This window comes from Erythrobacter sp. SD-21 (genome assembly GCF_000181515.1).
In the GTDB taxonomy this organism is placed as follows: Bacteria; Pseudomonadota; Alphaproteobacteria; order Sphingomonadales; family Sphingomonadaceae; genus Qipengyuania.
On record NZ_ABCG01000001.1, the window covers coordinates 1 to 112,097 of the forward strand.

General features: G+C 60.5%; 117 protein-coding genes and 2 tRNA genes (1 of these 119 running past the window's edge). 83 read left to right on the plus strand and 36 right to left on the minus strand.

Annotated elements, in window-relative coordinates; genetic code table 11:
- The first annotated feature begins 70 nt into the window (after positions 1-70).
- The 5 genes from ED21_RS14925 (at position 71) to ED21_RS00015 (ending at position 5,452) form a co-directional block, all read left to right on the plus strand.
- Positions 71-1,228: a MobA/MobL family protein gene (locus tag ED21_RS14925; RefSeq protein WP_083800329.1), complete on the plus strand. Its 1,158-nt coding sequence runs from the start codon at positions 71-73 to the stop codon at positions 1,226-1,228.
- A gap of 47 nt (positions 1,229-1,275) precedes the next feature.
- A complete protein-coding gene (locus ED21_RS00005) occupies positions 1,276-2,076 on the plus strand; it encodes a hypothetical protein (protein WP_156787184.1) in 801 nt (266 codons plus the stop codon).
- Between the two features lie 553 nt (positions 2,077-2,629).
- Positions 2,630-3,568: a ParB/RepB/Spo0J family partition protein gene (locus tag ED21_RS14530; protein ID WP_006831737.1), complete on the plus strand. Its 939-nt coding sequence runs from the start codon at positions 2,630-2,632 to the stop codon at positions 3,566-3,568.
- Positions 3,569-3,688: 120 nt separating this feature from the next.
- Positions 3,689-3,949, plus strand: a complete 261-nt coding sequence (locus tag ED21_RS14930; RefSeq protein ID WP_083800331.1) for an AlpA family transcriptional regulator — start codon at positions 3,689-3,691, stop codon at positions 3,947-3,949.
- Between the two features lie 129 nt (positions 3,950-4,078).
- Positions 4,079-5,452, plus strand: a complete 1,374-nt coding sequence (locus tag ED21_RS00015) for an IS1182 family transposase (protein WP_006831738.1) — start codon at positions 4,079-4,081, stop codon at positions 5,450-5,452.
- Positions 5,453-5,841: 389 nt separating this feature from the next.
- Here ED21_RS00015 and ED21_RS14535 read toward each other — a convergent pair whose 3' ends face one another.
- Positions 5,842-6,495, minus strand: a complete 654-nt coding sequence (locus ED21_RS14535; protein WP_006831739.1) for a LuxR family transcriptional regulator — start codon at positions 6,493-6,495, stop codon at positions 5,842-5,844.
- Positions 6,496-6,725: 230 nt separating this feature from the next.
- Between ED21_RS14535 and ED21_RS14540 the strand changes: the two genes are divergently transcribed.
- Entirely contained in the window at positions 6,726-7,376 is a 651-nt protein-coding gene (locus ED21_RS14540; protein WP_006831740.1) for a response regulator transcription factor, read from the plus strand.
- Positions 7,377-7,413: 37 nt separating this feature from the next.
- On the opposite strand, the gene ED21_RS00030 is transcribed toward ED21_RS14540, so the two are convergent.
- A complete protein-coding gene (locus ED21_RS00030) occupies positions 7,414-7,992 on the minus strand; it encodes a PilZ domain-containing protein (protein ID WP_083800333.1) in 579 nt (192 codons plus the stop codon).
- A gap of 207 nt (positions 7,993-8,199) precedes the next feature.
- On the minus strand, positions 8,200-9,027 hold the full coding sequence (locus ED21_RS00035) for a flagellin (RefSeq protein ID WP_006831742.1): 828 nt from the start codon (positions 9,025-9,027) through the stop codon (positions 8,200-8,202).
- A gap of 218 nt (positions 9,028-9,245) precedes the next feature.
- On the opposite strand from ED21_RS00035, the gene ED21_RS00040 reads away from it, so the two are divergent.
- The 19 genes from ED21_RS00040 to ED21_RS14545 all read left to right on the plus strand — a co-directional run bounded on the left by ED21_RS00040 (position 9,246) and on the right by ED21_RS14545 (position 24,697).
- A complete protein-coding gene (locus ED21_RS00040) occupies positions 9,246-10,499 on the plus strand; it encodes a sigma-54-dependent Fis family transcriptional regulator (RefSeq protein WP_034921052.1) in 1,254 nt (417 codons plus the stop codon).
- Entirely contained in the window at positions 10,496-10,861 is a 366-nt protein-coding gene (gene fliE, locus ED21_RS00045; protein WP_006831744.1) for a flagellar hook-basal body complex protein FliE, read from the plus strand. Before ED21_RS00040 ends, fliE begins: the two co-directional genes overlap by 4 nt.
- A 3-nt stretch (positions 10,862-10,864) precedes the next feature.
- Positions 10,865-12,487, plus strand: a complete 1,623-nt coding sequence (gene fliF, locus ED21_RS00050) for a flagellar basal-body MS-ring/collar protein FliF (RefSeq protein WP_034920830.1) — start codon at positions 10,865-10,867, stop codon at positions 12,485-12,487.
- Positions 12,484-13,503 carry a flagellar motor switch protein FliG gene (locus ED21_RS00055; RefSeq protein ID WP_006831746.1) on the plus strand — a complete coding sequence of 340 codons (1,020 nt, stop codon included), beginning with the start codon at positions 12,484-12,486 and terminating at the stop codon, positions 13,501-13,503. Before fliF ends, ED21_RS00055 begins: the two co-directional genes overlap by 4 nt.
- A complete protein-coding gene (locus tag ED21_RS14935) occupies positions 13,487-14,077 on the plus strand; it encodes a FliH/SctL family protein (RefSeq protein WP_083800334.1) in 591 nt (196 codons plus the stop codon). Before ED21_RS00055 ends, ED21_RS14935 begins: the two co-directional genes overlap by 17 nt.
- Entirely contained in the window at positions 14,065-15,396 is a 1,332-nt protein-coding gene (locus ED21_RS00065; protein WP_006831748.1) for a FliI/YscN family ATPase, read from the plus strand. The genes ED21_RS14935 and ED21_RS00065 overlap by 13 nt, the downstream gene beginning before the upstream one ends.
- The gene (locus ED21_RS00070) at positions 15,386-15,772 is read left to right on the plus strand and encodes a hypothetical protein (protein WP_006831749.1); all 387 of its coding nucleotides are present in this window, start codon (positions 15,386-15,388) and stop codon (positions 15,770-15,772) included. Before ED21_RS00065 ends, ED21_RS00070 begins: the two co-directional genes overlap by 11 nt.
- Before the next feature lie 61 nt (positions 15,773-15,833).
- Entirely contained in the window at positions 15,834-17,120 is a 1,287-nt protein-coding gene (locus tag ED21_RS00075) for a hypothetical protein (RefSeq protein ID WP_006831750.1), read from the plus strand.
- Positions 17,121-17,152: 32 nt separating this feature from the next.
- Positions 17,153-17,731 carry a flagellar basal body-associated protein FliL gene (gene fliL, locus ED21_RS00080; RefSeq protein ID WP_006831751.1) on the plus strand — a complete coding sequence of 193 codons (579 nt, stop codon included), beginning with the start codon at positions 17,153-17,155 and terminating at the stop codon, positions 17,729-17,731.
- 38 nt (positions 17,732-17,769) lie between these two features.
- On the plus strand, positions 17,770-18,624 hold the full coding sequence (locus tag ED21_RS00085) for a FliM/FliN family flagellar motor C-terminal domain-containing protein (protein ID WP_198005787.1): 855 nt from the start codon (positions 17,770-17,772) through the stop codon (positions 18,622-18,624).
- 6 nt (positions 18,625-18,630) lie between these two features.
- Positions 18,631-18,921, plus strand: a complete 291-nt coding sequence (gene fliN / locus ED21_RS00090; RefSeq protein ID WP_006831753.1) for a flagellar motor switch protein FliN — start codon at positions 18,631-18,633, stop codon at positions 18,919-18,921.
- A complete protein-coding gene (locus ED21_RS00095; protein ID WP_006831754.1) occupies positions 18,921-19,208 on the plus strand; it encodes a flagellar biosynthetic protein FliO in 288 nt (95 codons plus the stop codon). Before fliN ends, ED21_RS00095 begins: the two co-directional genes overlap by 1 nt.
- Before the next feature lie 53 nt (positions 19,209-19,261).
- Positions 19,262-19,972, plus strand: a complete 711-nt coding sequence (gene fliP / locus ED21_RS00100; protein WP_198005800.1) for a flagellar type III secretion system pore protein FliP — start codon at positions 19,262-19,264, stop codon at positions 19,970-19,972.
- Positions 19,973-19,977: 5 nt separating this feature from the next.
- Positions 19,978-20,250, plus strand: coding sequence for a flagellar biosynthetic protein FliQ (locus ED21_RS00105; RefSeq protein WP_006831756.1), 273 nt, complete (start codon positions 19,978-19,980; stop codon positions 20,248-20,250).
- Between the two features lie 11 nt (positions 20,251-20,261).
- A complete protein-coding gene (gene fliR / locus ED21_RS00110; protein ID WP_006831757.1) occupies positions 20,262-21,047 on the plus strand; it encodes a flagellar biosynthetic protein FliR in 786 nt (261 codons plus the stop codon).
- Complete coding sequence (locus tag ED21_RS00115) at positions 21,044-22,207, plus strand: flagellar biosynthesis protein FlhB (RefSeq protein ID WP_006831758.1); 1,164 nt, start codon at positions 21,044-21,046, stop codon at positions 22,205-22,207. The genes fliR and ED21_RS00115 overlap by 4 nt, the downstream gene beginning before the upstream one ends.
- Positions 22,204-23,622 (plus strand): flagellar filament capping protein FliD, encoded by a 1,419-nt coding sequence (gene fliD / locus ED21_RS00120; protein WP_006831759.1) that lies wholly within the window; start codon positions 22,204-22,206, stop codon positions 23,620-23,622. The genes ED21_RS00115 and fliD overlap by 4 nt, the downstream gene beginning before the upstream one ends.
- Before the next feature lies 1 nt (position 23,623).
- Complete coding sequence (locus ED21_RS00125; protein WP_006831760.1) at positions 23,624-24,004, plus strand: flagellar protein FliS; 381 nt, start codon at positions 23,624-23,626, stop codon at positions 24,002-24,004.
- A 96-nt stretch (positions 24,005-24,100) separates the two neighbouring features.
- A complete protein-coding gene (locus tag ED21_RS14545; protein WP_198005788.1) occupies positions 24,101-24,697 on the plus strand; it encodes a response regulator transcription factor in 597 nt (198 codons plus the stop codon).
- 19 nt (positions 24,698-24,716) lie between these two features.
- Here ED21_RS14545 and ED21_RS00135 read toward each other — a convergent pair whose 3' ends face one another.
- The 9 genes from ED21_RS00135 to ED21_RS00175 all read right to left on the minus strand — a co-directional run bounded on the left by ED21_RS00135 (position 24,717) and on the right by ED21_RS00175 (position 31,328).
- On the minus strand, positions 24,717-25,106 hold the full coding sequence (locus tag ED21_RS00135) for a hypothetical protein (protein WP_006831762.1): 390 nt from the start codon (positions 25,104-25,106) through the stop codon (positions 24,717-24,719).
- 146 nt (positions 25,107-25,252) lie between these two features.
- Positions 25,253-25,978 carry a sigma-70 family RNA polymerase sigma factor gene (locus ED21_RS00140; protein WP_006831763.1) on the minus strand — a complete coding sequence of 242 codons (726 nt, stop codon included), beginning with the start codon at positions 25,976-25,978 and terminating at the stop codon, positions 25,253-25,255.
- Positions 25,975-28,077 carry a flagellar biosynthesis protein FlhA gene (locus tag ED21_RS00145; RefSeq protein ID WP_006831764.1) on the minus strand — a complete coding sequence of 701 codons (2,103 nt, stop codon included), beginning with the start codon at positions 28,075-28,077 and terminating at the stop codon, positions 25,975-25,977. The genes ED21_RS00140 and ED21_RS00145 overlap by 4 nt, the downstream gene beginning before the upstream one ends.
- On the minus strand, positions 28,074-28,907 hold the full coding sequence (locus ED21_RS00150; protein ID WP_233995678.1) for a transglycosylase SLT domain-containing protein: 834 nt from the start codon (positions 28,905-28,907) through the stop codon (positions 28,074-28,076). Before ED21_RS00150 ends, ED21_RS00145 begins: the two co-directional genes overlap by 4 nt.
- Positions 28,908-28,984: 77 nt before the next feature.
- Positions 28,985-29,320, minus strand: a complete 336-nt coding sequence (locus tag ED21_RS00155; RefSeq protein ID WP_006831766.1) for a hypothetical protein — start codon at positions 29,318-29,320, stop codon at positions 28,985-28,987.
- Positions 29,317-29,604, minus strand: coding sequence for a flagellar biosynthesis anti-sigma factor FlgM (locus ED21_RS00160; RefSeq protein WP_006831767.1), 288 nt, complete (start codon positions 29,602-29,604; stop codon positions 29,317-29,319). Before ED21_RS00160 ends, ED21_RS00155 begins: the two co-directional genes overlap by 4 nt.
- Before the next feature lie 79 nt (positions 29,605-29,683).
- The gene (locus tag ED21_RS14940; protein ID WP_083800336.1) at positions 29,684-30,199 is read right to left on the minus strand and encodes a flagella basal body P-ring formation protein FlgA; all 516 of its coding nucleotides are present in this window, start codon (positions 30,197-30,199) and stop codon (positions 29,684-29,686) included.
- A 53-nt stretch (positions 30,200-30,252) separates the two neighbouring features.
- Positions 30,253-30,675 (minus strand): hypothetical protein, encoded by a 423-nt coding sequence (locus ED21_RS00170; RefSeq protein ID WP_006831769.1) that lies wholly within the window; start codon positions 30,673-30,675, stop codon positions 30,253-30,255.
- Positions 30,672-31,328 carry a MotA/TolQ/ExbB proton channel family protein gene (locus ED21_RS00175; RefSeq protein ID WP_006831770.1) on the minus strand — a complete coding sequence of 219 codons (657 nt, stop codon included), beginning with the start codon at positions 31,326-31,328 and terminating at the stop codon, positions 30,672-30,674. Before ED21_RS00175 ends, ED21_RS00170 begins: the two co-directional genes overlap by 4 nt.
- Before the next feature lie 183 nt (positions 31,329-31,511).
- Between ED21_RS00175 and flgB the strand changes: the two genes are divergently transcribed.
- The 17 genes from flgB to ED21_RS00255 all read left to right on the plus strand — a co-directional run bounded on the left by flgB (position 31,512) and on the right by ED21_RS00255 (position 45,998).
- Positions 31,512-31,859, plus strand: a complete 348-nt coding sequence (flgB, locus tag ED21_RS00180; protein ID WP_006831771.1) for a flagellar basal body rod protein FlgB — start codon at positions 31,512-31,514, stop codon at positions 31,857-31,859.
- A 2-nt stretch (positions 31,860-31,861) separates the two neighbouring features.
- Positions 31,862-32,266, plus strand: coding sequence for a flagellar basal body rod protein FlgC (flgC, locus tag ED21_RS00185; RefSeq protein WP_034920835.1), 405 nt, complete (start codon positions 31,862-31,864; stop codon positions 32,264-32,266).
- Positions 32,266-32,553 (plus strand): flagellar hook assembly protein FlgD, encoded by a 288-nt coding sequence (locus ED21_RS00190; RefSeq protein WP_034920838.1) that lies wholly within the window; start codon positions 32,266-32,268, stop codon positions 32,551-32,553. Before flgC ends, ED21_RS00190 begins: the two co-directional genes overlap by 1 nt.
- A 16-nt stretch (positions 32,554-32,569) precedes the next feature.
- Positions 32,570-33,382 carry a flagellar hook-basal body protein gene (locus ED21_RS00195; protein WP_034920840.1) on the plus strand — a complete coding sequence of 271 codons (813 nt, stop codon included), beginning with the start codon at positions 32,570-32,572 and terminating at the stop codon, positions 33,380-33,382.
- Positions 33,383-33,387: 5 nt separating this feature from the next.
- Entirely contained in the window at positions 33,388-34,128 is a 741-nt protein-coding gene (locus tag ED21_RS00200; RefSeq protein ID WP_006831775.1) for a flagellar basal body rod protein FlgF, read from the plus strand.
- A gap of 21 nt (positions 34,129-34,149) precedes the next feature.
- Positions 34,150-34,938, plus strand: a complete 789-nt coding sequence (gene flgG / locus ED21_RS00205) for a flagellar basal-body rod protein FlgG (protein ID WP_034920844.1) — start codon at positions 34,150-34,152, stop codon at positions 34,936-34,938.
- Positions 34,939-34,948: 10 nt separating this feature from the next.
- The gene (locus ED21_RS00210) at positions 34,949-35,602 is read left to right on the plus strand and encodes a flagellar basal body L-ring protein FlgH (protein WP_006831777.1); all 654 of its coding nucleotides are present in this window, start codon (positions 34,949-34,951) and stop codon (positions 35,600-35,602) included.
- A 2-nt stretch (positions 35,603-35,604) separates the two neighbouring features.
- Positions 35,605-36,711, plus strand: a complete 1,107-nt coding sequence (locus tag ED21_RS00215; protein WP_006831778.1) for a flagellar basal body P-ring protein FlgI — start codon at positions 35,605-35,607, stop codon at positions 36,709-36,711.
- A 26-nt stretch (positions 36,712-36,737) separates the two neighbouring features.
- Positions 36,738-37,013, plus strand: a complete 276-nt coding sequence (locus ED21_RS00220; RefSeq protein WP_233995679.1) for a rod-binding protein — start codon at positions 36,738-36,740, stop codon at positions 37,011-37,013.
- Complete coding sequence (flgK, locus tag ED21_RS00225) at positions 37,013-38,353, plus strand: flagellar hook-associated protein FlgK (protein ID WP_006831780.1); 1,341 nt, start codon at positions 37,013-37,015, stop codon at positions 38,351-38,353. The genes ED21_RS00220 and flgK overlap by 1 nt, the downstream gene beginning before the upstream one ends.
- Entirely contained in the window at positions 38,350-39,261 is a 912-nt protein-coding gene (locus tag ED21_RS00230; protein ID WP_006831781.1) for a flagellar hook protein FlgL, read from the plus strand. Before flgK ends, ED21_RS00230 begins: the two co-directional genes overlap by 4 nt.
- Before the next feature lie 26 nt (positions 39,262-39,287).
- On the plus strand, positions 39,288-40,151 hold the full coding sequence (gene motA / locus ED21_RS00235; protein ID WP_006831782.1) for a flagellar motor stator protein MotA: 864 nt from the start codon (positions 39,288-39,290) through the stop codon (positions 40,149-40,151).
- 1 nt (position 40,152) lies between these two features.
- Complete coding sequence (locus ED21_RS00240) at positions 40,153-40,983, plus strand: flagellar motor protein MotB (protein WP_006831783.1); 831 nt, start codon at positions 40,153-40,155, stop codon at positions 40,981-40,983.
- A gap of 443 nt (positions 40,984-41,426) precedes the next feature.
- On the plus strand, positions 41,427-41,477 hold the full coding sequence (locus tag ED21_RS15955) for a hypothetical protein (protein WP_369765479.1): 51 nt from the start codon (positions 41,427-41,429) through the stop codon (positions 41,475-41,477).
- A gap of 383 nt (positions 41,478-41,860) precedes the next feature.
- Positions 41,861-43,924, plus strand: a complete 2,064-nt coding sequence (locus ED21_RS00245; protein WP_006831784.1) for an HAD-IIB family hydrolase — start codon at positions 41,861-41,863, stop codon at positions 43,922-43,924.
- Positions 43,921-45,060: a hypothetical protein gene (locus ED21_RS00250; RefSeq protein ID WP_006831785.1), complete on the plus strand. Its 1,140-nt coding sequence runs from the start codon at positions 43,921-43,923 to the stop codon at positions 45,058-45,060. The genes ED21_RS00245 and ED21_RS00250 overlap by 4 nt, the downstream gene beginning before the upstream one ends.
- Positions 45,015-45,998 carry a glycosyltransferase family 2 protein gene (locus ED21_RS00255; protein ID WP_233995680.1) on the plus strand — a complete coding sequence of 328 codons (984 nt, stop codon included), beginning with the start codon at positions 45,015-45,017 and terminating at the stop codon, positions 45,996-45,998. Before ED21_RS00250 ends, ED21_RS00255 begins: the two co-directional genes overlap by 46 nt.
- Here ED21_RS00255 and ED21_RS14945 read toward each other — a convergent pair.
- Entirely contained in the window at positions 45,905-47,026 is a 1,122-nt protein-coding gene (locus ED21_RS14945; protein WP_156787186.1) for a glycosyltransferase, read from the minus strand. The genes ED21_RS00255 and ED21_RS14945 overlap by 94 nt on opposite strands.
- A gap of 132 nt (positions 47,027-47,158) precedes the next feature.
- On the opposite strand from ED21_RS14945, the gene ED21_RS00265 reads away from it, so the two are divergent.
- Genes ED21_RS00265 through ED21_RS00275 form a run of 3 tightly spaced genes read left to right on the plus strand, consistent with a single transcriptional unit; the run spans position 47,159 to position 49,569 of the window.
- Entirely contained in the window at positions 47,159-47,920 is a 762-nt protein-coding gene (locus tag ED21_RS00265; RefSeq protein WP_006831789.1) for a Crp/Fnr family transcriptional regulator, read from the plus strand.
- Positions 47,917-48,762: a sulfotransferase gene (locus ED21_RS00270; RefSeq protein WP_006831790.1), complete on the plus strand. Its 846-nt coding sequence runs from the start codon at positions 47,917-47,919 to the stop codon at positions 48,760-48,762. The genes ED21_RS00265 and ED21_RS00270 overlap by 4 nt, the downstream gene beginning before the upstream one ends.
- Positions 48,763-48,795: 33 nt before the next feature.
- Positions 48,796-49,569, plus strand: coding sequence for a Crp/Fnr family transcriptional regulator (locus ED21_RS00275; protein WP_006831791.1), 774 nt, complete (start codon positions 48,796-48,798; stop codon positions 49,567-49,569).
- Here ED21_RS00275 and ED21_RS00280 read toward each other — a convergent pair.
- Genes ED21_RS00280 through ED21_RS00295 form a run of 4 tightly spaced genes read right to left on the minus strand, consistent with a single transcriptional unit; the run spans position 49,566 to position 51,625 of the window.
- Positions 49,566-50,111 carry a DUF421 domain-containing protein gene (locus ED21_RS00280; RefSeq protein ID WP_006831792.1) on the minus strand — a complete coding sequence of 182 codons (546 nt, stop codon included), beginning with the start codon at positions 50,109-50,111 and terminating at the stop codon, positions 49,566-49,568. The genes ED21_RS00275 and ED21_RS00280 overlap by 4 nt on opposite strands.
- Positions 50,104-50,691 (minus strand): DUF1989 domain-containing protein, encoded by a 588-nt coding sequence (locus tag ED21_RS00285; RefSeq protein WP_006831793.1) that lies wholly within the window; start codon positions 50,689-50,691, stop codon positions 50,104-50,106. The genes ED21_RS00280 and ED21_RS00285 overlap by 8 nt, the downstream gene beginning before the upstream one ends.
- Entirely contained in the window at positions 50,688-51,389 is a 702-nt protein-coding gene (gntA, locus tag ED21_RS00290; RefSeq protein ID WP_006831794.1) for a guanitoxin biosynthesis heme-dependent pre-guanitoxin N-hydroxylase GntA, read from the minus strand. The genes ED21_RS00285 and gntA overlap by 4 nt, the downstream gene beginning before the upstream one ends.
- Complete coding sequence (locus ED21_RS00295) at positions 51,386-51,625, minus strand: hypothetical protein (RefSeq protein WP_050784683.1); 240 nt, start codon at positions 51,623-51,625, stop codon at positions 51,386-51,388. The genes gntA and ED21_RS00295 overlap by 4 nt, the downstream gene beginning before the upstream one ends.
- Before the next feature lie 537 nt (positions 51,626-52,162).
- Between ED21_RS00295 and ED21_RS00300 the strand changes: the two genes are divergently transcribed.
- From ED21_RS00300 to ED21_RS00325, 6 genes are all read left to right on the plus strand, one after another.
- Positions 52,163-53,137 (plus strand): DUF11 domain-containing protein, encoded by a 975-nt coding sequence (locus ED21_RS00300; RefSeq protein ID WP_034920850.1) that lies wholly within the window; start codon positions 52,163-52,165, stop codon positions 53,135-53,137.
- A gap of 26 nt (positions 53,138-53,163) precedes the next feature.
- On the plus strand, positions 53,164-53,649 hold the full coding sequence (locus ED21_RS00305; protein ID WP_006831797.1) for a DUF11 domain-containing protein: 486 nt from the start codon (positions 53,164-53,166) through the stop codon (positions 53,647-53,649).
- Positions 53,650-53,720: 71 nt separating this feature from the next.
- Positions 53,721-54,767, plus strand: coding sequence for a hypothetical protein (locus ED21_RS00310; protein WP_034920855.1), 1,047 nt, complete (start codon positions 53,721-53,723; stop codon positions 54,765-54,767).
- Positions 54,768-54,837: 70 nt separating this feature from the next.
- Positions 54,838-59,835 (plus strand): DUF11 domain-containing protein, encoded by a 4,998-nt coding sequence (locus ED21_RS00315; protein ID WP_006831799.1) that lies wholly within the window; start codon positions 54,838-54,840, stop codon positions 59,833-59,835.
- Positions 59,836-59,840: 5 nt separating this feature from the next.
- On the plus strand, positions 59,841-62,087 hold the full coding sequence (locus ED21_RS00320; RefSeq protein ID WP_156787188.1) for a DUF11 domain-containing protein: 2,247 nt from the start codon (positions 59,841-59,843) through the stop codon (positions 62,085-62,087).
- A gap of 200 nt (positions 62,088-62,287) precedes the next feature.
- Positions 62,288-64,249 (plus strand): TIR domain-containing protein, encoded by a 1,962-nt coding sequence (locus ED21_RS00325; RefSeq protein WP_006831801.1) that lies wholly within the window; start codon positions 62,288-62,290, stop codon positions 64,247-64,249.
- Here the strand turns inward: ED21_RS00325 and ED21_RS00330 are convergent.
- Genes ED21_RS00330 through ED21_RS00355 form a run of 6 tightly spaced genes read right to left on the minus strand, consistent with a single transcriptional unit; the run spans position 64,222 to position 71,514 of the window.
- Positions 64,222-65,373 carry a hypothetical protein gene (locus ED21_RS00330; protein WP_006831802.1) on the minus strand — a complete coding sequence of 384 codons (1,152 nt, stop codon included), beginning with the start codon at positions 65,371-65,373 and terminating at the stop codon, positions 64,222-64,224. The two genes, ED21_RS00325 and ED21_RS00330, sit on opposite strands and share 28 nt — an antisense overlap.
- The gene (locus ED21_RS00335) at positions 65,370-66,518 is read right to left on the minus strand and encodes a hypothetical protein (RefSeq protein WP_006831803.1); all 1,149 of its coding nucleotides are present in this window, start codon (positions 66,516-66,518) and stop codon (positions 65,370-65,372) included. The genes ED21_RS00330 and ED21_RS00335 overlap by 4 nt, the downstream gene beginning before the upstream one ends.
- Positions 66,515-67,585 (minus strand): trans-acting enoyl reductase family protein, encoded by a 1,071-nt coding sequence (locus ED21_RS00340; protein ID WP_006831804.1) that lies wholly within the window; start codon positions 67,583-67,585, stop codon positions 66,515-66,517. Before ED21_RS00340 ends, ED21_RS00335 begins: the two co-directional genes overlap by 4 nt.
- Positions 67,582-68,634, minus strand: a complete 1,053-nt coding sequence (locus ED21_RS00345) for a polyprenyl synthetase family protein (RefSeq protein WP_006831805.1) — start codon at positions 68,632-68,634, stop codon at positions 67,582-67,584. Before ED21_RS00345 ends, ED21_RS00340 begins: the two co-directional genes overlap by 4 nt.
- Positions 68,631-69,401: a hypothetical protein gene (locus ED21_RS00350; protein ID WP_006831806.1), complete on the minus strand. Its 771-nt coding sequence runs from the start codon at positions 69,399-69,401 to the stop codon at positions 68,631-68,633. Before ED21_RS00350 ends, ED21_RS00345 begins: the two co-directional genes overlap by 4 nt.
- Positions 69,388-71,514, minus strand: coding sequence for an NAD(P)-binding protein (locus ED21_RS00355; protein WP_034920858.1), 2,127 nt, complete (start codon positions 71,512-71,514; stop codon positions 69,388-69,390). Before ED21_RS00355 ends, ED21_RS00350 begins: the two co-directional genes overlap by 14 nt.
- A gap of 189 nt (positions 71,515-71,703) precedes the next feature.
- On the opposite strand from ED21_RS00355, the gene ED21_RS00360 reads away from it, so the two are divergent.
- Together ED21_RS00360 and ED21_RS14555 are read left to right on the plus strand one after the other, a co-directional pair.
- Complete coding sequence (locus tag ED21_RS00360) at positions 71,704-72,132, plus strand: potassium channel family protein (RefSeq protein ID WP_006831808.1); 429 nt, start codon at positions 71,704-71,706, stop codon at positions 72,130-72,132.
- A 44-nt stretch (positions 72,133-72,176) separates the two neighbouring features.
- Positions 72,177-73,997, plus strand: a complete 1,821-nt coding sequence (locus ED21_RS14555) for a hypothetical protein (RefSeq protein WP_006831809.1) — start codon at positions 72,177-72,179, stop codon at positions 73,995-73,997.
- A gap of 6 nt (positions 73,998-74,003) precedes the next feature.
- Here the strand turns inward: ED21_RS14555 and ED21_RS00370 are convergent, their stop codons facing one another.
- Entirely contained in the window at positions 74,004-75,509 is a 1,506-nt protein-coding gene (locus ED21_RS00370) for an acetyl-CoA acetyltransferase (RefSeq protein ID WP_006831810.1), read from the minus strand.
- Between the two features lie 46 nt (positions 75,510-75,555).
- Positions 75,556-75,630 (minus strand) — tRNA-Gln (locus ED21_RS00375).
- Positions 75,631-75,691: 61 nt separating this feature from the next.
- On the opposite strand from ED21_RS00375, the gene argE reads away from it, so the two are divergent.
- Positions 75,692-76,861 carry an acetylornithine deacetylase gene (argE, locus tag ED21_RS00380; RefSeq protein ID WP_006831811.1) on the plus strand — a complete coding sequence of 390 codons (1,170 nt, stop codon included), beginning with the start codon at positions 75,692-75,694 and terminating at the stop codon, positions 76,859-76,861.
- On the opposite strand, the gene yghU is transcribed toward argE, so the two are convergent.
- A complete protein-coding gene (yghU, locus tag ED21_RS00385; protein WP_006831812.1) occupies positions 76,858-77,709 on the minus strand; it encodes a glutathione-dependent disulfide-bond oxidoreductase in 852 nt (283 codons plus the stop codon). The two genes, argE and yghU, sit on opposite strands and share 4 nt — an antisense overlap.
- A gap of 52 nt (positions 77,710-77,761) precedes the next feature.
- On the opposite strand from yghU, the gene ED21_RS00390 reads away from it, so the two are divergent.
- The 4 genes from ED21_RS00390 to ED21_RS00405 all read left to right on the plus strand — a co-directional run bounded on the left by ED21_RS00390 (position 77,762) and on the right by ED21_RS00405 (position 82,582).
- The gene (locus ED21_RS00390) at positions 77,762-78,805 is read left to right on the plus strand and encodes a DNA topoisomerase IB (protein WP_006831813.1); all 1,044 of its coding nucleotides are present in this window, start codon (positions 77,762-77,764) and stop codon (positions 78,803-78,805) included.
- Positions 78,806-78,934: 129 nt separating this feature from the next.
- Complete coding sequence (locus tag ED21_RS00395) at positions 78,935-79,948, plus strand: sensor histidine kinase (protein WP_006831814.1); 1,014 nt, start codon at positions 78,935-78,937, stop codon at positions 79,946-79,948.
- Between the two features lie 64 nt (positions 79,949-80,012).
- Positions 80,013-80,522 carry a CinA family protein gene (locus ED21_RS00400; RefSeq protein ID WP_006831815.1) on the plus strand — a complete coding sequence of 170 codons (510 nt, stop codon included), beginning with the start codon at positions 80,013-80,015 and terminating at the stop codon, positions 80,520-80,522.
- Complete coding sequence (locus tag ED21_RS00405) at positions 80,519-82,582, plus strand: NAD(+) synthase (protein ID WP_006831817.1); 2,064 nt, start codon at positions 80,519-80,521, stop codon at positions 82,580-82,582. Before ED21_RS00400 ends, ED21_RS00405 begins: the two co-directional genes overlap by 4 nt.
- A gap of 35 nt (positions 82,583-82,617) precedes the next feature.
- Here ED21_RS00405 and ED21_RS00410 read toward each other — a convergent pair whose 3' ends face one another.
- Together ED21_RS00410 and ED21_RS00415 are read right to left on the minus strand one after the other, a co-directional pair.
- Positions 82,618-83,211, minus strand: a complete 594-nt coding sequence (locus tag ED21_RS00410) for an FMN-dependent NADH-azoreductase (protein WP_006831818.1) — start codon at positions 83,209-83,211, stop codon at positions 82,618-82,620.
- Positions 83,212-83,226: 15 nt separating this feature from the next.
- Positions 83,227-83,928, minus strand: coding sequence for a pirin family protein (locus ED21_RS00415; protein WP_006831819.1), 702 nt, complete (start codon positions 83,926-83,928; stop codon positions 83,227-83,229).
- A 104-nt stretch (positions 83,929-84,032) separates the two neighbouring features.
- On the opposite strand from ED21_RS00415, the gene ED21_RS00420 reads away from it, so the two are divergent.
- Entirely contained in the window at positions 84,033-84,962 is a 930-nt protein-coding gene (locus tag ED21_RS00420) for a LysR family transcriptional regulator (RefSeq protein ID WP_006831820.1), read from the plus strand.
- A 348-nt stretch (positions 84,963-85,310) separates the two neighbouring features.
- On the opposite strand, the gene ED21_RS00430 is transcribed toward ED21_RS00420, so the two are convergent.
- On the minus strand, positions 85,311-86,390 hold the full coding sequence (locus tag ED21_RS00430) for a branched-chain amino acid aminotransferase (protein WP_006831822.1): 1,080 nt from the start codon (positions 86,388-86,390) through the stop codon (positions 85,311-85,313).
- Between the two features lie 435 nt (positions 86,391-86,825).
- Positions 86,826-86,960 carry a hypothetical protein gene (locus tag ED21_RS15890; protein ID WP_255347498.1) on the minus strand — a complete coding sequence of 45 codons (135 nt, stop codon included), beginning with the start codon at positions 86,958-86,960 and terminating at the stop codon, positions 86,826-86,828.
- Positions 86,961-87,419: 459 nt separating this feature from the next.
- Between ED21_RS15890 and ED21_RS00440 the strand changes: the two genes are divergently transcribed.
- From ED21_RS00440 to ED21_RS00495, 13 genes are all read left to right on the plus strand, one after another.
- On the plus strand, positions 87,420-88,157 hold the full coding sequence (locus tag ED21_RS00440) for a TlyA family RNA methyltransferase (RefSeq protein ID WP_034921101.1): 738 nt from the start codon (positions 87,420-87,422) through the stop codon (positions 88,155-88,157).
- Between the two features lie 100 nt (positions 88,158-88,257).
- Positions 88,258-88,881 carry a DUF2975 domain-containing protein gene (locus tag ED21_RS00445; protein ID WP_006831824.1) on the plus strand — a complete coding sequence of 208 codons (624 nt, stop codon included), beginning with the start codon at positions 88,258-88,260 and terminating at the stop codon, positions 88,879-88,881.
- Complete coding sequence (locus ED21_RS00450) at positions 88,881-89,114, plus strand: helix-turn-helix transcriptional regulator (protein ID WP_006831825.1); 234 nt, start codon at positions 88,881-88,883, stop codon at positions 89,112-89,114. Before ED21_RS00445 ends, ED21_RS00450 begins: the two co-directional genes overlap by 1 nt.
- A gap of 55 nt (positions 89,115-89,169) precedes the next feature.
- Entirely contained in the window at positions 89,170-90,702 is a 1,533-nt protein-coding gene (locus ED21_RS00455) for an acyl-CoA carboxylase subunit beta (protein WP_006831826.1), read from the plus strand.
- A gap of 8 nt (positions 90,703-90,710) precedes the next feature.
- Entirely contained in the window at positions 90,711-91,655 is a 945-nt protein-coding gene (locus tag ED21_RS14955; RefSeq protein WP_156787190.1) for a GIY-YIG nuclease family protein, read from the plus strand.
- Entirely contained in the window at positions 91,636-92,085 is a 450-nt protein-coding gene (gene mce, locus ED21_RS00460) for a methylmalonyl-CoA epimerase (RefSeq protein ID WP_006831827.1), read from the plus strand. The genes ED21_RS14955 and mce overlap by 20 nt, the downstream gene beginning before the upstream one ends.
- Before the next feature lie 117 nt (positions 92,086-92,202).
- Positions 92,203-94,359, plus strand: a complete 2,157-nt coding sequence (gene scpA / locus ED21_RS00465) for a methylmalonyl-CoA mutase (protein ID WP_006831828.1) — start codon at positions 92,203-92,205, stop codon at positions 94,357-94,359.
- A gap of 1 nt (position 94,360) precedes the next feature.
- Positions 94,361-94,669 carry a hypothetical protein gene (locus tag ED21_RS15280; RefSeq protein ID WP_034920868.1) on the plus strand — a complete coding sequence of 103 codons (309 nt, stop codon included), beginning with the start codon at positions 94,361-94,363 and terminating at the stop codon, positions 94,667-94,669.
- Complete coding sequence (gene bioB, locus ED21_RS00475; protein WP_050784684.1) at positions 94,636-95,691, plus strand: biotin synthase BioB; 1,056 nt, start codon at positions 94,636-94,638, stop codon at positions 95,689-95,691. Before ED21_RS15280 ends, bioB begins: the two co-directional genes overlap by 34 nt.
- The gene (locus tag ED21_RS00480; protein WP_006831831.1) at positions 95,688-96,485 is read left to right on the plus strand and encodes a DUF3445 domain-containing protein; all 798 of its coding nucleotides are present in this window, start codon (positions 95,688-95,690) and stop codon (positions 96,483-96,485) included. Before bioB ends, ED21_RS00480 begins: the two co-directional genes overlap by 4 nt.
- The gene (locus ED21_RS00485) at positions 96,482-96,904 is read left to right on the plus strand and encodes a lysozyme inhibitor LprI family protein (protein WP_050784685.1); all 423 of its coding nucleotides are present in this window, start codon (positions 96,482-96,484) and stop codon (positions 96,902-96,904) included. Before ED21_RS00480 ends, ED21_RS00485 begins: the two co-directional genes overlap by 4 nt.
- A 2-nt stretch (positions 96,905-96,906) precedes the next feature.
- Positions 96,907-98,973 (plus strand): acetyl/propionyl/methylcrotonyl-CoA carboxylase subunit alpha, encoded by a 2,067-nt coding sequence (locus tag ED21_RS00490; protein WP_006831832.1) that lies wholly within the window; start codon positions 96,907-96,909, stop codon positions 98,971-98,973.
- 180 nt (positions 98,974-99,153) lie between these two features.
- Positions 99,154-99,408, plus strand: a complete 255-nt coding sequence (locus tag ED21_RS00495; RefSeq protein ID WP_006831833.1) for a hypothetical protein — start codon at positions 99,154-99,156, stop codon at positions 99,406-99,408.
- Here ED21_RS00495 and ED21_RS14560 read toward each other — a convergent pair.
- The 3 genes from ED21_RS14560 to ED21_RS00510 form a co-directional block, all read right to left on the minus strand.
- The gene (locus ED21_RS14560) at positions 99,405-100,124 is read right to left on the minus strand and encodes a CPBP family intramembrane glutamic endopeptidase (protein ID WP_006831834.1); all 720 of its coding nucleotides are present in this window, start codon (positions 100,122-100,124) and stop codon (positions 99,405-99,407) included. The two genes, ED21_RS00495 and ED21_RS14560, sit on opposite strands and share 4 nt — an antisense overlap.
- Before the next feature lie 88 nt (positions 100,125-100,212).
- Positions 100,213-101,322 carry a 3-dehydroquinate synthase gene (aroB, locus tag ED21_RS00505; protein ID WP_006831835.1) on the minus strand — a complete coding sequence of 370 codons (1,110 nt, stop codon included), beginning with the start codon at positions 101,320-101,322 and terminating at the stop codon, positions 100,213-100,215.
- Positions 101,313-101,882, minus strand: coding sequence for a shikimate kinase (locus ED21_RS00510; RefSeq protein WP_006831836.1), 570 nt, complete (start codon positions 101,880-101,882; stop codon positions 101,313-101,315). The genes aroB and ED21_RS00510 overlap by 10 nt, the downstream gene beginning before the upstream one ends.
- A 69-nt stretch (positions 101,883-101,951) precedes the next feature.
- On the opposite strand from ED21_RS00510, the gene ED21_RS15285 reads away from it, so the two are divergent.
- From ED21_RS15285 to ED21_RS00530, 5 genes are all read left to right on the plus strand, one after another.
- Positions 101,952-102,092 (plus strand): hypothetical protein, encoded by a 141-nt coding sequence (locus ED21_RS15285; RefSeq protein WP_156787192.1) that lies wholly within the window; start codon positions 101,952-101,954, stop codon positions 102,090-102,092.
- The gene (locus tag ED21_RS00515) at positions 102,089-103,897 is read left to right on the plus strand and encodes a hypothetical protein (RefSeq protein ID WP_006831838.1); all 1,809 of its coding nucleotides are present in this window, start codon (positions 102,089-102,091) and stop codon (positions 103,895-103,897) included. Before ED21_RS15285 ends, ED21_RS00515 begins: the two co-directional genes overlap by 4 nt.
- Before the next feature lie 22 nt (positions 103,898-103,919).
- The gene (locus ED21_RS00520; RefSeq protein ID WP_006831839.1) at positions 103,920-104,798 is read left to right on the plus strand and encodes a tyrosine recombinase; all 879 of its coding nucleotides are present in this window, start codon (positions 103,920-103,922) and stop codon (positions 104,796-104,798) included.
- 10 nt (positions 104,799-104,808) lie between these two features.
- Positions 104,809-105,753 carry an acetyl-CoA carboxylase carboxyltransferase subunit alpha gene (locus tag ED21_RS00525; protein ID WP_006831840.1) on the plus strand — a complete coding sequence of 315 codons (945 nt, stop codon included), beginning with the start codon at positions 104,809-104,811 and terminating at the stop codon, positions 105,751-105,753.
- Between the two features lie 127 nt (positions 105,754-105,880).
- Positions 105,881-107,359 (plus strand): M48 family metalloprotease, encoded by a 1,479-nt coding sequence (locus ED21_RS00530; RefSeq protein WP_006831841.1) that lies wholly within the window; start codon positions 105,881-105,883, stop codon positions 107,357-107,359.
- Between the two features lie 94 nt (positions 107,360-107,453).
- Here ED21_RS00530 and ED21_RS00535 read toward each other — a convergent pair whose 3' ends face one another.
- Positions 107,454-107,636, minus strand: a complete 183-nt coding sequence (locus ED21_RS00535; protein WP_006831842.1) for a Flp family type IVb pilin — start codon at positions 107,634-107,636, stop codon at positions 107,454-107,456.
- 117 nt (positions 107,637-107,753) lie between these two features.
- Positions 107,754-107,936 (minus strand): Flp family type IVb pilin, encoded by a 183-nt coding sequence (locus ED21_RS00540; protein ID WP_006831843.1) that lies wholly within the window; start codon positions 107,934-107,936, stop codon positions 107,754-107,756.
- Between the two features lie 107 nt (positions 107,937-108,043).
- On the opposite strand from ED21_RS00540, the gene ED21_RS00545 reads away from it, so the two are divergent.
- The 3 genes from ED21_RS00545 to ED21_RS15290 all read left to right on the plus strand — a co-directional run bounded on the left by ED21_RS00545 (position 108,044) and on the right by ED21_RS15290 (position 109,125).
- Positions 108,044-108,445, plus strand: a complete 402-nt coding sequence (locus ED21_RS00545) for a (deoxy)nucleoside triphosphate pyrophosphohydrolase (RefSeq protein WP_006831844.1) — start codon at positions 108,044-108,046, stop codon at positions 108,443-108,445.
- A gap of 44 nt (positions 108,446-108,489) precedes the next feature.
- A tRNA-Arg gene (locus tag ED21_RS00550) sits at positions 108,490-108,566 on the plus strand.
- A gap of 421 nt (positions 108,567-108,987) precedes the next feature.
- Positions 108,988-109,125, plus strand: coding sequence for a hypothetical protein (locus ED21_RS15290; RefSeq protein ID WP_006831845.1), 138 nt, complete (start codon positions 108,988-108,990; stop codon positions 109,123-109,125).
- 3 nt (positions 109,126-109,128) lie between these two features.
- On the opposite strand, the gene ED21_RS00555 is transcribed toward ED21_RS15290, so the two are convergent.
- The gene (locus ED21_RS00555) at positions 109,129-109,527 is read right to left on the minus strand and encodes a metallopeptidase family protein (protein ID WP_006831846.1); all 399 of its coding nucleotides are present in this window, start codon (positions 109,525-109,527) and stop codon (positions 109,129-109,131) included.
- A gap of 95 nt (positions 109,528-109,622) precedes the next feature.
- Here ED21_RS00555 and ED21_RS00560 point away from each other — a divergent pair, with 95 nt between their 5' ends.
- The 3 genes in view from ED21_RS00560 to folE are tightly spaced (at most 2 nt apart) and all read left to right on the plus strand, a layout consistent with a single transcriptional unit that may run on beyond the window.
- Entirely contained in the window at positions 109,623-110,114 is a 492-nt protein-coding gene (locus ED21_RS00560; RefSeq protein WP_006831847.1) for a hemerythrin domain-containing protein, read from the plus strand.
- Positions 110,115-110,116: 2 nt separating this feature from the next.
- The gene (locus tag ED21_RS00565) at positions 110,117-111,667 is read left to right on the plus strand and encodes a phospholipase D-like domain-containing protein (protein WP_006831848.1); all 1,551 of its coding nucleotides are present in this window, start codon (positions 110,117-110,119) and stop codon (positions 111,665-111,667) included.
- Positions 111,664-112,097 carry the 5' portion of a GTP cyclohydrolase I FolE gene (gene folE / locus ED21_RS00570; RefSeq protein WP_006831849.1) on the plus strand. The gene runs 178 nt beyond the window's last position, so 434 of the gene's 612 nt are visible here — the first part of the coding sequence; the start codon lies at positions 111,664-111,666; the stop codon falls past the right edge of the window. The genes ED21_RS00565 and folE overlap by 4 nt, the downstream gene beginning before the upstream one ends.

A 112,097-nucleotide genomic window follows, 5' to 3' on the forward strand; every position in this document is an offset into this window, starting at 1 on the left:
CCCCCTCCTCAACGAAACCCAAAAACTGCTGTTAACCTATTGTCAGCAAACGTCTTGCTAGCGCGCCCGTATGACAGAATGGCATGGGTGGACACTCTCGCGGAAGGAAACGAAAGAATGGCTTGCAGAATGCCAGAAGCGTCGCCTCAAAGAGGGCAGGACTTGGAAAGCTGCAGCGCGCGCGCGCGTCGAGCAGTTGGAGAGTTCCGGCCGCGAATGGGAGGCAGAACAAGCTTCCAGGACGCTTCATCGAAGAAGCGTGATTTTCGCTCGCCGGGCACGCCAGCGACATGAAGCAGCACTTGAACGCGATCTCAGGCGGGTAGGCGCTTCCGTTCGAAGAAATGAACGAGAGCGCGATCAAGTTAAGGATTTTGGGGCGGCACCGCTCTTCGAATTTGAACCTAAGCGTGCAGGCTCACGCGTACGAGAAGGTCGCGATCTATACTGGGAATGGATTAGTAGGGGCTTCGGAAAACGAGCCACGCGCAACTACAGCAAGTCGAAGTCGCCGAGGATCCGTGCGCGTGAAGCCAAATGGTCAGATGGCGAGTTTCAGGAAAAAATTGCGTACATTGAAAGAGCGGATGCGCTCGAAGAAATTGAGGGCAACCTCCTCTCGAACATGGGCGCAGAACAGGCCGAACGAATTGGCTGCGCTGAGCGGATCGAGGCACTCGAGCGCGTAAGCCGTAAGGATGCGAGTGTTTACGTCCATTCGATTCTTGCGCTCCCCGCGGAACTGTCGCCCGAGGGTCGCGCCAAACTTCTCAATGATCTTTGTAGCAACTTGGCTCGGATGAGATTGCCCTTTGCGGCTGCACTTCACAAACCTGACCCGAAGAATGATCAGCGGAATTTTCACGCGCATATCCTCGTAAGTCTGCGACCGTTTGAACGTCTCGACGACAAATGGGAATTCGCCGCCACAAAAAGTACGTGGCTGAGCACGCCGGCCGGCTTGAAGCTTCAGCGCCGCATAATCGCACGAGCATTCAATAAAGCACTCGAAGCGGAACGAGCTACAGCAAGATGGACTCACCGTTCACGTGCAGCAGACGGTCTCGCGCCTGGAGGTTTCACAAAGAAGGGCGGTGTCAGCGGTAAGCCACCCAAACTTCCAGAGGATGTTGAGGAGGTCGTTCTCGCCTCAGGATGGTGGATCGCCGTCAGAATAAAGACGCGATCCAATACCTTTGGTTGGCCATCTCTGATCAGATTCCGCTAAAGACCTCGCGAAACAACCCCTTGGTCTGGCGGACGAAGATAGACAAGGTGGCCAAGAGATTGGCGCAATTGCGTCAAGATCACCCAAAGATTTTCGATGCATTGCTCGCAGGCCACCTATGGGAAGTGACTGATCTTCTTGAGAGAACGCCACACTCCAAGGCAAATGAGGAACTCTACAATACGATTTCGTGGGTCTATATTACTTGGGCGCTGTTCGACCTTCAGGTCATTTGCTTTCGATTGTTTCACGCCGAATGGAACGCGCTTGAGGGCGGCATGGAATCGCCCCATGCGTGCAAGCTTGAAACGCTAGAAAGTCTGGCAAAAGAAATTCAGCGATATGGTAGGGAAATAGACCTAGCTGTAACCAGCGGAAGCTCATTCGAGGACCTGAGCAGCGAACTGCGGGAGTTCATCGAAGACAACGGACTGGTTGAAAAGGCGCACGAGGTTTTTAGTGGATTGGCCGAAAATGGTGAAATGCCACCCATTTCGGTCATAAAGGTACAGGTGAACCGGTACTTCAAATCTCTCAAGCCAAAGCTCGAAAAGTTGTTGAAGTACCTGCAATATCACAGGGCAGAGCGGCGTCCGAACTTGATCGGTCATGCGCACTTGATCGGTGCGAGTCTGGGCAATCCTGTGCCCAAAGCGTTCCAGAAGAGCGACGACAAAAGCCTGCATATTCGTCATACCGCGTCCACCGTTCGTTACTTTGTGCCGGCTTTGACTGCATTGCTGTATTCGGTCGAGCGGATCGTGTCGGAGCTCAATTACCTCCCCGACCTGCTTGGAGTTCATTCGCGGCCCCTTTTTTGGAAATCGCAGGAAACAGGCTCCCATTGAGCGTGCGCTGTTTGCAATCTACCGAGACCTTTTCGTCCGCCCTGCGCGAGTTGGTGGAAATCGGAACAAGGGCAATGAGCGTTCGCTAGTAGAACGTTATCAAAATGAAATCGCTCCAGCCGTTGAAAAGTTGAAGAAGGCAGGCGGACGAGATCCCGGGCTTGAGCCCCAGCAAGACGAATGGTGGAAAGTGCCGCCAAGGCCACTCTTCGGTGGCGCACAGTCTGTCGATTTGATTTCACTTGGCGAAGATGAACGAGAAGAACCTCATCCTGATCTGAGAAAGCCAGGAGCCTAGAGGCCGAGAAAGATCGACGTTGAACTGCCACGAAACACGCGTGCTCTGCGAGACCTGTCAGATCATCCCGATGCGTCACCTCGTTTTCAACGCCAAGCCAATAAGTTGAAATCGTCCTTTGGGGATGATCTCGCGAAGCGGTTCAAGAAAGATTCCGATGACTAAATCGTGACCCCCACCTCAACGGCGAAATTTCGCCGCTAATCTTGCACCGTGAACGACACCTAGGTCGTTCACAGTAGCAGGATAAGATGTATGCCCAAAAATGAAGATCTGCCATTTGCCGATGAAGATGTCGACGCAGAGATGGCAAACACGCAATGCGAAACCTTGGAAAACTCAATGGGGCGCAGTGTTGGCATTTTGAAAGAGATCGACCCCGATCTGTGTGATCCCTTTCAGCTTAACGGAAGACTTCAGGCGCCCATCAAGTTCTCAGCAATTTCCGGACTGGTAGAGAGCATTCGCGAGGACGGACAGCAGGTTCCGGTTGTCGTGCGCGTCAGCTCGACCTCCGGACGATATGAAATCATCGCCGGCTCACGAAGAGCTAAAGCCATTCGCATCATCAATGCGAACGGAGGGGGGCCGCAAAGGCTCCTTCTTGCAGAGGTACGCGACCTCGATGACAAGGCTGCATGGAAGCTGGCAAGTGCTGAGAATGCCGAGCGCAAGGACATCTCTCCATACGAACGCGCGCTCAACTGGCAGCAAGCCTTGGTTTCGCTGTTCGAAAACAACCAAGCTGAGCTGGCTCGCTCGTTGAATGTCCATAGATCGGTTGTCAGTCGGATGATCGATTTGGCTAATCTGCCACAGGAAATCGTCGATCTCGTGTCGCGACCAGAGGCCCTTTCCGTCCATACCGCAGAGAAACTTGGCCCGGCCCTGAAGGATACGAACCGCCGGGAGACCATATTGGGCTTCGCGAGGAACATCGCTGACTCGGGAAAAAAACTCTCGGCATCCGAGCTGGTGCGGCGTCTCTTGCTCTCACCTTCGGAGGTCGAGAAGTTCAGGCCTGTGGCAATGAAAGCTGGTCGCTACGATCGCCAGGCCGTTTGGCAGACGAGGCCCAATGGCTCAGTCCAAATTGTCGTCCGCCGCATTCCCGAAGAGCTTAGTGCGAAAGACCGGAGAGCATTGCAAAAAGAGATTGTCAGCAAGTTGGCAGAGCATCTCAATCAGGCCTGATCAAGGAAGCTGAATGCGCGGCTCTCTTCTTTTGGTTCAACGGACCTGCGCTCAATTTCATGAAAGTGGCAACCGCTCCTCCCTCAGATCTCACTACCCTTAAAATATGCGGGGTTTCCAATGAAATATTCTCGAGATAGCAAAGCCGTATCTCCCCACATCTCATTAGGAGGTTCGCCTTCGAACCAAGAGGAAAGCCTTCTTAGGCTTCCCGACGTGATTGCCAGGGTAGGACTGAAAAAGACTGCAATTTACGATCGCATGAAAGTTGGCAAGTTCCCTCGCTCACGTTCTCTAGGTCCTAGATGCACGGTCTGGGCCAAATCCGAGATTGATCGCTGGGTGGGGGAGGTTGCTTCTCAGTCCACTGATGTCGAGTAATTCGGCGATGAGCTGACTAGTAGATCGAAAAATTTGACCGCTTTGGGGCCTATTCTGTTGAAAAACTCCCCCTTGCTTCGGGACTAAACTATTGATTCAGTGTTTCTGCAACCACGCGGAGACGGACTGATGATGGGTGAGCGGACGGTGATGCAGGAGCCGCTGTTCTACAGCTTCCGCATTGAGGATCATGTGCCGCAGGATCACCTGCTGCGCTCGGTTGACCGGTTCGTCGATCTTACGGATATCCGAGAGCACCTGAAGCCGTTCTACAGCTCGACCGGGCGGCCTTCGGTTGATCCCGAACTGATGATCCGGATGCTCATCATTGGCTATTGCATGGGCATACGCTCGGAGCGCCGCTTGTGCGAGGAGGTGCACCTCAATCTCGCCTATCGCTGGTTCTGCCGGCTCGATCTCGACGGCGCGGTGCCCGATCACTCGACCTTCTCGAAGAACCGACACGGCCGGTTCCGTGACAGCGATCTGCTGCGCAAGCTGTTCGAGATGACCGTCGAGCGCTGCATGAGAGAAGGACTGGTGGGGGCAGAAGGCTTCGCGGTCGATGCGAGTCTGATCCGCGCCGATGTCCACCGCCAGCGTTCGGTACCGGGAGATGAAGGGCTCCCGACCGAAGCTGCCGGTCGTGCGGTCGCTGAGTATCTTGAGGTCCTCGATGATGCTGCCTTCGGCGGAGCCACGCCTGTCGAGCCGAAGCGGATCAACCTCACCGATCCAGCTGCGCGCTGGACTGCGGCAACGCGCGAGGCGGCTTTCTACTCCTACTCCACCAACTATCTGATCGACCTCGATCACGCGGTGATCGTCGATGTAGAGGCGACGACATCGGTCCGGCAGGCCGAGGTCACTGCGCAGCGCCGGATGATCGAGCGAACGCAGGAACGCTTCGGCCTGCGGCCCGAGCGGCTTGTAGCCGACACAGCTTATGGCTCGGCGCCGAACCTTGCATGGCTGGTCGAGGACAAGGGCATCGAGCCCCACATCCCCGTGTTCGATAAGTCTGCCCGTAGCGACGACACCTTCGCGCGGTCAGACTTTGCCTATGACCCCCAGGACGACAGCTACCGCTGCCCTGGCGGCAAGCGGCTGAGACCATCCAACCGCAACTTCAAGACACCGCGGCCGCTGGCCAATGCCGATGGCTTCATCCGCTACCGTGCGAGCCAAAAGGACTGTCAGGCATGCAATCTCAAGCAGCATTGCGCACCCCGCACGGCGACCCGCAAAATCATGCGCTCGGTTCACGAAGGCGCACGCGACCTGGCACGCGATATCTCCAAAAGCGACGCCTATCTCGTCTCACGCCGCCAGCGAAAGAAGGTCGAGATGCTCTTTGCGCACCTCAAGCGGATCCTGAAGCTGGACCGCCTGCGTCTGCGCGGTCCCAACGGAGCAAAAGACGAGTTCCACCTCGCCGCCGCCGCCCAGAACCTCCGGAAACTGGCCAAGATGCGGCCCATGCCAGGCCTCGCCGCCGCCTGAGAGAGGCAACGGCCTCGCTCGCCCTCGATCCAGAACGCTAAACCAACGCAGCCAGCGGCGACTTTTTCAACACAATAAGGCGCAAAGCTGACATTATTCGAACGTCGCATCGTGCATGGTCCGGGGCGGGCGAGTCGATACCCCGTGGATAACCTCAAAAAGCTCTCGGGGGAGGGGGTGTTGATGGGGGTATTAGCGGTGAAAGATTGAGAATATCACAGCATTTACAGAGAGATACGTCTTCTATTTCTGTCCCTCCTCCGCTACCATAATTTTGCGCCGGGTTGGCGATCGCGGCCTCCCAGCACTCTGCTATAACACATCTTCCGAGTGAATTGGCGTGGTTAGCTGCGTTCTGGTCGGTCTTCCAGTCGGGTGGGCAGCCCCCTTCAAATATTAATTATGCCCCACCGAATGGCCTTTACTGCCGCAGACGACCGGTCTTTCACGTCGAGCTTATCGAAGACCCGTTTTATGTAGGTCGCAACTGTCGGCCCCCCGATCCCGAGTATCGTCGCAATCTCGCTGTTGGTCTTGCCGAGCGCGATCCAATGCAAAATTTCCGTTTCTCTGTTCGACAAGTTAGTCCGAAGGCCGTCCGCCCGGGAGGCTAACATTTCCATTTGCGTATGTGCAGCCTGGGCGACAGCTTGCAAAGCGAAGACGCTCGCCCTTTCCAGTACCTTCAGGTCCTTGACCTGCCCTATGGCGAATACGCCGAGGTTCTGACGAATTCCGAACGTGGGAATAATGAGCCCATCCGTTATCCCGTGTTCGCGGGCTTGTTCCAAAAAAGCCTTCTGTTCTTTTGATTGCGCCTGAGCGGAAATCTCGGTGAGCCTCAGCGGCCGACCAGAACGCGCAACGTATCGCGGAAAAGGATCGATCGTATCCATCTCTGCGCTGCGATAAGTTTCTGCCCAGGCGTCGGGGAAACCGAAGGCATCCATTTCGATACGTCCGGGCTCTGTTTTCGAGGGGACCATGTACGCAAATGCCTCGAACCCAAACTCGGCAAAATAGCGCCGCAAAATTTCGAACATTTCCTCGCGGCTCTTCGATCGCCCGATTTGGTCGAAAATTTGAATTTTTAGCCTCTTTCTCTTTCTGATCGCCGGAACAACATAGGATAAATACTCTTTCTGTCATCAAGTATAATGACATTCGTCAATATGACGTCGAAGTCTGCGACATGTTGCAGTGCAAAATATGGTTTACAAACGATTTACCAGGATTCGGATGTATTCCGTCCAAGTCAACAAAGGTCGCAACAGTGCACGGTTTGAATTTTCTCATAGTGGACCCCGATTACAAAGCTCGCAACTCGTTGGCACGTGTGCTCACGCAGAAGGGCTATGTGGTTCAGGTCGACAATGTGGCAGAATTTTGCCATCGCGATATTGATAGCGATTTCGTTTTTATTCCTGATCGCAATGGCGAGCTTGAATTCATATCTGGCCAGCTTCAGGAAGCGGGCATCTTTTTCCCTGCCATCGGATATGGCGGATCGCCTTCCATGACTCGCGTAGTTCAAAACCTGCGGGGGTCTTGCGCCGGATATATCGAATGGCCCGGCGACGAGTCAGAGATTTGGGCGACCCTTGACGTTGTTAAGAGAACGTCTGCCAACGTTGTCAAGCGCCGCGTGGCCGAGGCACGCGCTCAACACAAACTGGCAATGCTGACTCGGCGGGAGCGCCAAGTTGCCGAGGGCATCGGGCGAGGGTTATCCAGCAAGGAACTGGCACAGCCGCTCGGCATCAGCTTCCGGACCGTCGAAGTTCATCGCGCGAACATAATGATGAAGATGGGCACTCCGAATATGGCGAGTCTCATCCGAACGCTTGTCGAAGCCGGCGATGTGAACGAACTGAGTGTTGAAGAGCCGACGTTCTCTTTCGACGAGCCCCGCGCATACGCCTGACATTCGTCGGAAGGTAAGAGTGTGACAACTCAGTTTTTCAGCTGCGATCGATCGACTGCATTAGTTCCGCAAGTCTTCTGAGCATCTGTACGCTCACGTCGAGCGTTTGAAGCTTGGTCATATAGCGCGTCACCACTGCCGGATCGTCAGCCAGTTCGGCAGCCAATGCAGCCAGCGCGTCGGCAGTGCTATTAATGTCGATATTGGTAAGTAAGGTCGGCGCCAAGGGCCGAATGGTATGGCTATGGGGCGCATTTGCGTGCTCCGCTTTGGCTGTGACCACAGATTGATCGACGTCGGTTTGGGTCCTTCTTCCAGCAGGAAGCCAAGCATCCACGCGTGCGCGGTTTCGGAATTTCACGCCAATCCGTCCGGCAGTGGCCCAGACCACGTCGGCCTCGATCGAGACATCCTCTCGGAAGAGCCTGCAGGGTGTCCCAGCGGTAGGGAGGACCGGCCCGTCGATCAGGGCGCCCCCCGATGACATGTTGCGAACTTTTACTCGGCTTGATCTTCCCCCAAAGGAAAGATTTGCCATCACGAACATATTAGTGCGAGTTTCCAGACGCTTGCAGTCCGGCCGTTCGATGGGCAATTCGTATGCGGCAGATAGCATGGTTAACTCCTCGCAACGTGCCTGCCAGAACAGGGTGTACCTTCCGGTGATGATGGGGGCAGTAATAATACCTAAACGGTGTCTCGCCCGACCCTTGTGCTGCAGTCGGTGAAGCTCGGCGCGACGACCCGTCTTACGAATAAAAGAAGATCCGCCGCCCCGATGGGCGACGGATCCGGACGATCAATTTTTTTCCGATCAAAGAGATTAGCGGAGCAGCGAGAGAACGTTCTGCTGACTCTGGTTAGCCTGCGCAAGCATGGCACTGGAAGCCTGGCTGAGGATCTGCGATTTGGCGAGAGATGTCGTCTCTGCCGAGTAATCGGCATCTTCAATGCGCGAACGAGCATCCGAGAGGTTCGTGATGTTGTCGTTCAGGTTGTTGACCGCCGATTCGAGCTGGTTCTGCGATGCACCGAGACCGGCGCGGACGGTCGAGATCGTTTCGATTGCAGTGTCGAACAGGGCGATATCGCCAGCAGCCAGAGCGGTGACGTCGACAGCAGCAGCAGCAGCGAGATCGGTGTCGGTGGTAAGGTCGGCCGAGAGGTCGATGGTAACCGCGTCGACTTCGTTCGCGCCAGCCTGGATCGTGACGACCCCGGCGGTACCTGCCGTTGCATCGAACAGGTTCTGTCCATTGAACGAGCTGTTGGTCAGAACCTTGGTGATCTGCGTGTTCAGCGCGTCCATTTCGGACTTCAGATTGCCGAGGTCAGTGGTCGAGTACGTATCGTTCGATGCCTGAACCGCCAGTTCGCGCTGGCGCTGCAGCATGTTGGTAACCTCATTGAGCGCGCCTTCAGCAGTCTGCGCAAGCGAAATGCCGTCGTTCGCGTTACGAATTCCCTGGTTCATACCGCGAACCTGCGAGGTCATGCTGGTCGCAATGGCGAGGCCGGCGGCATCGTCCTTGGCCGAGTTGATGCGCTTGCCCGTCGAAAGACGTTCCATCGCGGTGCTCAGTGCCTTACCCGCCTGGTTCGAGGCATTCGTCGCCTTCAGCGCGCCGATGTTGGTGTTGATGACGTTCATGTTTCCATTCCTTCTGGTCTACGATCACTGCCCCGATCAGGATGCGGCAGTCGAGAACCAGACCGGCCTCAAGCCAAAGGATTTAAGGGGCCAGGCGAAGGAAATCCGATGCGCTGTTAACCATATAAGTAGTAATACCACCCCTATAATTATCCAATAAATGTGCGTGCCTGCCCCATATCCCGGCTGTTCGATAAGACTTGCCAATGGGGGCACTGATGAACGGGATTACAAAAACAGCGAAATTTCTGCGGGAGCACGGGGCAATCGATGCGCGCTTGTCCGGCATCGCCTCCTCCCTGTTTATGGAACGAGGGGTCATCCTGGCCGATGAGAACGATCGCTCATCGGATCTTGGCGGCCGTGCGATAAGAATGGAAAGAAGTGACGTTCCCGCAATCGAAATCGCGGGAGCTGGCGGCAAAGTAACGTATTCCGACCCCATTGCGGAAAGTAGCATCGCCGCACTCATCGCCATGACCTATTCCGGCGAAGGGCCGATTGCAGCCGATCCGGCATCGCTTTCCATCATCGCGCTGGCCGATCGGCTTGCGCGCACCAATATCCCGGTGCTCATCAATGGACCTACGGGGACGGGCAAAGAAGTTCTTTCGAACTTCGTTCATCGTCGCAGCGCCCGTGCAGAAAAGCCATTCATCGCTGTGAATTGTGCCGCGATCCCGGAAACCATGCTCGAAGCCATGTTGTTCGGTCATGTGAAGGGTTCATTCACGGGCGCCAACGCTGCCGGCGAAGGTTTCTTTCGCGCAGCCGACGGGGGCACCCTTCTGCTTGATGAGATCGCGGAAATGCCTCTTTCTCTGCAGGCCAAACTGCTTCGCGCGCTTCAGGAAGGTGAGGTTGTTCCGATTGGTGCCACGCGTCCGGTCAAAGTCGATGTCCGTATAATAGCCTGCGCCAACCGCGATTTGCCGCACGAAGTCCAGGAAGGCCGCTTTCGGGCCGACCTCTACTATCGCCTGAACGTCTTTCCGATCGAGATGCTGCCGCTGCGTGAGCGCCAAGCCGATATCGCGCCGCTGGCCTTTGCCATGCTGCTGCGTCATGTAGGCAAGGGTGATCGCATGCCGTGGATCAGCGATGCTGCTCTTGCCATGCTCGCATCCTATCCCTGGCCGGGAAATGTCCGCGAGCTCGAAAATGTCATGCGCCGCGCGTTGCTGCTGGCTCAAGGGGCCAGCGAGATCGGTGTCGACCACATAGTTTTCGACAAAGCCGTCCGCTCCATCGAGAAGCCAGACGAGCCCGAACTTTCTTCTGCAGAGAAGGGGTCTGCGAAACTCTCGAAGATTGTTCAAATCTCGGAAGCCCGCGCCATTATCGACGCTCTCGATTCCGTCGGTGGCCATCGCGCAAATGCGGCCCGCGCCCTCGGTATCAGTGAACGGACCTTACGGTACCGCCTCGCTTCCTTTCGTGAAGCAGGTATCGCAGTAGGAGCCGGCCGATGAACCCTGTAGGAGGAATTGGCGGCGGCGGCGGTTCGCTCGAGCAGATCATCGCCTTGCGAAAGCAGATCATCGATCGTTCGCAGGTTCTGAAGGAAATTCATGAACCCAAGCCGGCGGAGCCGACCTCATCGGCCACGGGAGGGCCTAGCTTCGGAGAATCGCTGCGCAGCGCGCTCGACAGCGTGAATTCAGTCCAGGCCGAATCCGGTCGAATGACTGCGGCTTACGAACGCGGCGAAGAAACCGATATCGCCAAGGTCATGCTGGCTCGGCAGGAGTCCGGCGTCGCCTTCGAAGCCACGCTCCAGGTACGCAACAAATTGCTTGCTGCGTATCAGGAAACCATGCGGATGGGGATCTAAGCCATGGCCAGTCTGGTCCCAGCAGGTGGCACCGGTTCCGGTGTAGCCGTTCCTCTGGGGAGCGGTGCAGGCATGTTTGGCGAACGTCTTCGCAGCTTTGCCGCGCAGAGCGCAGTCAGGAAGGCAGCGCCGTGGTTCGCCGGCGTCGCCGGTATGGGCCTGCTTGCGTTGACGTGGGCGGCGCTTTCCCCCGCACCGCAGCGCGTTCTGTATTCGTCGCTGGGCGATGCTGAGCGCGCCAGTGTGGTGACGACGCTGGACAAGGCTGGTATCTCTTACACGATCGATAGCAGCACCGGCGCCCTGACGGTGGGGGAAGACGACGTCTACCGTGCGAGGATGCTTGTCGCTTCGGATGGATCGCTCGCTGCACCTGAAACTGGCTCGGATCTTATCGCGAGCCTGCCGATGGGGGCCAGCCGCACGCTGGAAGGCGACCGTCTCCGTGCCGCGCAAGAGCGCGAGCTGACCATGACCATCATGGAGATCGTCGGCGTCGAGGCGGTAAGGGTTCATATCGCCAAGGCGGAACGTTCGGTTTTCGTGCGCGAGGACGTCGCGCCTTCGGCATCTATCATGGTGCGGTTGGCGCGGGGCCGCCAGCTGACGGATGGGCAGGTTGTCGCCATTACAAATCTCGTTGCCGGTTCGGTTCCAGGACTGAGCATCGATGCTGTCAAGGTCGTGGACCAGCATGGCAAGTTGCTCACTCAGGCACGCGATCCCCATTCCGGACGGATCGACCTGCAGGCACAGATGGAAGCGAAGCTGAACAGCCAGGTCAGTCAACTGCTCACACCCATGTTCGGCGCTGGCGCGTTCACAGCGCAAGTTCAGGTCGAGCTCGACATGAACGAGGTGACCTCTGCGAGAGAAAGCTACGATAAGGACGGCACCGTTCGCCGCGAAACGACCCAGCAATCACAATCGTCTGATGTTACGGCCGGCGGAATTCCGGGAGTTCTCGCCAATACACCCCCAGCCGAAGGGGAAGCAAGGCAGGGCGCTCCAAACGATACGCAGCAGGGGAACACTGCCGGAGGTATCGGGGAAAGCAGCGCGACGCGGGTGTACGAACTTGGGCGGGAAGTGCTGGTCTCGAACCTTTCGCCGGGTTCGGTCAAATATCTCTCCGTAGCTGTAGCCATCGATCAGGCTGCGCTTGCCAAGGCAAGCGCTGCGGACATCAACAAGGTGAAGGAGCTTGTCACGGCAGCAGTCGGCGCGCGCGAGGATCGCGGGGACAAGGTTACCGTCGTCATGCGCCCCTTCGAAAAGATCGAGGCGGAAGAAGTGCCCTTCTACGAAACGAGCTGGTTTGCCATGGCGGTGCGTAACGGTGTGGCCATTCTGGCAGTGCTTCTCGTCCTGCTGCTTGCCGTGCGCCCCGCAATCAAAGCGCTTCGCGGGATGGGAGTGTCCGACAAGACGGCAGGTAGTTCGGGCGAAGGGGTCGCACTCCCTATCCCTACTTACGACATTGAGGGGACAACATCCTTGAACCGGGAAACCTTGGACGGCCAGATCGAACTCGCCCAGCGCGTCGCTCGTGAGAACCCCGATGATGCGGTGCTCGCGCTTCGTCGATTGCTTGCAGAAGATGCGCGTGCAGGAGCATCGGCATGACTGCTATTCAATCTCTGAAGCTCGGCGGTACCGACAAGGCAGCGATCATGGTGATGTTGCTGGATGAAAAAGATGCCTCCAGAATTCTCGGCCAGCTAACCCCGGATGAATTGCGTCAACTGGCAGGAACGATGTGCGCAATCGGGGAGATTGAACCGCAAGCTATCTCCGATGCTATCGCCGGCTTCTCCAAATCTACGGCGAACGGCGGAATTTCCGGGCATGGGCGCGCCGACAATGTCCGCCGCCTACTCAATGGTGCAGTGGGTGAGGTCAAGACCGACAATCTGATGCGGCAGGTCCTGCCTGAAACGGAAGAAGCGAAACTTCCCGCACTCGGTTTGCTGCGCTGGCTTGATCCGAAGATCATCGGCGAAATCCTATCAGACGAACATCCGCAGGCCATCGCCGTTCTCCTGCTGCAGCTCGAAACCGATGTTGCCGCTGCCGCTCTCGCGGCGCTTCCCGAAGACCTCCACACGCCGGTACTCCACCGCGTCGCTCGGCTTGGTCCGGTATCCAGGCAAGCAATCGACATCCTGGAGCACACGCTGAACGCCAAGATCGAAAAGCTGCATGGGACCATTCCCCTCTCGATGGGTGGGATCAAGCATGCAGCAGACATCATCAACAAATCGCATCGCGATCTCGAAAAGAATGTCGTCCCGAAGATCGGGAAGATCGATAAGCAGCTGGTCAAGGAACTGCAAAACGAGTTGTTCAAGTTCGAGCATTTGTTCGTTCTCGACACCAAGATGACGGGGGTCCTCATGCGGGAGATCGAGAGCGATATCCTGATCCTTGCTTTGAAGGGGTTGGAGGAAGAACAGCGCCAGCAATTCTATGGCGCCATGTCTTCCCGCGCCGCAGACGGTCTGCGCGATGAGATCGAAGGGCGCGGCCGGGTCAAGAAAACCGATGTCGAAGCCGCTCAGAAGCAAATCGTTGAGATTGCCAAACGGCTGATTGCCGAAGGCGAGTTGATCATGGGCGAAGGCGATGACGATTATGTCTAGGATTGCTTACGCCTCATTAGGGAAGCGTGGGGAGTTCTCTCGGGACCCGCGATACGCAGATATTTCGCCAATTGCTGCGGCCCAGGCGATCGACCAGGAAGATACGTCCGAGAAAGCTTATCGAGCGGGGTTCAGCGATGGACAAGCTTCTGCCCGGGCCGATTTCGATGCGGCCATTGCGACCGAGCGAAAAGAGCGCGCGGCGATTGAGCTAGCGTTTGCGCGCTTCGATGCGGAGAGTGAGCGCATGTTGCGTGATCGGCTGCTATCGACTGTTCAGGTGCTTTGCGAAGAGGCGGTGCTGCCTTTCGCGCTCGATAAAAGCGGTATAGCGCGTCGCGTCGAAATGGCGGCGGCAATGCTCCAGCGTCAGCACGATGAGCGGAAAATTCATATTCATCCGGCCGATCTCGAACTGGTGCGTGACCATGTTCCGGCCGATCTCGAACTGATTGCCGATAGCACTATCGAACGCGGCGGCTTGCGAATCGAAACGATAGACGGCGGTGTCGAGGATGGGCCTACGCAATGGCGACGTACCCTCTCCGAATTGCTGGAAACATGCAGCAGCTGATCGACCAGACACTCGCCGCCATCGGTTCCCTTTCGCTCGAACTCGCGCCGAGGCGGTTCGGACGCGTCGTCGCGTGTGACGGAGGCTTGATTGAGGTGTCGGGACTTGGTGTGCCAATCGGTACGATCTGCACCATAGCGCAAGGAGCATCGCTTCGACATCGCGCGGAAACGATCGGATTCCGCAACGGCCACACGATGATGATGATGCTTGGCGATACCGTGCTGCTGCGGCCTGGTGCCGAGGTGCGGGCGGAAGGGAAGCCAGGCATGCTTCATGTCGGCTCCGAATTTCTCGGGCGAGCAGTCGACGGAGCGGGCGAACCAATCGACGGTGGCGGGCCCGTATTGGCGACGACCACCTGGCCTGCCGGGGGGCACCGGGTCGGAGCCCTTGATCGGTCGCGCGTGACGCAGATGTTCGACTGCGGCATTCGCTCGCTCAATGCGCTGACGACCTTCGGCGTCGGACAACGTATCGGCATCATGGCTGGTTCGGGCGTGGGAAAGTCCGTTTTGATGGATATGATTGTCGACAACGCAGAGGCCGATGCGGTCGTCGTCGGACTCATCGGCGAGCGAGCGCGCGAGGTTTCCGATTTCGTCTCTCGGCATATGGCGGGCGAACGCGCGGCGAACACCGCCATCGTGGCCGTGCCAGCCGATCATGCTGCGAACTTGCGCCTTCGTGGTGCCATGCTGGCGACATCGATTGCGGAGCACCTGCGCTCTCAAGGCAAGCGCGTATTGTTGATCCTGGATAGCCTCACTCGTGTCGCCCACGCGGCTCGGGAGATCGGCATTCTTCTGGGAGAACCCGGCGCCGCGCGCGGCTATCCCCCTTCCGCGCTCTCGACAATTACGAAAATGATTGAAAGAGCCGGAAATTCGAAAGAGACAGGCGGGGCCATAACCGGGATTTATACCGTACTCGCCGATGGCGACGACCATAACGACCCCGTGGTCGACACCGCGCGAGCAATTCTTGACGGGCACATCGTCCTGTCGCGCGAAATCGCACAGCGCGGGCAATATCCGGCGGTGGACGTCGGTGCTTCGCTGAGCCGCGTGATGAACGATATCGTTTCTGTCGAACACGTAGAGAATGCGCGGAAATTTCGCGCATTAAGTGCCAGCTTCGAGGAAAATCGTGATCTCATCATGATGGGCGCCTATCGCCAAGGCACGGATTCGCTGCTCGACGAAGCTATTATTCGGCAGCCGCGTATGAGCGATTTTCTCGCGCAGGGCACCGGCGAACGCGTCGATATGACCAGCGCCACCATGCAATTGTCGCACTTGTTCTCCGATGGTCACTGAGCGCAAAAAACTGCAGCGCGCAAAGCTGATCCAGCGGATCCGGACTGTGGAAAGAACCCGGTCGGCAGCGGTGGCCAGCGATGCGGAGGCCACGCGGATGCGCCTCTTCGCAGTGGCCGAGCGAACGCGCAGCCTCGCCGAGCATTATTCCCAGCGGAACGGCGACATGCTTGCCGGCGAACTGCGAAGCGGGCAGGCAATGCGCGAGCAACTTCAAAAGCTCACCCATCTCAGCACCGAGCAGGCGACAGCAGCCGAGCAGCATTCGCAGGCCAAGCTGCAAGAGTTCGCTCAGTCCGATCAACGCATGCGCAAGGCCGAAGAGAGCAAGCGTGAACTTGCGCGAAGAATTGTAGAAAACTTGGCCAAGGCCTGACCCCACCAGATTTTGGCACGGTTCTTGATAGCGTGTTCGTGGAAAACAGCGCGGACTTGCCATGAACCTTTCACTCGCCCTTTCGAAATCGATCGACACCCCTTCGCTCCCCTCCGGACTGCAAGGCGCAACCGCGCCGGAAACGGTCGATGTGGAGGGCGCGGACGGATTTTCCGTGCTGCTTGAATCGCTGGCGTTGATCGCGCCTAGTGCTGTGTCGTCTTCCGACGTTGCGGCACCGACCCTTGAGGCGCGGCCGTTTGCCGAATTGCCGGCCGGCATAATCTTGCCGTTTTCCGCCTCGGTGTTGCCGGTCGAGCATGGTGCTCACGGCGAAGCAAACGATGCACTTATTGCATCAACCCCAGTCCAGGCGCGATTCTCGGGTTTAACGCTGGACCCAAACGACGGGGCTGCAGCATCCGTTCTCGGACCGAAGACTGCTTCAACCCCCGATTTGGCAGACCTGCAAGACATTTCCGGTCAGCGGTCGAGGGGCACCGTCCATGTCAGCGTGTCTACTGCGGCCCAGCCACTTGATGCCACAATGGCAAGTCGTGTTACGGTCGCCACGACGGCACATTCGGCTGGCCAAGGAGAGGGGCGGGTTGCCGAGCCCTTGACCCTCAATCCCACTGTATCAACGACTGCTTCTAAAACGGAAGCAATGGTCGCCGCCGCGCAGGTCGCGCAAACAGCCTCTTCCGAGAACACGGGCGCCCCGCGGGGCTCGGCTGCCGACAAGACTGAAAACGAGAAGCGTGGGGCGTCAGTGGGGGTTCCGGGACCGACTGAGATGGCGAAACCCCTCGGGCAAAACCCGGCGATTTCCTTCCAAGATGCGTTCAGTCTTGCCCGACCTGCAACTTCCGCGCCACGTCCCGTCGACACAGATCTCTTTGCTCATGTCGAACGCGTCGTCGAAAAACTCAATGCGGCACGTCAATTCGACTTGTCGAAGCCGGCGTCTATCTCGCTAGCGCACCGCGACTTCGGTGCGCTGACAGTGACCTTCAACCAGAGTGAAGCGGGCGTGGAGGTCGAAATCGCGGCGGAGAACCGCGATGCTCAGCGCGCTCTTGCCGCGGCAATGGCAAGCGAACGCGGACCAACACGCTCGTTTGAAAACGGACCGCAGACCACCTCGGGCTCTAGCCAACACTTTTCGGCATCGAGCGAGCGCGGCCATTCCAGCAATGACGGTGGCGCCACCTCGAGCCCAAGTCATAGCGGCGGCAAGGAGCATCGATCGGATAGTTCCGAACAGCGCGCTCGCCACAGTGAGAATCCATCACTGACTAACCGGCCGTCTGAACAACCGTCGGACGACAGCGGCCTTTACGCCTGATCATCCAGCATTCCAATTAACAGGACCTCGACATGTCGAACGAAAATACCTCTCCAGAACCCAAGAAGAAGAGCGGTAAGCTTAAGCTTATCCTTTTCTCGCTCGTGTTGCTCGGAGCCGGTGGAGGCGGAACCTATGCCGCGTTCGCCAGCGGCATCGTCGGTGAACACAGCGCTGATCCAGAGGACAATAATCCGAATCTCGTGCTCAAGGGCGAGGAGGATCCTTTTCCCTATGGCGAAACCGATGCCAAGGACAAGACGGCGGTAGTCCATGGTGCCGGTGGCGGAGAATATCGGACCGCCTATTACAATTTCACAGAAGAGTTCACATCGAACCTCGTGGATGGTGCTGCCCTCATCCAAGTCAGCCTCGCCGCGTCGACGCACTATGACGGTCGTGTTCTGATGTGGCTCGCCGAGCACGAGACCGCACTGCGTTCGCGCATCTTAGCAGAACTCGCGGCGACCAGCGAAATGGAAGTCGTAAGCATTCGCGGCAAGGAAGAGCTCCAAACGCGCCTGACCCACGCAATCAACGAGACGCTCGAAGAACGCGAAGGCTTTGGCGGGGTGGATCGGGTCTATTTCCGGTCCTTCATCGTTCAATGAAAAATTCCTCGATCTCCGGAGCAGTAGCGCGCGCTGCGATGCATTGTGACGAGCTGTTGAGCCGTGCGGCGACCCCGCCCGAGCTCGACATCGAGTTTGCGCGTTTCGTATCCGGCTTTGCTGAAAACGCACAACTTCAGCTTGCCGAACTTTGCGACGATCGGGGCATTGCTACAAGTGTCGTCGCGACGGAACTCCTCCCTGTCGGCGATTGGTACGAACAGATGGGTAATGCCCGCCGGCACAGCTATTTCTCTCTTGGTCAGGAAAGCCGCGGAATTCTCGTTTCGGTCGGAATCGGTGAACTTGTGGCGCAATTCGAACGGATCCTTGGCGGTTCGGGAGAGGTCGACGAGCGCCTCGGCATCCTTCCGGCATCGGCAGCGCGCTTCGCCCATCAATTCGATGATCGCGTTTGTGAGGCTATGCGCCGGACGAGTGATCGCCGTGAGATTTCTGCCTCGGCAATTGGCGACGAGGCCGAGGATGTCGCTCCCTTCGCTTTGGGCGAGAAAGTGTGGACCGCCACCATCGCGATAAGTTCTTCGAAGAGCGATCGGCCCTGGCAGGTGAGGCTGGCCGCCTGTCAGTCGATGATCGCCGAACTCGTTGAAAAGCGCGCCGCCTCGCCTGCAACGGGCCGTACGATTGGCGCGCGTGGGATTGGCGGTTCGGCCATTGCCGACGTTGATCTACCGCTACGTGCGGTCCTGGTCGATGTCCCGATGTCGATCGCGCGGCTTGCGAGCCTCGAGCCGGGGGCGGTGATTCAGGTCGCGGTTAATCGCAGCGTCCCGCTTCAGATCGGCCAACTGACTATCGCGCACGGCTGTGTCGGGGAACTCGACGACCGCGTTGCGCTCGAACTTACTCATACATCTTTCTCGGAGTAGTAATCCATGACCTCTCATGCAGACGGCTTCGGCCTCATTCAGGATATCGACGTCCGCCTCACGGTGGAACTGGGGCGTAAATCCATGCGCCTTCGCGATGTTCTGGCCCTAGGCGAATCAAGCGTCATCGAGCTCGACCGACTAACCGACGAGCCCCTGGATATGTTCGTCAACGGCAAGCTCATCGCGCGCGGGGAGGTAATCGCACAAGGTAATCGCTTTGCCATCCGTGTACTCGAGATTGTCGGCGCTTCCGGTGCGACGAATGACATGCCGCGCATCGAGGTTGCACAGTAATGTTCTGGTACATCCTCAAACTCCTGATCCTTCTCCCGCTAATCGGCGTCATGATCTGGGGCAGTCTCAAGCTGGCCAAGAAAGTGCAGGGTCAGTTCGGCGCGCCTTCTGGCGGCTCTAAAGCTGTCCGCATTGTCGAGACGACCATGCTTTCGCCGACCCTGCGCCTTGTTGTCATCGAATTTCATGGAAGCGAGATCCTCGTCTCGACTTCGCGCAACGGCTTGACGCGCCTGGCTGAAGCGCCAGCGCGAAAGCAGGATGCGCTCCCGGAGCTGGCACAGTGATCGTTCGGCTTTCAGCGGTCGTGGCTGCGATTGCCGCCTTGGCCTATCCCGCCATGGTTAAGGCGCAGGCAGGTGACGCCGATGTGTCAGGGGCGCTTGACCGCGCATTCGGTCAGATGGCGGGTGCAGGCGGGGAGCCGTTGAGCTTGTCGCTTCAGTTGCTGCTGATCATGGGTCTCTTGACGATCCTGCCGGCATTGCTTCTCATGATGACAAGCTTCACCCGTATCATTGTCGTCCTGGCTATTCTGCGTCAGGCTCTGGGTCTCCAGCAGTCGCCGCCCAATCAGGTGCTGATCGGGATAAGCCTGTTCCTCTCGCTCTTTATCATGACGCCAACGCTCGAGCGTGTGAACGAAGCGGCAATCGCCCCATATTCAGCGGGCGAAATCGGAGCGGAAGTCGCGATCGAACGTGCAGGCGACCAGTTTCATGCCTTCATGATCAGACAGACACGCGAGTACGATCTAGAGATGTTTGCCGATATCGCCGGTGCTGGCCAATTCGCCAGTCCCCAAGACGTGCCGTTCTCCATACTGCTGCCCGCGTTCGTGACCAGCGAACTCAAAACCGCTTTCCAGATCGGTTTCATGCTGTTTCTGCCCTTTCTCGTCATCGACCTCGTCGTTTCGAGCGTCCTGATGAGCCTCGGCATGATGATGATGAGCCCCATGATGGTTTCGCTCCCGTTCAAATTGCTGCTTTTCGTTCTTGTGGACGGATGGGCACTGCTGATGGGCTCTCTCGCTGCGAGCTTTGGATAATTGCGATGGACGAAAGCGCTGTACTCCTTTCGCTTGCAGACCGGATGCTCTGGATCGCTGCAATGGTTGCCGCACCCGTGTTGATCGCAAGCCTGGCCATTGGTCTGGTCATCGGACTGATCCAGGCTGCAACGTCGGTGAACGAGCAGACCCTCACGTTCGTACCGAAGCTGGCCGCCGTGGCGTTCGTCATGGTGGTACTCGGTGCGTCCATGATGGGACTCGTGATCGACTTCATGAACGATATTTTCGCCGAAATCGCGCGGATCGGCGACTAGGCTAGCTTCTCGTGAACGCTATCGATTTCGGCCTCGGGGCACTGGAACAGGACATGTGGCGGGTAGTCTTCCTCATGACCCGCATCGGAGCGGCGCTTCTTGCTGCGCCTTTCTTCGGCGCGACTTCCGTGCCCATGGCCGTGCGTGTATCGATTACCGGAGCGCTTGCAATTTTTGTGGCAACCTGGATGCCCGAAGTGCAGACGCCGGAAGCCATTCTCTCCCTTGAGGGGCTGTTGGCCATTGCTGGCGAGGTGGTTATCGGTCTCGCGCTCGGCTTCGTGCTTCAGCTTGCCTTCGCTGCACCGACCATTGCTGCCGAACTTATCGGTGGCGGGATGGGCATGAGCATGGCTGTCTCGCAAGACGCCATGGGTGGCGGGACCACGACCTCCTTTGGCCAATATTTCGTGATCGTTCTGACGCTCATCTTCCTGTCCACCGGCGCGCATTTACACTGGGTTGCACTTGTAGCGGAAAGTTACAGCGCCTTTCCGCCAGGCCAGACTTGGCTCGGTGCCGAACGCTTTGCCGCAATTGCCGGTTTCGCGAGCTTTATGTTCGAGACCGCCATACGCATCGCATTGCCGGTGACGCTCATCCTGCTACTGGTGCAGGTCATCACCGGTATTCTCAGCCGCTCGGCACCGTCACTGAACCTCTTCGCTCTTGGTCTGCCGGCGGGCGTTTTGGCAGGCATGGCCGCGCTGATCATCTCCGCTCCACTGATTTACGACCAGTTCGCCGGCCTTGTCGCTGACGCTCTCGATCAGACTGAAAGTGTTATCGTTCGATGAGCGAGGACACCCCCGGCGAAAAGAACTTCGCTCCGACCGAGAAGCGATTGGCCGATGCTGCGAAGAAGGGCGACGTTCTGCGATCGAAAGACGCGGGGACCGCAGCCGTCATGCTGTTCGGTGGAGCGTGGCTGGCACTCGCGGGACCGTGGTTGCTCGAAGGTCTTACGGATCTGGCGCGCGACGCCTTCCTCTTCGACGCAAGCGATCTCCGGGATTTCAGCGTTCAGGGTCTGCTCATCGAAGGCTTGTTGCTCGGGGTCCCGGCAGTTTTCGCTCTGGCTGTCCCGGTGATTGTCGTGACCCTGTTTTCACAACTGGCCTTCGGCCGCGGCCGATGGGTGACGGACAACTTGAAAGCCAAAGGTCAGAGAATCAATCCGATGTCCGGGCTCAAACGTATGTTCGGCATGCAGGGGCTGATTGAGATGGGGAAGGGCCTGCTGAAAATTGCCCTGCTCGGCAGCATCGCCGCGGCTTGGTGGTGGAACAGCATGGACGTGGTCATCGGGCTGGGTCGCGGCAATCTTTCCGCTCAGTTGACCGCCGCCTGGCGCGCGATTGTTTCCTTGGTCTTCGCCCTGAGCGCCGGACTTGTCGTGATCGCGTTTGTGGACCTCCCCATCCAATGGCTACGCCAGCAGAAACGGCTCAAGATGAGTCATCAGGAAATGCGCGACGAAAACAAGGAGTCCGAGGGGTCTCCCGAGATGCGTGCTGCGCGCCGTCAGCGCCAGCGGGACATCGCCACGGGATCGGTGGCCGGGGCCATGCGCGAAGCCCAGTTCGTAATTGCCAATCCCACCCATTTCGCGGTGGCTTTGACCTACGATCCAGCAAGGGCATCCGCGCCGATACTGCTCGCCAAGGGCCGGGGCGACAAGGCGCTCGCGATGAAAGAACTCGCATCCGAACTCGATTTGCCTACGCTGGAAATGCCGCAGCTCGCTCGTTCGGTCTATTACACGACACGCGAAAGGCAGATAATCTGCGAAGATCTCTATAGCGCCGTGGCCTCGGTAATCGCCTATGTTTTCTCGCTCAAACGCGGCGAAACCCCGCCGCTGCCGACAGTTGAGGTGCCTGCTGCGCTGCACTTCGATACAGAAGGTCGATTGGCGCTTAAACCGCAGACGGTCGGGCCGTTATCAGAGCGATGAGTATTTCGACCTCCTCCATCGCCACGCAGCTTGGAATCGGCAGCGGCGTCGACATGACAGGCCTCGCATCCCAGCTTGCCGAAGCGCAGTTCGCCGGGCGCAACGAGCGGCTGACGATCCAGTCCGAAACTCTCGAGCGCCGGATCTCGCTCGCAGGGTCGATCCGTAGCAGCCTTTCCGCCTTCGCCGCGGCATTGGGAGACCGTCTGCGTACCGGGGATCTGGCGCCCCTGCCGAACATTACGAATGCTTCCGTGGCCGCGGTATCGAGCCCACTGGGTTCAATCGGAAAGGGTACCTATTCGCTTAAAGTAACGAAACTAGCGAGCAACCAGGTCCTGAGCGGCCCAATCTATTCGAACCCGAGCGACACAGTCGGGGCGGGCACGCTTACATTTCGTTTTGGCAATACCGATACCACCAGCTTCACAGAAGATGTCACACGTTCCCCTCTTACGATCGAAATTGCCGCAGGCGCGACACTGGCCGATGTCGCATCGGCCATCAATGGCAAGAATGCTGGGTTGAACGCCTACGTAGCCCAGACCGCAAACGGTGCACAATTGGTGGTAAAGGGTGCAGACGGCGTAAAGAACGGTTTCATCATCGAGGCAGTCGAGGACGCTTCCAATCCTGGTCTGGCCAACCTTGCATGGCAGCCCGGAGGGGACGCCTCACGCCTGATCAAGACATCGGCCGACGCCGAATTCCTGCTCGACGGGATTTCGCGGGTCAGTCCGTCGAATTCGATAACTGGCATAGCGCCGGGTCTTTCCCTTTCGCTGCTAGGCACCAATCCGGGCACTCCCGCCACGATCAGTTTCAACAGCCCCAACGCGGCCCTCTCCTCAGTCATGCAGGACATTACCGGGGCGCTCAACGAAATCGCTTCTCAACTGCGCACTGCTACCGATCCGAAGAGTGGTGACCTTGCACGCGATACGGGCGCTCGAGCGTTGAGCCGCAGCCTCTCTGCGCTCGGTTCGGCGGAAATCATGCCCAATGCTCCTACAGGATCGCCCAGTACACTTTCGGAACTGGGCCTCGCCATCCAGCGGGACGGCAGCTTTACCTTCGACAACGCAAAGCTGACCGCCGCTCTGGCCCGCGACCCTGCCGGCGTTGCCGCTATGTTCACGACAGGGATCAACGGCGTTTATTCGACCATCGACAGGATGGCGCGTTCCAATAGTATCGCAAGCGATCCGGGCTCGCTGGCCGGTTCTATCGCGCGCTACCAGTCGCAGTCGCAGAAAATCACAGAGGACCTGCAGGAGCTGGCGGAAAAGCAGGAAATTCTGAGAGCGAACATGGTTGCTCGCTTTGCCAAGGCCGATAGCCGGGTTGCAGCCTCTCAATCGACGCTGTCGTTCCTGCAGTCGCAGATCGACGTGTGGAATTCGCAGAGGGATTGATATGCTGAGCCGTGCAAAACCGCGCGATGCTTACCGCCAGGCGAGCTTCGACGCGCGCCTGCTTGGCAGTTCGCGCGACGAACTCGTCCTTTTCTGTCTCGAGGATTTCATCGATAATCTCGGCCAGCTCGAACTGGCCGATCGCCGTTTCGATCATGCAGCCCGCAGTCGGGCGATTACACGCTGTGTTACTGCGCTGACGGCGCTCGAACTGGGAATCGACCGTTCCGCCGAAATGGGGGCGACACTCGCCCAGTTCTATGGATCGGCAAAGAACACACTATTGAATTCAATCCGACAAACCGATCAAGGATCGGTAGATTCTATGAAAGCTGATTTCGGCGACATCGCCAACGCCTTTCGGCAGGCTATGAGCGGCTAAGCGTGTATCGGACTACGTATTTCTACCAGTGCCGCCCGAAAGCGGCCGTGAACCATGGTGCGTCCAGATAAGACCCGTAACCGAACGGGGGCTGCCATGGAAATCGCAGATATCACTTTCTACATCATCGATCCGAACATGACGCGGAGGAACGCCCTCGCGCGGGTGCTGGGCACAAATGGTCATGCCTTCCCGCTGGATAACGCTTCAGAACTGGTATCGGTCACCGCGTCCAGGCCCTGTCTTCTCGTTCATGACGATGACGATCGGGTTAAGGCCTGTCTTGCCGAAGTATCTCTTTTGAACAATCCCATGCCCGTGCTCGTCTATTCCGGACAGCCGCATCTCGAACGGGTATATGAGATTGCCGATATGGGTGTGGCAGGATACTTCGCGTATACCGGAAACAGTGAGGATCCTTCAGAACAAATCCTGCGCTTGGTGAACCGCGATGCCAGGATGCAGACAGTCCGCCAGCGCCGACATGCTGCGGCCAGTCGGCTCCAAGCTCTTACGCGGCGGGAGCACGAAGTGTTAGACGCTGTTTCACGGGGCGAATCGAATAAGGCCATCGCCCGACAACTTCGCGTCAGCCCTCGCACGGTCGAAGTGCACCGCCGCAATATGATCGCGAAACTCGATGTGCCCTGTTCGATCTCCGCCGTTCGCGTAGCGCTTGAAGCCGAATTGTAGGGAAAGGCGCAAATTCCGCTTAGTGGCGGGGCGGCGTGCTTCCCAAAGTGAGCATGGCGTGCGCGCAAGCGGCGAGCAGCGCGACAGTCGGATCATAGCCGAAGAATTCACCTTCCTTGGCTTCACCGGAAATCGAAACGACCGCAGATGAGGAGCCCGTGGCCGCACGTGTCACGAGGATCCCGCAATACGGCCCAACCATTTCGACCGCTGCGCTAAGGTAGGCATCAGCTGCGCACAGTTGATCTAGCCGTCCAGCGGTGATCGAGTTCTCGAACAGAAGTGCATACTCGGGAGGCGCCTTGCAGATGAGGCTCCAAAATTCTTCCAATGCACTCTGCGGCTGTTCTCTTCCTTCCTCGACACAACCATCGATGAACCGTTGCAGCTCCGTGTACCACGCACTCATTATCACCCAAACTCCACCCTGAAGCCGTCCAAATATTGTGTGATGCAATAACCCGAAGCGGTGGGCGGCGAATACGTCTTTGTACGTACAAAGCGTTGGTGAATGGTTCATGTCCAGTTTTGGGACGAAATTTCCGGCTTTTGGGTTTAGAAGGTGTCGGCAGCCAGAAGTGATATCTTGAGCTTGTCCAGCGCGTTGGCTTTGAGTTGGTGCACGCGGGGAACGCTGACTTCCAAAACCGCAGCAATTTCAGTGAGATTCAGTTCTTCAAGGAAGTGCAATTGGATGACCAGCTGCAACCGCTCCGGCAGGTTGGCGATAGCCTGTGCCAAAGCTGTTTTATCGGCCTGCGCGACCAACTGCTCTTCCGCATCGGGTTCCTCGGTTGCGAAAGCCGGATCGGAATCGGAATAACAATCCTGGAGGTCCACCATTCGCGTCGCCACGCGGTTGCGAGCCTTCTGGTAATCTTCCGGCGTCATACCCAGAAAGAGGGCAACTTCGTCGCCGCTCGGATCGCGGCCGAACTGACGCCTTAACTCATCGGTTGCAGCGTCCATTTTGCGCCGCAATGCCGCCGCTCCGCGGACGTGGTGCGAGTTGGATCGTAGCAGGTCGATCATTGCGCCGCGGACGCGCATTTTTGCGTAGGCTGCGAAGCCGTCCTCGCTTGGCCGCTCGTGGCGCTGGGCGCATTCGGTTAGCGCTATCATACCTGCCTGAAGCAAGTCATCGACGTCGATCGAGGATCCGCAACTGCTCTCGTAGTACCAGGCGAGCTTGCGGACCATCGGCAGGAATTTCCCGATGCGCTCGTTGACCTCGCATGCGTAAGCTCGCTGCGCGTTGAAATGGGTATGGTCGTACTTCATGCTGCGAGAGTCTCCGTCTTTGCATCAAGGTTTGCGCCCTGGCCCGGATCGTCATCTCCAACGACAGCGATCACTTCGATGGGTTGCGCTACTGGAAGTTCGTTGATCGACAACACCAGGCATTGTGGTGCCCGCAATCGGAGCAGAGCGGATAGCGCACGCCGTGCACGGGGTTGGACAATCAGAGCTGGTCGCGTTGCGGCGGGATCGCGTTGTCCGATAATGGCCGCGATCCGCTCGCCGATAGAGCGAGCGAGGTCTGGCTCGATAATAATTTCTCCGGATGATGGGTCTTGAAGGCCGCCCGTAACCATTTCTTCGAGGCGGGCGGCGAGAGTTATGACCGGCAATTTCGCGTCCGGCGGACACACTTCAGCGACGATCATCCCGCCAAGGTCTGCGCGGACGATATCGATCAGGCGACCGTGCTCGGCGGTCTGCTGAGCGGCAAGTGAAATGCTGGAAAATACGCGCAGAGCATGTCGGAGCGAGATGCCGTCGGCCAGCAGCGACCTTAGTAGGCGCGTAAGGGCCGCGAGGCTCAGGGGCTGGGGGGTGATTGAGTCTATCAGTTGCGCATGACGTGTTCGCAGATGTTCGATGAGGTCGCGAACCTGATCGGGCCCGAGCAGGTCCTGCGCTCGCGCGCCGAGCAATTGATGAACCTGAGTTGCGATAACACTTTCAGGGTCGACCGTAAGATAGCCTTCCGCGATTGCCAGGTCACGGGCTCCTTGCTCGATCCACAGGGCCGGACATCCGAAACTGGGATCGACGGTCGGTATGCCAGGCACCGTCTGTGAACCGATAACTTCCCCCGTATCGATAGCGAGCAGATGGCCCGGGTTGATCTTCCCGCCGCCGAGCGTCGCGCCGCCGAGGGTAATGCGATACGCGTCGGGATCGAGTTCAAAGCTGTCTTCGATCCGGAACTGCGGCACGATGAATCCGAAGGTCTGGCACATCTGCTTGCGCAGCCCGGTAAGCCGGGAAACCAGCCTTGCTCCTCGCTTGTCGTCGGTCAGGCTGATGAGTCCATATCCTAGCTGGACGGTAACCAGCGTCTGATCGGTAACTTCCTCGATCGTGATGTGAGAAGGATCGGGCTTGGCTTCGGGTTCTGGCATCTCCTTCCGCGCCTCATGATTTTTGCGGAGCCGGAACCACAGGTAGAAGGTGCCCGACGACAGTGGCAGAATAATCGATTGCGGCATTGCCGGAATGCACCCGATAACGAAAAGTATGCAGGCGACGGGAAGCCAGATCTTGGGGTCTGCCAGCTGACCGCCGATCTGACCGGTGAGATCGCGCGCGTCGGAAACGCGGGTCACGATCACTGCCGCGGCGATGGAAAGAAGCAGCGCGGGAACAGATGCGACCAGAGCATCGCCCACTGCGAGTGTCACATAGGTTTCCGCTGCTTCTCCCGCCGTTAGGCCATGCGTCGATATCCCTAGTACTAGGCCGGCAATCACATTTATAAGAAGGATCAGCAGGGCGGCCACCGCGTCGCCTTTTACGAACTTGCTCGCACCGTCCATCGAACCGTAGAAATCGGCCTCGGTCGCGATTTCCCGGCGCCGAGCCTTGGCCTCGTCTGCTGTGAGAAGGCCCGCAGCAAGGTCCGCATCGATTGCCATCTGCTTGCCTGGCAAGGCGTCGAGAGTGAAGCGCGCCGAAACTTCGGACACGCGGCCTGCGCCCTTCGTCACGACCATCAGATTGATGATCATCAGGATGAGGAAGACGAAGATGCCGACAGCGAAATTTCCTCCGATCAGAAATGCACCGAAGGCTTCGATCACTTTGCCGGCAGAGGCGCCGCCCTCATGCCCGTTGAGAAGCACAATGCGTGTGGACGCCACGTTGAGCGCGAGCCTCAAAAGCGTCGCAAACAGGAGGACCGATGGGAACGAGGAGAAATCCAGGGGCTTCTGAGCGTTCATCGCCGCCATCAGCACCGACACGGAAAGTGCGATGTTCATGACAAGGAAAACGTCGAGTAGAATGGCCGGTATCGGCATAACCATCAGCAGGATGATAGTGAGGATACCGAACGGCAGCGCGAGCCCCGGGTTGAGGAAATGACGCACGTTCACAGCCCGAACGCCTTGAGCTTGACATAAGCGGCAGAAACGTTCTGGCTGGCGCGGCTCATCTGTGCGCTGCCATTGCCGAATGTGGCGCGTAAGGTTTCTGCCATGGACGGACGGCGACTGTCACTCGGCAGACTACGCGGAATTTCGGAAAGCGGCCGCTCGTTTCGCGTGGATCCGGACGCATAGGCCATCTCGAGACTTTGGTCCGCAGTTGCGTTCGGCCCTTGAGCATAGGCCGAAGCGACCTTGTCCCGCATGAAAGCCATCACTTCGCCGACTGATCGCGGCAATCCTTCGGAATAGAATATCGAGCGATTGGCGCGAGCGGCCTCTGGAAACAGCTTCGCGGCTGGCTGGCCCGGGTCGCTGTCGACTGCGCCGAGAAATTTCTTGGCACCTCCTAGCCCGAGGAAATGCGCCATATAGAGTTCGACCGGTCGAGGCTCTCGTCCAAGCACGGGTCGCAGCCCTTCTGCATTTTCGCGAACGAGTTCAGCAACCATGAGCGAGGACGCGTCAGCATCGTAGCGCATAGACAGTAGTTGGTTGCGTGTCGCTGCGTTCGATACGCGTCCGCTGTCGCTGATGGCGGTACTAGCGGCTTCGAACCCATGCTTTGCACCATGCCGGTCGAGTGTTCTCAACCATGTTGAATCGATAAATTGGTATAAGCCGGCTGCGCTTGAGGTCGGCGCTTTCGCATGCGGATCGAGCCCGGACTCGAGGCGGGCCTGAGCCACCAAGAAGTCGAAATCTACTCCGGTGCGTGTGGCAGCGCGCGCGATTGCGCCCTGAACTTCGGCACTCTGGACTGGATTGATAGTAGGCACAGATCCTCCGGGTCTCATTCACCCGGGGGAGCAGCAAAAAGCGTGCCAAGCGATATCTGTCGCTAGCGGCCGAAGATTTAAGCCAGCGCCATGCTCAGGTTGTGGCGCGGGAGGGCGGTGTATGGCGTATCGCTGCCGTTAAGCACACCTAGCCGGTTCTGAACGTTTGTGGAGATCAAGTTGCGCAAACGACGGTTGATTTCGTTCAGGCGCCGTACTGCGTCGAGAACACCCAGGCATTCTTCATCCAGCGAGCTTTGTTCGACTGCTTCGAGTTTGGCGCATAGGTCCATTTTTCCGCCGGTGCAGGTCACGATGCGATCGAGGTCGAGAGCGGCAAGGGCCTGCCGCTCCCCCTGCAAAAGGGCGAGCATCTGTTGCAGGGTAGTGAGGGTTTCCTGTTTGCGGCTCATTTGCCGACCTTTCCATACATGCCGGCCGCGATAATCGCGTCGGCGACTTTGGCGGGAATCAAGGGATAGGTTCCGGTCTCGAGCGCCTTCCGAATTTCCGCCACGCGATCCTGATCAACCGGGGCGTTCCCCGGCGCGACCCGTCGCGAAGTTGCAACAGGGGCCTGCGCTTCATGCGCTTCGGCGGCATTCTTTCCGGTAGGAGCTGCCTTCGCCGCGGCGGATACACCCGTTTCACGACGCGCAATCGCTCCGGAGAATTCCTGCAAACTGACAATACGCATTGTTCGCTCCATAATCTGGTTGTCAGTCAGAACGGCGATGCAGGCGCAGGTTTAACCTCCCGGCAATCATTTTTGCCGATTACGGCAAATCAATGCCGACCTTACCGGGGCCAAGGACGACTGCGCGGAGCGTTTCGAGGCGCTCGCCACTCGCACGAACCTTGATCCACTGACCCTGCGCGCCATCTTCGGCAGCGGAGCCGTGTCTTGTCAGCGTGAAGCCCTTGCCGCGAGCGAGAATGGATACAGTCTCGCCGCGCTTGATCATTTTTTCGCCATGCGCGACATAGGCACCGCTGGTGGCAGCTCGTGACACACCGTCTATCGCCACGAAGATACGCCACATTGGCGCCGGACAGGAAACTTGAACCGAACGCCCGTCGCGGCCAAACCACTGCAGGTCTAGCTCGGACTGGCAAGCGACCAGTCTCAATCGTCGATCGACCGGTAGTTTAGCGCCGCCGGGTTTGCCAACATCGGCGCCGGTGAATTCAGCTACGGCCTCGTCTATCGTCGCAAGGTTCATCGGGGACGTTGCACTGGTGCCAGTAGTGATGGACGTGACGGCGATAAGGCTGAGAAGGGCGTTGCGCATGGGGTGACTTGCTCCAGATTTCGACGTCCCGCCTGTTAGGGGCGTGCGTGCCGCTACAGAGCAATATCCGTGCCATCTTCCTCTGCACGAAGATACTCGACCGAAAGGACAGTTGTATCGACGCTGCCTTTCATCATCATCAGCCGCGCGGTTATGCCTGCCGCATCGGCCTCATCCAACAGGCGCTGCCCTTCCTCTAACGCTTCTGGCAGGAGATGGGGCGTATAGTAGATGGATATGGTCACAATCTGGCGTGGATCGACCACGGTGGAAGCAAACCATTCGCCGACGGGCTCGCCTCTATAAGGTCTATGGACAGCAACCGCGGTCGTGCCGACTAAGCTGGATTGTCGCTCGCTCACTTCCCCTGCGATATTTTCGGGGTCAGGTCCGGCCGCCTGCGCCGTTACCAGAAACAGGATCAGTGCCAGGTCTGCGGTGATTGTTTGCCAGCTCGAAGCTGCGCGTCCGATCATGCTGCCGCCCGCCTTTCGGTTGCTTCCGCATCGGATCCGGAGGTCCTGCGAATGCCTTCAGCCAGCCACTCCAGGACATTCTGCCGATCGATTTCCTCACGATGGGACTGACGCGCGATAGCGCTACCGAGCGGGGCGAAGATCGCGTTTGCCGCGACGAGGCCGTAGAGGGTAGTAATGACAGCCATTGAAACGGCAGCCACGATATCGGTTTCCGCAACGGTCGAGCCTTGCGCCTGAGCCAGTGCAGTCAAAGTTCCCGCGAGGCCGAGGATCGGTGCGAGTTCGGCTGCGCGGTCAAATACGCTAACCGCTGTTTCCGCCGCCTTGAGCCGCGCGTCCTTGAACTTGAGATGTTCGGTATGCAGGGATTGGATGGAGCGCTGGCTAATGATCAGGTCGGACAGGATGTCGAATTCATTGTCCCCGAAATGGTGCGGTTCTGCTCGCAGAAACCCATCGTCGGCAATTTCCCGGATCTGGATGGCGAGGGCCGCCTTGGCCTGAGCAATGTCGAAGGGCTTGTGCAGCAATCCGTACGCAGCTGAAATCGCGATACGGACGTCGGCTGCTCCACATCGCAAGAACGTGGCTATCAACGTGCCCATCAATACGATGGCGAGGGCTAACGGATCGAACCAGGTATCTAACATTCGGGTAGCTGCTCCTTATTGCGCAGAACGGCTTTTGAGGCAGGAGATTTAGAGGGCGGATGAACTTTGCCGTTGTCCGGCAAAGGCTTGCCGGCACTCACCTTTCATCCCGCATTTTCCGCGAGATTTCGAATTTGGCACGAGCCTTGCAAAGCTGGTCCCGAGTAAGATGCGGAGGCTCAGATGAGCGAAGGTTTGTTCGGTATTCATGGCGCGGCTCTAGAAATCCGGTCGCAGCGGCTAGGCGTTCTTGGTTCCAACATCGCCAACGCTGCAACGCCCGGGTACAAGGCGCGTGATATTGATTTCGCCGCTGCCCTGGATGCCCGTCTAGAGGGGGCAGAGGCATCGGGAGCGACAACCGGCGCAATCAAGTATCGCGTCCCGACCATGGCGAGCTTGGACGGAAACACCGTCGAAATGGCAACCGAGCAAGCGGCCTTCGCCGAAAATGCAGTAGCCTATTCCGCAACTCTCAATTTCCTTCGCGGCCGGGTCGAAACCGTAACGCGTGCGATTAGAGGGGAATAGCGATGTCGGGACCCACCTCTTTATTCCAGGTTGGCCACCGCGCCATGTCCGCACAGCTCGTCCGAATGAACACGGCGGCGTCCAATCTCGCCAATGCCGGTTCGGTCGCCGGAAGCGAAGCGGAGGCCTACCGTCCGATGCGGACCGTCTTCGAACAGGAACTCGATCGCGCCAGCGGACTGTCTTCGGTCCGTGTCGGCGGGGTGGTGCGCGAAGATACTGCACCGATCCGGCGGCATGACCCCGGCCATCCGTTGGCCGACGAGAACGGCGACGTCTGGGAGGCACCCGTCGATGAGAACGCCGAAATGGTCGAGATGCTCGAAGCCTCGCGCCAATACCGCAACATGGTCGAGGCTCTCTCGACCGCTAAGCAGCTGATGCTTGAAACGATGAGGATGAAATAATGAGCTCGATCGTAAATCCGGCCAATCCCTTTCCAAGTTCCATGGGCTCTAGCCCTGTTGCGGGCCGCGGCATGGATTCGCTGGGTCAGGGCGATTTCCTTCGCCTGCTGACAGTGCAGATGCAGCAGCAAGACCCCTTCAATCCCGTCGATAACAAGGAAATGCTTTCCCAGATGGCGCAGTTTTCCTCGCTTGCCGGGGTTGCCGAAACCAATGCCTCGCTAGAGCGGATCGCGGACCAGCTCGACCTGCTCATAACAACCACACAGTCCGCGTCCGCCGGCTAATCCAGGAGACAAGACGATGTCTTTCTATACTTCTCTCAATGGCATGAAAAACGCGCAAACCTCGCTCGGGGTTATTTCGCACAACATCGCCAATTCGGAAACCTACGGATTCAAGCGCAGCCGCACCGAATTCTCGGAAATCGTTGCCGGAAGCGCGCTTACCAACCCGCGCATGATTCAGGGTATTGGCGCTTCGGTGAAATCGATCACACAGAACTTCGCGCTCGGACCAATCGAGCAGACGGGATCAGCGCTGGATCTTGCCATTACCGGCGACGGGTTCTTTACTACCCGTTCCGCAGCGGATGGTTCTACTCTCTATACGCGATCCGGTTCTTTCAGCCTGAGCGGCACCGGCAACATCGTAGACAGCAGCGGGAACCGCCTTCAGCTTTTCCCGGTCGACGCCAACGGGCAAGTTACCGGAAATACCCTCGGTGATGCCAACCTACCTCCGCAAAATCTCGCCGGCTCCGAATTCGTGGGCGTGACTATCAACGAGGTCGGCGTGGTCTCGGCTTCTTATGCCGATGGTTCCGTGGAGCCCGTCGGAGCGATCGCGCTGGCGACCTTCATCGCACCGACCGGGCTCAAGAAGGTCGGCGATGCGAATTGGGAGGGTACGGGGCTTTCGGGCGCGGCAACCTACGGGTCGCCCGGCACGGGCGCGTATGGTTCGCTGCTTTCGGGTGCGCTCGAGCGTTCGAACGTCGATATTGCCGAAGAACTCGTAGGCTTGATCACCGCTCAGCGGAACTTCCAGGCCAACGCCAAGGCGATCGACACCGCGACTCAGATTTCGCAGACCGTCATCAATCTGCGGACCTGATCACTATGGACCGCCTCATTCACACAGCGCTTTCCGGCATGCGGGCGTCGATGGACAGCCAGCGCGTCATTGCGAGCAACATGGCCAATGCCAACACGCTGGGCTTCCGGGCAGAATTGTTGGATCAGCGCCCGGTTACCATCGAGGGGCAGCCGAACGAAGCGCGGGCAATGCAAATCGCCAGGGTTCGCGGAGCGGACATGTCGTCGGGCCAGATTATCGAAACGGGTCGCAACCTCGATGTTGCAGTTACTACCCAGGCCTTGATGGCGGTCCAGGCCGAAGATGGAACCGAAGCCTATACGCGCCGCGGCGACTTATCCGTCTCTTCGACCGGCCTGCTCGTCAATGGCGAGGGGCGCCCGGTGTTGGGCGAAACAGGACCTATCACGATCCCGCCGGTCGGCATTCCGGCGATCTCTCCCGACGGTACGATTACCATCGCGGATCCGACCACACCCGACCAGCCGCCCGCCAAAATCGGACGGATCAAAATGGCCTCCTGGGAGGGTTCGCCAATCAGCAAGACGCTCGATGGGCTGTTCCGGGTCGAGGGCGGGGGAATCCTGCCGACCGATGAAACCGCCAGTCTCAAAACCGGGGCGCTTGAACAATCCAACGTCAAGACCACGGAAGTGCTGGTCGAGATGATCGAGGCACAGCGCCTCTTCGCCATGCGCACCAAGATCGTCTCTACGGCCAAGGAAATCGACGAAAGCGGCTCGCAGCTTCTGCGGCTCGGCTAACCACCTAGGGGATAACGGACCATGCCTACTTCAGCTCTTCAAGTCGCACGCACCGGGCTCGAGGCTCAGGATTCGCGGATGCGCGTGATCGCCAACAATCTCGCCAACGTCGGGACCACGGGCTTCAAACGCGACCGCGCCAACTTCGCGACACTCGCTTATCAGGATGCTCGCGTAGCCGGTCAGCGTTCCTCTGCCGAGACTGCCTATGCCACAGGGCTTAACCTTGGAACCGGTGTCGCGGTGCAATCGACCAGTCAGGTAATGACGCAGGGTGCGCTTAGCACCACCAGCAATGCCTTCGATCTTGCGCTGGACGGTGACGGCTATTTTCAGATCGAGATGCCGGGCGGTCGCATTGGTTATACGCGCGCCGGCAATTTCACGCTTTCTGCGGAAGGGCAGTTGGTCACCCAACAGGGCTATTCGGTTCAGCCCGCGATCACGGTCCCCGAAGGCGCTACCGCAATAGCAGTCTCGCCGGATGGTACCGTCTCTGCGACCTTGCCTGGCGAAGCTGGGCCGGCCGAATTGGGACAGATTCAGATTGCCCGCTTCACCAATCCCTCGGGTCTTCAGGCGATCGGGGACAATTTCCTTGTGGAAACAGCTGCCAGCGGCGCTCCCGAACTCGCCCCGGGCGGAGAGAACGGGCGGGGCAACATTCGCCAAGGCATGCTCGAATCCTCGAACGTGAATATCGTGGAGGAACTGGTCGAGATGATCGAGTGCCAGCGCGCCTACGAGATCAGTTCAAAAATGATCTCGGCTGTCGACGAAATGCTGCGCAACGCCAACCAGACGCTCTGAGGATACGCCCATGAAATCCGCTTTCTGCCTGTTGCCCATCGTTTTGGGGCTGGCCGCTTGCAATGCGCACTCGGCCCGTCCCGCAGGCTACTCCGCCGCGCTTCCTCCGGCGTCCGAAACTGCAGCGGTGCGCCACGAAAACGGGGCGATCTTCCAGGCAAGCCAAGGGTATGCTCCGCTGTACTATGGCAATCGTGCCGCCAGGGTTGGCGACCTCGTTACCATAGTCCTGGTCGAACGGACCCAGACTTCGAAATCGACCAGTGGCTCGACCAAGCGCGATGGCAGCTTCGGTCTTTCCCTCCCCACATGGTCCGGGATTGACAGCGCCGACCTTAATGCGTCGGGCGGCGGGTCGTTCAAAGGGTCGGGTGATGCGTCGCAAGCAAGTTCGATACGGGCTGATCTGACTGTGACGATCGCCGAAGTGCGTCCGAATGGAACGGCGTTGGTGCGCGGAGAGAAGGTCATGGAATTGAGCCAGGGGACGGAGTGGGTGCAGCTTTCGGGCATCATTCGCCTTGCCGATATCGATCAGGATAACCGCATCCCTTCGATCCGGGTGGCCGATGCGCGAATTTCCTATTCCGGCGCTGGCTCGGTCCAGCGGGCAAGTCGCGAAGGATGGCTGTCGCGCTTCTTCGGCGTGATCTCGCCTTTTTGAGGATGATGGACATGATCCGCGCTTTCACAACTCTGGTCATCGCTATGCTTGTCGCACTTCCGGTCCCGGCATCTGCGGAACGCGTGCGCGATCTTGGCCAGTTCCATTCGGTCCGGTCGAACCAGCTCACCGGATACGGCATCGTTGTCGGCCTCGACGGAACGGGCGATGACAATTTTGCATATCTGACGCAGGCCATGCGCGGCGTATCCGGCCGTCTCGGTCTCCAGCTTCCGCCGGGCGTGAACCCGGCGCTGAAAAACGCTGCCGCTGTCATTATAACCGCCGAACTGCCTGCTTTTGCCAAACCCGGCCAGCGGATCGACATTACCGTGTCCACGATGGGCAAAGCGAAATCACTCCGCGGTGGTGCCTTGGTAATGACTCCCTTATACGGCGCGGATGGCGAGATTTATGCCATGGCGCAGGGCAACCTCGCCGTCGGCGGGCTGGGTGTGTCGGGCAAAGACGGCTCCAAGCTGACTGTCAATGTGCCGACCGTGGGCCGGATCGCCGATGGCGCGTCCGTCGAAAAGTCGGTGGCCAGCAACTTCGATTTCAGCGAAGTGCTGCGCTGGAACCTCTACAATGGCGATTTCCTCACCATCTCACGGGTGCGCGACGCGATCAACGCTGCCTATCCCGGCATGGCACAAATCGAAGACGCGGTTACGCTTGCCCTTATGCTGCCGCCCGGCGCGAATACTCGCGCAGAGATCATGGCGCGCATCGAGATGCTCGACATCGATCCGGCCGAACGGGCTGCCAAGGTTGTCATAAACAGCCGTACCGGAACGATTGTGATCTCCAGCGCGGTGCGCCTTGCGCCAGCCGCCATCAGTCACGGAAGTCTGGTTGTGCGGATCGACGAAGACCCCGTTGTCGTTCAGCCGGAGCCATTCTCCCGTGGACGGACCGTGCTCGAGCCGAGCAGCACGATCTCTGCCAGCCAGGAAGGCAGCGTCGTCTCTGCGATCGGACCCGGCGCGTCGCTTGCGGAGGTCGTCGATGCTTTAAATGCTCTTGGTGCGACACCGGCTGACCTCGTGGCAATACTCGAAGGGCTCAAGCAAGCCGGGTCGTTGACTGCGGAGCTCGTAATCATATGACGTCCCACCCAATTCCCTTGCTTGGCTTGAAGCCGCTGCCCGAACGCGAAGCCACGCCCATCCGCGGCGAACTTCGCGAAGCTGCCCAGCAGTTCGAAGCGATACTGCTGCGTCAGATGCTAGCCAGTGCCAGGAGCACTGACTTCGGCGGCAATGATCTGTTCGGCAGCCAGAGCGAAGCGACATTCCGCGAGATGCGCGATGAACGCTTTGCCGAACTGACGGCAAAATCCGGGCAGCTGGGATTTGCGGACGCCATTGAAAAGCAGCTCGCCCGCTTTCTTCCCGAAGGAACCGACTGATGGCATCCGACCTTCTGTCCATCGCCGCCAGCGGGGCGCGCGCCGCCCGGGGGGCGCTCGATGTTACGGCGCAGAACATCGCCAATGCGTCGAGCGAAGGCTATGTCAGGCGCAGCCTGCGGATAGAGGAGGTCGCGGCTTCGGGCGGTGCCGGGCGCATCGGCGACATTTCGCTTTCTGGCGCCCGCATCGCGGAGATCCGTCGGAACGCCGATGCGTTTCTGCAGGGCGAGGTACGCCGTACATCCGGCGATCTTGAACGCGCGAACACCGAATTGCGCGGTCTTCGAAATATGGAAAGCGCTCTCGAGCAGTCGGGTGTCTTTAGCTCGATCGTCGAATTCGAAGCGGCGCTGCAGCAACTGGCGGGGGACCCGGTCGATCCCTCGCGCCGCGCCGCCGTAATCGGCGAGGCGACAACGCTGGCAAACAAATTCAACATCACCGCTTCGAGCTTCGATGCGGTTGGCGAAGGCCTCCAGTTCGAAGCCGAAGCGCAGGTTTCGGAAACCAATGTCATTGGCGGGGAATTGGCGCGGGTCAACTTGCGCCTGACGCGTGCCGGCGCTGGCAGCAGCGATCGTGCAGCCTTGCTCGACCAGCGCGACCAGCTGCTGGAACGGCTAGCCAGCTTCACATCGATCTCTACGACCTTCGAAGCCGACGGGACAGTCGCTGTTTCGCTCGGCGCGTCTCCGCCGCTTGGTTTCGTCCAAGGGGGAACCTCCGGGACGATGTCGTCTGTCGAAATGGCCGATGGCACCATCGGTTTCTCGATTGACGGGCAGTCGGTGGAACCTGGATCGGGCAGCCTGGCAGGAGCAGCGCTTGGGTTGGCCGAGCTCGCGACGGTTCGAACGCGTCTCGATACCATCGCGGCAACTCTAGCAGGCGTGGTCAACAACGCGCAGGCAGCCGGAGTATCGCTCGACGGTTCATCAGGGCAGCCAATATTCGCAGGGACGACAGCGGCCGGTTTGCGGGTCGTGATGAGCGAGGGGGCGGGACTGGCGACCGCTCCGGCCGGCGCGAGTGCGAATAGCCGCGACGATGCGAATCTTGGCGCTCTACGCCAGTCTCTGGCGGCTCTCGACCCCGCGCAGCAGCTTAGCAATGTCCTGTTCGATGTTTCCAGCAAGGTTGCCGGGCGCAATGTCACCCAAAGCGCTCTCGAGACAATTGCTTCTTCCGCCCGGATCTCTCTCGAGCAGCAATCGGGAGTGGACCTCGACACGGAAGCCGCCAACCTGATCCGTTTCCAGCAGGCCTTTCAGGCTTCCGGGCGTGCGATGCAGGCAGCCAGCGACATATTCAACACTCTTCTGGGAATCGGGCGATGATCAATCTTAGCACCGGCGCGTTCTTCGAGCGCAGCACTCGCCAGATCGGCACCCTGCGCTCGCAGGCAGAAACCCTGCAGCAACGCATCGGGACGGGAGAGCGCCTGGAACGGTCCTCCGACGATCCGGTCGCTGCAGCACGACTGCGGATGCTGGCCCGTCAGGAGCGTATCGGAGACGTTGACACGCGTAACTCGCAGCTCGCCGAAGCCGACCTCTCGCTGACCGATCAGGCTCTCGGCTCGATAGCTGACATCGTGATCCGCGTGCGGGAACTTGCCGTCCAGGCGTCCTCTGCGACGCTCAGCGACAACCAGCGCTCGGCGATCGGAACAGAGATCGGGAGCCTGCGCGAAAATCTCGTGCTGCTATCCAACAGCCGCAATATTGCCGGTCATGCTTTGCTTGGCGGCAAAGCGACGGGGCCGGCCTATGTCGACGGCGGCGCTGGCGCACAATTCGTCGGTACGGCGCAGGTCACGCCGCTCGAAATCGGTGAGGGTCAATCCGTGGAGCCAGGACTGACGGGCCCGGAAGTTTTCGAGTTCACAACGGCCAACGGCCCGACCGACCTGTTCGCGGTACTGGGTGGTCTGGCTGCAGCATTGGCTGCGGGAGGCCAAACCGCAACGGAGGCCGGATCGGCAGCCCTTGCAGATCTCGACGCCGGTCTCGAGAAGGTGACCACCGCGCAAACCGTGGTCGGCGCACGGCTCAACTGGATCGACCTCATGGCGGAACGCCGCGAAATTACCGCCGAGCGAATGGCCGAAGAGCGGGCGGACGTCGGCGGTGCGGATATCGCCGCGACGATGTCCCGTCTCCAGGAAACCCTGACCATTCTCGAAGCAAGCCAGGCGAGTTTTGTTCGCCTTGCCAACCTGTCCCTGTTCTCGATGTTGCGCTGATCGCGCCAAGCCGGAGGTAAGATAGAATGTACGCGGTCATCGGCATATTTGTGCTGCTAGTCATGGTGTTCGGCGGGTTCGTGCTGAGCGGCGGGTCACTGGGGCCGGTGCTCGTCGCCATGCCTTTCGAGATGCTTATTATCGGTGGGGCCGCAATCGGCGCGCTGGTCGCGGGCAATTCGCTCGACGGATTGAAAGCGCTGGGCGGAGCAATGGGGAAGATCTTCAAGGGGCCGCAGCATACCAAGCAGGATCATATCGACGCAATTGCCCTGACTACCCAGCTTATGCGCATGCTCAAGAACGAGGGCCCGGTTGCTTTGGAAAGTCATCTGGATGATCCGGCCAATTCTACCGTGTTCAGCGAATATCCGAACCTGCTCAAGAACAAGCCGCTGGTCGCATTGATCTGCGATACCCTCACGCTGATCGTAGTTTCGTCCGGTACGCTCGAGACCCATGCGGTGGAAGAAGTCATGGACAACGCGATGAAGACGCATTTCCATGAAATGCACGAGCCGCAGCACAACCTTCAGACGCTTTCCGATGCACTCCCCGCGCTCGGAATCGTCGCGGCCGTCCTGGGCGTCGTAAAGACCATGGGTTCGATTGATCAGCCACCGGAAATACTTGGCAAGATGATCGGCGCAGCTCTTGTCGGCACCTTTCTGGGCGTGCTGCTGGCCTACGGGATCGTCGGGCCTCTGGCCGGTCGCCTCAAGCAAGTACTGGAACAGGACGAGCAGATCTTTCACGCCGTCAAACAGGTCATCATCGCCTCGCTTCATGGTCATCCTCAGCCGCTCGTGGTCGAAAGCGCTCGTTCGGGGCTGGGACACAATGTGAGGCCGGGCCTCAACGAACTTCTCGACGCGCTCCGGGGGCGGTAGGATGAGCGGTGCTGCAACTGGCAGAAACGAACCTGCGCCGATCATCGTCAAGAAAATCACCGTTGTTGAAGCGGGCCATCATGGTGGGGCATGGAAGGTCGCCTATGCCGACTTCGTAACCGCCATGATGGCGTTCTTTCTGCTGCTGTGGCTTCTCGGCGCCACGACCGAGGACCAGCGAAAGGGTCTGGCGGATTACTTCACTCCAACTTTGGTCAAGACCAAGGAACAGAGCGCCGGTTCGGACGGCATGCTGGGCGGAGCTTCACTGACAGACGTGGACAATTACCCGCACGCTGCCGGTCAGACAGGCACGAATTCACTTACAATTCCGCGTGACGCTACAGGCGGACCTAAGGAGGGTGTGGCGACGATCAAGCGTATCAACTCACGCGTGTCGAAAATGATTGAGAGTGATAAAGAACTCAAAAGACTGATGCGGCAGGTCCGGATGATCGACACCACGACCGGAATCCGGATTGACCTTGTAGACGATGCAAACTTTTCTATGTTCTCGCTTGGCACGACGGTTCTTACCAACGATGCACGCGAACTACTCGTGGTGATCGCTGCAGCGCTTGCGCCAGAGGGCGGGAAAATCACTGTGCGCGGCCATACTGATGCCCTTCGATATCGATACCCCTCGCGCGTAAATAATTGGTCGCTGTCTGCTGGTCGTGCCGAAGAAACTCGGCAAACGCTGATACGTGAGGGTATCAATCAAGAACGATTTCGCCGCATTGAGGGGGTTGCCGCAACTGAGCCACTTATTGGTGATAATCCTAGCGATCCAAGAAACCGTCGCATTTCGATTTCATTAGAGGATTCGTGATTTCTTTAGCTAGCGCTACAGAGCATTTAGGGCCGGCCTAGAAGGGTTCAATGGGGGCGCAATGCTTTCATTATTCGAAGGTCGCATCGAGCATGGTGCGGAGCGGGCGAGTAGATACCCCGTGGATAACCGCAAAACGTTCTCGGAGAAGGGGGGTATCGATGGGGGTGTCAGCGGTAAAAGATTGAGAATATCACAGCATTTACAGAGAGATGAGCCATCTATTTCTGTCCCTCCTCCGCTACCATAGTCGAATCTGCATGGGTCGGCATGCTTCCGTATCATTCCAAAAAGGCGATTTATCTCAACGCGTTGCGTTTGATTCGCGTCTGCTTGCCTCCGCATGGGTCCGTATGAAGCCGGACCTGGTCTCGGGATATTTGGTGGTACTTTCGTAGAGAAGGAAAGGGAATTACAAGCTGGCAGACGGGGAAGGGTTGTTTGTGCTCGTGAAAGCCAATGGCTCCAAACTGTGGCAAATGAAGTATCGGTAGGGTGGCAGGGAAAGCTCTTGTCATTTGGTGCCTATCCCAAGGTCGGGATTTCCGCGGCGAGAGAGCTGAAGAAGATCGCAGGGTGTGGCTTTTACTCGATACCTTGATGACACCGCCGGGTGTCTGGCAATTTACCCGAGATCGGCTTTTGATGAGTTGGAGGGTCTGACAGGCGAGCAGGGTGCCCGCAGTCTCAATTTTGCCAAGGCTAATTTGGTTCCCCCACCAGACTGCCAAGGGCTCGCCGATGTCGATACGTCTCAGGATCTCAAGAAAATGACAACCGAGCCTTAGAAAATGGTGCCTCTACCAACATTGGTTGGTTAAGGCTCTAATTATCGCCTCCCCTTGTTCAAGGAGTTGAACCACCAAGGGGATTGCAGTTGCATATCGTTTCGCTCGCGCTCGGCGGCTGCTTGAAAGCCGAACCAGTCCGGTATGGCCTCACCGAAGATACGGGCGGACACATCACCTATATTCTGGGCGAAATGGAGGCGTTGTCCCGGCGGGAAGATGTTTGTTTCGCAGAAATCGTGACCCGCCGCTTCGATGCGCCAAGGCTGGGCATCGTCCATCGTCAAGCCGAAGAATGGATCAACCCCAAACTCGTCATCACGAGGATCGATAGCGGAAATTCTGCGTACTTGGCTAAGGAAGCGCTCAGTGCGGATCGCGAGCCATTTACGGATGCTCTCATAGCCGAATTGCGCCGGCGCGAACGATTGCCGGATGTGATCCACGCCCATTTCGCCGATGCAGCCGACGTAGCGATCAAGGTCGAAGAAGAACTAGGCATCCCGTTTGTTTATACCGCTCATTCTCTTGGTCTGGACAAGCGCACCGCCATGGCGGACCGCTCTGAAGCAATTGAGGCCCGCATTGCAGAAGAAGACCGGGCTATCGGTCGAGCTTGCGCTGTCGTCGGCTCCTCACGTGACGAGTGCGAACGCCAGCTCACCGCCTATCCGTCGGCTCGAATTGGCAAGGTAAACCGGCTCGTCCCGGGTATCGATCGGCAGCAGCGCGCTGCCAGCTTGGCTTCGGCGACAGATCTCATTGCCCCCTTTCTCCGTGACCCCTCCAAACCAATGGTGCTCGCGATTGCGCGACCTGTCCGCAAGAAGAACCTCGCCACCCTGGTTGAGGCTTTCGCGTCATGCCCAACGCTGCGCGACCGGTGCAATCTCGTTATCCTTGCCGGACTGCGAGACGACCTCGAGACCGGGAGTGAAGAACAGCAGCAGGTCCAGCGCGAATTGGTCGACCGTATCGATCGGCACGATCTCTACGGATGTGTTGCGTATCCAAAAACCCACACCCGTGAGAGCGTTCAGGCTCTCTATGCGCTCGCTACTCGAACGCGCGGAGTGTTCGTCAATCCTGCTCTCATCGAGCCGTATGGGCTGACGCTCGGGGAAGCAGCGGTGCATGGGCTACCCGTTGTGGCTACAAAGGTCGGAGGACCACAGGACATCCTTGCGGATATGGAGCACGGGCTGCTCGTCGACCCCTGCGATGTATCAGAGATCGGTTCCGCCATCGAACGCCTCGTGACCGACCGAAATCTATGGAACCGGTGCTCGCGCAATGCTCTAATCAACAGCCTCGAGATGAACTGGGAAAAATACGCAGCAGGTTTTACGCAAATCGCGCGAGAGGTCCTGACGGGGCCAGAGCCGCAGAAGCGGCATACGCACCTTCTGGTCAGCGATCTCGACAACACATTGACTGGCTGTCCCGAAGGCATCCGCCGCTTCCGACGCTTCATGGAACGACGTGAAGAAATCGGTTTCATCGTGGCCACCGGCCGATCGATTGTCGAAGCCCGACGACTTGTGCGCGACTGGGGACTGCCGGCACCCCTCGCCTGGATAACCTCGGTGGGAACGGAAGTTTATCGGGAAGAAGGCGGCGAATTGACGCTCGATCAGGAGTATTCGAGGTCCATAGACACCGATTGGGATCCTGAAGCGGTGGACAACCTGCTGGCTGGGTATCCGGACCTTGTCGCCCAACCATCCTACGAACAGCGACCCTACAAGCGCAGTTATTTCGTCGAGAAGGAAGGACGCGCCGCGGAAATCGAAAAGTTGCTGCGATCCGGGGGTTTAGCTGCCCGTGTGGTCTTTAGTCACAGTCGGCTACTCGACGTTTTGCCGCCAAAGGCGGGCAAGGCTGCCGCGATGAATTATGTGGCCGAACGCCTCAAAGTGCCGGCGGGCCATGTTTTCGCTGCTGGCGACAGCGGCAACGATGTCGACATGCTAACCGCTTGCGAAAACGCGATCCTCGTCGGCAATCACGCTGAGGAAGTGGCTTCGCTGGCAGCGCGCAGCAACGTGTATCGTTCGCGGCGGGAGAATGCATCCGGTGCGTTGGAAGGCGTTCTGGCTCACCATCGCGCGCGAACGTTGCGTAAGCGCCAAGCGGCAGGAGTGCCGGCATGAGCAAGGACGGACCCATCGGCTATTTCGTCCACCATCAGGGACGCGGCCATGCGGAACGCGCTGCCTCGATAGCGAATTGCCTTGCGAAGCATCGAAGCGTGACGCTCTTTTGTGCGAAACCGGAGATACTTCCTGATCTGGATGAGCGTATCGAGCTGATCGGTATGCCCTCGCTCTTCGAACCACAAGGTGACGAGGCACCAGCCATGGCCTCGCTCGCGATGCCTGGTACGGTTCATTGTGCTCCCTTGGGCTGGCCTGCGATAACTTCGGCGGTATCCCGTATTGCAAACTGGTTCGCAGAGGTGAACCCTGCGCTTTTCGTGACCGACGTTTCGGCCGAGCTGGGCCAGCTGGCTCGCCTCTGCTCCGTACCGCACGTCGCTGTCCTGCAGCATGGCGAGAGATCCGACCCGGGGCACATGGCGGCTTATGATAGCGCCGTCGGGCTGCTGGCACCGTTTGCGCCAAGCCTGGAGCAATCTGACCGACCTGCGAAATTGCGGCAGAAAACGCATTACGCCTCGGGCGTCGGCGTGGATCGCGGTTTCCCGATCGACAGGAGCACGGCCCGCGAGAAGCTTGGTCTCGATCCCGAGCAAGAGCTTGTCCTGGTTATTGCGGGTGGTGGTGGTGTGGGCAGCCCATCAGCTCCACTAACCCTCGGCGCCCGCGCGGAACCGGACGTGCAGTGGGTGACCATCGGAAAAGTGCGCAGCGAATGGCATGAGACGCCCCCCGGCAATCTCGAACACAAGGGCTGGGTAGACAATCCATATGAGTGGATCGCCGCCGCAGATCGCGTGGTATCTTCGTGCGGCAACACTACGGTTCACATGATCCTGGCCGCTGGCAAGCCATGGGTCGTGATTCCCGAATGGCGCTATTTCGACGAGCAATTGTGCAAAGCCGAAGTGCTCGATCGCGAGGGCCTTGCGGCGGTGTCGCGGCATTGGCCATCGCATGCACAGACTTGGGAGAAGCTCTGGACAGCTGCACGGATGATCGATGTCGAGCGGCAGCGGGCGATGATCGACCCGAAAGCACGGCGGAAAGCGGCCGACTGGCTGGAAGATCTATGCCAGCAATTGTGGGCAGGGTCTGGCCACAAGCCGGCATTGGAGATCGTGGCGTGAACGTTTCCGTCTGCACTTTGGCACATGGGCGCGAAACGCATCTCGCCAATCTGGTGAAGGGGCTGAACCATTCGACCCGCCCGCCAGGTGAACTTGTAATCGCGGTCATGCAAGAAAGCCGATACGATCTTCCGGCAACGAGCTTCCCGGTCCGCCAGGTCGTGCTCGGAACCGCCGGGATTTGCTTAGCGGAGGCGCGTAATCGTGCGGCGGCGCGAGCTACGGGCGACCTGCTGGTATTTCTAGATGTCGATTGTATTCCAGCCCCACCGCTAGTCGAGGATTATGTCGGCGCTTCGGCTTTTAACGATGGCGTTCTGATGGGCGAAGTCGGCTACCTCTCCAAAGGCGCGACCAACGAGGGTATCGACTTTGCGAAATTCGAACGCCTGGCGGTCAAGCATTCGGAGCGCGCGGGTCCGCCACGCGGTATGGTTGGACAGTGCGGTGACTATCGCTGCTTCTGGTCGGTGAATTTTGCTCTCCCGGCGCGAACTTTCCACGAGATCGGCGGGTTCGACCCCCGGTATGTTGGCTATGGTGGTGAGGACACGGACTTTGGTCAGACACTGGTGTCGAAGGACGTTCCCCTATGGTGGGCGCGAGGCGCAAAAGCCTATCACCAGTATCACAAGCATCATATGCCACCGGTCCATCACCTCGATAGCGTGGTGCGAAACGCCGGGATCTTCGCCGAAAAATGGGGCGAGCCTACGATGCAGCACTGGCTGCGGGCTTTCCGCCTGATGGGTTTGATCGAGCCCGACGGGCAGGGAGGGTGGACCAAGCTCAAGGAACCTAACGAAGCCGATCTGGCGCTTACGCGCCAACAGGAAGATCAACCTTATGCGAGCAGCGCGCTAGTACTCGAAGCGCTCGAGGACCAAGCCAAACGCGGCAAGGAGGCGAGCCGAGCACCAGCAATAACCTTAGCGTAGCAATCCTCGTAACCCCGGATCATCGCTTGTATCGAAAGGTGTTCTACCGCGCGTCGACGGCATGTCGTTCGATCGATTTGACCGGCTTGGCCAATAGCGTCTGCCAGCGCATCAATGTCGCCACTCTGAACTAAATGGCCGCAATCGCCCACTACCTCCGCGAGAGCCCCCCGATCAAAACCAACAACCGGCGTCCCGCAAGATAGCGCCTCAGCGGCAACTAGGCCAAAAGGCTCATCCCACAGCGGTGTGACGAGAGCGCCGCGCGCGGCTGCTAATTCCTTGCGCAGGACTTTGCCTGACTTATGGCCATGAAATTCGATGCCATTCGTAAGGTAAGGTTCGACCTCGTCCGCGAAATAGCTTGCGTCTTCGATTGGGCCAAAGACCTTGAGTTGAACGCCAGCAAGGCGTGCGGCTCTTACCGCTTGCCCGAGACCTTTGTTCGGTACGATGCGGCCGACCCAACTAAAGTAATCGCGAACCTCTCCGGCCGGCAGCCAAGCTTGGGTGTCGATGCCGTTTGGGACTACCTCCAGATCCGCACATCCCTTTCGCGACCACAAGGATAGTTGGTCGCGCGATGTGACGGTGGCGCCGATGTTGGGGTGTTGGCTGCCAGCCAGGACGGCATCGAACATCGAGCCAAAGGGCGGGACATGCTGGGAGGTGACGCAGGGAATTCCTGCGTAGGCACACCACTCGACGATTTCCGGGAACAGCGAATTGTTATGGACCACGTCGTACTCGCCAGTCCCAATCCTCGTTAGAACTCGCTCGAACGCGTCGCGCTGGTAAGCGGCGAGTTCCCGTGTGCCTCTATGGACACGCCAGGGCAGCACCTCATCGTAAGGCGCATCGCAGATCGGCACGAGGCCCGGATCGCTGGAGCCTTCGGCCGCGAACAAGTCGACCTCGTGGCCCGCTGCGCGCAGGCCACGACACAGCATGTCGCAGTGAGCTTCCATTCCCCCGCTAAAAGGCTCCGCAATGGCATGGCGAATATGGGCAAGTACGGCGATTTTCACCGGCTAAATCCGTGGCGATCTGACATGTCTTGCAGAACGGGCGGATTTGCCTGGTCGCGGCAAAGCTAACATTCGTCGAACAAGCGACTGGAACGGGCGGCAGGTCGTTGGGTTCATTCGACAGGAGGTGCGATGACTGCCGCAAGCGAACTGGAGCTGTATCCGAAGACTGGTCACTTCCTTGCTGGGCGCCTCCGGCAGGATATGAGCGATGCCGAGAAGGCCGAACTCGAGGCTCTGGCGAGTGATGTGCAAGCCTTTGACGATGGGCATCGCCTGATTGCGCGCGGCGACATCTGCGACTGCTCCACGATGCTTGTCGAAGGGTTCATGCTGCGGACATCGGAGAGCGACGATCGGCGCTATGGTGTAAGTTTTCACGTGCCGGGTGATTTCGTGGACCTCCACTGCTTCGCGCTTAAGCGGCTCGATCATAATATCGATTGCGTTGGTCCCACGAAGGTTGTGCAATTTCCGCATACGGCAATTGCAAACATCATGCAGGAGAAGCCGCATCTGGCACGCCTCCTCTGGTTCTCTACTCTGCTGGATGCCGCCATGCATCGCGAGTGGATCATGAAGCTTGAGCAACTGACCGCGCCCAAGCGGATCGGGCACATTTTTGCAGAGATCTGGCGGCGGTTGGAAATGGTCGGGCTGGGCTATCCGGACGGTTTCGAAACTCCTCTCACACAGAACGATATCGCCGATATGTGCGGGGCTACCCCCATCCATACGAATCGCGCTCTTGCTGACTTACGAAAGCAAGGGCTTGTCGATTTCCGGCGTGGGGAAGTGAGGATCCCGGACCGCCAGAAGCTGGAAGACTATGCAGGTTTCACACCCGATTATCTTTACGCCGAAGGGGACCTGGCGATAAGGAAGATCGGGTGAACCCGCGGAAAAACAGGTTCGTCTTTGTCGCAGGGCTGCACCGCACGGGGACCACTCTACTCGCGCGCATTATCGGATCACACCCGCAAGTTGCCGCGATCTCGGATTCGCCGGCACCGGAGAACGAAGGGTGTTATCTCCAAGGTGCAATCCCGCATACAGCCCTTCACGGACGGCCAGGACATTACGCCACCGCCCCCGAAGAGCACTATACCGAGGCTTCCGCATACAACATGCTTGAGACCAAGGAGCGTCTGCTCAACGACTGGCGCCCCTGGTTTCCGCCGGATAAGCCGTGGTGGATCGAGAAATCGCCCGTCAATTTGACGAGGATGAGGCTCTATCAGCAGTTGTTTCCCTCGTCGCAGTTTATCGTAATTCTGCGACATCCGCAGGTCATGGCAGCGGCACTCGCCAAATGGGTCGATACCGATCCGCAGGAGCTCGTTCGGTACGCGCTCGATGCCTATGACCTTATGTCGAATGACCTTGCCTATCTACATTCGGCGCTCTTGATCAGATATGAAGATCTGGTCGCCGATGCGGACGGGGTACGAAGGTCCACATTCGCGTTTCTGTCGCTCGACGATCAGCCCACTGGGCTCGAGATCATGGATGGTAATCGCCGCTATCGCGTATCAGACGACTTGGACGAAGAGCTAAAAGCCCGGATGGAGAAGTGGGGCTATCGAGCCGGCGGCCAATGTGACCCCTTTGAGCCGATATGTCGGCACCCATTGCGGGATATCCGCGAGGCGGTCGAAAGCGCCCCGAAATCGAAACGGTTCATAAATTCCCAGTCTTGCGAGCAAAAAGAACAGAAAGCTAACATCCGTCAATAGACGCGTTTCCGTACCTTTGCTTAATCGCGCAATATGGACGCAAAGGCTGGAGGCATCGAGCTTGGTCGCTTCCCACTCACCGGCGATTTTCTCGCTGGCAGGTTGCGACAAAATCTTAGTCTCGATGATTTGGATTACATCGAAGAACTCGTCGAGAACGTGGAAGAGCACGAGGATGGCACGCGCTTGCTCGAACGGGGCGTCAAGACCGATCGCAGCACCATCCTGATCGAGGGGTATATCTTCCGCACCATTGAGATTGAGGACAAGCGGTTCATTACGGGCGTGCATGTTCCGGGCGATTTCGTCGACCTGCACGGTTTCGCTTTGAAGCGGCTCGACCACAACATCGATGCTGCCGGACGCGTAAAAGTGGGCTGCGTCAGTCATGACATGCTTCGCCGGGTCATGCGGGATCGGCCGGGCGTCGCTCGTGCGATGTGGTTCGCCACTCTTCTCGACGCGGCAATCCATCGCAAATGGATCCAGACGTTGGAACAGCTGGACGCGCCTCGGCGCATCGCGCACCTCTATTCAGAGTTGCACACTCGTCTCGATCTGATCGGCCGCAGCGTCACCCGTGCTTTGCGTACCCCATTCACCCAGTTCGATATGGCCGACATGTGCGGGGTCAGTGCGATCCATGCCAATCGTGCCGTAGGAAAGCTTCGCGAGATAGGCATCGCGGAAATTCGAAGGGGCGACCTGTACACCAATGACTGGAGCGCGTTGAAGGAGTACGCCCAGTTTGATCCGGATTACCTCTATGGTGACGGCCCGCTGAGGGTGAAGAAAGACTGGGACTAGCCTTCCAACTCCTCAGGGCAATTGACGTCCGATAAAGCGTCGGCGTCCCCCCATTGAACATCTTGTCGCGGTATGACGGACATGGTGCCGTTCGTTTCTAGAACCACCCAGTTGGCATCGGAATTCGCCGTGATCCCGGCGGCGCGCAGAGCCGTCTTGATTTCCTCTTCCGAAATGCGCGTTCGCGCCATCGCGTCGCGCAGATATTCGCCCTTGTGAGTAAGCAATGTCGGTTCCGCCTTCACCACATCGACGACATCATCACTCCGCATCACTAGTTTCGTCGTGACGAACTGGCATGCGGCGAGAACCACGATGGCTGCGATCGCATCGATACTTGCTACATTGCGTAGCAGGATTCCGCTTGCCGCCAGGCTGCCCACGGCGACATTGATGATCCAATCGAAATTGTTGAACTCGCTGGTGGTTCGTTTTCCGACGACCCGGACCATGACGATGATGAGAATGTAGAACAGAAGCGCGTTCGCAGAAATCTCCACGACCCGCTCCCAATTCGACCAGATATTCAGGATTTCAGACAACTTCGCTCACCGAAAAATCAATTGGTTTGAACGAACCACCATTGGAATCGTAGGCGGAGCACGCGGTTAAACCGATGATCAAATCCATCTCCGCGCGCAGCTGAATTTCGTCGCCAGCCTTAGATTTGGGCGGCTTTACCGCGAGTAATCCGCTTTCGCCGTCCACCGGCACATTCATGAAGATGTTGAACGCGGTGGGAATATCATCGGGACCGATGCCGTGCGGCTCCAGCGCATCGACCAGATTGCCATAGCACCCGCGGTGGACGGGCTTGTCCGGATAGAAATGCCGGAAGGTTTGCTCCGAGCAGGGGGTCAGAAGGAAATCGTGGCACTGGGCGGTATCGTTGGTTATTGTGAGCATGGGGTTCGAGCGGTTCGACCACAAGCGATTGCCCCAGCCTAAATGGATGGTCTCCTCATAATCAAAAGTTCGCCCGTTCGAGATAACCTCGCGTACGTCATCTGCATTGTAGGCGACAAGGTCGGAAACCTGCTGACCTTGAGGATCGCAAACGGTCAAGGTTGCCCCTCGGCGCATTGTGAAGGCGACGCCGCTTCGAGGTTCGATGCGTTTCATTTTTCCTCCAGTCTCGGGTCGCGGAAAGGGCACACCCAATCCTCGCCCACCATTCGCCCGCTGTACTGCCGTGCCTCGCTGCTTTCGCCGTGGCGCGCCAGCATCGGGTTCATATCGCCGGCGAGCTGTCGATCGCGCTCCAAGATGGCTTCGCGCATCCGTTCATATCGACCGCTTTCGCGCAGCTGTTCAAATTGGTCGTGCAGGTTGAAAACCATCACGGGATGCGAGAACCTTCGAGCAGGACGAGAGGCTGCGGGGTGAAGGCCGACAACGAAAAAGGCTTGGCCCCCGAAGCTCAAGGAGAAGTGCGGATCGTCTGGGTCGGGACTGACCGCCGGATCGTATGGCTGGCCGAGCCAGTTATCTTTTTCTGCAAAGGATTGCAGTCGCTTCCAGAGCAGGCGCTCGAACTCCTTCTCGTCGAGGCTCGACGGTTGTGAGAATATGACTGCTATACTCCGTAATCCTTCCGGATCGTCACGGTAGGCATTCGCCCATCCTAGTAGGCGATCATGGATACGGAGATCATCCCACGCGCTGCGCATGTCGAAGGCGATCACGATCTCCAGGAGACCCTTCGCGAGTGCTGATTTTGCACCGACGCAGGGAAACGATGTTCGGTCGATATGCGCCCTAAAGTCGTCGGTCAGTCGAGCGGCAAGCCGATCCTCAACTGCTAGCAGCCCAGGCCTCATGCTGGTGATACCTCCCCGCCCGATCCAGAAAAGGTTACGTCCTTCATCCGGCCCGCCGTCCAGTTGGCTTGCATCCTGACTTTGGGGTTAGGAGCGCACCAGATTTCGCCAGAGTTATAGAGCGCCGTGACCCAGATGAGATTGGGTTCCAGTCCGCAGTCGATGACGGCGAACGCAAAGCCGTTCCCTTTGTCGAGTACCGTTACCGGCATAGGCGGATTAATTTGCGTGAACATGTACCCTCGTGATGACCAGACGGTGGTGGCGCGAGGTGTTGACGGATGTCGCCTTACCTCACGCCAGCGATCGCTGAAGTTTGGACAGATCCAGGATCGCTTCTATCTCTAACGGGTTATTACGATTGCCGAGCCAGAACTGACATCGGTTAGTCCGTCCCGTCTTGCGTGAAACTGCTGGACCTTGCATCCGCACGCACCGATCCCAGGCGACGATCCGAAGTTCGTTTGGGCGGCGCGGATCAAGGGCTTGCTCCTTCCTAGTGCTCCGCAGCGGCCAGTCTGGAAGGCTCCTTTGTCCGCTTGGAGAGCTGGTGAATCGTTGGTTCGATTTCGTACCGGAGGGACGACACGATCACTCCGGCGAATGATCTTAGTAATTACAACTCATGTTCGACGGAACGCTCTCGTAGCCTACCCTTCGCCTAGAAATGGGGTCTTTGCAATTCGGCGTTAACCATTCTTGGCCCCCGAACACTTGGGCAACTTGGAATCTCGTAAACCAGTTGGTAAGTGGTTTCCCTTAATGGCGAGTGCATGAGTGTTAAGGTTCCTCGCGCCGTCGCCTTTTCTTTGGCTCTTTCCACCCTCGTGGCGGGCACTTCCGCGCATGCCGATGGCGTAGGCGCCGGAACTCTGATCGAGAACACGGCGTCGGCGACGTACGACGATGGAACAGGCTCGGTGACAATTCCGTCAAACACCGTCAGCGTTCGCGTGGACGAATTGCTCGACGTAACACTGACTTCGCTCAATTCGGGCCCAGTCGCGGCGGAGCCGGGTTCGGCCGTGCTGACATTCGAGATCACCAATACCGGCAATGGTCCCGAAGCCTTTACGCTGACCGCCAATCCCTCGGTGCCCGGCAATGACTTCGATAGCACCGTGGATTTGATCGCAGTCGATACGAATGGCAACGGTGTCTATGATCCCGGCATCGACCAAATTCTCACAGGTCCGGAAACGACGCCGGTTCTCGACGCCGAGGAGAACCTCACTCTTTTTGTCATAGTTACAGTGCCTGGCGAAGTTGCCGACGGCGAGCAGAGCGATGTCGACCTTCTGGCTGAAGCCGTCACGGGCACCGGCGCACCGGGCACCGTGTTTGCAGGCCAAGGGGTCGACGGGGGCGATGCGATAGTTGGAGCGAATGGTGCGAGCGCCAACGCGATCGGCACCTTGCTGGTCGGAATTACGTCGGTCGATCTGATCAAGTCGGCGACGATCGCCGACCGGTTTGGCGGCACAAGCGCGGTTCCGGGATCGGTTGTCTCTTATACTATCACAGCGAACGTCACGGGCAGCGGCTCGGTCAGCGATCTTGTTGTCTCGGATACATTTCCCACCGGCACAACCTATTCGAATGGCACCCTCAAGCTCGATTCAGGTAGCTTGACCGATGCCGATGACGCCGATGTGGGCGAAGCTACCTCTACAGACATTTCGGTCGACCTCGGCACGGTTGCCGGGGGCACGAGCCGTACAATCACCTTCGATGTGATCATCGATTAACTCGTTTCTGGATCAGGGCTAGGATTATGAAACTCTTCTCGAAAATTATTGCTTCCGCGCTTCTTGCAGCCGGCGTGCCGGTGACTGCCGCAGCAGTTTACGCGCAAGATCAGGCCATCGTTCTCAAGGGCAATGTGAGACTCGTGAAAGTCACGCTCGACGACGGTGGTGAGAATTCGGTCGAGCTCGTCGATCCCGATACCATCGTGCCGGGTGACAAGCTGATTTTCACCACAGCCTACAGCAATACGAGCGCCGAGCCGGTGCAGAATTTCGTGGTCACCAACCCAGTTCCGCCTGCCGTTCGTCTTGCTGCCGATACCGATGCCGATCTCATCGTGTCGGTCGACGACGGTCAGAACTGGGGCAGGCTCGCAGACCTTAGCGTCGAAGGCGAGGACGGGGCCGTACGCGCAGCAACGCATGCAGACGTCACTCATATTCGCTGGACCCTCGCCACGGTCGCACCCGGCGAAAAGGGCCAACTCGAATATTCAGCAATCATCCGCTGAGAAGCGGAGGGTAACCGCCAGGTTTCGCGGGCGGCAGGGGAAACGCGAGGCAAATGCAAAGGAAGTGAAAAATGAAACGCACCAAGCAATTGCTGGGTGCTACGAGTGCAATAGCACTGGTCGCATTCAGCACGTCCCCCGTCATGGCGGCGGGTACGCAGGCTGGTAGCACGATCCGCAACGACGTTAGTGTAACGTTCGAGGTGGGTGGTGTAGCCCAGACTGCAGAAACTGATTTCGATGAGTTCACGGTCGACCGCAAGGTCAATCTCGTCGTCGCAGAAGTTGGCGGCGCAGATACCAGCGTGAGCCCGGGCGCCACCGAACAGGCGGTAACCTTCCAGGTGACCAACTCGTCGAACGACACGATCGACATGGCGCTCTCGCTCGTCCAGTCTGCTTCGGACGATTTCGATATCACCAACGTCCAGTATTACGTGGACGATGGTGACGGCGTCTTCGATTCCGACGACACGCTCGTAACGTTCCTCGACGAAGTTGCCCCCGATGCCACGATCACGCTTCACGTGGTCGGTGATATCCCGCCTGGCACTTCGACAAACGATGAAGCCGACGTTTCGCTCGTTGCGACCGCTCATCAGGCAGCTGGTACGGCAGGTGCCCTGGGAGCTGTGCTGACAGCAACTGCAGGCGCAAACACCAACGAAATCGATACCGTCCTTGCTGATGGCGCCGGTGATGTAGACGCAGCCAACGACGGCTCGTTCTCGGATACCGACACCTTCGTGGTGACGGCTGCCGATGTGACGGTTACCAAGACCAGTCGCATCATCAGCGATCCGGTGAACAGCACCACCAATCCCAAGGCTATCCCCGGAGCAATCATAGAATATTGCATCGTGGTGGCCAACGCTGCTGGCAGCGCGACGGCGACGAATGTCAACGTCAACGACGAACTGCCTGCCGATGTGAGCTATAGCGCCGGCTTCGGCATCTTCGTCGATGGTGACAACACCTGTGCCTCGGGCACGCAGGGCGATGCTTCGGGTACCGGGGTTGCTTCGTATAACAGCACCGACAACGAGGTCGATGCCGCGCTCAGCGACATCGCCGCAGACGAAGAACTTTCGGTCTATTTCCGCGTGACGATCGACTGATCGGCTCCGGACGGATCGAATAGTGCGTTTTCGCTCCTCCTTGCGCCGATGGGCAGCAGCACTCCTTGTAGTGCTGCTGCCTTTTGTCATGCTTGGAGGAGCGGCACACGCGCAAACGATCGACAATATCGCCGAGGCCCGCTGGACCTTCGGCGGCAATCCTTTCGAAACGCAATCGAACCTTGTTTCGGTTGAGGTCCAGCAGGACGATACGTCAATAACCGTTTTCCGCCCGGTTCTCGGGTCGGATACCATTCTTAGCTATCGCAATCCGCGTTGCACCGTAACCAATGGCGGCGTAGCGACACCTACTTCCTCCGAAGAAGTATCGCAATCGACCGGTGTCGAGCAGACCACCCAGATTTCGGCAGGCACATCGTTCCTTTTTCAGGTTTCGGTACCCTCTGGCAATCTCGATCCCAATGCGGTGGACCAACTCGATGCGGCGCTTGTCAGCAGTACGGGCGATCGCGAGACGATCACCATTTTCGAAACGGGCGTGAACACCGGCATCTTCGTCGGCATCATCTCGACACACCGCGCACCGCCGGCCTTCGCCAGCGGCGATTGCGTGCTCGGCGTGGTCGATCAGGGCACCATCCGGATCGGTGTTGCGCACGTCGGCAGTCCCGATATCATAATCACTGCACAGGTCGATGTCGTCGCTTCGCCCTTCAACTTCGTCTTTGACAGTGAGACGGGCACAGCTGTTTCCGGAGCGCGCATCATACTGGTCGATGCAGCTACAGGGCAGCCCGCCACAGTCTTTGCCGAAAACGGAACGACGCCCTTCCCATCTAGGGTTATCTCTGGCGAAGCGATTACAGACGCTTCCGGCACCATCTATCCGATGGGCCCGGGCCAATTCTGGTTTCCCGTGGTTCCGGCAGGTGCCTATCGCCTGCTGGTCGAGCCGCCCACGCCGTACACCGCGCCTTCCGCCGCTTCTCCCGAACAGCTTGCCCTGCTCGTCGGGGCCAATGGCGAAGAATTCGCCATCAACGATGCTTCGTTCGGCGGAGCTATCGGCACCTCGCAGGCCGGATTGGTTCGGGTCGATATTCCGCTCGACCGCTCGGGGCTGGCAGTTTCGCTTGGTAAATCGGCTTCCAAGCCCGCCGCACAACCGGGCGACGCCATTCTTTATACGATCATCGCGCGAAATCAGGATGGCTCGCGCCCCAAGCGGAACGTCACTGTCATCGACACTCCTTCGCCCTGGTTACGCCTGCGTAGCGACTCGATAAGGATCGACGGAGTGGAAGCTGCTGACTCTGTTGAAATTTCGGCAGACGGGCGGGAGATCAAGTTTCAACTCGGCGATGTCGAGGCCGGGGCCACGCGTCGCATCACCTACATTATGACAGTTCGCACCGATGCACCTCCGGGGGCGGCAGAAAACCGCGCCACGGTAACCGATTCTCTGGGCCGCGACGCGACTACCGGCGCTTCGGTCCGGATCGAGCGCGAGTCGATTGCCGGACGCATGACGATCATCGGCCGCATCACCGCAGGTCGCTGCGACCTGACAGAAGACCGCCCGGGCATCCCGGGTGTGCGGGTCATGATGGAAGATGGCAGCTTCGCTATCACCGATTTGGATGGCCGCTATCACTTCGAAGGCGTCGTGCCCGGGACGCATGTTGTTCAGGCGTCGCCGATGACGCTGCCCGAAGGCGGGGAATTCGTCGATTGCCACCGCGATACTCGGTCGGGTGGCAGCGCTATTTCGCGCTTTGCAATCGGCCAGGGCGGTTCCTTGGTCCTCGCCGATTTCCATGCGGTAATTCCGCAAGATAGCGTCAGGGAAACTGTTGGCCATGAGGAACCCGTGCTGCGGGATCGGGAAGAGACAAAGGCATCTGCCGCGTCCGATACCGATTGGATAGCGTTGGGTGACGGCAACGATGGCTGGCTAACACCAACCGTCAACGAAAATCCCCGAGCGCCGGCAATTCGTGTCGCAATCCGTCATCGCAAGGGCCAAAAAATCCTCCTTCGCGCCGATGGCGAACCCGTTGATACACTTTTGTTCGAGGGCACGCGCAATGCAGAGGAAGGCAAATACGCGGTCAGTACGTGGCGCGGCGTACCCTTGCGCAATGAACGCACGCGTCTGAGCGCGGACATCATCAACAGTTTCGGAGAGAAGAACGAGACCATCGAAAGGGAAGTGTTCTTCACCACCACCCCGACCAAGGTCGAGTTCGTGCCCGAGCTCTCAAAACTCGTCGCCGATGGGCGGACTTCGCCCACGGTCGCAGTGCGGATCCTTGATCGCAACAATCGGCCTCTGCGCGAAGGCATTTCGGGCGAATTCACCGTCAGTGCACCCTACCAGAGCGCAGAGCAAATCGCGCGCCAGCAGCTCAACCAGCTGACCGGCCTCGGTACCAGCTCCGCACGCTGGGTCATCGAAGGCGACAAAGGTATCGCGCTCATCGAACTCGCGCCCACCATGGTCAGCGGTTCGCTCAACCTCGGTTTCCGTTTCGACGATGGCGAGATCAAGCGCGAGCGGCAGCTCGAAACCTGGATCGAGCCGGGCGATATCGAATGGACCGTGATCGGCCTTGCCGAGGGCTCGATCGGCGCGCGCAGTGTAGCCGAGAATATGGAGCGTGAAGGCCGTTTCGACAGCGATCTGGGCGACAATGCGCGTGTCGCGCTTTATGCGAAGGGCCGCGTGCTGGGTAAATACCTGGTCACGCTGGCCTATGACAGCGCAAAGCAGGAAGACGACCAGCGCTTGCTTGGCACGCTCGATCCCGACGCTTACTACACCGTGTTCGGCGATGCCTCGAGCCGCCGCTTCGATGCCGCATCGCGCGAGAAGCTTTATCTCCGCATCGAGACCGCGACCTTTTACGCGCTCTATGGCGACTTCGAGACCGACTTCAACCAGACCCGCCTCGCGCGCTACAACCGCACGGCAACCGGCGTGAAGGGCGAAGCGCGGCTAGGTGCGATCCAGGCCGAAGCCTTCGCAGCCGATATCGCCACCGGTTTTCGCCGCGACGAGATCCAGGGCCAGGGCATTTCCGGTCCCTATCGTTTGTCGAGCCGCGCGCTGGTCGCCAACACCGAACAGGTAACGCTGGAAACCAGAGACCGCTTCCGCTCTGAAGTGATCGTTTCGAGCCGCAAGCTCGAGCGCTTCCTCGATTACGATGTCGATCTTCTCTCGGGCACTATCACCTTCAAGGAACCGGTGCTGAGCCGCGATTTCAACCTCAACCCGCAGTTCATTGTCGTCGAATACGAAACCGAACGCGGCGAAGGCGGCGAAATCAATGCCGGTGTGCGCGCCGAATGGACCGACGCGGCCGACACGGTGCGTATCGGCGCGAGCGCGATCACCGACAAGGGTGAAGACACGCGTACGAATATTGTCGGACTCGATATGCGCGCGCAGTTGACCGACAGCGCACGTATCGATGCCGAAGTCGCCGTGAGCACGCGCGATGGCGAACTGTCGCACGGCTGGCTGGTCGAAGCGCAGCACCAGACCAGGAATCTCGATCTGATCGCCTATGCCCGCGCGCTCGACGAAACCTTCGGCGTCGGCCAGCAAAACGGGGCCGAGCTTGGCCGCACCAAGATCGGTGCCGATGCCCGCCTGCGCTTCGATGAGAATTTCTCGATCCTCGGCAGCATCTGGCAGGACGATGCCGTGGGCGACGACAGCCAGCGCAAGGCGGTGCAGGTCCAGCTTGGTTACACCAACCAGAAGGGCGACTATCGCCTCGGTATCGCTCATTTTGATGATCGCCTCGCCGATGGGACGCGCAACGGTTCGACCGTTCTCGAAGCGGGCGCAACGCGCCGGCTGCTCGACAACCGTCTCGAACTGGGCGCAACGACCAGCATCGCGCTCGACGACCCGGAATCGGCAGATCTGCCGAACCGTCATCGGTTAAACGCACGCTATGCGATTACTGATAATGTTCGTGTAATCGGACTCTACGAAATCGCCGATGGCGAAGCCGTCACCGCGCGCACGATCAAGGGCGGTTTTGAAGTCACTCCCTGGCAAGGCGCACGCGCCGTGACTTCGCTCGGCCAGCAGCAAATCGATGAGTATGGCAATCGCAGCTTCGCCGCTTTCGGCCTGTCGCAATCGCTCCAGGTCACGCCGGAACTGACTTTCGATGCGACCATCGACGGCAATCGCACGATCGATGCCGACCCCTCGATCACCGATGTCGTGAATCCCGACCAGCCGCTCGCCAGCGGTGGGCAGTTGGGCCAGGACGGAACGCTTTTCGAAGATTTCACCGCAATCACGCTCGGCGGCGCTTATCGCAAGGATCGCTGGAGCGCCACCGCACGCGGCGAGTATCGCGATGGCGAGTTTGCCAACCGCAAAGGCGTGAGGCTGGGAGCAATCCGCCAGCTTGGCGAAGGCTCGATCGTCGGCTCTGGCTTCACATGGACGCACGCGGAAGGCGAGAACGGGGCGGCGACCCGGATCCTTGATGGCGCCATTGCCATGGCGCACCGGCCCGACGGTTCCGAATTCGCCTTCCTCAGCAAGCTTGAATATCGCAGTGATGCCGTATGGAATGCTATCGCTGGCGACACGGGCCCCGCTGGCCGTACTGCACTCGCGGTTTCGGGAGACGCACAATCGCGCCGGCTGCTTGCCAGCATGTCGGCCAATTGGTCGCCTGAAAGTGCCGGCGAAGATGGCGCCATCATTCGCCGCGACGAATACGGTCTGTTTCTCGGTGCACGATACAATTTCGACCGGTTCGAAGGCTACGGCCTGTCAGGAACTACCCTTCTCGCCGGGACCGATCTGCGCTTTGGCATTTCCGAGCGTTTCGAACTGGGCGGCCGCGGAACGCTGCGTGCGAATTTGCGCGACAATAGGTTCAGCTATTCGTTCGGACCCAGTGTCGGCTTTGTCCCGATCGAAGATGCGTTGCTCACCCTTGGCTATAACTTCGCGGGATTCCGCGACGAGGACTTCTCCGCTGCAAGGGAAACGGACAAAGGGCTTTACGCGTCGATCCGCCTGAAAATCGACGCCGACAGCTTCGGTCTTTTAGGATTGGGAAGATAAGGCATATGCGGGCCATCCTCCCGGACCTCAACGCGCTGTTAACCATATTCGCATACCGAGCAGGCATGCGGATGAGGATTTTCGCCACTGTTCGTACGCTCGTTTTGGCGATCGGCTTGCTCATCGGAGTCGGCGTGATCGATGCGCAGGAAGCTCGCGCCCAGACGGCTACGATTGATTGGGCCGACACCGGAATTGCAAGTCAGGGCGCTCTGCCTACCCCAATCACAGTCAACGGTTCCGATGGCACGGTGGCGACCTTGTCCTATGCGACACAAACCGAAGGCGGCGGTTCATTTACAAACCCCTACGCTGATACTTTCGTCAGTTATTTCAGCGGTACGATCGGATCAGGTGCTTCGCCCTTGCTGATGGGCTTCGACAACAGTTCCTACGATCCGCGCGACAAGATTACGATCACGATTTCCCTAAGCCGTGCGGTAAGCAACCTGAGCTTTTCACTCGGGGATATCGACGCCGGTTCGTTCACCGATGCCGTAGAGGTCTATTACGACAACGACAGCACCGGGAGCTTTGCCAACGCTGCCTCGACGACAAGCTTCTGGACAACCGGTTCTTCCGTGGCACGAACGAACGATGCAACGGTAAACGGTTGGCGGGGCACCGCCGGTTCAGCCACGTCCTCGACGGATGGCAACATCAACCTGGATTTTGGCACGCAGTCTGTTCAGCGTATCCGGATCGTCTATTTCAGCTACACAGGTTCCGGCAATCCGTCTTCGCAATTCGCGGGCGTTTCGGACCTGATCTATAGTGGCACTGGTGCCGATCTGTCGCTTTCGAAAGCTTTGATCGGCGACGCGCCAGTAGAAGGGGGGACGGCCACCTATCGCTTGACCTTGTCCAATTCCTCGGCCTCGTTCCAGACCGCAAATAGCGTTACTGTTCGCGATACGCTGCCCGCCCAATTTGCGTTCAGTTCCGCCACAGGCAGTGGCAGCTTCAATTCGACGACCGGAATCTGGTCGGTTGCGAGCCTCGCGCCGGGAGCCTCTGTCTCGATCGATATCATCGGAACAATATCCGCCGTTTCCGGGACCACGATAACCAATCGCGCCGAAGTAACTGCAAGCAGCGTGCGGGACTTTGATTCGACGCCCGACAATGGGATTACAACCGAAGACGATTACGCCAGTGCCAGCTTCGTAGTAGCCAACGGTCGTCTCGCCGGAACGCCCCCGGTTCTCCTGTGTCCAGCAGGGACCTCGAGATTTGACTGGGATGCAGTAACGTGGACCGACGGGGATACGGAGGAGGCAATCGCCTTCTCGACCTTTGGCAATCTCAATGTATCGATCGCGAACCCGGGCAGTTTCGTGAACAACGCTGGCTACGGAGGCCAATCGCCTGCGGTAGATACGAGTTTTCAGGGCGGCCTTTCTCCGGCCGAGAATTCGCTCATTGTGTTTGTCAATATGGCATCCGTCAGTGACAGGACCACGATCACCTTGACCTTGCCAAGGGCGTTCGCCGGCGTGCAGTTCACGATATTCGACGTCGACAACGGCAACCAGTTCGCCGACAGGATCGAAGTGACCGGCACTGGACCATCCGAGACCATCCTTCCTACGCTGACAAATGGGGTGGCGAACTCGGTCACCGGTAATGTCGCGACCGGGGATGCATCGTCGGATCAAACGCAGGATCTGGGCAATCTGGTCGTGACGTTTGAAGATTACGTCCAGACAATCGTCATATCCTACGGCAATGGTTCGGCTGCCCCGAGTAATCCGGGTATACAGGCTATCGGTATCCACGATCTGGACGTATGCACCCCTTTCACGACTTTGAGCGTTACGAAGGTCAGTTCGGTCGTTTCCGATCCCGTCAATCAGTTGGACAATCCAAAGGCAATTCCGGGCGCCGTAGTCGAATACCTGATTACGTTAACGAATACCGGCGATGAGCCGGTGGATACCGATACGGTTTTCGTCACCGATGACGGGCCAGCGGACGCGAAGATGTGTTTGACAGCGTTTGGCGGGGGATCGGGGCCCGTTCGCTTTGCGGATGGCTCGCCGGGCTCCGGGGTCACCTATACTTTCGCAACTCTCGATAGCCTGACGGACGATTTGGAGTTTTCTTCAGATAGCGGCGCTACCTGGACGTATATCCCCACAGCAGATGCTCAGGGTTGCGACGGTTCGATTTCGGATTTTCGGGTCAACCCCAAGGGTGCATTCGCCGCCGCGAGGAGCTTCACTCTGAGGGTGCGCTTCATCGTGGAGTAGCGCTCAGGCACTGATCGAGCGCTATTGTCTGGTCCCTAGATACAGACATGTTGGCCTTAATCGGAGGAATAATTGCCAAGAGCAAGCTGTTGTGAATCCTGTCCTCGGCATGATGAATACAGATGCTTGCGCTTCGCTTTGTTGAAAGTTTCCCTACACCCGCTTAGCATCCTTCTCAGCCAATTGCCGGGGAGGCTTGCTTGGCCGAGATTTTCATCTCCTATGCCCGTTCCACGGCCGACCAGGCCCAAGCGGCCGCGCGCGGTCTGCGCGAGGAGGGGTATGAAGTCTGGATCGATGATGCGCTGCCCGCCCATCGCGAATTTTCTGTCGTCATCGAGGAAAAGCTTCAGGAAGTCGACGCGGTGCTCGTCGTCTGGTCGGAGGACGCCCGTCGTTCGCGCTGGGTGCTTGCCGAGGCAGATCTTGCGCACGAGCAGGGAAAGCTAGTCCAGTTCAGCCTCGACGGTACGATCCCGCCGTTTCCCTTCAACCGGGTGCATTGCGAACAGGGCATCGGCTGGTCGGGTGACATTACAGCAGCGCCGTGGCGAAAGATCGTGGCCAGCGTGGAAGAGCTTTCGGGCGGAGGTGACGATACGCTGGCCGGCATCGGTCCCGAATTCACACGGCCGACCTCGCGCGAACCGCTGCTGGCGGTCATGGCTTTCGACAATTTCAGCGCCGATGCCGAACTCGACTTCTTTTGCGACGGGATCTCGGAGGAAATCCAGCGCACCGTCGCGAGCGGCAGCAGCCTGAAGGTTGTCGCCCGTGCATCCAGCTTCCAGTTCCGCGGTTCGGCCAAGGACACGGCCCGCGTCGCCTCCGCGCTGGGGGCGACCCATCTGCTCGACGGATCGGTGCGTCGGGCGCAGAACCGGGTGCGGATCAGCGCCGAACTGGTCGAGTGCACCACGCGCAGCGCGATCTGGGCCGACCGCTTCGATGGCGATCTCGACGACGTCTTCGACTTGCAGGAACGGATCGCGGAGAAGGTGGCCGAAGCGCTGAAGGTTGCGCTCGTTCCTACGCGCAAGGAGGAGGCGCTCGATCCCGCTTCTTACGAGGCCTATATGCGCGCCCGCGGGATCATGGCGGAAGGCGATCCGCTTTTCGACGATGCCTACCGTGAATCGATCCCCTTGCTCGAGCGGGTGGTGGCCGCCGCGCCGAACTTCGCAGCCGCTTGGGAAAGCCTCGCCGAATGCCGGGCTTGGACACTGCGGTCGGGGCGCTACGACAAGGCCTATCACATCGGTCGCGACGGAGTGATCGACGCCGCCCGCACGGCGCTGCGGCTCGATCCGAAGAGCGGCGGGGCGTATGTGGCGCTCGCCATGCTGGAGCCTTGGGGGGCCTATTCGCAGCGCGAGGCGCTGCTGAGAAAAGCGCTTGAGGTTTCGCCGCGTGATACGGCAGCGCTGACCGATATGAGCACTTTCTGCTGGAGCGTGGGCCGCTTTCGCGACGGGCTTCGCTATGCTGAGCGCGCCTGCGAACTCAACCCGCTGATGCCTTCGGCGCGGCTCAACGTGGCGCAGATGCGCGCCTATGTAGGCGATATCGACATCTGCGTGGCGATGCACGAACAACTCCACCGGCAATGGCCCGACAATCCCGGCATCCTGATTTCGCTCGTCAATACGGCGGGCACGCTGGGCTATTGGGATGCCTTCGACCGGGCCGTGCCCGATGTGGGGCAGCTCAACGAATGGCAAAGCCGCGACATGCGAGCCGCGCTTGCCTTTGCGCAGGCGGTCCGGACCAAGGACCCCGAACTGATCGAGCGGCGGATGACGCGTTATCGCGAGTATCTCGACAAGACCGGGCACCTGCCTTTGAACCTCGTGGTCTCGATCGGCGAGTTCGGTCTTGCCAACGAGGCGCTCGATATGGCGGAGAGGGCTTCCTACGATTTCGTGTTCAACCCCGACGGCGCGCGGCCTAGCGCCTATTTCCCCGGCACCATCATGGGGCCGTGGAGCAAGGTCCTGCAGCAGCCGCGCTTTGTCGACCTTTGCACCCGGCTGGGCATGTCGGAGTACTGGCAAAGCACGGGCAAATGGCCCGATTGCGAGGAATGGGTCGAGTATGATTTCCGCGCCGAGGTCGAGCGTTCGCTGGCCGAAGCTCAGCGCGAGAAAATACCCGCACCATAAGTGTGCAAGGTCTCGAGCACTTCGAAGGTTGCATCGGATTCGAAGGCGACTGCGAACAGCACTTCCTTCTTCGTAATCGGCAGTTCCCAATCCGCGACCTTGCGATCATCGCCTCTCATCTTCGAAGCCAGTTTTGCGAAACCATGCTTTTCCAGCTTGTCGGTCGCGTCATTCGGATCGAGGCCGAAGAGGCGGGTGAACTGTTCCTTCATCGTGTCGGACCAGGCGAAGGCGAGATCCACGTCCCTGCCCTTGAAGAAACGTGGATTGCGAATCTGCGTGTGGGTGGCCTTGGAGGCGATGATCGCGCGGTAGGCCGCCTTGCGCATGTCGAAGGCGTCGCGGTACTGCTTCAGCGTGTCGATATGGACAGTGGCCGGATGGCTGGAAGGCGCGGTCGATTTTCCGGCGAGCGCGGGAAACGTCCCCATCCAGGTGCCGAGAAACGCGGGCGCTCCCTTGCGCTCCAAGAACGCGCTCAAATCCACCCTTTCGCTTGCTTGTCGAGACGTGGCCTCACCCGAGTCCATCACTTGCGCGAAATCGACCTCGTCGGTTCCTTGGCGAAGCTCGATATGCAGGACACCGACTAGGTGCGAACGAGAGCGTGGATTGAAGGTCTTGAACCCCTGTATGGCGACGTCGAGATGCAAATCGTCGGCTTCGGTTCCCTCTTCGAACCCGATCTCGGCCATTTGCTTTTCGCTGCCGATGATTTCGCGGCTTGCGAACATGACAGTCGAGTTGTCGTCGAAATAGAAGGGCTGAATCCAGACGAGATCGTGTTTTTCGCGCGCGAAGCCGTTTCCGGAATCCTTGTAGCGATGGGCGGGAAACTGCCAGAACAACTCGCGATGGGCGACCGTGTCCCAGCCGTCCCGGTCTTCGCCGCAGCACGCGAAATCGGGGTGGTCGGTGACCATCAGTATGCCGAAATTATGCTCCGACAGCGCTTCGTAGCGATAGGGGGACTTGTCGGGACCGGGGGCGTTGAAATGGCTGTCGAGATAATCCTGCATGCAACCGGGAGCGGCATCGATGACGAAGGCCCAATGGCGGCTGCCCGTTGTTTTCCACGAGGGGACGAGCGCCTGGTCGGAGAAAGAGTCGATGAAGTCGGTCATCGCCTGAACAAGCCCTCTATCAGGCCCTTCCACGGGCGATACCAGGCGGCATCCAGATCGCTTCGGGCGGCGCGCGGAGCAATGCCGTCCCCGCCCTCGATCGGGAACTCGTGGATCACACGCATCTCGTCGTAATCGATGTCGGCGCAGAACCGGAACCCGGCCACAGGAGACGCGCTCATCTGATCGCCCAAGCCAAATCCTTCGACGTTTATCAGTGTGTCGATGATGCTCTTGAAGCTGCCCGACGCGTTGAAGCTGATCGCGACATCCTGTTCGTTGTAGAATTCGAGTTGTTTCAGTTCGGAGAAATAGGACCGACAGGTCACTAGCGCCTGGTAGACGGCGCGTTCGGGATTGGCCGCGTCGCGGTACTGCTTGAGTCCCACCGTACGCATGACCGTCGGTATGGTCCCGAGAGATGCGAAATTGATAAAGTTTGAGACTTTCGAAAGCGTTTCGAGGGTGGATGCGGCTTCCGGCGTGTCGAGCAGCGAATAGATCGATTTCCCGTCGGCGGACCCCATGTTCGTGGGCATGGGCGGCTTGGTCTCAACGGTGACGAAGGTGTGTTTTTGCTGCACCTCGCCCGGCTTGCCGTGCATCCAGCCGGGAAGGCGGATCTCGCCCGAAAAGCTTCCCGGATCATCGCTTTCGCCAATGTCTATTTCGGCCAGAAGCTTGCTCAGTCCCAGCATCTCGCGCCCGCACACGCTCGACCAGGGCTCACTCACCACGATGACCGGGACAATCCATTCGACAGCCGCCTTCGTCATGGCGGTCAGCGGGTTGGTCCCGTAGCGAACCACGGGGATGGCCACGAAGGCTTCTTTCTGGCTGGTGATCCCGCGCTGGGGGTAGGGAACCTCGCCGAAATCGTAGATTTCGCGCGCCGAGCTGATCATCTCGGGATAGTCGAGAAACATCAATGTGGCATAAGGCCAGACGGAAAGCGGGCGGTAACGGAAGCCCCGTTCAGCGGCCGATCCGAGATTGAGATAGCGGTCGCAATATTTCTGGACCTTGGCGACATTCGCCTTCCAGATGAAAGTGTTCACCGCGACATTTGGGAAGTGATAGGGCGGCGGCACGTCCTGGCTGATCGCCGACTGGACATAGGGCACGAAGGTGCCTTCGGGCATCATTTCGCCACCTGCGCTTGGCTTGCTTCCTCGAACACGCCGGCTTCGGCATCGACCACGAAATTCGAGCCGAACGCGGTTGAAGGGGTCTGGAACCCCCCAGGCGCATCGCCCGCCACGATCCGGCGGATCGCCTCCCCGACGCATAGCACGCTGGAGGTGTAGCCATCGAGCGTATGGAGCGTGAGCCGCCGCACGCGCCGCCACTTGTCGAGCGCTTCGACCACCATGGCGAAACGGGCTTTCTCGCGCGCGGCCGGGGAAGGGGTGCGCGGCCAGGCGTTTGACAGGAGATCGCCGAACTGGCGCGCCTGCCGTTCGCCCGTCACGCGAATGCCGAGACCGGAGACGCGGTAGGCTGCGCGCTCATGCCAGTGCATCTCGGTATAGACCTCGATGTTTTTCACTTGGGTGGAGAAGGGCGCGGTCACGATATCGGCCCAGCTCATCGCCACGCACTCGCTGAGACCCGACCCGAAATCGAAGGATCGCTTGAGGCTGCCTGCGGGCACACGGTGGAGCCGGGCGTCGCGGCACACCATCGCGTCCGCATCGAGCAGGCGGGCCGCGGTAGAGACGCTGCCGCGCGAGATGACCTCGGCGCGCGAAATGCCGAGACACAAGCGGTCGGTATCGGGCCACAGCTCGACGGCGCGCTTGAGCAGGCAATCGGTCGCCGCAATGGTGAGGCCGATCCCGGGCATGATCATCACGCCGGCCTGCTTCGCTTCCTCGTCATGCAACAGGAGCTGCGGGAAAACCGGCCATTCCCCGCCGAGATCGACGTAATGCGTGCCCAATTCGAGGCAGGCGCGCACAAGGTATCCTGCGGTTTCGTTGAACGGACCGGCCGCGTTGAGCACCACTGCCGAACGGGCCACATGGCTATTCACCGCCTCAGTGTCGGTGAGATCGAAGGCGACCCAGGGCAAGTCCAGCTGCCCGGCGAGTTCGGAGACCGCCTCCGGATTCCTCCCGGCCAGCAGCAGGTCGACCTCGCCGGTGAGGTGGTGCGCGACCTCCAGCCCGGTGACGCCGTTCGCGCCGTAGAGGAGGACCCTGCCGCTCATGGCCGGTCGAAGACCCAGCTTGGCAGAACTTCGAGGAAAGCGAGTTCAGCGCTGTCGGAAAGTCCCGAATAGGCGGTCTTGAATTCGAGCATGGCCACGCCCGCCATGGCATCGGCCACCTGCCGCGCGTGGCGGATCGATCCGCGCTCGTTCATCAGCCGGGCAAGCCAGTCGATCTCGGCAGGATCGCGGTCTGCGCGGGGCTGGTCCATCAAGCGGTCGATCCGCGCCCTGTCCGCGTCTTCGCAGGCGTTGCGCACGTGGATCAGCATGAGAGTGCGCTTGCCCTCGTAAAGGTCGCCGTTGCGTTCCTTGCCGTAGCCCGGATTGTCGGTGAGATTGCGCAGATCGTCCTCGATCTGGAAGGCGAGGCCAAGGAAATGGCCGAAGCGCACTACGCGCGCCGGATCGATCCGTCCGCGTCCGCCCATCAGCACGCCGAGCTGCGCCGGCCAGATCATTCCCATCCAAGCCGTCTTCTTCAGGGCCATGCGCAAGTAATCGGCCTCGGTCAGCTCGGTCACGTTCCGGTCGCGCCAGCCGAGTTCGAGCGCCTGGCCTTCGGCTGTCTGGCGGGCCATTGCGATGGTCACCTCGATCACGCGCTGAGCGAGATCGGCGCCGAGAGGCCGGATCGCATCGAGCAAGGGCTGGAAGGCGGTAAAGAGCAGCGCGTCGCCCGCGTTGATGGCCAGCGCCACGCCGTGCTGCGCATGGAGCGTGGGCAGGCCGCGCCGCAAATCGCTTTCGTCCTGCACGTCATCATGGATCAGGAGCGCGTTGTGCAGCAATTCGACTGCCGCCGCGCAGCGCGCCGCCTGAGTGAGCTCGCCGCCGAAGATCAGCGCGTTGGCAATGCAGATACCGGGGCGCAGCATCTTGCCGCCACGCTTCGGATATTCGGCGAGCAAGGCGTCCAGATAAGGCGCGTCGTTACCGGACCGCAGGTAGTGGTCGAGATGAAGCCGCGTTTCCTTGCCGAACCGCACCAGCAGGTCCGCCGCGTCGCGGTGCGCCTGGTCGAAACCCCGATGCGTGTTCGCGTTCATGAGCCCTCCACCACCACCTCAACGGTCATGATGCCGAGCGGAATGTCCTGCCCCTTGGCCATGATGAGGCCGTTATAGACGCCGGGCGCCTGTCCTTTCGGCACCTTCACCGGCACGGACAGCGCGCCCGAAATGTCCATTTCGAACGGTTCGCACGTGAGGCCGGGGTCCGACGATCCCGCCTTCTGCAAGGTGAGCGGCATGAGATCGCCGGGTCGGGTAACCTTCTGCGGCTTTTTCATCTCGCTTGTGTGGGCGACAGCCATTCCGCCACCGGTGAAATGAACCTCGAAGGGGATGAAATCCGGATTGTCCCGTGGCGGAGAGGTCGAGCGCTGGACCGGCTCGGGAGTGGTCTTGCGGAACGGAGGAACCTTGGCCGCGACTTCGCCCGGCGGCGGCGGGGAGGCGGCGAGGTTGATCTGCGACACCATCTGCTCACACAGATCGAGCGTTGCCGTGCTCAGCTGGCGCGCGATGTCGATCGCCTTGAGCGAGACAGAGGCGATGTCGACCGGCATCGTCTTCATCGACAAATCGCCTTCGCTGAAGCGATCCGCCGCGGTGCGCGTCTGCCGCACTGCCTCGTCGAGCACGTCGTAACTGCTCTGCACCGCACGGGCGACCGCTTCGTCCATGCTCGCGGCGGCCTGTTCGGGAGAGCGGGCCGCCGACGCCCGCGCCCGTACGCCTTCGCCCGTGCGGATCGGGCGGGTGCGCCCCTCCTTGGGCCGTGTTTTGCGCTTGCCGGAATCAGGGGTGGTCATAGGCGGTGATGTCCTCCAGTCTTGGCGAGCCCGACAGGGCGTGCGCGGCGAGCAGGCCCGACATGACCGCTCCTTCCACGCATCCGGAATGGAACCCGCTGTCGGTCCAGTCCCCGGCAATGGTGAGGTTGTCGTAAGTGCGGTCGAGCGGTGAAATCCGGTAGCGGAAGCTGCCCGGCGTATGGATCACGTAGCGGTCGGACGGGTTGACGTTGGCCCGCCAATATTGCGTGCCGAAGCGATCCTGATCGGCCAGCTTGATATCCTCGCCATATTCCTCGGGTACCGACAGGAGATTCCAGCGGAAGTGACCGTTATCGTCATAGGCCTTGGGCCACACCTCGCGCACCGGCCATTTCAGGAACCCTTCCGCATTGGCGCGCACTTCCGCTGTTCGCAACGAGAGGTATTCGGTGTCGTCGTCCCCCGGGGGCGTTTCGGGATCGGGCAGAACCGCGCAGAAATAGACCGAGGTTGCTGGAGGTTTTGTCCACGCCTCTTCCGGCACGACATGGGCCATGTCGCACCAGGTATCGAAGGGCTTGGCAAAGCCGCCAGTGATATAGGCGGGTCCCGGCCAGCCGAGGTCCTCGAGGCTCTCCTCCATCCAGATCTGGAAGGCCTGCGAGGCGACCGTCTTCACATGGACGCACATCTCGGCCCAGCGCGGATCGTGAGCGACGATCTTGGGCGCAACGTAAGGAATGGCGCCAACTCCGACGGTGAGCGCGACGAAGTCGAAATCCTCTGACACGCGGAGGGCTTTGGTGCCGGCGCGGCGGCGGTCCCAGTGGGATTCGAAGTGCCAGCCTTCGGCCTCGGCTTGCTTACCGTTCGTCAGTTGCGCGAAGTCGGGCCTGGACGGCCAGCATGGCCTGCCTGCCACGTCGACCAACGGCTGGTATTCGCCGCCGCCCTCGATCTCCGCCTGCACGTCGAAGGTGAGGCTTTCGACATGGGTGGCGTCGACCGAGAGACCGGTGTCGGTCAGGCGGTGGAAGAACTCGAACCTCACACCGCGGTCGCGCATGGCGGTGTAGAGCGGCGCGAACACCACATCGCCCATTCCGGCGCGCATCCGCCACATGAAGGCACCGCGATAGCCGAAGAAGGTGCGCAAGGTTCCGCGCAGGCCCTGACCGGCGGACAGCGAAGGCTTGCTCTCGTCGCCGTTCTCGTAGCCCATGGAAAGATCGTAAAGGCCGCGCAGGAAGGGCGATTGGAGCGCCCGGATGGAAGCGCCGTTGATGCGCATCCATTCGCGGCATTCGTAATCGTCGATCGCATCGAGACCGCGCTCGTCGGCGAGAATGCCATAACGTATCAGGCCGGTGATCGTCGCAACGGTAAGGTCGGCGACCTCCCACATGAACCGGTGTCCGTCATCCGCGATCCACTGGTCCTCCACCCATTGCCTGAGCTGGGTGAGAATGCCTTCAGAAGCCTTCATCAATCCGTCCGAAGAGGCAGGCGTGACCGAGCGTAGCAGCGTGGCCAGCACGCCCAGACCCTCGGCCAGCGCGGCGGCCCCGGCGAACCGGCCTAGCCGCGCCAAATGCGCCATGCGCGCGGAAATGTCGCCGGGAATGGCCCGCTCGAACCCGGTGACCGGTGTCGACCCGTCGACCTTCGTGTCGAGTACCAGCGCCTGCAGGAGTTCGAACGCCCGCGCCATGTAATGCGGCAGGGAGAACGCCGTTTCGGGCGGCAGCGGATCGCCGGGCAGCCCTGCGCGCGCGGACATGTGCACGCTCCAGTTGGTGAAGCCGCCATGCTCATCGGAGGAGTACAGGGCGATGTCGTTTTCCGGCGTCCAGGCATCACGCCAGTCGCCGTAAATGTGTCCCTTGCCGGCCGCTTCCAGTTCGGCATGGCATTCACGCATCATGCGGAAGGAATTGTCGTAGAAGCCCAGCCAGATATGCAGGCCGTGTTCCTCGATCCGACCCGACACGCCTCGGCCCGAAGCGCCCTTGCCGCCAAGCCGCCAGCCTTCCTGGTAGACGGTGACCTCGTACTCGCCTTTATGTTCGGGACGAGAGAGTTCCCAGGCGAGCGCCATTGCGGCGCACCCGCCGCCGATCACGGCGACCCGGGTAGGCGAGGCGCTCAAGCCGTCATTCCCGACATGGCCCTGGCTGCGGTATGCAAGGTCTGTTGCGCACGCGGTTTCGCCTCCCCAAGCGACCTTGGGAAAAACACCTATAGAAAAACCGCCATTTAGGGAAGTAGCGCGAAAGCCCTGCACTTCGCCCGGAGGCGTTGCTTGCAGTTTGACCGGTGTTTTGCGTAGTCTGCACGGATGATCACCTTGGCGATATCGCTGGTTCTCGTGGCCGCCACCATCGCCGTGCATTACGAGACCTTGCGGTTTACCTCGCAGCGGTTGACCCATCTTCGCATCAGCCCGCGCTCGCGCATCATCCTCATCCTTGTCGCCGCGCTGACATCGCACATGGTCCACGCCCTGCTGTATGCCTTGGCCTATCTCGGGCTGGAATCGATCGGCGGTTACGGCACCATCAGCGGGGAACGTGGCCACAGCCTCGAGGATGCCTTCTATTTCTCGATCACCAGCTACACCACTCTGGGTATCGGCGATCTCTACCCCACCGGTTCGCTGCGTATCATCAGCGGGATCGAGGCGCTCAACGGACTGGTGATGGTCGGCTGGTCGGCATCGATGACGTATATCTACATGGAGAAGTTCTGGCATATCCGGAACTCCTAGGTCACACCGGCCGGACTACGCGGTTTTTGGGGAGGGGACGGCGAATGGCGAGCACCGAGAACGGCCCGGAGCGCAGCGAGTTGCTTCCGCGCCTCGTCCTGCGCTTCGGCATTACCGGCCATCGCCCGCCGCGACTGGCGCTTGAACACCACGACGCGGCGCGCGAGGCCTGCGCCGGAATCTTCGCCGAGGCCCGTTCCATCCTCCAGCGGATCAAGGCCACGCATCGCGAGCTGTTCTCCGACGAAGAGCCGCTCGTTCGGCTGGTTTCCGCGCTCGCTTCCGGGGCTGACACGGTGGCGGCGGAAGCCGCGCTCGACCAGGATATCGGCCTTTCCACCTGCATGCCCTTTGCCGCTTCGGTCTATCGCAAGGATTTTTCCGAAGAGGACTGGGAAGGCGCCGAGATGCTCGCCTCGACGGCGGACAGCAATCTGGCGCTGACCGACCATCCGGCAGGCGACGAGGCCGCTTACGAGGCCGTCGGTAGGCTGGTTCTCGCGCAGGCGGACATACTCATCGCAATCTGGGACGGCGAGGCCGCGCGGGGGCGGGGCGGCACGACCGACATCGTGGCCGAAGCCATTGCGCGCCACATCCCGGTCATCCACATCAATCCCGACGGAGCGCACGAGCCCATCCTGCTGTGGAGCGGGCTGCACGAGGAAATTCCCGATCGCCCCTCGCTCGACGGCGTAAACCGCGTGCCGCTCGCCAAGGCCTATGGCCCGGTGATCGAGGCGCTGTGCGCGCCTCCCGAGGGCAGGGAACTCGACGCGTTGCACCAGTTCCTTTCCGGCGAAACCAGCGGGCGCGAGACGAGCTTTGCTTGGCCCCTGCTGCTGGTCGCCTGCGGAGCGCGCAAATGGAGCGAAGTGCAGTTCCGCAATCCGAGCGCCGAGGAAGAAGAGAACTATTTCGCGTTTATCGTCGCGCCTTTTGCAAAGCTCGGCAAATTCGGGAGGCAACTAACAGGCGACCTGCTCGACCGGTTCGGGCGGGCGGATGCTGGGGCGAGCGGGGCGGCGCTGCAGTATCGCAGCACTTTCGTGACCAATTTCTCGCTCGCCGCGCTGGCCGTTGCGCTCGCGCTTGCGGGCATTGCTGCGCCCGAAGCGAAGGTCGGGCTGATAACCGCCGAACTCATTGTGATCGGGCTGATCATCGTGAATATCCGGCGCGGGACGAAATGCAATTTCCACCAGATATGGATCGACCGCAGGCATCTGGCCGAAAGGCTGCGCCTGCTGGCGATGTCGGGAATGCTGGGCAGGCTGTCCCTGCGCGACGTGGAGGACGGGACGACCCATCCCGGCTGGGTGACATGGTATGCCCGCGCCACTGCGCGCGAGCTCGAACTGCCGCAGGGCGAGCTCGACAAAGCCTATCTCGGGAAGGTGCGCGATGCCGCTTTCGCGCTGATCGACGACCAGCTATCCTACCACCGCAAGAACGCGCATGTGATGGAACACGCCAACCACCGCCTGCACAAAGCAGGTGACTGGCTCTTTGTCGGCACGATTTTGTTCTGTCTCGCTTATCTCGGCGCGAAGTTCTTCGCCCCCGGCCTCGTCAAAGGGGAGGGATTGGGGATGACTCAGATTGTAACCATGGCGACGGCGTTTTTCCCGGCGCTTGCCGCGGCGCTGTACGGCATCCGTATGCAGGGCGATTTTGCCGCCACCTCCGAACGTTCGGCGGCAATCGCGGGACGGCTCGCGAAGCTGCGTTCCGCTATGGAGGCGGACACGCTCTCCTACGACCGGCTGGTCGACCGGCTGCGCAGGCTGAGCGAGATCATGCTCTCCGACATCCACCAGTGGCAGCAGCAATACGAGATGCGGCCCCTAAGCCTGCCGGGTTGATCGGTCTCAGCGGTTCATCCAGCGCGAAAGACCGTCCTTATGCGGGCGGATTTCGCCCAGCTGCCCCACCGGTTCGTGCTCGCCCGAAGTAAGGAAGGCGATCATCGCCACGTCCTCGGCAGGGACATGGGCAAGAGTGCGCGCACCTGTCGCGGTTCGGGCGACGATAACACCGGAGCGCGGCGATCCGTCGCGGGCATATTGGACAGTGTAGGTCTCGATAGTGACCTCACCCGCATAGTCGTCGTCGGGCGGCGGCACGTCGCCGCGCTGCGCATCTGCTTCGTGCTGGTAGTCGAAGTCCTGCGGGAAGATGGCCTCGGTCGGCGTGCCCGAGAGCAGTATGGTGTGGTTGTGCGTCGCGTAGCCGCCATTGGCGAAGAGCAGGCCGTTGTCAGCCGTCCCTCGCAAGCGCAGCACCATCTCCGCAACGGCGTGACTCATGTAATTGCCGATGGGGCCGCCGCCGAAGGTCAGTCCGCCGAAGACGGTTGCGGGACGATCCAGCGGCCAGCCCAGCACGCGGCGCGCCATCTTGGGGACGCAAGGGAAGCAGGAGTAGAGTTCGACATGGGCAAGATCGCTTGCGGACACCTCGTTCAGTGCCGTCGTGCGCTCGATCGATGTCGCGAGGCTAGGCGAGGCGGCGTAGCTGTCGCGGGCGAGGAAGTTGCCGTCCTCGTGGCAGGCGGCACCGTAGCCCACGAACACCAGCCGATCCTCGAGCACGCCCCGCTCCCGTGCTTCGGCGAGGCTGGTCATGAGGAAGCCGGCACCCTGGTTCACCGAGGAATTGGCGACCTGCAGCTTGGTATAGGGAAACGCGATAGGTCGGTTGTCGGGCGAGGGCGTGACCACCTCATCCGCCGTCACTGGCTTGCGCAACCAGGCGCTTTCGTTGCCGGCCGCCACCTCGCTCATGCCCGACCAGATCGCGCCGCTCTCGGCCTGCCCCTCGGCGAGGCTGTGCCCATAGGCCGCGCGGCCCGCATTCTCGTAAAGCGGATAGACATCGGTCGGAACGACGAGGCCGTAGCTTGGCGCATAACCGGCGCGTTTGCGGTGGCTCGCGTCGCGCAGCGCGTTCGGCTTCCCGCCATCGTCGCGGGGCTTCAGGGCGGCGAGCTTCGCCGCCGTGCGCAGCGCCTCGCCGCCGACCACGGCGCAGACCGTCGCCTCGCCGCGCGCAATGCGGTTTGCGGCTTCGTGCAGCAGCAGGATCGGGCTGTCGCCATTGGGCATGGCAGTCTGCATGCGATGCGCCGGATCGATGCCGAGATGCTCGGCCAGCTTGCCGTCCACCGGGTTCAGTTGCGGCCATGCAAGCTGCGCGACGACATTGAGCGAATCGCAGGTTTCGAGCCAGTCGCCGCCCGCGTCTTCGTCTGCACGTTTCAGCGCGGCGGCCATCAGGCCGATGGGATCGAGCCCGTCGCCGGGGTTCTCTGGCCGGTCATTGATCTGACCGACGCCGACGATGACGGGAGTTTTGCGCGGGTCCGTTTCGCTCATGCGCCAAGGCTTAGCGGCGCGGACGATTTTGGCAAAGGAGGAAGGCTGGCTGGGGTGGCAGGGATCGAACCTGCGAATGGCGATACCAAAAACCGCTGCCTTACCACTTGGCTACACCCCAGCAGCGGGCGCTCCTATAACGCCTGCAGCGACAATGTGAAGGGGTGGCGGTAAGCAATTCCATGGTCGATAGCGACGCAATGACCGATTACGCGACCGCCCGCTCGATTCTTGAAACGCTGATCGCCTTCGACACCACCTCGGCGCGCAGCAATTTGGCGCTGATCGAATGGGTGGAGGCCTATCTTGCCCAGCACGGCGTGGCCTCGACAAGGGTGCCGAACGAGAGCGGCGAGAAAGCCAATCTCTTTGCGACCGTCGGCCCTTCGGTCGCAGGTGGGGTGATCCTGTCGGGCCATAGCGATGTGGTGCCGGTCGAGGGTCAGGACTGGAGCGCCGACCCTTGGATCGTGCGCGAAGAGGGCGGGTGCTATTACGGGCGCGGCACCTGCGACATGAAGGGTTTCCTCGCGCTGGCGCTCGCCTATGTCCCGCGGTTCGTGCGTGGATCGAAACCGGTGCACCTGGCCATCAGCTATGACGAAGAAGTCGGCTGCAAGGGCGCGCCCGCCATGATCGAGCGTTTGGCCGCGACCATTCCCACACCGCGACTGGCCGTGATCGGCGAGCCAAGCAGCATGAGGATCATCACCGGCCACAAGGGCATCGGCGTCTTCGAAGTGAGTATTCGCGGGCACGAGGCGCACAGCTCGTTGGTCGATCACGGCATCTCCGCCAACATGATCGCCGTTCGGCTGATGGCGAAGCTGGATGAAATCGCGGGAGACCTCGCCGAGAACGCGGTTCGCGACAACGGTTTCGACCCGCCGCAGGCCACGCTGACCATCGGCGAGATGCAGGGCGGCACGGCGGCCAATATCCTCGCCGGCCACGCGCGATTCGTTTTCGACCTGCGCTGCCCGCCCGATGTCGACGCACAGGCCACGCTCACCCCGTTCCGTCAGCGCTGCGCCGAACTGGATGCCGAGATGAAGGCGCGCTTCCCGCAAACCGGGATTACTTTGAAGCAGCTGTCCTCGGCCCCGCCAATGACGGCGGCGGGGAGCGAGGACGCGGTCGCCTTTGTCCGCACGCTCACCGGCGAGAATGCTCGGCCCTCGCAGGTCGCCTATGCGGCGGAAGGCGGGCAATTTCAGGCGGCGGGTTTCCCGACGCTGATCTGTGGACCCGGTTCGATCGAGCAGGCGCACCAGCCCGACGAATGGATTGCGATTTCCCAGTTCGAAGAAGGCGCCCGGTTCATGGAGCGCCTTGCCGAAGCGCTCGCCTAGAGCGTCTTGCCCTCGAAATCGGCGGAGGAATGGCGGGTAAGGAGCTGCGTGTCTTCATCGCCCCAGGCCTTGTTGACGATCCGGCCGCGCTTCACGCCCGGCCGCTCCGCGATCTGCCTGGCCCACCGCGCGACGTTTTCGTATTCGTCGATCGAGAGGAAGGTCTTCGCCTCGTTGTATATCTTGCCTTCCACAAAAGGCGCGAGCCAAGGCCAGGAGGCGATGTCGGCAATCGTGTATTCGTCACCGCCGAGATATTCGCTCTTTGCGAGCCGCTGGTCGGCGACGTCGAACAGGCGCTTGGTCTCCATCGCGTAGCGGTTGATCGGATACTCGTATTTCTCCGGCGCATAGGCATAGAAATGGCCGAAGCCGCCCCCGATGAAGGGGCCGCTGCCGACCTGCCAGAACAGCCAGCTGAGCACTTCGGCACGAGTGTGGTCCGTGGGCAGGAAGGCGCCGAATTTCTCCGCCAGGTGCAGCAGGATCGCGCCGCTTTCGAAGATACGCACGGGCGTGTCGCCGCTGCGGTCGAGCAGGGCGGGGATCTTGCTGTTGGGGTTCATGTCGACGAAGCCGGACCCGAATTGTTCGCCATCGCCGATGTTGATGGTGAAAGCGTCGTATTCCGCGCCCGCATGCCCCGCTTCGAGCAGTTCTTCGAACATGATCGTTGCCTTCACCCCGTTGGGCGTGGCGAGCGAATAGAGCTGGAAGTCGTGCTCGCCGGTGGGCAGTTCCTTTTCCTCGCGCGCGCCGGCGGTCGGGCGGTTGATGCTGGCGAACTTGCCGCCGCTCACCGTGTCGGCGCTCCAGACTTCGGGCGGGGTGTAGGTGGGGTCTGCCAAGCTCTATCTCCTTGTTGGGGCAGGGGTCTCACGCCCAACCGTTCGTCGCAAGATGGGGAACGGATACACCCGCGCCAAGGTTCTTCCCTTCGCCATGACGAAGCTCATCTATGTCGACGACCAGCTGCCCGGAATCACCCGCAAGGGTGCTGGCAAGGGATGGGCCTATTACGATCCGCAAGGCACGTTGATCACCGATCGCGCCGAGAAGAAGCGCCTCAACGCGATCGCGCTCCCGCCGGCCTATGCCGAAGCGTGGTTCTGCCCTGCGCCCAACGGGCACATCCTTGCCACTGGCATCGATGCCAAGGGGCGCAAGCAATATCGCTACCACCCCGATTTCCGCGCCCAGCGCGAGAGCGAGAAGTTCGACAAGTGCCTCGCTTTCGGCAACCTCCTGCCGCTTGTGCGCAAGAAGGTGGAAGATGATCTGAAGGCGCGCAAACTGACGCGTGAGCGGGCGGTGGCAAGTGTGGTGCGCCTGCTCGACCTTGGCGCCGTGCGCGTCGGCAACGAAGGCTATGCCGAGCGTAACAAGAGCTTCGGCGCCACCACCCTGCGCCGCCGCCACGCCGAGGTAACCGGAAAGACTCTCAAGCTGCGTTACAAGGGCAAGTCGGGGCAAATGCGCGAGGTCACGCTGACCGACGGTCGCCTTGCCGCTGTAGTTCGCCGCATGCAGGACTTGCCGGGCCAGAACGTGTTCAAATACATCGACGAGGATGGCGACGTGCAGGCCGTGTCTTCTGGCGATGTGAACGAATATCTCGAAGCCTGCATGGGCGAGCGGTTTACCGCCAAGAACTTCCGCACCTGGCACGCCAGCGTGATGGGTTTTGAATGCCTGCGTGCTGGCGAGGGAAAGATGCCGATGAAGGGGCTGCTCGAATGTGTGGCTGGCCAGCTTGGCAACACACCGGCCGTGACCCGCAAGAGCTACATCCACCCCGCCATTATCGACCTGGTCGAGCGGCAGGAGGAATGGCGCGAGGGTCTGCAACTGCCGCGCGCCACACGTTGGTTGACGCGCGAGGAGCGCGGGCTGATCGAACTGTTGCATGAATGTCCCAGCGCTGCGGAGCTTCTCGCGGCCTGAACTGCGAAATGAGTCTCCTGTTCAGGAAGGACCGTGTATAGACGCGCGAACTCCAGCACTTCTGGGGATGGTCCTGTACCCGCGGCGGTGTGGCAGGAGGCTCGCAGACCGCCGTGAAAGTGGCATCCTATGCATCGTCTGGCCAGCTTCGACGTTAGTCGCCAATTCCTCACGCCGCGCGGCAAGCTCGCGGCGCAAGTCATCTTCGGTTTCCTTTGCGGCGCGGCCATGATCGGCCTGCGCTCGCTGTTCGACATATGGGCACCGGTGTCGGGACCGTTTGCCCTGACCTATCCGACGGTGCTGCTCGCGACGCTCTACGGCCATTGGCGCGCGGGGGTTGTAGCCCTGATCACCACCTTCCTGTGGGCGTGGTATTTCGTGTTGCCGGGGGTGAAATCGTTCTTGTTCGTCGACCCGACGGACCCGCCGCGTGTTATTCTCAACTTCGTGGCCGGAGCTATCGTGCTGATCTTTGCGGAAGCCTTCCGCCGCGCCGCGCACAGCACGATGGACGAAATTCGCGAGGCCGCCGACCGCCGCCTGACGCTGCTGGCCGATCTCGAACATCGCACCAAGAACAACTTCGCGCTAGTAGCCAGCATGCTCGAAATCCAGAAGCGCCGCATTCCGCAGTCGGAACTGCACGGACCGCTCAACGATGCCGTGGGCCGCGTACGCACCTTCGCGGATGCCTATTCGGCCCTCGCGCTGGAGCAGTCGGATGCGCATGAAGTGGCCATGCGGCCTTATCTCGAGCAGATGCTGTCGCGTCTCGAAACAGCTGCGCTGCCGCCGCACGTGACGCTTTTCCTGGAGATCGAGGACGCCATGATGACGCGCGAGATTGCCGTGGCTATCGGGCTTTATCTCAACGAAGCCGTATCCAACGCCTGCAAATACGCCTTTCCACGAGGCCGGTCGGGGACCATTGCGGTCTTCTTCCATCTTCGCGACGGCAGATGGCGTTTGACGGTCGAGGACGACGGTGTGGGTGCCGAGGCCGAAGCCATGGCCGGGGGCGGGCTTGGCAGCAAGCTGTTGCAGGCGTTCGCGCAGCAGGCAGGCGCCTCGCACCACGCAGGACCGATCTTGAACGGCTTCCGCACGGAAATGCGGAAGATGGAAGAGGAACTCGCCTGACCTCTTTAGGTTGATCCTTGGCAGAGCGCACGATCTAGCGGCCAGCTTTAGAGACCGACAACCTATGACCAACACCATCCAGCCGATCCTTCCTGACAAAGTATCTTCGCTGGCACATGAGGTTCTTCAGCTTGCAGATGAACAGGAACTGCGGCTGGCCACGGCGGAAAGTTGCACTGGCGGATTGCTGGCTGCGATACTTACCGACATCTCTGGGTTGTCCCATGTATTCGAACGAGGCTTCATTACCTATTCGGACCAAGCAAAGTGCGATATGCTTGATTGCAACAGGAAGGAGATTGAACATTGCGGTGCGGTAAGCCGCGAGGTAGCAATCGCTATGGCGCAAGGGGCTCTAAAAAAGTCCGAAGCGGACTTGGTGATTTCCATAACAGGGTTCGCTGGTCCGGCCGGCACCGATGATGAGGAAGGGCTGGTACATTTCGGGATTGGTCGAAGCGGTGCCCCACCCGATCATGAAGAGCACCACTTTGGATCGCTCGGACGGGACGGCGTCAGGGTCGCTGCCCTTGAAGTTGCTCTCTCGATGATGAAGAACGCGCTCCTGAAATGACCGACAACGCTGCGCACGCCTTCTTCGATCTTCACACCCACGGGTTCGTCAGGGTGGCTACCGCAACGCCCACGGTGCGGACGGCGGATGTGTCCTACAACGCGGAAGGTATTCTCGAGCAGGCAAGAAAAGCCGACGAGCGTGGGGTGGATCTGCTGCTTTATCCGGAACTGTGCCTCTCGTCCTACGCGATCGACGACCTGCACTTGCAAACAGCGATGCTGGAGGCGGTCGAGCGGCATCTGGGCGTTATCGTCGAGGCCTCGGAACGCCTTTCGCCGGTGGTGGTCATCGGGGCGCCACTTCGCCGTAATGGCCGCATCTATAATTGCGCCATCGTGATTGCTCGCGGGCAGCTTCTCGGCGTCGTCCCAAAGAGTTACCTGCCCAACTACCGCGAATTCTACGAAAAGCGCTGGTTCAGCCACGGGCGGGAAAGCGTCGGGCTGAACATATCAGTTGATGGCGCTACCGTGCCATTTGGAACCGACCTAGTTTTCACTGCCGCCGACTTGCCCGGTTTTATCTTCGGTATCGAGATTTGCGAAGATTTCTGGTCGCCCAACCCGCCCGGCACGCTGGCTGCGCTGGCGGGCGCGACCATCCTGCTCAACCTTTCCGCCTCGAACATCACCATCGGGAAATCGGATGAGCGGCATATGCTCACCCGCGTCAGTTCCAGCCGTTCTGTCTGCGCCTATGCCTATTCGGCCAGCGGCTACGGTGAGAGCACCACCGATCTGGCGTGGGACGGACAAGGTATGATCTACGAACTCGGCGATCTACTGGCGGAAAGCGAGCGTTTCGACCGTGCGCCCGAACTTTGCATCGCCGATGTCGATACCCGGCGGATCCTTGCTGACCGTATGCGGATGCAGACCTGGGGAGATTCGGCAGAAGCCGCCGGGCGGCCCGAGGACTGGTATCGCCGTGTTGTCTTTAAACACAATGCCGGGCTGCGCGATATCGGTCTCGAACGACCTATTCGGCGCTTCCCGTTCGTTCCCAATCGGCAGGAGAAGCTGGACGAGGATTGCTACGAAGCATTCAATATCCAGGTCGACGCTCTTATGCGGCGGATCGACGCGACCAGGTCAGAGTGTCTGGTCATCGGCGTCTCCGGGGGCCTGGACAGTACCCACGCGCTGCTGGTGGCAGCTAAGGCCATGGATCGGATCGGGCGACCCCGAAGCGACATACGCGGCTATACCATGCCTGGTTTCGGCACCTCGAAGGGTACGAAGTCAAACGCCTGGAAGTTGATGAAGGCGTTCGGAATCACGGCGAAAGAGATCGACATCAAGCCGACCGCCACCATGATGCTGGAAAACATCGGTCATGCTTTCGCTGATGGTCACCCGGTTTACGATACTACCTTCGAGAATGTTCAGGCAGGCCTGAGGACGGATTATCTTTTCCGGCTCGCCAGCCAGCACGGCGGTTGGGTGATCGGCACTGGCGATTTGTCGGAACTCGCACTGGGTTGGTGCACTTACGGAGTGGGCGACCAGATGAGCCATTATGCGGTCAATGCCGGCGTGCCAAAGACGCTCATTCAGTATTTGATCCGCTGGACCACGAAGACAAGACAGTTCGATGAAGGCGTAGACGAGATTTTGCTTGCCATTCTCGATACCGAGATCAGCCCCGAACTTGTCCCGGCAGGCGAGGACGGAAATATCCAGTCCACGCAGTCGATCATCGGCCCTTACGAACTCAACGACTTCTTTCTTCATCATATTATTCGCTGGGGTCAAAGCCCGAGCCATGTCGCATTCCTTGCCTGGCACGCATGGAAGGATGCGCAAAAGGGGTTATGGCCCATCGACTTTCCCGATGATGCGCGAAACGAGTATGATCTCGCTACCATAGCCAAATGGCTGGAGAACTTCGTCGAACGCTTCTTCGGCTTCAGTCAGTTCAAGCGCAGCGCCTTGCCCAACGGTCCAAAGGTTAGCGCCGGCGGCGCGCTCTCCCCCCGCGGCGACTGGCGCGCACCCAGCGACGCGGTGGCTGATATCTGGCTGGAGGACATCAAGCGAAATGTGCCGCAGAGCTAGGCTCCACGGCACGTCCATGGCTCGCGGGGGAGGGATTACGCGGCCAGTTTCTCGACCTCTGCATGCGCTTCGGCGATCTTCTCTTCGCCGCCTTCGCCCATGATCCCGTCGGCTGCGACGAGTTCGACGTCATCCATCCCGAGGAAGCCGAGGAAGAATTTCAGCCAAGGCGACATGAAGTCGATCTCGCTGCCGAGCGCGGTGCCACCCGATGCAGCTGTGATGTAGACCTTCTTGCCCGTCAGCAGTCCTTCGGGGCCATTGGCTGTGTACTGGAAGGTCGTGCCGGCGCGGGCGACGAGGTCAGCCCATGCCTTCACTGTCGCAGGGACGGAGAAATTGTAGACCGGCACGCTGAAGACGATGCTGTCGGCTTCCTTGAGTTCTTCGATCAGCTCGTCGGCGATCTTCGCCAGTTCACGCTGATCGTCCGTGCGTTCGGCATAGGGCGCGAGGTTCGCTGCAAATCGCTCGGCGTCGATAAAGGGAATGTCGTTCTTCGACAGGTCGCGGGTGACAACCTCCGCTCCCTGCTTTGCGGCAAGACCATCGACCAGCCTGGTGCCCAGGCTGCGCGAAACGCTTTCGCCGTCGCGGATGCTGGCAGTGATGTGAAGAATGGTGCTCATTGCGATGTCTCCTGTTCAAGCCGCGTCGACGAGGACGAGTTCGCTGTCCTCGAGCGCGGTGATGGTGATGCTGTCTTCCTTGGTGATGGCGAGGCCGTCGCGGGCCTGCGCCTCGATATCGCCCACACGGATGCTGCCGGTGGCGGGTACGAGGTAGAGGTGACGGTCGGCAGTGCGCGGCGTGTAGGTCACGCTTTCGCCGGCCTTGACCGTCGCGCCCAGAACGCGGGCGTCGGTGCGGATCGGCAGCGCGTCTTCGTCGTTGGCCACCCCGCTGGCGAGCGGCACGAACTGTCCCGCACGGTCGCCCCTGGGGAATTGCCTTGCGCCCCAACCGGGGTCGCCGCCGCGTTCGGAAGGGATGATCCAGATCTGGAAGAGGGTGGTTTCCTCGTCCTCCAGGTTCATTTCCGAATGCGCAACGCCGCGCCCGGCGCTCATCACCTGCACGTCGCCCGTCTCAGTGCGCCCTTCGTTGCCCATGCTGTCGCGGTGGGTGATGGCGCCCGTGCGGACATAGGTGATGATTTCCATGTCGTTGTGCGGATGGGTCGGAAAGCCGCTCTTTGGCGCGATCTTGTCGTCGTTCCATACGCGCAGCGCGCCCCAGTTGACGCGGGACGGGTCGTGGTAGCCGGCGAAGGAAAAATGGTGGTTCGCATCGAGCCAGCCGTGGTTGGCCTTGCCGAGCGTGCTGAAGGGGCGATGATCGATCATGCTTGGTCTCCAAAGAGATTGCTCTGTTGGACCAAGAGATAGGCGTTGCCCCTCGTTCCGATAACTGCGATAAAACGCGCCAAGATGTTCAGGAAATCCGAACAATGAAGCTGGGTGAGCCAAGTCTCGACCAATTGCGCATTTTCCTCGCCGTGGCAGAGGAGGGCAGCTTCGGCGGTGCGGCGCGCAAGATGGGCAGGGCGGTCTCGGCTGTCAGCTACGGCATCTCGCAGATGGAGGCGCAGCTGGGCGTGACGCTGTTCGAACGCGAGGGATCGCGACGCCCGGTGCTGACCGACGAGGGTCGGGGGCTGCTGACCGAGGCCAAGGCGGTGGCAGACGGTATCGACCACCTCCTCGCCAAGACACAGAGCCTGCACGCGGGGTTGGAGAGCGAGGTTTCGTTGGTGGTCGACGTCATGCTGCCCGGCGAGGTCACTGCCAGCGTGCTGCGCGACTTCCGCGAGATGTTTCCCACCGTCGCGTTGCGTTTGCAGGTCGAGGCTTTGGGAGCCGTCGCTGCGTGCCTGCTGGAAGGCGGCGCGGAGCTCGGTATCGGCGGGCCGGTGCTGGCCGACCATCCCGAGCTCGAACGGCAGGCTATCGGCGCGGTCGAACTCATCCCAGTCGCCGCGCCCGACCATCCGCTGGCGCGTGCGGGCATCGCGCCGGGGGAGAGCCGCAAGCACTTGCAGCTGGTCCTCACCGACCGTTCCCCGCTTACGCAAGGCCGCGAATTCTCGGTCCTGGCATCCGAGAGCTGGCGCCTGGCCGACCTCGGTGCCAAGCACGCGCTACTGAAAGAAGGCATCGGCTGGGGCAACATGCCGCGCCATGTGGTCAGCGGCGATATCGAGGAGGGGCGGCTATGCCTGCTCGACCTGCCCGAAAAGCCCGGCGCGCATTATACGCTGAGCGCCCTGTGGCGCCGCGATGCAAGACCTGGTCCCGCAACTAGCTGGCTTATCGACGCCATGCGCGAGCGGATAGGGAAGTGCAGCGGCGTGGAACCCTCGGTCAGCGGCGAAGTCTAGCTCCCGCTGCAGGATTTCTTTGTCCACCGATGGTCGAGACCTCTACGAACAATATCGACCGTTTTTCCGATCCTGCAGTTGGTCAAGCGAGCGGGGTTGAGCACCAGCTGCGTTTTGTATTTTTTTTGAATTAGAACGGTTGCGACGTATGTCGTCCCGGTGTTCGAAGGAATCAGATTTATAGAAACAATTTCACCTTTGACATCTTCGAACTCCGCGTCGTCGATGGACATAGCGTGCCAGCCTTCGAAATTCTGCAGTACAAAAGCGAACAAGCAAATTCCGCCTATGAGGGCGATGATTTGGAGCCGTTCCTTTCAGACAAATTCTGGAGCCATGCACTCTGAATTAGAGCCTCATCGTCCAGCCGTGCGTGTCCTCGACCGCGCCTTTCTGGATGCCGACCAGCTTTTCGCGGACCTTGTTGGTCATCTGGCCGGTGCCGCCGCTACCTATGGTGAACTCGCCATCGGGGCCGAGCACGGTACCGACCGGGGTAACGACCGCCGCCGTACCGCAAGCCATCGTCTCCAGCAGCTTGCCGGTAGTGGCATCGGCGCGCCACTGGTAAATGCTGTAGGGTTCCTCGCGCACCTGCAGGCCCTCTTCGCGCAGCAACTGGATCAGGCTGTCGCGGGTAATGCCGGGCAGGATCGTGCCGGTCAGCGGAGGGGTAATGACCGTGCCGTCGTCGAATACGAAGAACAGGTTCATGCCGCCCAGTTCCTCCACCCACTTCTTCTCGACCGCGTCTAGGAAGACGACCTGGTCGCAGCCGTGCTCGATACCCTCGGCCTGGGGCACTAGGCTGGCGGCGTAATTGCCCCCCGTCTTGGCCGCGCCCGTGCCGCCGGGAGCCGCGCGGGTGTAGTTGCGGCTGACCCAGATCTTCACCGGCTTCGCGCCGCCCTTGAAATAGGGGCCTACGGGCGAGGCGATGAGGATGTATTTGTACTGCCGCGCCGGGCGCACACCAAGGAAGGCTTCCGACGCGAACATGAAGGGACGCAGGTAGAGCGAGCCATCGGGATCGCCCGGCACCCAGTCGCGGTCGGCGGCGACAAGCTGGCGAATGGACTCGAGGTAAAGCTCTTCCGGCAGGTCGGGCATCGCCATGCGGCGAGCGCTTTCGTTGAAGCGGCGCGCGTTCTGTTCGGGGCGGAAAAGGGCAAGGCTGCCGTCGCCCTGCTTGTAGGCTTTCATGCCCTCGAAGATTTCCTGCGCGTAATGCAGCACGGCGGCGGCCGGATCGAGGCTGATCGCCTCGCGCGGACCAAGCGTCGCCTTGTGCCATCCACCCTTGTCTTCGTCATAATCGATGACGACCATATGGTCGGTGAACAGCTTTCCGAAGCCGGGGTCCTGAAGTGCCTGCTGGCGGGACTCGCCGGGAACGGGGGCGGGGTGGAGAATGCGCTCGAAATTCATGCCTGCGCGGGTAATCGGAGAGCGCGCCTAGGGCAAGTTTTGATACCCACAAATGAGAAGAGCGACCCTCGCCCGTAGGAGGATCGCCCTTCGCATGGTCAGCGGTCGCAAAGCGCCGCTCACGAAGCCTTACTCGGCAAAGGAAACTACCGAATATGCTCCGTAGGGGTCTTCACCGACCTCGCTACTGAACCATGAGACATCGGATCACCTCCTTTCAAGCTTGTGAGCTACAACCCCGTTTCACCGGAGAAGAAGACCGCGTGCGCCGCTGATCTTGAGAACAATTTGTGTGTTTTGGGGGCCTGAAACAAGACTTGCAAAAAAGTTTTCCCACGTCAGAATTGTCATTTGTGGCTCGGAGCATTCTCCGGGCCTCTTTCGTGGGTGCTGTGGGGGCATCTCGTAAGGCGATCGACGCCCGCGAGAATCGGCTCAGCGGCAATCCTCGATAACGCGCGTCACTTCGGCCCACGCTGGCAGGTAAAGTGTCGGCAAGCCCGGAGTTTCCACAGCGAATCGCCCCTTGGTCAGCGCCATCGCATCGAGCAGCGGACTTTTCGGAGCCACTACCGTGGAGGTTCTAGGTGGACCCGAGACTTGTCCGTTTGCGGACGGCAACGCGTTAGCGGTTGTTTCCGTCCTAATAACGATACGGTTCGCAGCAGCCCCGGGCCGTGTCATCCTGATCATGCGCGTGTTGCGTTCGCATGTTATCGTGAAATTGCTCATCGAGCCGGATTGACCGGAAAATAGAGCCTGTGTGCCTCCTTCATCTGCCTGATATGTCCAGTTCCCCGGTGTCGCGGGCGCATCAATCCAGTTCTCGTAGTCCGGAGTGGGAGCAGGCGGGGGCGCAGGCGTCGGCGCGGGGGCAGTCTGAACCGGTGAGGGCGATGGGGCGGGCGTGGAATCGGGCGCGGGCACGCAGCCTGCGGCGAGCAGGGCGCTCGACAGCAGCAGGACACGGGCGATGGCGCTATGCGAGGCTTTCATGCTTTCCCAATGCTCGCTAACGGCTTTGTTTCCATGGGTAAGAAACGTCGCCTCGATCAAATGCTCGTCGACCGCGGGCTGGTAGAAAGCCGCACCCGCGCGCAGGCCCTGGTGATGGCGGGGCTGGTCTTTTCCGGCGAACAGAAGCTTTCCAAGCCCGGCCAGCAGATGGCCGAGGACGCACCGCTAGACGTGCGCGGGCGCGATCATCCCTGGGTCAGCCGCGGCGGGATCAAGCTTGCCCATGCGATCAAGCATTTCGGGCTCAACCCCACGGGCGTCACCGCGATGGACATCGGCAGTTCGACCGGCGGTTTCACCGATGTGCTGTTGCAGGGCGGGGCCGACCATGTTTTCGCAGTCGACAGCGGCACCAACCAGCTTGCGTGGAAACTGCGGCAGGACGAGCGCGTCACGGTGTTGGAACAGACCAGCGCGCGCATCCTCACGCCGGAGATGATTGACCGACCCGTCGGCTGGGTCGTGTGCGATGCGAGTTTCATCGGGCTGGCCAAGGTGCTCGAACGTCCATTGGAACTGGCCGAGCGGGAATGCCGCATGGTCGCGCTGATTAAGCCGCAATTCGAGGTCGGGCGCGAGGAAGTGGGCAAGAAGGGCGTTGTAAGCGATCCAGCCCTCCACGCACGGGTCTGCAACGAGGTGCGCGGCTGGACCGAAGGGCTGGGCTTCGAAGTCCAGGGCATTGTCGAGAGTCCGATCAAGGGTCCGGAAGGCAATGTAGAATTCCTGATCTCGGCCCAGCGAAGTTAGCGCATTCCAATATCGAATTTATGTAAAACATAAAAAACTCCTTGCGAATCGTTGTAGCTCGGGTCTACATGCGCTCATCAAATGCGATGAGGGCAAGACAATGAATGCAATTTGGGTAAGACGTTTCGTCGATGCGCTGGTGGCGCTGTTTGCGCTGGTGATATTGGGGTCGCTGATCCAACTGGTCGGATCGATCATGGGAGACTCATTCGGCACGGTGACGTGGGAGGCCTCCGGTGTACCGGGGCCGGAAATCGCGCTCGGCGATGCTGCAGGCTTTTCTGCGAAAACCGGCGATTTGACGATCGAAGGTCTCCCCCTCGTCAACGCCATTTATTGGCTTGCCCGGCTTACGGTCCTCGGTCTTATGTTGGCCGTCTTCGTCAAACTGCGCGGCATTCTCGGGCGGATTGTGACGAGCGACATATTCAGCGAGGCTACCATCGACCCCTTGCGCCAGATTGGCTGGTTCCTGCTAATCGCCAGCCTCGTTTCGATCGGTGCCACGATCATCGTGCAGGCCGGAATGCTTAACGCTCTGCCTCCGGTAGAAGGCATCGAAGTTCACCCGTCGATCAGCTGGGAAGCGAAGGGCGTCAACAATATCTGGCTCGAATACGAGCCGCCGATCCTGTCTTTCCTGATGGCATTCATCGCCTTTCTGTCATCCTCTGCCTTCCGGTCGGGCAAGAACTTCCGCGAAGACAGCGAGAGTGTGGTCTGATGGCGATCGTCACCAACCTCGATGTCATGATGGCGAAGCGGAAGGTCAGCTTGAAGGAGCTGGCCAACCGCATCGGCATTTCGAACACCAACCTTTCGCTGCTTAAGACGGGCAAGGTGCAGGGCGTGCGCTACAAGACGCTCGATGCGATCTGTCGCGAGCTCGACTGCCAGCCGGGCGATATCCTCGAATATCGGCCTGGCGAGGAGGAAGAAGGTGGCGGCGGCGATTGACGTTGCGGCACTCTCGGCTCTAGGCGCTCGTGCAATCGTATTTCACGGAGAGAGCATGTCCGCCAATATCGCCGAAATGGAACGCCGCCGCGCCGCCGCCAAGTTGGGCGGGGGCGCGAAGCGCATTGCCGCGCAGCACGTCAAGGGCAAGCTGACCGCGCGCGAGCGGCTCGACGTCCTGCTGGACGAAGGCAGCTTCGAGGAACTCGACACCTATGTCGAGCATGACTGCGTCGATTTCGGCATGCAGGACCAGAAGATCCCCGGCGACGGCGTGGTCACCGGCAGCGGCACGATCAACGGCCGCCTCGTCTATGTTTTCTCCCAGGATTTCACCGTCTTCGGCGGCTCTCTTTCCAAGCGCCATGCAGAGAAGATCTGCAAGGTCATGGACACCGCGATGAAGGTCGGCGCGCCGGTGATCGGCCTCAACGATTCCGGCGGCGCGCGCATCCAGGAAGGCGTGGCTTCGCTCGGCGGTTATGCCGAGGTGTTCCAGCGCAATGTGCTTGCCAGCGGCGTGGTCCCACAGATCAGCCTCATTATGGGGCCGTGTGCTGGCGGCGCGGTGTACTCGCCTGCCATGACCGACTTCATCTTCATGGTGGAGGATTCGAGCTACATGTTTGTAACCGGCCCCGACGTAGTGAAGACGGTGACCAACGAAGTCGTTACGCAGGAAGAACTGGGCGGGGCGAAGACGCACACCACCAAGACCAGTGTCGCCGACAACAGCTTCGAAAACGACATCGAGACGCTGCTCACGACGCGCGATTTCTTCGATTACCTGCCGCTGTCGAACCGCGAGGAAGTGCCCGAGCGCCCGACCAGCGATCCGTGGGATCGGCAGGAGGACAGCCTCGACACGCTGATCCCCGACAACGCCAACCAGCCCTATGACATGCACGAGGTCATCCGGAAGACGCTGGACGAGGGCGATTTCTTCGAGATCCAGCCGAACCATGCCGCCAACATCATCTGCGGTTTCGGCCGGGTCGAAGGGCGCACGGTGGGCGTGGTGGCGAACCAGCCGATGGTGCTCGCCGGCGTACTCGACATCAATTCGTCCAAGAAGGCCGCGCGTTTCGTGCGTTTCTGCGATGCCTTCGAAATCCCGATCCTGACCTTTGTCGACGTGCCCGGCTTCCTTCCCGGCACCGCGCAGGAGCATAATGGCATTATCAAGCACGGCGCGAAGCTGCTCTTCGCCTATGCCGAGGCGACCGTGCCCAAGATCACCGTGATCACCCGCAAGGCCTATGGTGGCGCATACGACGTGATGGCGTCCAAGCATCTGCGCGGCGACCTCAACTACGCATGGCCCACGGCCGAAATCGCCGTGATGGGCGCGAAGGGCGCGGTGGAGATCATTTTCCGCCAGGACCGCGACGATCCGGACAAGATCGCCGAGAAGACCAAGGAATACGAAGACCGCTTCGCCAACCCCTTCGTGGCAGCCCAGCGCGGCTATATCGACGAGGTGATTTACCCGCACTCGACCCGCAAGCGGATCGCGCTGGGGCTACGCAAGCTGCGGACGAAGCAGCTTGAGAACCCGTGGAAGAAGCATGACAACATTCCGTTGTGAGGTCGGATATGTCCAACAAAGTGAATGGTAGGAGTCTCAAGCTTTTCCTCGTTGATGGAACGCCTTCAGGTGTGATTACGGCTGAGTTAGGTGTTTCGTCGCTCCGAGCAGTGGTAGCAAATCGGGTTTCACTCCCAGAACTAGTTGCTCGGGACGAAGCCTCCAGGACCGGCGTCTACATCCTGATGGGATCGGATGATGGCGAAACGACGAAGGTTTATGTGGGGGAAGGTGACTCGGTTCGAACGCGGCTAAGTTCTCACGATTCTGACCCCGCCAAGTCCTTCTTTGAAAGAGTGGTTCTCATCGTTTCCAAGGACGAGAACCTCACCAAAGCTCATGGCCGATACCTTGAGAGCAGATTAATACATCAAATCAAAAATTCGGGTCAGGCAGAGGTTGTGAATGCGACTGCACCGATTTTCTCAGGCCTTCCAGAAGCAGAGATGGCCGACATGGAAAGAGTGCTGAACGAGGTTACAATTCTGTTGCCGATCATTGGATTCGATATTTTCAAGGCTGAGAAACAAACCTCGCGGAATTCTGATCCGGCACCTGAAACGCGGAAAAGTACCGACTATCGTCCGGTTGAAGGAAGCGGACACTTTGTCGCTCATATTCGGGACGCGCGCGGAGAAGCAGTCGAGGACGGCGGGCAGTTCATCCTTTTGTCTGGTTCAACAGTGTATGTGACTGAAAAATCGTCGTTCACAGACCCACTCAGAAAACGTAAAGCGCGGCTCCGTCAAAATGGCCTTCTCGTCGATACCCCAGATGCAGAATTGTGGCAGCTCGTTGAGGATACAGATTTCGGAAGTCCCTCAGCCGCTTCGGCATTCATTGCCGGTCGGTCTGACAACGGACGCACCACATGGCGCACAAAGGATTCCGGTATTACTTATGCCGAATGGCGCGAAGAGAGGTTGAAGCCGTATGAAACTAGGACGTCTTAATCACATCGGCGTCGCCACGCCCTCGATCGAGGAATCGATCCGCTACTACCGTGATGTCATGGGCGCGACGCGGTTCCACAAACCCTTCGATCTCGAGGCGCAGGGGGTGAAGGTCTGCTTCGTCGATACACCCGGCGAGAACGGAACCAATGGCACGCAGATCGAGCTGATCGAACCGCTCGGCCCCGACAGCCCCATCGCCAAGTTCCTCGAGAAGAACCCCGCCGGCGCGCAGCATCATGTCTGCTACGAGGTCGAGGATATCGAGGACGCCCGCAAGTGGTTCGAGGAGCTGGGCAAGCGCATCCTCGGCCCCACGCGCATCGGCGCGCACGGGACGCCGATCTTCTTCCTCCACCCGAAGGACATGATGGGTCAGCTCACCGAAATCATGGAAACGCCCAAGGAAAACGCGCACTGGTCGAACTGATCGGCCCGCACCGTCATCCTGAACTCGTTTCAGGATCCATCGCGCAACCCGGCGCGGACGGTGCTATTGGATAGATGGATGCTGAAACAAGTTCAGCATGACGAGAATTGTGACGATATGACCGACAAACCCACCTACGACGACTGGAAAACCCGCGCCGACAAGGAGGTGAAGGGCCGTGACCTCACCTGGAACACGCCCGAGGGCATCGCGGTAAAGCCGCTCTACACGTCTGCGGATACCGCCGATCTCGACCCCGGCGTCCCCGGCATCGCGCCGTTTACGCGCGGGCCCTATGCCTCGATGTACACCGGGCGTCCGTGGACCATCCGCCAGTATGCGGGCTTCTCCACCGCCGAGGAATCGAACGCCTTCTATCGCCGTAACCTCGCCGCGGGGCAGAAGGGCCTTTCGGTCGCCTTCGACCTCGCCACCCACCGCGGCTATGACAGCGACCACCCGCGCGTGGTCGGCGATGTCGGCAAGGCGGGCGTTGCGATCGACACCGTGCGCGACATGGAAATCCTGTTCGACCAGATCCCGCTCGACACGATGAGCGTATCGATGACGATGAACGGCGCGGTCATTCCCGTGCTCGCCTTCTACATCGTCGCGGCAGAGCGGCAGGGCGTTTCGCAGGACAAGCTTGCCGGGACCATCCAGAACGACATCCTCAAGGAGTTCATGGTCCGCAACACCTATATCTACCCGCCCGAACCGAGCATGCGGATCGTCTCCGACATCATCGCATACACCTCGGCCAACATGCCGAAATTCAACAGCATTTCGATCTCGGGCTATCACATGCACGAGGCTGGGGCGACCGCCGTGCAGGAACTCGCCTTCACCATCGCCGACGGCAAGGAATACGCCAAGCGCGCGATGGAAGCGGGCCTTGATATCGACGCCTTCGCGCCGCGCCTGTCCTTCTTCTGGGGCATCGGCATGAACTTCTTCATGGAGATCGCCAAGATGCGCGCCGCGCGTGCGTTGTGGCACGATGTGATGGAAGGGCTGGGGGCGCAGAACCCCAAGTCCAAGATGCTGCGCACCCATTGCCAGACCAGCGGTGTGAGTTTGCAGGAGCAGGATCCCTACAACAATGTCATCCGCACCACGATAGAGGCGATGGCGGCGGTGCTGGGCGGTACGCAGTCGCTGCACACCAACGCGCTGGACGAGGCGATCGCGCTGCCCACCGACTTCTCCGCCCGCATCGCGCGCAACACGCAGCTGGTGATCCAGGAAGAAACCGGCATCACCAATGTCGCCGATCCGCTGGGCGGCAGCTATTACATCGAAAGCCTCACCGCTGCGCTCGTAGACGAGGCCAGCAAACTGCTAGATGAGGTCGAAAGCGCGGGCGGCATGACGAGATATGTCGCCAGCGGCAAACCCAAGGCGCAGATCGAGCAAGCGGCTGCGGCCAAGCAGGCCAGCGTCGACCGCGGCGAGACCGTGATCGTGGGCGTGAACAAATATCGCCGCGACAAGGAAGACGAAATCGATACGCTCGATATCGACAACCACGCGGTTCGCCAGAGCCAGATCGCGCGCCTAGAAAAAGTTCGCGCGAACCGCGACGAATTCGCCTGCAAGGCCGCGCTCGACGCGCTGGCTCGGGGCGCGGCGCAGCGCGAGGGCAACCTCCTCGACCTCGCCGTCGAGGCGGCGCGTCACGATGCGACGCTCGGCGAGATCAGCCAGGCGATGGAAGACGCCTATGGCCGCTACGACACCAATCCGAAGCCGGTGCGAGGCATCTATTCCGAAGCCTATGCGGGCGATGATCGCTATGCCCAGGTGGTCGAAGGCGTGAAGGCGGTCGAACGTCGCCTGGGCCGTGCGCCAAAGCTGATGGTCGCCAAGATGGGGCAGGACGGCCACGACCGCGGCGCGAACGTCATCGCCTCCGCCTTTGCCGACATGGGCTTCGAGGTCGTTTCCGGCCCCCTGTTCCAGACGCCGGAAGAAACCCGCGACATGGCGCTCGAAAACGATGTCGACGCCATCGGCGCGAGCAGCCTTGCGGCGGGTCACAAGACGCTCATCCCCGAACTCATCGGTCTGCTGAAGAATTCGGGCCGCAGCGACATCAAGGTGATCGCCGGCGGCGTTATCCCGCAGAAGGATTACGACTTCCTGCGCGATGCCGGGGTGCAGGGCATCTACGGCCCGGGCAGCAACGTGGTCGAATGCGCCGCCGACGTGCTGCGCCTGCTCGGCCACAACATGCCGCCTGCCGGTGAGGATCTGGACGAGGCGGCGGAGTGAAATGCAAGGCAGCCCACTTATCAAGGTAATCGTCGAAAGAGACAACGTTGATGTGATCCACCTCTCACGGGAAGAAGGCTCGGATTGGCGGGCTTGGAAGTGTGATGGTTTCAAGGGAGAAGAATTAGCTCCACCTGATCAGCTTTATGAAGAGTTCGAGCTTTTCATCCGCCATCTTGCGCCTTTCGTTGATGACCACTCACGGTGGATTCGAGATGATACTGGCGAAGAGATAACCTCTTGGGAGGCGATCAAAATTCTGTCGGACGTCAGTAAATGGTACCCACGCGAATATCGGAAAGACACTTGAGTCAGAAAGAAGCTACGGCACTACGCACCGACTGGACCCGCGAGGAAATCGCGGACCTTTTCAACCTTCCCTTTACCGAGCTGCTCTTCCGAGCCGCCACCGTCCACCGCGAGTACCACCCGCCCGAGCAGATCCAGCTCTGCACGCTGCTCAGCATCAAGACTGGCGGTTGTCCGGAGGATTGCGGCTATTGCTCGCAGTCGGTGAAGGCCGACAGCGGTGTCGAGGCGACCAAGCTGATGGAGGTGCAATCGGTCCTCCAGCGCGCGGCGCAAGCAAAGGATCAGGGAAGCCAGCGCTTCTGCATGGGCGCGGCATGGCGCAATCCCAAGGACCGCGACATGCCCGCGATCGTCGAGATCGTGAAGGGCGTGCGCGCCATGGGGCTGGAGACCTGCATGACGCTGGGCATGCTGACGCCGAAACAGGCGGATATGCTCAAGGAAGCGGGCCTCGATTATTACAACCACAATGTCGACACCGGGCCGGAATATTACGAGCGCGTGATCTCGACCCGCAATTACCAGGACCGGCTCGACACGCTCCAGAACGTGCGCGATGCGGGCATCAACGTGTGCAGCGGCGGGATCGTAGGCATGGGCGAAACGCGCGAGGACCGGGTGGGCTTCGTCCACACGCTCGCCACGCTCGAACGCCATCCCGAAAGCGTGCCGGTCAATGCGCTGGTGCCGGTCAAGGGCACGGTGCTGGGCGACATGCTGGCCGACACGCCGCTGGCCAAGATTGACGACATCGAGTTCGTGCGCACCGTTGCGGTGGCGCGCATGACCATGCCGATGAGCATGGTTCGTCTCTCCGCAGGTCGTGAGTCGATGTCCGAAGCCACGCAGGCGCTGTGCTTCATGGCCGGCGCGAACTCGATCTTCACCGGCGACAAGCTCCTCACCGCGCCCAACGCGGGCGACGACAGCGACGCGGCGCTGTTCGCGAAGCTGGGCCTGACGGCTTTGACGCAGGAAGAGCCGATGCGGGCGTGCAAAGCGGTGGAACCTGCGGAGTGACGCTTGGCTACTCCGTCGATGCGTTGCTTCCCAAGGCGCGCGGGGGCGGGGTGCTCAAGATGGGGCTGGCCAAGCTCGACGAGGGCGAGTGGCTCCAGCCTTATCCCGACCTTGCGGCGCGGGAAGCAGGATTTGCCGACTATCCAGAAGGCATCCAGCTTCTTCCAGAAGGCTTGGCAGCGGGCGAAGAGCTTGCCGTGATGCTGGGCCTCACCGGCGGCCTTCCTGAAGCCGCGCGAAACCATCACGAGGACATGTGCCTCCTCACCCTGCGGCCGGACGAGGATCAATACCGTCTTGTCGGCGCGGCGGTGGCATGGCCTTCCGACTGGACGCCGGCTGACAAGATAGGGCTGCCATTGCGTGCGCTTCATGCCCCGATCCAGGGCTATGAGGAGCAGCTTGCCAGCGGCGTCGATCACTTCATGGCCAGGCTCAAACCGGGCGCGATCTACGGGCGGTGCAACTGGTTCATCGCCGCCACCGGCGAGCGGCGCTGGGTGGCCGAGCCCGCCGAAAAAGCCTTCGCCCAAGTAACGCCCGAGAACGCCGGCGAAACGCTGTTCGTACGCTCCGAACGTCAGACCCTTCGCCGCCTTCCCGAAACCGGCGCAATTCTTTTCACCATCGGCATCTACGTCTCACCGCTGGGCGATTTGTCGCAGGACAACCAGCAGCGGCTCGCCCGCGCAGTCGCGTCTTTGCTCGAGGGCGAGGGCGATCGTCGCGGTGCTGGGGCTTACGCAGACGCATTAATCGGCTATGCGGCTGGCCGAGAGGAAGCCCGCACATGATCCCGTCCGCCATCCTGTTGCTTGCAGTTGCGCAACCCGCAGGCTCTACCGAGCTAGACTGCCACGACACTTCGACCCAGCACGAACTCAACCGATGTGCCGCGATCGAATACGAGCGGGCCGATGCCGAACTCAATCGGGTTTGGGGCGAATTGCGAAGGTTGATGCAGGGTAGGGACGAGGCCGTAACGGATGGACGTCCTTCATCATGGCAGCTGTTGCGCCGAGCGCAGCAAAGCTGGATCGAGTTTCGCGATGCGCATTGTCGACTGGAAGGATATGATGCGCGGGGAGGCTCGATGGAGCCGCTATTGGTCAGCAATTGTCTGGAACGGCTGACCCGCGCACGCGTCGAACAACTCGAAGCGCTGCAGACAAACCAGATATCGGGCGAACCGAAAAGATCGAGAGAAAGATAGGAATGTTCAAGAAGATCCTGATCGCCAACCGCGGTGAAATTGCCTGCCGTGTTATCAAGACCGCGCGCCGGATGGGTATCGAGACGGTTGCCGTCTATTCCGATGCCGATGCGCGTGCGCCCTTCGTGCGCATGGCGGATGAGGCGGTGCATATCGGCCCCGCTCCGGCCGCCGAAAGCTACCTGGTTGCCGAGAAAATCATCGAGGCGGCCAAGCAGACTGGCGCCGAAGCGGTGCATCCGGGCTATGGCTTCCTCTCCGAACGCGCGAGCTTCGTCGAGGCGCTGGAGGCGGAGAATATCGCCTTCATCGGCCCGCCGACCAACGCCATCGCGGCGATGGGCGACAAGATCGAATCCAAGAAACTGGCGAAGGAAGCGGGCGTGAACGTCGTCCCCGGCTTCGTCGGCGAAATCCGCGATACCGACCATGCGGTCGAGATCAGCAACGACATCGGCTTTCCGGTGATGATGAAGGCCAGCGCGGGCGGCGGCGGCAAGGGCATGCGCCTCGCCTGGTCTGAAAAGGACGTGCGCGAAGGCTTCGAGGCGACCAAGCGCGAAGGTCTCAACTCCTTCGGCGACGACCGTGTCTTCATCGAGAAATTCATCGAGAACCCGCGCCACATCGAGATCCAGATCCTCGGCGACAAGCACGGCAACGTGATCTATCTCAACGAGCGCGAATGCTCGATCCAGCGTCGCCACCAGAAGGTGGTGGAAGAAGCGCCGTCGCCCTTCGTCACACCCAAGATGCGCAAGGCCATGGGTGAGCAGTGCGTCGCGCTGTCCAAAGCGGTGAACTATCACAGCGCCGGGACGGTCGAACTGATCGTTTCGGGCGCGGACCCGACGGGGGAGAGCTTCTACTTCCTCGAAATGAACACCCGCCTGCAGGTGGAGCATCCGGTTACCGAAGCGATCACGGGCGTCGACCTCGTCGAGCAGATGATCCGCGTGGCGGCGGGCGAGAAGCTCGCCATGACGCAAGACGATGTGATGATCGACGGTTGGGCCATCGAAAACCGCGTCTATGCCGAAGACCCCTATCGCGGCTTCCTGCCCTCTACGGGCCGCCTCGTGCACTACCAGCCGCCGGTCGAACCCTGGTCGGATGATGGAGAAGAGAACGGCCGCCGCGGCGTTGCCGGTATACGCGTCGACGATGGCGTCTTCGAAGGCGGCGAAGTGTCGATGTTCTATGACCCGATGATCGCCAAGCTGGTGACCTGGGGCGAAACGCGCGACGAGGCCGCCGATCTGCAGGTCGCCGCGCTCGACGCCTTCCGCATCGAGGGGCTGGGCCACAATGTCGATTTTCTCAGCGCCATCATGCAGCACCCGCGCTTCCGTTCGGGCGAGCTGACGACAGGCTTCATCGCCGAGGAATACCCCGAAGGCTTCGAAGGTGCTCCAGCGGACGAGCGGCTGCGCGGTGTTCTTGCGGCGGTCGGCGGCGTGATCGCGACCGCCGATGCCGACCGCGCGCGTCGGATCGACCAGCAGCTCGACGGCGAAGAATACGCCCCGGGCGACTGGACGGTTCGCATCGGGGAGCGCGAGGAAGGCTCGACCACGCATGAGGTCGTGCTTGGCGAGGATGCGCTCACCGTCGATGGCGAGCCTGTCACGATCGAGATGCAGTACACGCCGGGCGAGCCGATGGTGGACGTGGCGCTTTACGACAACGGCGCGGACGAGAATGCCGAACCGCTGGAGGTCTACACGATCCAGCTGAAGTCCACGCGCACCGGCTACAAGATGACCACGCGCGGAGCGACGCACAGTCTGCGCATCCTGCAGACGCGTATCGCGCATCTGGCCGGCCACATGATCGAGAAGACGCCGCCCGATCTTTCCAAGATGCTGATCTGCCCGATGCCGGGCCTGCTGGTTAAGCTGCACGTTGCGGAAGGCGAGGAGGTTCAGCCGGGCCAGCCGCTCGCGACGGTGGAGGCGATGAAGATGGAGAACATCCTGCGCGCCGAAAAACAGGCGACCGTCGGCACGATCAACGCCGCCGAGGGCGACAGCCTGGCCGTAGACGAGGTCATTCTCGAACTTGAATAGGCGCTGCGCTTTCGATTCACCAAAAACGCGCGCAATTTCGCTCAAGCACGCGAGTTAGAATCTTGCGAAATTGGGCTTGTCCGGAAGTATCTTGGTAAACGCGCTGGTAACGACTCATCGCGCTGGAGATACTGTCTGTCTTCGAGTCGCATGTGAAACCGACATGCAGGAGCAGACACTATGGCACACAGGGGAACAGGGTTCTTCGACACCAGGGGGCATTTCTTCAAGACCCCGGACGAAGCGACGATCAGCGATCTCGCGGGCGTCCTCGGGAAGATCGGCGACGGGGAAAGTCTCGCGCCGGGCATCGCCCAGACCATGCTGGATCGACGAATGGAGATCGAGCGGCTCTTCGCCGAACACGACGCCATGATGGCGGATTACCAACCCGTCGGCGCCGGCAAGGTGACCAGGCTGCCGCGCGCGAGCTAGGAGGCGCAGGCCTCCTGGCCCTGCTGGGGAGGGGCCAGGTACCAGTCCCGCCGGAAGGCGACGAGGGCGAGGGCCACGACCACCATTGCGCCCACCATCAGGTGGAACAGCGCCAGGGCCTGCGCTTGTGAAACATGCGCCTCGAGCGCCATGATCGAGGCGTTGTAGCTGCCGTGAAGGGCGATGCAGCCGATCAGGCCTCCGCGTTTGGTCCCGATCAGCAGGGTCATGATCACGCTCAGCGCCAACGCCCCCAATCCCAGCGCGGGTAGGGCGAACAGCTTGGGGCCGTGCCACAGCGCCCAGATAGCCCCGACACCCAGCGAAACCGCGAGCGGGGACAACCGGGCAAGGAGCCGCCGCGTCAGGTAGAACCGCCAGCCGATCTCCTCGAGCAGACCCACGACAGCAACATTGAATGCCCACAGGCCGTAGACCCGGGGGTCGGAATAGGCGGCCACGAGCGCGCCGGACTCGATACCGACCAGCAGGCTTGCTATGATCGACAGGCCGAGGATGACGGGGATAAGGGCCAGCATTTGCCAGCTTGGCGGGGTGCACACCGCGTCCTTTTTCAGGGAGCGCACGAGCGAGCGACCCTCGATCCGCATCGCGAGCGCAGCCGCCAGTGCCGGGCCCGAGACGGCCCCTGCCTGCACCCACCAGCCGCTTGCTCCCATGAACATAAGAGCGAAGCCCAGCGCGTAGCTCAGCACGAAGGCAAGAGCGATAAAGATTGCAATCGGGCGGATGGGTCGGATCTCGTAAAGTCGGTATGGCGCCAGCGCGGGCTTCGAGGCGCGCCTAATGCGCCTGCAACTGCTCGTCCAGAAAAGCGGCTATGTCGGTCAGGTCGACATCGCGCGCCTGCCAGGCCTCGCCGATGCCGCGCAGCAGGATGAAGGGCAGGGTGCCCGCGTCCATCTTCTTGTCGTGCAGCATGTGGTCGGCAAGCGTTCGCCCGTCGCACTCCAGTCCGAGCGCAGCGATTTCCGCAGGGAGCCCCGCCGCGTCGACAGCGCGAGTGACGCGCGCTGCATTCTCACCTGAAATCTCGCCGCGCCGCGCCGAGTAGCGCGCGGCCAGCACCATGCCGAGGGCGACACCTTCGCCGTGCAGCAGGTGGTCGGAAAATCCGGTCTCGGCCTCCAAAGCATGGCCGAAGGTGTGGCCAAGGTTGAGTAACGCGCGCGCCCCGCTGGTCTCGCGCTCGTCCTCGGCGACGATCCGGGCCTTGGCAGCAACGCTGGTCGCCGCCGCCCGTTCGAGCGCAGCCTCGTCCAGCGCAAGCACGGCATCGCCGTTCTCCTCCAGCCAGTCGAAGAAACCCGCATCGCCCAGCACGCCGTATTTCAGCACCTCGGCATAGCCTGCGCGCAATTCGCGTGGCGGCAATGTCGAAAGCGTGTCCAGATCGGCCAACACAAGCGAGGGCTGGTGGAACGCACCGACAAGGTTCTTGCCCGCTGCCGTGTTGATCGCGGTCTTGCCGCCCACGGAGCTGTCGACCTGGGCGAGCAGGGTGGTGGGCAATTGCACGAAGCCGCAGCCCCGTTTCAGGATGGCGCAGGCAAAACCGGTAAGGTCGCCGACCACGCCGCCGCCCAGGGCCAGCACATGGTCCCCGCGCTCCACGCCTTCGGCCAGCAGCCAGTCGGTCAGCCGCATGAGGCTTTCCCAGCTCTTGGAGCCTTCGCCGGGCGCAACCTCATACCAGCGCGGCTCCTTGCCGGCAGACGCCAGCGATTGCTCGACCGCCGCACCCCAATGCAATCTCGCATTGGCATCCGCGACGATCGGGACGCAAGTCTTGCGCAGGAAAGGCGCCGCCTCGCGTGCGATATCGGATAGGAGGCCGCGCGCCACGCGGACCTCGTAGCTGCGGCCTGTTAGCTCGACCGTGATTACTGCCATGCGGCCAGTTCCCTGACGATGCGCTGGACGGTCGCTTCATGCGGCCCCTCGTCTGTCACGACATGGACCTGCGCCTGCGCATAGGCGGCGCTGCGTCGTTCCTTCAGATCGCGCAGGATCGTGCGAGGGTCGCCGCTCTTGAGCAACGGGCGCGTATCCTTGCGGCTGGTACGCTCCACCAAGGTATCGAGATCGCAGTCGAGCCAGATCGCGAGACCCTGTTCGAGCACCAGCGCGCGGGTCTCGTCGTCGACGAAGGCGCCGCCCCCGGTGGCGATCACGCCGTGGCCTTCTTCCATCAACCGGGCGATCACGCGCCGTTCGCCATCGCGGAAATAGGCCTCGCCATGCGCTTCGAAGATTTCCGCAACGCTGCGATTGGCCGCGCGTTCGATTTCCTCGTCGGCGTCGACGAAATCGCGCTCAAGCGCTGTCGCCAGCCGCCGGCCGATGGTCGACTTGCCGACGCCCATCAGCCCGACCAGCACCAGCGGGCGCACGATCCGGCGTGCCTTGAGCACCTGCTGCAATGTTTGGTCGGAAGTCTGCGCGTTGTTCATTGCCGCTCGGCCTATAGATGCGCTAGGGCGCGGGCAAGACATACGGATTTGAGCAAGGATACGAAAAACTTGGCCGTCAAACGTTCGAACATCGTGTGGGTCGTCCTGCTCGCGATTGCCGGTATCCTTGTGGCCGCCTGGGTAGATGGGGGCGAAGAGCCGCTGCGCACGATCAAGCAGCCGGTCGAGCTGCCGGAGGGCACGCTATGAGCCGCGGCCTGCTGCTGGCCGGCGCGGCGCTGGTCGTTTCCTCGACCGTGGTTTTTGCGCAGCGTGCGCCGGAAAGCATCCTGCCGCCTGCGCAGGAAGCGGCAACGGAAACACCGACACCCGCGCCAGCACCGGCACAACCCGATCCCGAGGGGGCGGTGGTGCAACCGGTGCCCTCGGCGCCGACGCCTGTCGATACCTCGGGCGTGGATTTGTCCGACATCCCCTCGGCTGCCGAGCTCGAAGCCATGACGACGGAAGAGCTGGACGATCTGTTCGGGCTCAAGCCGCGCTACGACATTCCGCCCGCCGCGCGCCGGTCGACCGAACAGATCGGTGTGGTGTCGGTCGAAGAAGGCGGCCTTCCCGTTGCTTCGCTCGCGCGCCAGCCGGCCTCGCTCGTGCGCGCGGCTTTGGAGGCGAGCGAAGGGTCGGTCATTTCGCGTTGGGGTCATATCCTCCTGCGCCGCACCCTTGCCAGCCGTCTGGTCGCGCCCGAAGGCATGAACCCTGTCGAATTCGCTGCTCTGCGCGCATCCATGCTGAATGCAATGGGCGAACACGCGGCAGCGCGCGCGCTGGTGCAGGATGTCGACACGGCGAATTACAACGGCGCGCTGACCAACGCGGCGCTCAGAGCCTATCTCGGCACGGCCGATATTGTCGGCGCCTGCCCGGTAGTGCGGCTCGACGGCGTCGATGGAGAGGGTCTGCAATGGTCGATGTTCGAAGGCATTTGCTCCGCCTATGCCGGTGAAACGACTTCGGCGCAGAACGATTTGCGCCGCCTGTTCAGCCGCGCCGCTGAAGCCGACCAGATCGACGTGTTGCTGGCTCAACGTTTCGCAGGGGCCGCGGGGCAGGGGCGCCGTGCGGTGACGATCGAGTGGGACGGGGTCGAGGAGATGAACCCCTGGCGGTTTGCGCTGGCCAATGCGCTGGGCGAGCCGATCCCGGAAAACCTGTCCGAAGACCTCGGGCCCTATTATCGCAAGTCCTCCGCGTTGATCCCCGCGCTGCCCGTGGCGCAGCGCCTTGGCGGGGCGGACGATGCCGCGGAAGAGGGCATCCTCTCGGCCCGCGCGATGGTGGACCTTTATTCGCAGCTTTATGCAGCGCGCGAAGAGCAGGAGGACGATGCAGCCGTGGCGCTCTCCACCCGCCTGCGCGATGCCTATACCGACCCGTCACCCTCGGCGCGTCTTGCCGCGATAAAGGATGTCTGGGGCAATGACCCTTCGGCCTACGGGCGACTGGTCTTGACCGCTTATGCCGCCGCGCGCCTGACGCCGAGTGAGGATTTCGAAGAGGATGCGGGCGCGCTGATCGCCTCGATGCTCACCGCCGGGCTCGACCGGGACGCAATGCGCTGGTCGGGCGTGGTCGACGAAGGTTCGGTCGGCTGGGCGCTGCTGGCGCTCGCCAATCCGCAAGGAGGACAGGTGAGCGACGGCCAGCTCGACAGCTTCCAGGATGCGGACGATACAAGCGGGAAACGCAAATCGCGCATGCTGCTGGCGGGCCTGGCCGGGCTTGGCCGGACGGATGCGGACAATATCGCCGAATACAGCGAGCGACTGGGCGTGAACCTGTCCGCGCCGACGGCCTGGACGCGGATGATCGACAAGGCGGCCGAGGCGGGCAATCCCGCGCTGGTCTCAATTCTTGCCGGGCTTGGCATGCAGGGCACGGACTGGGACCAGATGACCGCGCGCCATCTCTATCACATCGTCTCGGCCTTGAACCGTGTCGGGCTGGAGGCCGAGGCCCGGATGATCGCCGCGGAGGCGGTCGCGCGCGCCTGACGGTTCGAGTGACCGGGGGCCGATGAGCGATATCGACGATTTCCTCGCCATGCTCGCTGCCGAACGCGGCGCGGCGCGCAACACGCTGCTCGCCTATGGGCGCGATCTAAACCAGGCGGAGGAATTGTTGGGCGAGAAGTTGGCGGGTGCCACTCCGGCGCAATTGGCGAAGCTGGGGCAGGGCTGGTCGTCGCTGGCACCGGCGACGCTGGCGCGCAAGATTTCGGCGCTGCGGCAGTTCTTCGGTTTTCTCGTCGACGAGGGTGAGCGCGAGGACGATCCGACTTACGCCCTTCCGCGGCCCGCGACCCGTCGCCCATTGCCCAAGATTTTGTCCCACGCGCAGGTCGAGGCGCTGTTCGGCCGCGCCGAGGACGAAGCGGCGAGCGACCGGCCGCAAGCCGTGCGCCTCCTCGCCATGCTCGAACTGCTTTACGGTTCGGGCCTGCGCGCTAGCGAACTTGTCTCGCTTCCGCTCTCGGCGGTCCCGCGCGACGAGCCCTTTCTCACGGTGACGGGGAAGGGCGGACAGGCGCGACTGGTCCCTGTCAGCACGCGCGCCAAGCAGGCGCTTTCGCGCTGGCTGGCGCTCCGGCCGACAGGCTCGAACTACCTGTTCCCATCGCGAAGCGGCCATCTGACCCGCATCCGGCTCTACCAGATGCTCAAGGAACTGGCAGTGCGCGCCGATCTGCCGCCGGAAAAGCTGAGCCCCCATGTCCTGCGCCACGCCTTTGCGACCCATTTGCTGGAGGGCGGGGCGGATCTGCGCGCGCTCCAGACCCTGCTCGGCCATGCGGACATCGCGACCACGCAGATCTACACGCATGTCGATGCCGCGCGGCTCGTAAAGCTGGTCAACGAGCGTCACCCGCTTGCGCAAGGAAGCCGTAGCGACTAGCGGCTAGGCCATGGTTTCCTATCTCGAATTCGAAAAACCGGTCGCCGAGCTTGAACAGCGTATCGCCGAACTGCGCGCCGCCTCCGAAGGCGACGATGTCGACATCTCGAACGAGTTGCGGCGTCTCGAGGTCAAGAGCAGCACGCTGCTCGAGACGACCTATGAATCGCTGTCGCCGTGGCAGAAGACGCAGGTCGCGCGGCATCCTTCGCGGCCGCATTTCCGCGACTATGTGGAACACGCCTTCGAGGAATTCATGCCCTTGGGCGGCGATCGCAATTTCGCCGAGGACGAGGCGATCATGGGCGGCTTTGCCAAGCTTAATGGCCGCAAAGTGGTGCTGATCGGGCACGAGAAGGGCAACGATACCGCCAGCCGCATCCGGCACAATTTCGGCATGGGCAAGCCCGAAGGCTATCGCAAGGCGATTCGCCTGATGGAACTGGCCGACCGTTTCGGCCTGCCGGTGGTGACGCTGGTCGATACGTCGGGTGCGTTTCCGGGCGTGGAAGCCGAAGAGCGCGGACAGGCGGAAGCCATTGCCCGCTCGACCGAGGCCTGCCTCGCGCTGGGTGTGCCGATGGTGGCCAGCATCGTGGGCGAGGGCGGTTCGGGCGGCGCCGTGGCGCTGGCGAGCGCGGAGCGCGTGCTGATGCTCGAACACGCGGTCTATTCGGTGATTTCGCCCGAAGGCTGCGCTTCGATCCTGTGGCGTACGGCCGAAAAGGCGCCCGACGCGGCTGAAGCGATGAAGATCACCGCGCAGAATCTCGAAAAGCTCGGCGTGATTGATCGCATCGTCAAGGAACCGGTCGGTGGGGCCCATCGCGATCCTGCTGGCGCGGCCAAGGCGCTGGGCGAAGCGATCGGCGAGGAGCTCGACATGCTTTCGCGCCACGCCCCCGACGAACTGCGGCGGATGCGCGAAGAACGTTTCCTCACCATGGCGGGCTGACACAGCCCCCCGTTCGAATTGCGGCGGGAACAAAGCCGCCGCTGCCCAAGTTTCTCTTTGCATAGACAGAACTTACGGGCGTGAGGGCATGAGCTCCTGCGCGCCTTTGCAAGGGGAGCCTGCCTTAATGCCCAGCTTCAAATCACTCGCCGCCGCGTCGACCGCGATGGCCTCTTTCGCCCTTGCCGGATGCGCCGCGCTGCCCGGTGGCGGGAACATTCCCGGATCGAATGCGCCGATCACGCAGAGCGAAGCGCAGATCGGTGCCGAAGCCCACCCGCAGCTGCTCGCCGAATTCGGCGGCGCGATGAGCGGGCCGCAGGCGCAATATGTCGAGCAGGTGGGCAAGACCATCGCCGTCCAATCGGGCCTTGGCAACGCGCGTGACAGCTTCACTGTCAGCCTCGTCAACAGTCCGGTAAACAACGCCTTCGCCATTCCCGGCGGCTATATCTACACCACGCGCCAGCTCGTCACGCTGATGAACAACGAGGCGGAACTGGCCGGCGTGCTCGGCCATGAAGTCGCTCACGTCGCGCTGCGCCATTCGCAGCGCCGCCAGGCGGCCGCCCAGCGCAACTCGCTGCTCGGTGCGGCGGGCGCGATTCTGTCGAGCGTGCTTCTCGGCGGCAATCCGCTCGGCCAGCAGCTTGGACAGGCCGCGCTGCAGGGCTCGCAGATGCTGACGCTGAAGTTCTCGCGCAGCCAAGAGCTGGAAGCGGATACCGCCGGCATCCAGTACCTGAACTCGGCCGGCTACGACCCGCGTGCCATGGCGACCGTGCTCGCCAGCCTCGCGGCGCAGAACGCACTCGATGCGCGCCTTCAGGGCCGCGACGATGCGCGTCTTCCCGAATGGGCTTCGACCCACCCCGATCCAGCCAGCCGCGTGCAGACCGCGCTGAGCCAAGCACAGGGCGCCTCGGGTGTAACGAATCGTGACACCTTCCTCAGCCGGATCGACGGACTGACGTATGGCGACGATCCCGAGCAGGGCATTGTCGAAGGACGCCAGTTCATCCATCCGGACCTGCGCCTCGCCTTTACCGCTCCGCAGGGTTTCTACATGGTCAACGGCACCCGTGCGGTGACGATCAACGGCCAGAGCGGGAAGGCGCAGTTCACGCTCGCGCCCTACAACGGCAATCTGCAGACCTATGTGAACAGCGTATTCGCGGGACTCAGCGAGCAGCAGCAGATTCGCCCCTCGAGCATCCAGACGACGACCGTTAACGGTCTGCCCGCTGCTTATGGCACCGCGCGGGTCAACAACGGCAGTAGCCAAGTCGACGTGACGGTGTTCGCCTATGAGTTCTCGAACGACCGCGCCTACCACTTCCTCGCGCTCACTCCGGCGGGACAGTCGGGGACATTCAACAGCCTGTTCTCGTCAATGCGCCGCGTGTCGGCTCAGGAAGCCGCAAACGTCGTGCCGCGCGTGTTGGATGTGATTACGGTAGGCAGCGGCGATTCGGTCGCCAGCCTGTCGCGCCGGATGGCGTATTCAAATGCGCAGGAGGAACGTTTCCGCGTCCTCAATGGCCTTGCCGCGGGCGAGGGTGTGCGCGCCGGGCAGAAGGTCAAGATTGTTTTGCGAGGACGCTAGGAGCGCTTCGCGGTCGCACTTGGTCGATGGAGCAGGCAAAAGAAAAGGCGGCGAGGTTACCCTCGCCGCCTTTCCTGTAGCGTGTCGCCGTCGATTAGACGTTGGCGTTGTTCGCAGTCGACATTGCGCTCGAAACGGTGTTGAACGTGGTGGTCAGTTCGCCACCGAGGCTCTGCATGGCGGTGATCGCAGCAACGGCGATCAGAGCAGCGATGAGGCCGTATTCGATTGCGGTTGCGCCTTCTTCGTTACGACGCAGCTTGTTGATGAACTTCATAATATGTCTCCTGGTTCAGTCTTCGGTACCCGACTCTCACCGCGTCCTAACGGCTTGAGCTATCCTTGCTTTTGATGCCGACTGGTTGATAAATCCCTAACTCAGTTGGCAAATTTTTCAGACCGTGGGCCGCGCTGCAGACACGGCCGAGCTGACCGTGTTCCACATATCGATGGTGGTTTCACCGAAGGTCGAAACCGCCCCCATGATCGATACAAAAATCAAAGCGAGGATCAGCCCGTACTCGACAGCGGTCGCACCCCGTTCGTCGTGTCCCAGTTTTTTCAGAAATTGGACCACTTGGTTTGCCCCCAATGTCAATTCGTAGCTGACACCCTTGATTTAGTCCGGCAGGTCTTAAGAAAGTCTTTCGAGGATCGAGTAGTTTGGAAAATAATCCGACATGGATGCCTGTCATCGCTTTGGCCCTGCACGATGGAAAGGGGCGCTGGCTGATGCATCGAAGGCCCGATCACAAGCAGCACGGCGGCCTGTGGGAATTCCCCGGAGGCAAGGTCGAACCGGGCGAAACTCCCGCAATCGCGTTGATTCGCGAGATCGAGGAGGAGCTGGCCATCGCGATCCCTCGCGCCGCTCTGGTCCCGGCAGGGTTCGCCGAGGAAGAGGAAAGCGCGCGCGAATGCCCGATTGTCATACTGCTTTACACCTGCGGGCAATGGAAGGGTGAGGCCGAGGCGCTCGAAGGGGGTGAGATCGGGTGGTTCGCACCGGATGAGGTGGCCGCTCTCGCCAAACCGCCGCTCGATCGGGTGCTGTCGTCCATTCTCTTTCAAAAAAGGTCCGATTAGGTGTTGCCAAGGTTCGATCCCCTGCCTATGTGCCGCCCTCCAACGCGCCAGTAGCTCAGCTGGATAGAGTACCTGACTACGAATCAGGCGGTCGGAGGTTCGAATCCTTCCTGGCGCGCCATTAAAGGCCATCCCTCGCAAGAGGGGTGGCCTTTAATGGTTCTGCCGTATGGAAGATTGGAAATTCGGACTCGGAGCGCCGCAGGCGACGAGACGGGGCGGGCGCGCAGCGACCGGCCCAATCCTTCCCGGCCCGCGTGCCACCCGACCCTTCGAATCGACCATCTCCTGACGCGCTCCCTCCGTGCCCCGAAGGTGTGACGGATTCGTGCAACACCGGTTAACCAAAAGCTCCGGGGGACATCATAGGACGTGGTGAACCGGCGAGAATCCGGTACCTACCTGCCTCGCACCTGCGACTCGAGGCTTGGGGACAAAGCCGTCGCTGGTGGGAAGGGGCTGAACCATGACACACAGGTCGCATCACGTTTCGGCAAGCGCGGGGGCCCGCGCCGAGTTCCATTCGACGAAGGAGGCCTGCCATGCGCGCTGAGCTTCCGCAGTCGACCGAACAGGGGAGGGGGTCGTTCTGGGCCTGCCTCGCGAAGCCGGGCCTCGTCGCCCAGCTTAGCGAACCCGAGCGTCAAGAGGAACGCGATCGCCGCGATCCGAGGGACTGACGCCTAATCGGCATCATCCTCCAGCGCGTGCATGTCGTCGTCGCTGAAACCGAAATGATGGCCCGCCTCGTGGATCACCACGTGGCGCACGAGATCGTCCATCCGCACGCAGGTCTCGCGCCATTCGGCGATCAGCGGCTGGCGGAACAGCCAGATCCGCGCCGGCATCCGGTGGCTTTCCCATATCGAACGGTCGGGTAGTGCCTCGCCTTCGTAGAGGCCGGTCAGTTCCCACTTGTCGGAAAGCTCGACCGATTCGAGCTGATCGGGCGTGGCGAAATCCTCCACCCGCAGCACGATCTCGCCCATCTGCGTGCGGAACTCCTCCGGCAGCGCGGCGACGACCCTTTCGGCCATCAGCTGCATCTGTTCCTGCGTCGGCCCGGTTCGCTCATGCATCATGCCCCCGATATGCGGTGCGCGAGGCCGGGCTTCAAGCGCGCACGGAACCGGCTCCGCTCCCGCCTGTTCTGCAAGGGCAAAGGAGAAAACCGGACATGGCCGATACCAAAGAGATCTTCGACCGCCTGAAAAAGGATCACGACAAGCATCGCGAGCTGCTCGACAAGCTGATGAAGACCAGCGGTGACAGCGAGGAACGCAAATCGCTGTTCGAAGAGCTCACCAAAGAACTGAAGTCGCACGCTGCGGCAGAGGAACAGGCGCTCTATTCGACCATGCTGAGGAAGCCGCCCACCACTGACGAAACGCGCCATTCGGTGGCCGAACATCACGAGATCGAGGAAGCGCTCAATGATCTGGCCGCCACCGACATGTCCGAAGGCGGCTGGCTGACCAAGTTCAACACCTTCGACCACGACTACCGCCACCACATCGACGAGGAAGAGGAAGAACATTTCCCCGACTTCGCCAAGCACCTCACCGAAGAGGACATGGAGCACATGCGTTCGGTCTTCGAACGTCGGAAGCAGGAAGAGAAGGCCGAGGCCGAGATCACGCCCGAAAAGAAAGAGGAAGCCAAGGAATAGGCATGGGCGAGGGGGCGAAGGACAAAACCGAAGACCCCAGCTGCACTTCGCAGCTGGAGCCCGGCGTAGAGCCGGGCGTCTGGCGCTACGAGAAGGTCAGCCGCGCCAGCGTCATCATCGATGCGGCGGATTATTTCGCTTTCATGCAGGAGGCGATGCTCAACACGCGTCGCCGCCTGCTTCTGATTGGCTGGGATTTCGATACCCGCATCCATCTCGACCGCGGGCGGCGCTGGTGGCAAAGACCGTGGAAGCGCAGCTATCCGAGGCGGCTCGGCAGCTTCATCGCGTGGCTGGCGCGCAACCGGCCCAAGCTCGACATCCGCATTCTAAAGTGGAACTTCAGCATCTTCACCATGCCGACGCGCGCCACCATGCTGTGGGACTTGGCGCGCTGGGTTCGGCATAGCCGCATCAACTTCAAGTTCGACACCGCGCATCCTGTCGGCTGCAGCCACCACCAGAAAATCGCCGTGCTCGACGGGCAGGTGGCGGTATGCGGAGGCATCGACATGACGGTCAAGCGCTGGGACACGCGCGATCATCCCGAACACAGCGATAAGCGCAAGACACCCAACGGCCGAAGCTACGACCCCTGGCACGATGCCACGATGATGCTCGAGGGTGATGCGGCGAAGGCGTTGGAGGAGCTGGGCGAGGACCGCTGGACCTGCGCCGGTGGAACTCCGCTGCCCGATTACGAGGACAGCCCCGGTTCGCCGTGGCCCGACGCGCTCGATGCGCAGTTCGAGAATGTCGAGGTCGGCATCGCCCGCACCCGCGCCGCCTATCGCGATTGGGATGGCGTCGACGAGATCGAGCAGCTTTACATGCAGCACATCAAGCGCGCCAAGCACTTCATCTATGCCGAGAGCCAGTACTTCGCCTCGCGCGCGATTGCCGAAGCGATACTCGACCGCGTGCAGGAGGAAGACCCGCCCGAAATCGTCATCGTCCATCCCGCACACGCCGACGGCTGGCTGGAACAGCAGGCAATGGACCACGCCCGCGCCGAACTGGTGCGCTGCATTGAGGAGGCCGATCACAAGGGCCGCTTCAGCATCTGGAACCCCTATTCGGGCGAGACCGCCATCTATGTCCATGCGAAAATCATGGTGGTGGACGACGATATCCTGCGCATCGGCTCGGCCAATATGAACAACCGCTCGATGGGCCTCGACAGCGAATGCGATGTCTTCATCGACAAGACGCGCGCCGGCAACGAGCATACGGGCGATGCCATCAGGGCCATCCGCTACTCGCTGCTCGCCGAACATTGCGGGCTGGAAGAGGACGAGATCGGCGACCATTTGTCGCGCCACGGCTCGATGGCGTCGATGATCGACCACTCCATCAGCGAGAACGGTCGTAACCTGCTGCGCTATCATCCGCCCGAACTGAACGGGGCGGAAGAAACGCTTGCACACAGCGGGCTGCTCGACCCCGAAGACCCCGACGACATGTTCGAGCCGTTTGCAAAGGGCGGCCTTTTGCGCAAGGGAGGCCGCCTCCACCGCATGCGCGAAAAGTTCAGAAGGAAAAACGGCACGTGAGCAGCCTGGTCGGCCCCGACGAAGACGATCCCCGCGGCAAGCCCCCGGTCCCCGAACATGTGCAGGACGCGATCCGCACGCTGATCGAGTGGACCGGTGACGATCCGACCCGCGAAGGCCTGCTCGATACACCCGCCCGTGTCGCGCGCGCATGGAAGGAATATTGCCTCGGCTATACCGAGGACCCGGCCGTGCACCTCGGCCGCGTGTTCGAGGAAGTGGGCGGCTATAACGAGATCGTCCTGCTGAAGGACATCCCCTTCCAGTCGCATTGCGAACACCACATGGCCCCCATCCACGGCAAGGCGGCGATCGCCTATCTGCCGAACGATCGCGTGGTCGGCATCTCCAAGCTCGCCCGCGTGCTTCACGGCTTCGCCCGCCGCCTGCAGGTGCAGGAGCGCCTGACCGCAGAGGTCGCCGATTGCAT

Bases quoted from the DNA above. Each gene is read 5' to 3' on its own strand.
- ED21_RS00565 (WP_006831848.1), top strand. From the start codon at position 110,117: ATGGGCGAGGGGGCGAAGGACAAAACCGAAGACCCCAGCTGCACTTCG.
- fliF (WP_034920830.1), top strand. From the start codon at position 10,865: ATGGCCAGTCTGGTCCCAGCAGGTGGCACCGGTTCCGGTGTAGCCGTT.
- ED21_RS00495 (WP_006831833.1), top strand. From the start codon at position 99,154: ATGGCACACAGGGGAACAGGGTTCTTCGACACCAGGGGGCATTTCTTC.
- ED21_RS00285 (WP_006831793.1), bottom strand. From the start codon at position 50,691: ATGAAACGCATCGAACCTCGAAGCGGCGTCGCCTTCACAATGCGCCGA.
- ED21_RS00175 (WP_006831770.1), bottom strand. From the start codon at position 31,328: ATGTTAGATACCTGGTTCGATCCGTTAGCCCTCGCCATCGTATTGATG.
- motA (WP_006831782.1), top strand. From the start codon at position 39,288: ATGTACGCGGTCATCGGCATATTTGTGCTGCTAGTCATGGTGTTCGGC.
- ED21_RS15280 (WP_034920868.1), top strand. From the start codon at position 94,361: ATGCAAGGCAGCCCACTTATCAAGGTAATCGTCGAAAGAGACAACGTT.
- ED21_RS00450 (WP_006831825.1), top strand. From the start codon at position 88,881: ATGGCGATCGTCACCAACCTCGATGTCATGATGGCGAAGCGGAAGGTC.
- ED21_RS00275 (WP_006831791.1), top strand. From the start codon at position 48,796: ATGGACGCAAAGGCTGGAGGCATCGAGCTTGGTCGCTTCCCACTCACC.
- ED21_RS14930 (WP_083800331.1), top strand. From the start codon at position 3,689: ATGAAATATTCTCGAGATAGCAAAGCCGTATCTCCCCACATCTCATTA.
- ED21_RS00400 (WP_006831815.1), top strand. From the start codon at position 80,013: ATGACCAACACCATCCAGCCGATCCTTCCTGACAAAGTATCTTCGCTG.
- ED21_RS00115 (WP_006831758.1), top strand. From the start codon at position 21,044: ATGAGCGAGGACACCCCCGGCGAAAAGAACTTCGCTCCGACCGAGAAG.
- ED21_RS00455 (WP_006831826.1), top strand. From the start codon at position 89,170: ATGTCCGCCAATATCGCCGAAATGGAACGCCGCCGCGCCGCCGCCAAG.
- ED21_RS00415 (WP_006831819.1), bottom strand. From the start codon at position 83,928: ATGATCGATCATCGCCCCTTCAGCACGCTCGGCAAGGCCAACCACGGC.
- aroB (WP_006831835.1), bottom strand. From the start codon at position 101,322: ATGGCAGTAATCACGGTCGAGCTAACAGGCCGCAGCTACGAGGTCCGC.
- ED21_RS00160 (WP_006831767.1), bottom strand. From the start codon at position 29,604: ATGCGTATTGTCAGTTTGCAGGAATTCTCCGGAGCGATTGCGCGTCGT.
- ED21_RS00310 (WP_034920855.1), top strand. From the start codon at position 53,721: ATGAAACGCACCAAGCAATTGCTGGGTGCTACGAGTGCAATAGCACTG.
- ED21_RS00345 (WP_006831805.1), bottom strand. From the start codon at position 68,634: ATGAACGCGAACACGCATCGGGGTTTCGACCAGGCGCACCGCGACGCG.
- ED21_RS15290 (WP_006831845.1), top strand. From the start codon at position 108,988: ATGCGCGCTGAGCTTCCGCAGTCGACCGAACAGGGGAGGGGGTCGTTC.
- ED21_RS00370 (WP_006831810.1), bottom strand. From the start codon at position 75,509: ATGAGCGAAACGGACCCGCGCAAAACTCCCGTCATCGTCGGCGTCGGT.
- fliN (WP_006831753.1), top strand. From the start codon at position 18,631: ATGACCTCTCATGCAGACGGCTTCGGCCTCATTCAGGATATCGACGTC.
- ED21_RS00350 (WP_006831806.1), bottom strand. From the start codon at position 69,401: ATGACCACCCCTGATTCCGGCAAGCGCAAAACACGGCCCAAGGAGGGG.
- ED21_RS00230 (WP_006831781.1), top strand. From the start codon at position 38,350: ATGATCAATCTTAGCACCGGCGCGTTCTTCGAGCGCAGCACTCGCCAG.
- ED21_RS14535 (WP_006831739.1), bottom strand. From the start codon at position 6,495: ATGTTCGAAATTTTGCGGCGCTATTTTGCCGAGTTTGGGTTCGAGGCA.
- ED21_RS00340 (WP_006831804.1), bottom strand. From the start codon at position 67,585: ATGAGCGGCAGGGTCCTCCTCTACGGCGCGAACGGCGTCACCGGGCTG.
- ED21_RS00545 (WP_006831844.1), top strand. From the start codon at position 108,044: ATGCCTGTCATCGCTTTGGCCCTGCACGATGGAAAGGGGCGCTGGCTG.
- ED21_RS00210 (WP_006831777.1), top strand. From the start codon at position 34,949: ATGAAATCCGCTTTCTGCCTGTTGCCCATCGTTTTGGGGCTGGCCGCT.
- ED21_RS00335 (WP_006831803.1), bottom strand. From the start codon at position 66,518: ATGATGCCCGAAGGCACCTTCGTGCCCTATGTCCAGTCGGCGATCAGC.
- ED21_RS00405 (WP_006831817.1), top strand. From the start codon at position 80,519: ATGACCGACAACGCTGCGCACGCCTTCTTCGATCTTCACACCCACGGG.
- ED21_RS00535 (WP_006831842.1), bottom strand. From the start codon at position 107,636: ATGAAGTTCATCAACAAGCTGCGTCGTAACGAAGAAGGCGCAACCGCA.
- ED21_RS00125 (WP_006831760.1), top strand. From the start codon at position 23,624: ATGCTGAGCCGTGCAAAACCGCGCGATGCTTACCGCCAGGCGAGCTTC.
- ED21_RS00070 (WP_006831749.1), top strand. From the start codon at position 15,386: ATGGTCACTGAGCGCAAAAAACTGCAGCGCGCAAAGCTGATCCAGCGG.
- ED21_RS00420 (WP_006831820.1), top strand. From the start codon at position 84,033: ATGAAGCTGGGTGAGCCAAGTCTCGACCAATTGCGCATTTTCCTCGCC.
- bioB (WP_050784684.1), top strand. From the start codon at position 94,636: ATGGTACCCACGCGAATATCGGAAAGACACTTGAGTCAGAAAGAAGCT.
- fliE (WP_006831744.1), top strand. From the start codon at position 10,496: ATGAACCCTGTAGGAGGAATTGGCGGCGGCGGCGGTTCGCTCGAGCAG.
- ED21_RS00265 (WP_006831789.1), top strand. From the start codon at position 47,159: ATGACTGCCGCAAGCGAACTGGAGCTGTATCCGAAGACTGGTCACTTC.
- ED21_RS00300 (WP_034920850.1), top strand. From the start codon at position 52,163: ATGAGTGTTAAGGTTCCTCGCGCCGTCGCCTTTTCTTTGGCTCTTTCC.
- ED21_RS00105 (WP_006831756.1), top strand. From the start codon at position 19,978: ATGGACGAAAGCGCTGTACTCCTTTCGCTTGCAGACCGGATGCTCTGG.
- ED21_RS14925 (WP_083800329.1), top strand. From the start codon at position 71: ATGACAGAATGGCATGGGTGGACACTCTCGCGGAAGGAAACGAAAGAA.
- flgK (WP_006831780.1), top strand. From the start codon at position 37,013: ATGGCATCCGACCTTCTGTCCATCGCCGCCAGCGGGGCGCGCGCCGCC.
- ED21_RS00035 (WP_006831742.1), bottom strand. From the start codon at position 9,027: ATGAACGTCATCAACACCAACATCGGCGCGCTGAAGGCGACGAATGCC.
- ED21_RS00445 (WP_006831824.1), top strand. From the start codon at position 88,258: ATGAATGCAATTTGGGTAAGACGTTTCGTCGATGCGCTGGTGGCGCTG.
- fliL (WP_006831751.1), top strand. From the start codon at position 17,153: ATGTCGAACGAAAATACCTCTCCAGAACCCAAGAAGAAGAGCGGTAAG.
- ED21_RS00055 (WP_006831746.1), top strand. From the start codon at position 12,484: ATGACTGCTATTCAATCTCTGAAGCTCGGCGGTACCGACAAGGCAGCG.
- fliP (WP_198005800.1), top strand. From the start codon at position 19,262: ATGGTTAAGGCGCAGGCAGGTGACGCCGATGTGTCAGGGGCGCTTGAC.
- ED21_RS00490 (WP_006831832.1), top strand. From the start codon at position 96,907: ATGTTCAAGAAGATCCTGATCGCCAACCGCGGTGAAATTGCCTGCCGT.
- ED21_RS00065 (WP_006831748.1), top strand. From the start codon at position 14,065: ATGCAGCAGCTGATCGACCAGACACTCGCCGCCATCGGTTCCCTTTCG.
- ED21_RS00525 (WP_006831840.1), top strand. From the start codon at position 104,809: ATGGTTTCCTATCTCGAATTCGAAAAACCGGTCGCCGAGCTTGAACAG.
- ED21_RS00200 (WP_006831775.1), top strand. From the start codon at position 33,388: ATGGACCGCCTCATTCACACAGCGCTTTCCGGCATGCGGGCGTCGATG.
- ED21_RS00410 (WP_006831818.1), bottom strand. From the start codon at position 83,211: ATGAGCACCATTCTTCACATCACTGCCAGCATCCGCGACGGCGAAAGC.
- ED21_RS00135 (WP_006831762.1), bottom strand. From the start codon at position 25,106: ATGAGTGCGTGGTACACGGAGCTGCAACGGTTCATCGATGGTTGTGTC.
- ED21_RS00430 (WP_006831822.1), bottom strand. From the start codon at position 86,390: ATGAATTTCGAGCGCATTCTCCACCCCGCCCCCGTTCCCGGCGAGTCC.
- ED21_RS00560 (WP_006831847.1), top strand. From the start codon at position 109,623: ATGGCCGATACCAAAGAGATCTTCGACCGCCTGAAAAAGGATCACGAC.
- ED21_RS00030 (WP_083800333.1), bottom strand. From the start codon at position 7,992: ATGCTATCTGCCGCATACGAATTGCCCATCGAACGGCCGGACTGCAAG.
- ED21_RS14530 (WP_006831737.1), top strand. From the start codon at position 2,630: ATGCCCAAAAATGAAGATCTGCCATTTGCCGATGAAGATGTCGACGCA.
- flgB (WP_006831771.1), top strand. From the start codon at position 31,512: ATGAGCGAAGGTTTGTTCGGTATTCATGGCGCGGCTCTAGAAATCCGG.
- ED21_RS14555 (WP_006831809.1), top strand. From the start codon at position 72,177: ATGGCGAGCACCGAGAACGGCCCGGAGCGCAGCGAGTTGCTTCCGCGC.
- ED21_RS14545 (WP_198005788.1), top strand. From the start codon at position 24,101: ATGGAAATCGCAGATATCACTTTCTACATCATCGATCCGAACATGACG.
- argE (WP_006831811.1), top strand. From the start codon at position 75,692: ATGGTCGATAGCGACGCAATGACCGATTACGCGACCGCCCGCTCGATT.
- ED21_RS14955 (WP_156787190.1), top strand. From the start codon at position 90,711: ATGTCCAACAAAGTGAATGGTAGGAGTCTCAAGCTTTTCCTCGTTGAT.
- ED21_RS00215 (WP_006831778.1), top strand. From the start codon at position 35,605: ATGATGGACATGATCCGCGCTTTCACAACTCTGGTCATCGCTATGCTT.
- ED21_RS00330 (WP_006831802.1), bottom strand. From the start codon at position 65,373: ATGACCGACTTCATCGACTCTTTCTCCGACCAGGCGCTCGTCCCCTCG.
- ED21_RS00240 (WP_006831783.1), top strand. From the start codon at position 40,153: ATGAGCGGTGCTGCAACTGGCAGAAACGAACCTGCGCCGATCATCGTC.
- ED21_RS00515 (WP_006831838.1), top strand. From the start codon at position 102,089: ATGAGCCGCGGCCTGCTGCTGGCCGGCGCGGCGCTGGTCGTTTCCTCG.
- mce (WP_006831827.1), top strand. From the start codon at position 91,636: ATGAAACTAGGACGTCTTAATCACATCGGCGTCGCCACGCCCTCGATC.
- ED21_RS00140 (WP_006831763.1), bottom strand. From the start codon at position 25,978: ATGAAGTACGACCATACCCATTTCAACGCGCAGCGAGCTTACGCATGC.
- ED21_RS00075 (WP_006831750.1), top strand. From the start codon at position 15,834: ATGAACCTTTCACTCGCCCTTTCGAAATCGATCGACACCCCTTCGCTC.
- ED21_RS00395 (WP_006831814.1), top strand. From the start codon at position 78,935: ATGCATCGTCTGGCCAGCTTCGACGTTAGTCGCCAATTCCTCACGCCG.
- scpA (WP_006831828.1), top strand. From the start codon at position 92,203: ATGACCGACAAACCCACCTACGACGACTGGAAAACCCGCGCCGACAAG.
- ED21_RS00555 (WP_006831846.1), bottom strand. From the start codon at position 109,527: ATGATGCATGAGCGAACCGGGCCGACGCAGGAACAGATGCAGCTGATG.
- ED21_RS00250 (WP_006831785.1), top strand. From the start codon at position 43,921: ATGAGCAAGGACGGACCCATCGGCTATTTCGTCCACCATCAGGGACGC.
- ED21_RS00305 (WP_006831797.1), top strand. From the start codon at position 53,164: ATGAAACTCTTCTCGAAAATTATTGCTTCCGCGCTTCTTGCAGCCGGC.
- ED21_RS00485 (WP_050784685.1), top strand. From the start codon at position 96,482: ATGATCCCGTCCGCCATCCTGTTGCTTGCAGTTGCGCAACCCGCAGGC.
- ED21_RS00195 (WP_034920840.1), top strand. From the start codon at position 32,570: ATGTCTTTCTATACTTCTCTCAATGGCATGAAAAACGCGCAAACCTCG.
- ED21_RS00390 (WP_006831813.1), top strand. From the start codon at position 77,762: ATGGGGAACGGATACACCCGCGCCAAGGTTCTTCCCTTCGCCATGACG.
- ED21_RS14940 (WP_083800336.1), bottom strand. From the start codon at position 30,199: ATGCGCAACGCCCTTCTCAGCCTTATCGCCGTCACGTCCATCACTACT.
- ED21_RS00190 (WP_034920838.1), top strand. From the start codon at position 32,266: ATGAGCTCGATCGTAAATCCGGCCAATCCCTTTCCAAGTTCCATGGGC.
- ED21_RS00170 (WP_006831769.1), bottom strand. From the start codon at position 30,675: ATGATCGGACGCGCAGCTTCGAGCTGGCAAACAATCACCGCAGACCTG.
- ED21_RS00015 (WP_006831738.1), top strand. From the start codon at position 4,079: ATGATGGGTGAGCGGACGGTGATGCAGGAGCCGCTGTTCTACAGCTTC.
- ED21_RS00440 (WP_034921101.1), top strand. From the start codon at position 87,420: ATGGGTAAGAAACGTCGCCTCGATCAAATGCTCGTCGACCGCGGGCTG.
- ED21_RS00520 (WP_006831839.1), top strand. From the start codon at position 103,920: ATGAGCGATATCGACGATTTCCTCGCCATGCTCGCTGCCGAACGCGGC.
- ED21_RS00320 (WP_156787188.1), top strand. From the start codon at position 59,841: ATGCGGGCCATCCTCCCGGACCTCAACGCGCTGTTAACCATATTCGCA.
- ED21_RS00040 (WP_034921052.1), top strand. From the start codon at position 9,246: ATGAACGGGATTACAAAAACAGCGAAATTTCTGCGGGAGCACGGGGCA.
- gntA (WP_006831794.1), bottom strand. From the start codon at position 51,389: ATGAGGCCTGGGCTGCTAGCAGTTGAGGATCGGCTTGCCGCTCGACTG.
- ED21_RS00155 (WP_006831766.1), bottom strand. From the start codon at position 29,320: ATGAGCCGCAAACAGGAAACCCTCACTACCCTGCAACAGATGCTCGCC.
- ED21_RS00510 (WP_006831836.1), bottom strand. From the start codon at position 101,882: ATGAACAACGCGCAGACTTCCGACCAAACATTGCAGCAGGTGCTCAAG.
- ED21_RS00530 (WP_006831841.1), top strand. From the start codon at position 105,881: ATGCCCAGCTTCAAATCACTCGCCGCCGCGTCGACCGCGATGGCCTCT.
- ED21_RS00360 (WP_006831808.1), top strand. From the start codon at position 71,704: ATGATCACCTTGGCGATATCGCTGGTTCTCGTGGCCGCCACCATCGCC.
- ED21_RS00295 (WP_050784683.1), bottom strand. From the start codon at position 51,625: ATGTTCACGCAAATTAATCCGCCTATGCCGGTAACGGTACTCGACAAA.
- flgC (WP_034920835.1), top strand. From the start codon at position 31,862: ATGTCGGGACCCACCTCTTTATTCCAGGTTGGCCACCGCGCCATGTCC.
- flgG (WP_034920844.1), top strand. From the start codon at position 34,150: ATGCCTACTTCAGCTCTTCAAGTCGCACGCACCGGGCTCGAGGCTCAG.
- ED21_RS00095 (WP_006831754.1), top strand. From the start codon at position 18,921: ATGTTCTGGTACATCCTCAAACTCCTGATCCTTCTCCCGCTAATCGGC.
- fliD (WP_006831759.1), top strand. From the start codon at position 22,204: ATGAGTATTTCGACCTCCTCCATCGCCACGCAGCTTGGAATCGGCAGC.
- ED21_RS14935 (WP_083800334.1), top strand. From the start codon at position 13,487: ATGACGATTATGTCTAGGATTGCTTACGCCTCATTAGGGAAGCGTGGG.
- ED21_RS00085 (WP_198005787.1), top strand. From the start codon at position 17,770: ATGCATTGTGACGAGCTGTTGAGCCGTGCGGCGACCCCGCCCGAGCTC.